Source organism: Photorhabdus luminescens subsp. luminescens (genome assembly GCF_001083805.1).
Classification (GTDB): Bacteria; Pseudomonadota; Gammaproteobacteria; order Enterobacterales; family Enterobacteriaceae; genus Photorhabdus; species Photorhabdus luminescens.
Genome location: NZ_JXSK01000002.1, coordinates 173,014 through 288,356 on the forward strand (window position 1 = coordinate 173,014; position 115,343 = coordinate 288,356).

Genomic DNA, 115,343 nt, shown 5'->3' on the forward strand with positions numbered 1-115,343 from the left:
AATTGCCGCGAGGCACTGAATAATATTTTCCCAACACTACCCGATGCTGATAATGCTGTCGTTGAACATGAAACGACGACTTTGCTCCATTTTACCCTGCCATCTGAGCGTTTCATGTTGATTACCGATACAGCAACTGCTGAGCAGTTAACAGAAAAACTTCAAGCTCAGCTTAATAATAGCCAACAGTGGTTAGCTCTGGATATTGAAGCTGGCTTCCCAGTTATTGATGCGGCAAACAGTGCGCAATTTATTCCTCAGGCAACTAACCTTCAGGCACTAGAAGGAGGAATATGTTTTAAAAAAGGGTGTTATACCGGTCAGGAAATGGTGGCCCGTGCTAAATATCGCGGAGCGAATAAACGAGCAATGTACTGGCTGGCTGGCAGTGCTGCCAAAATTCCTGTAGCCGGAGATGATTTGGAATGGCAATTAGGAGATAAGTGGCGGAGAACGGGTACCGTTTTGGCTGCCGTTAAGCTGAATGATGATAGTGTCTGGGTACAGGTCGTCATGAATAATGATATGGAAAGCAATAGTGTATTCCGTGTCCGTGACGATGAGGGACATGCATTAACTATTCAGCCTCTGCCTTATTCTCTCGATGAAGAAAAATAATTAATGAGGTTTATATGTCGTTAGCAATACCTGCCGTTGATTTTGGCCCTTTTACTGATGTCATTAGTTTTTTGATGGAATTGGATAAGCTGAAAAACGTTCAACGGCGAACTAAGTTACTGGATAACCATCGTCGGGAAAATTCAGCCGAGCATAGCTGGCATTTTGCTATCGCCGCAATGAGTTTTGCGCCCTATGTAAAAGGGGTAGATATCCAGCGGGTTATTCAAATGGCATTAATTCACGATATTGTAGAAATTGATGCGGGTGATGTGATGGTTTACGATTTAGCAGCCCGTGAAGCCATTCATGAACAGGAAATCAAAGCCGCCGATCGTCTTTTTGGTTTACTTCCCGAACCACAGAAAAATCATTTTATGTCACTTTGGCAAGAGTATGAAGCAGCAGAAAGCCAAGACGCCCGTTTTGCTCTTACGCTGGATAGACTAATGCCGATGTTGATGAATCTGTACAATAAAGGACAAAGTTGGGTAGAAGACGGTATTCGTTTTGAGCAGGTGATTAGCCGCAATAAATTCATTGCCGATGTCTATCCTGAATTATGGCAATATCTACTGCCACAACTGGAAATCGCACAGAAGAAAGGTTGGTTGAAATAACTTTTTTCCGAAAATTTTAGATCATAAATTGAATGCGCTATATGAATAATATAGCGCATAAAATAAGAATAACTTGGTTATATTGAAGCCAATTATAATATTAATAAAAGAATAATAATATTTTATAGAGCTAACTATCCCACCAAAATAATAATCTTACAGAAAAGAAAATCATTTATATTATTTACAGCATTCTCAACATAACTTTTAAAAACTTCCACTATAATTCTTTCTGAAATAATTTTTAGTATCTCCAAAGTTATAAATTGGTTTAATTTCAAGAAAATTATTTTTTCATCATAAAATCTCAAACATGTAAACTACATACTTTTATGAATTACCTTCATAAAAGCAACACAAAAATATTCTGATATACAATATGATTAAACTTTGTAGTTAACTGTCAGTTTCCCCTTTTTATTTTTCACTTTTTCAATGACTATATTTTTAATCTCATCCAGATAATTAACATGTGTACCACCGCATGCATAAGGCGGTAATGTTCCAAAACTCACTTCTCTAAGCCCGCATTTATTCATTGAAACTCTACAGGCTAAATTTTCTGTTATGAGCTGACTACATAATTCACTAATAGATTCAAGGGTGAGTTCTTGAGCTTGTTCTGTTGGAGAAAACGTGACTTTAGCCTCCCCAGGCCAATGATGAGCTTTTATAGGAATCCATCCTTCTTTTTCCAGAATATGTCCGATAATATGACCAGCAGAATGATAACGTGAATGTAGTATCCTGGCATCTTCATCAATTCGAGCTATCGCTTTTCCTGGTGGAAGATAGCCATTTGTCAGATGTATGATCTCATCATTTTCCATAATGGTATGAATCACACAAACATTATCCAGCCAACCGGTGTCAGAAGGTTGACCTCCTCCTTGTGGATGAAAGGGGGTTACATCAAGCGAAACTGCATAAGTTTGCTCATCACGGGCGATACACTTCAAAACCTGAACTTCCACGACGGAAGCAGAACTATTGAAATAGAGTTGAACTGTCATATTTACTTACTCCAATTGATATTTTTTATATTATATTAACGCTATTAAGAACAATAAATCCCCTTGCCAACAAAGGACTTTTTCCTCGTGAGCACAAATAAAACGCTATCATTGATGAGCGAAATGGCCATATTTGTAAAGGTAGTTGATGCAGGAAGCTTTACCGATGCTGCACGGCAATTAGGCGCCACGCCATCTGCCATAAGTCGTTCTGTCACCCGACTTGAAAAAGCTCTAGGAGTCAGGCTTTTGCAGAGAACAACACGCAAGGTTAAATTATGTGAAAACCAACGTGAAATTTACGAAAAATGCTGTGAAATGTTCAATGCGGCACAAGCAGTTATGGAAACTTCAGCTAGATCCAGCGAAGTACCACAAGGATTAATTCGGATAAGTATTCCGAAAGCTGTCGGTCACTTTATTGTACACCCACATATACCTGAATTTTTAAATCGTTATCCTAAAATAGATATCCAGCTACTGCTTGAAGATCGCACAATTGACCTGATTGACGACCAAATTGACTTAGCTATTAGAATTACAGACCAACCGTCACCGGGTCTAATGGGGAGATGTTTAATGAATATAAATCATATGATTTGCGCTACTCCTAAATATCTCAAAACACACGGCACACCGGTACTTCCAAATGATCTGAAAAATCATAACTGTATTTATCTTGGTGAAGAGCCAAATGATTCATTATGGCGATTTCGCAAAAATAACAAGATTATGAAAATAAAAGTATATGGCCGCTATTCTGCTAATCATACCGGAGTGAGACTTGATGCTATATTAAGAAATATAGGAATAGGAAGTCTTCCTTACTTTGTTGCACGTCCTCTATTGGAAGAAGGTAAACTTGTACAAGTTCTACCTGACTGGATATTTAAAACTAACTATTGCGGTGAAGCCTGGATACTTTATACACCAACACGGTTTTTACCTGCAAAAATACGTGTTTTTATTGAATATCTTGCAAAGAAATTAAATGAAAATAAAGATCGACTTTCCCAATAATTAATTTATACATGTTTTCTTCCATTAATTGAAGAAAATATCTTTGTGATACATTGCTATTTTTTAATTATAATTAATCAATTATTCAACTTAAAAATTATCCAGTCATATATTATCATTATAAATATAAGCACCAAAATAATTCAAGTTATTGGTTTAACTCCCAAATCAAACCAATATAAATCATGCAAAGATCGTGAATAACATTTATATTGCACAATAATAAAAATATATTATTACCAATAAATCATTAATTTAATTAAATCAATGACAAAAATTTTTAAATAAATATGATGAAATCATTGTCATTCATTCTATTTATTATATTCCTTTAGCACTTTAGAAGTATAAGTATACTGTGAAATGAGATGTTATTTTCAGGATATTTAATAACTGCGGATAACCACTCAAAACAATAGTGCAGCCATTGAAATGGCTGCACGTCAAATTATCAATACTCAAGCGCCTGTTCTTTCTGCGGAGCTTTCAGCAAACGCCAGGCAAGCAATACCACTCCTGCGGTTAATATTGCCGTCATCCAGCTCATCATATGAATAGCGCTGGTGAATGATTCCGATGCCGCTGCCATCAGTTTCTGCCCTTCTGATTCAGCTAATGAGTTCGCAACAACGTAAGCTCCTGCTAACGTCTCTAAAGCCAATCCAGCCTGTTCCTGAGAGACCTCATTCGGCAATTGTAAGGTTATACGATAGAAGGCGGTGACCAATCCCCCCAAAATCGTCGTACCAAGTACAACCCCCACTTCATAAGCCGTTTCGCTTATTGATGATGCCGCTCCTGCTTTAGAGGAGGGTACTGATGAAAGCACCAAATCATTAGACACCGAAGCAATGGCTCCCACACTAATATCTAATAATGCGAAAGCAACAATTAGAGTGACTAAATCACTACCAATACTCGCGACCAGAAGAAATGAAATACCTGCAATACTCAGCAAAATTGGCACCAGATAATGAGCCGGCACCCGTTGAGCAATGGGTACTATCGCCATACCCATCACAATTGCCATAATTTGTCCGGGAACCAGTGCCAGGCTAGCCAAAATCGGCTCCATACCGAGTACGATTTGCAAAACCTGTGTGGCAAAAAAGACAAAACCCACCAGCAATGCCAAACTCAGTAAGTTAACAATAACCGAACCGGTAAACATACCATTACGGAACAGGGAAAGATCCATTAACGGCACAGGCAGACGCTGTTGTCGGCGAACAAATAGCACACCAGCAATAAGACCAACCGACAGTTCGAGTATGACACTTATTTCAAACCCATCACTGGCAAGGTGTTTAATCGCGTAAACAATACCCCCCATAGCGATGATCGATAATAGAACGCTATACACATCGATAATGCCGGTCTGCTTTTTATCGGACTCAGGCAATAACATTGGTCCGAAGATCAGCAATGGTACTAATACCGGTACTGCCAATAGGAAAATTGAACTCCAATCGAAGAACTGCAATAACACACCACCGACTACGGGACCTAAAGCCGAACCGATAGTTAATGTCGTCGCCCAAATAGCGACAGCCACTCGACGCTGTTCACGATCCTCAAAAAGAGTGCTGATCAACGCCAAAGTTGAAGGCATCAGCATCGCACCAAAAAATCCAAGTGCGGCTCGTCCTATAATCAATTGTTCAGGTGAAGTTGACAGTGCGGTGAACACCGAAATAACAGTGAATCCCAAAGATCCAAATAACAGTAATGAACGATGGCCAACACGATCGCCGATACTCCCCATTGATACCAACAAACCAGCCAATACCAATGAATAAGCATCAATTATCCATAATTGCTGGCTTGCACTGGGCCCCAGAGCTTCCGCAATTTTTGGTAAAGCAAAGCTTAAGATCGTATTGTCCACCGTCACCAACAATACTGGTAACATCAATATCAGCAATCCCAGCCAATTTCTGAGTCCTGCCCGCCCGTTAGCCTCAGCAACTCTATTTAACGACATCCCCTCAACTCCTTTCCTATATTATTCAAGCGTTGAAAAAATATGCTGGCAATCAGCAGCACTGATATCGAGCTGTTCCCCCAGTTGTTGCGCAATATCTCTGAGGTTATTGCCAAATTCAGTTTGATCGCCAGCCTGTACTATCGAATCTAACTGTTGTATGGCATGCAGCAACCCCTGACGAGATTCGGCAGCCATCGGATTTTCATATTGAACGTCCCAGTACACTTCTATTGGATTGCGTAAAATCCTTGATAATAACGCCAGCATTGTACGCATGGGCGGTGGCGCAATAGTTGCCAAAGTACGAATATCTAACGGACTTTTCGCCAGCACTAAGCCAAAAATCAGTATCGCGGCATGAGGCAAAGCCTGACAAAGCGCCATAACCTGATCATGTTCCTCTGGCGTCATTCTGCTGATACGCATATCGGCCTGCATCAATACCCGCTCAATCCAATGTTCACTAACATGACAGTTATCGAGAATGACTGCAACCGGCCTTTTTTGCTCCGGCAAAGATGGCGAGAACATCGGGTTAACACCAATGAAAGGCTGCCCAGGGGCGGCAGCTCTTAACGCAGAATAAAAAGGGGCCTGAACTGAACAGGTTGACACGATCTGTACATCATCGCCAATAGCAGACAACACCCAAGGCAACGCTTGTATGGCAACCGCTTCCGGTAAGGCAAAGACTACCGCCTTTGCCCCACTAAAAACCTCGCCAGCATCAGCAACCGGATTTAAGATATCAATCTGATCGTAATGAGAATGATAGCAATGAGAACGCATTCCCTGCGTTCGTTTATCAACACTGCAAGCCATGTGACCACAGCGAGTAAAAAGGCGCGCCAATAAAGAACCAATAGCACCTTCTCCACCAAGAATGACCACTTTATGGTTATTCACACACTTCCTCCGCCATATGGCTAAAGCTGAAATAGGGCACACTCGCTTTGACCAATATCTCTTCAAATTCGCCATAAGGATCGGAATGAGCGACAATTGCGCCTCCGATGCCGAATTCAGCACATTCTTGATGTAATACAGCCGTGCGTATCACAATACTTAATTCCACTTCACCACTGAAAGATAACCATCCAAGCGCACCGGAGTAAACACCGCGAGCCGATGACTCTAAAGCATCAATAATCTCCATCGTGCGCTTCTTCGGCGCTCCGGTCATTGATCCTCCTGGAAAACATGCCCGGATAGCCTCCATTGATGACGTTTCTTCGCATAATTCACCGCGTATGGTCGAAACCAATTGATGTACGGAAGAAAAACTCTCAACCTTAAATAATTCAGGTACATGCACACTGCCTGGACGACATACCTGATTAAGATCATGACGCACTAAGTCCACGATCATCAGATTTTCTGCTCTATCCTTAGTGGATTGATTCAATTCCATCTGCAAGCGCTGATCATCTGCTGCCGTTTTTCCCCGTGGCCGGGTTCCTTTAATCGGTCTGGATTCAATATTTCTGGTCTCATCAATATGTAAAAACGTTTCTGGCGATGCGCTCAGTACAGAAAAATCCCCACATGCCAGATAGGCGCCATAAGGTACAGGACTGGCATGACGCATACGCCGATAAGCATCCAACGGATGTCCTGAATAAGCCATTTTTGCCCTATTCGTCAGACAGATTTCACAAGATTCGCCATCTGTGATGTATTGAAGTGATTTATGGATTCCATCTATATACTTCTGAGCGCCATATTCCAGGCAAATTTTGTTTTGATCAACAGCGCCAGGAATAAAGTCAGGTATCACTTCATCGGTATTTTTTGCCATTGCCACAGAAGGCTCCGGCGGCCAATTTTGTGGCTGTCCTATTGGCGAGATAAGACACTCATAAAGCTTATTCTGTTGGTGATCAAATACAAAAAAATGCGGAGTAAATATTAAGCTGGCATCAGGATGTTCTGAATGATATTTTTTGCTGCCAATTGTCAACGCCTTTAATTCATATCCTAAATAACCAACAAAGCCGCCTTTAAATACAAATGGCATTGATTTTGGCGTCGAAATTTCCACCATATCAAGCAACTCAGACATCAACGAGAAAAAATCTCCCTGAACAATCTTCTCGCCATCAGGGCCAGTCAACCGCAAACTCTCAGTCTGTACACGGTATTCAAGTCTGACAGCGCCCTGTTCATTACCGCTTCCCATCATTGAGAAGCGGGTATTAGGTCTATCGGAATTTTCACTATCAAGCCAGAAAGCGTGTGTATCGTTGCCATAACGTTGAATAAACAAGGATTCAGGATCGACTATCTCCTCACATTCACGATAATTCAGCTTGAGATATTGTCTTCCGCCTACCGCAAGATAGGCTTCATTGACATCAGTGCATATATTCTGGGCGGCAACTTCCTGTTTGTTATTCTCTTTATACATCTCCGCTATACGCACGAAATTACTGAGTAGCTCACGCCCATATTCAGAATCAATCGATTCAGGATGAAATTGAACCCCCCAGATCGGCCTTTCGGTGTGCTCAATCGCCATGATTAAGCCATCATCAGTCCAGGCAGTACATTTTAGATTGTCAGGCAGCCGGGTACATATCAATGAGTGATATCTGACCACTTCAAACTGCTCAGGCAAACCGAGGAATAATCCTTCTCCGGTGTTCCTGATGCGACTGCGATAACCATGTACCGGATTGGGGGCATGTTCTACAAAGCCGCCAAATGCCAGGCTAATTCCCTGATGACCGAGACAAATCCCCAACAGTGGAACTTTGGCACGTGCAATAACTTCAGCACAGACGCCAAAATCACTGCTTTCAGCCGGATGCCCTGGCCCCGGAGAAAGCACTACCGCATCATACTCGTCTATCGCTAACTCTTCATAAGTCAAAGAATTGGTGACTACGGACGGCACACTGCCCGTCACTTCATACAGATATTGAGCAATGTTTTGCGTAAAAGAATCATAATTATCAATGAGCAGTATTTTCATTTATTTTTTTACTTTCTCGTTTAACAACTGATCAATCAATTCTTCTTCCCGACAGCAAGTTTCTTCGATTACCAGTTGAAATATTGATTCAGTATATTCAGGCCGTAACCCAAAATCTGTTGATTTATCCCGCAACATATCCAATAACGAGGTAATACGTTGTGGCTGCATCATCGGAATATCCTGTTCCGCTTTTATCTCAGCGATTTTCATGCAGACTTTCATTCGTTCTGAAAGAAGCGCCAGAATCTGCATATTAATAACATCCAGAGATTCCCTGTAAGGTTGTAATATGTCCTGCTTATTTATTATTGATTGAGTCATATATTGATCTTCGTCACTGATTCATTTCGATGATCTTCTTTATCGATAAATTGGCGTCAATTATACCTGTGGAACTACCGCTTGTGGTTCAACCCAATTCAACCCTTTTTTCCTTATTTCAAATAAGGTATTTGCTAATTGTTTGATTTCACTTGCCTTATGCTCACTGGAGAAGGCAAAACGCAACATTGCATTGCCATCTGGGACCAGTGGATAAAATACCGGGAATAATAAGATACCGTTGTTACGCAGCAAACGAGCGGCTTCAAGCCCTTCCGTTTCATTTTCGAATAAAGCGCCACGGACGGGAGATTGCACACCGGCATTCATCAAACCGTTATCCATTAAAGAATCAAACAGATCGATGTTTTTCCACAACTGCTCCTGCCGGATTTCTATTTCAAGGCTAAGGTGAAGTTTTGCTGAGGCAACGTTAGCTGCCAACATCGGCACCATAATCGAATGACCAAAAACCAGAGGATTCGCTAAGGTACTGATCACTTCGACATCATCGGCGCCTGCAACCACGACAAACCCGCCCGCGCCGCCAAACGCTTTGGATAATGAGCCTGCAAGTATGAGGTTGGCTGGCAGAATATGGTCAAGCGCAGCAAAAGCATAACCGGCGCCATGACGCCCCATAATGGAAATACCATGAGCATCATCGACATAGACATAACCTCCGGCAGCGGCCAATTGTCGAGTTAACGCGGCAACCGGAATCAAACCATTCATTGAACCAATACCATCAATCAGCAGAACAGGAGTACGCTGATCCTCCTCGCACTGCTGCAAAGCTTGCTGTATCGACTGCGGATCAGCACTATCGACCCGCGATACCGGTCCAAACTGTTCAAGAATACCTCGTAGTACCTGCATAGAAGCATGAGCTGTTTTGTCCATCAACCAATGCACAGGCCGGGAAAGGGGATAACTCGGTAAAGAGCCACTACCCAATAACGGTAATACACCAAGGTGAACATTACTGGTAGAAGTAAACACAGCAACAGAACCACCCGGATAAATCTCTTCCAACAGTTTCTCTAATTGCCCCAAATACTGTGGCCGCATCGCACCACGGGACGATGACAAATGTATCCCTGTGCGGGACATTGCCTGATTTGCCGCTTCAATTAAGACAGGATGATGTTCTAATCCTAAATAAGAACAGGAAACAAATTCAGTAAAGATTTCTCCTTCCTGTGTCGTAATTTGCTTACCTTGACGCTCTACTACAGTGAAACTAGTCAAACCTTCATCGATAGCCTGTGCTAAAGCGCCGGTTGTCCGTGACCGGCGAATTGTCATCCAATCCTGCTTGTGTTCTACATTCATTATTTAGATTCCAACTGTCTAAGTTCAAATGCGCTTACAACCAACAGTGATTACCGAACTGCCCGTTGTGTCAGAAATATCTTCATCAATAATGGTTCGTACCAAGGAAAAACCCGCATCTGAAAATAATGCTCTGACACACTCTTCCTGACTTTCACCATGTTCAATGACTAACCAACCCTCTGATTGCAGTAGCTGCTTGGCTTGTTTTATAATCAACCGAGTTAAGTCAAGCCCATCATCCCCCGAATACACCGACGCATAAGGATGATGCTCCTCCCATTCCGGCAATATTTCCTGCTGTTCTGGCACATAAGGGGGATTAGCCACAATCAACGCCACCGATTCGTTAAATTGAGAAAATGCTTGCCAATCCCGCAAATCTGCTTTTAATGCATCGGCTTTAATCGCCCAATTCGCCAACCGATAGATATTGCGCGTCAGGTATTGAAAAGCCACATCATCATATTCGACACAAGTGACCTTTAAATCCGGGCGACGTTTCGCAATGGCTAAACCGATGGCGCCACTACCGGAGCATAAATCCAGAACCACTGCCCCGTGAGGCGTTTGATAGTCATTCTCCAACCACTTATGAATAACCTGGCTATGAGGACGCGGAATAAATACCCCCGTTCCCACCGTCAGAGGCAAGCCATCAAAATCCACAGTACCGACAATATGCCCAAGTGGGACCCGGTTGCAGCGTTCATGAACCGCAAGCATAAATTCATCACGAGCGCGATCTTTACAGCGCCTTTCCAGATAACGGTCAATCAGGCAATCAAGATCGGCTTCCACGTCCCAAACGCCGGCCTCTGACAGTAACTCTCTGGCTTTATCAATAACAGATTGATCTAAACTCATGACCATGCCTCATAGTAACTACGTAACTGTTCACGCATGGATTCATAAATATGGGAGAAGGCAACCAGCTCTGGCGGCGGCGTGAATTGAGGATGAAGAGACTCAATTAAATTCTGGTAATTGCGCATCATCCCTTCATTTAGCAGCGGCAGCCAGTAAGGTTTGATATCCCAGCGATATTCGTAACCGGTAGCAAACATTTGTTGGGCGGTCTCTTTAGCCATCACTTCACGGGAGAAACCCACTAACGGAGGACGAACTGGATTAAAATCATCAAGATTAATGCGTGTATTTTCCACTCCCGTCAAAGCATTAGCGATATAATCCGCTAATAATGGCGATTGATGTAAGCCATCACGGTAAGTCCCGGTAGCCAGCCAAAGGCCATTCACGCCACATTCGCCAATCAACGGGAACCCATCAGCCGGAATTGGCCGGTTGCCAACCTGAATTGAAAGGATCTCAGCATCATGTAAGTTAATATCCAACTGATCTAACGCACAATCCAACAAGAACTGCACATCAGAAATCAGTGCCTGACTGCGGGGCTTTTCAGACAGAATATTGGTCGCTCCAAGGTACAGCACGCCATCACCGCGTGGTACACAATGCAGCCCACAAGCAAATGCCCGGTTAGGGGTACGGATGACTGAGGTCGGCAATTCTCTGCCTTTTGGCATCTTGACCAGAATGGATACCCCATAGCCGGCAAAGATTGGCGGAATTTGGCGAACAATAGAAGGTATATTTGATAACAGATCTAACGAATGCGCGCCAGCAGCCACAACCACCTTATCTGCCATTAAACGCTCACCACTCAGCAGTTCAACGCCTGTAGCTAAACCATCTTCGATTAGCACACATTTAATATTCTCTGCTTTAAGGACCCCACCCTCGGCCACAAATGCCGCATCCAGCTTTTCCAGCAATAAATGCGAGTTCAGCGCATGCTCATCAGGAATGTACAAAGCACGCAGCGGACGCACTAAGTCGTTGGGCTTTAACCACTCAATTTCACGCGGGTCAACGGTTTCATAAGGCGCCGCATAATCGATCAAGGTTTGCTCGATAGCGTCATAATTGACACTGTCAATCTCTTCCATCCCGGCAGTGTTCAGTATCACGTGAGTGCCTTTAGCGGTAAACAGCGATCGGGCATCACCGGAAGAGTCAGCTAACCGTTGCGCCCAAGCCGGCCAAAGCTCTCTGGAAATACAATCCATATTCAATTTCAACTTACCGTGTTCGCTCGCTAATAAGCCACTGGTAATTTCGCCAAAACAACCATTCATTGCACCGGCAGCTTTAGAGGCAGCATTGGTTCGGTCAGTCTCTCCAACCCTGCAAACCGAAAGATTTCTGCTTGCCAGCTCATAGGCGATTGAACCTGCAATTGCCCCTGAACCAACAACAATAAAATCGTATTTCACTTATTTACTCCTATATGGCCTGTGGCCAATTTATTTTAAATATTTTGTCAACAACTACGGAAAATAATTATCATCCTCTATAGTGAGAATATTTTTACTGCTTTACATCAATTGTAAAAAAAATAACCCTGTGTTCATCAGTAATTAAAATGACGAATCACTCTCAGATTTGCACTAAATCTAAAAACAAATATGCAATAACAAACCATTACATTAGAAACAGTTTAAATTTATTATCAGTCAAATATAATCACCCATATTAATTAATTTGAGAAAATAAAAATCCACAATAAAAACAATAAATTGAGCAGCATCACAAAATGCCATTTATATTTAAAATAAATAATAACAAGAGATATTATTATATCTGAAATAACATCTGTAAATCAGGAAAGAACAATAATCATCAAATACAAAACTGTCAAATAAATTTCATCTTATATTATAAACAAAAAAACCATATAAATATTTTCAGTATAAAATAAAAACAATTTAAATTTAAATTGTTACGGGGAACAATATTCTAAATGACTTTTATTCTTCAATAAAAAAACAAAAATTCTCAAGAAAGGTGTTTTTTTAAATTTATATTTTATATCAACTTTCACCAATATAGACTAGAATACATGAGTTATTATGTCATAATTGATTATTATATTAGTGATTATTTATGATCAACGTGAACATGGTGAACATGCACATTTCAGATGATTGATTTTTAACGTCTCAACTATCACTGCTGAGTTCTCCTCAATAATAAAACGAGAAAGTTTGTACTGGCAGTCTGCATGAGAATGGCATTTTGCTGCCATCAGAGGAGTTTAACCCTGTTTTTAATGCCTTTAATCTTGTGAAGAAAATCCGTTTTTTATCTGTCAATGTGGTTTTAAAATCAGGAAAAAAGAGCAAGCACATTATGTTTTTAACATTGTTCACTTTTTCTTTTTACTTATATTTCTCTTTTTCGGCGATAGTAAACTCATTTTTATCGGTAATGATTAAACTAAGGGTTAAGAAAACCAGAATTTCATTAACACCCGTTTTTAAAAGGTATCGTGTGATTAAAAAAAGCTTTTTCACTTTCAAATTTAATATATATAGCGGCGATACTATTATTCACTTATTTTACATTCATTTGCTCTGCCATGATTATTTAAAAGTGAGAATACAGAGAAATTAAAGCTTTTATATAAAGGGTAAGTTTAACTCAATAAGTAAAATAATATTATTCATACAGTCTGATATTAAAGTGATTTATTTCCATTATTTTACGAAGCAGACCATCAAAATAATGTAATAAAAAATGGGGTAAAAAGAGGTAAAAAACCATCGTTAAAACTTTATACCAGTTAACCCAGGAGTTAAGACGATGATTTTTAATAATAGTCTAAAACCCATCTATTATAATAGCCATCAGTGAAAAATGAAAAACAAGGGTTGATTTTATTAATGCTTATTCCTTGGGGAAAACGGATAGTAAAAAACCACCTCCTCAGTTAAGCGGCGTAAGAAAATTTTTTAGTGTTGATAAATTAAACTATAATAAGTTGCTTACTCTGAATTCTCAGCGTGCACTTGCTCAACGCTAATCACACCTTTACATAATGAGTGAAACTCTTTTGCGCTGATACCAGCCTGTTTAGCCATTGATTTTATAAGGTCTCTGGAAAACGGGGCGTGATGTTTATCGACCGTTACCAGCCATTTCCCGCCCTCTGTTTTCCTAATCCACTGCTCATGAGATGTGCCCTTTTTGGGTTTCATCTCAAAACCAAGTGCAGTAAGCCCTTTGATAACTTCCGCATATTTCAATGGCGTTAATTTTTTAAAAAACATGGCGCAGCCCTATGTCAAGCCGGTTCGCACTGTTCATTAAAAACTTTAGCCATACCGCTGTCTTCTCTATTCATGAAAATTCGAAAGGCAATCCGCCAATATTTAATCCACATTGATAGTGGCGCTTTTCGACTTAGCATTTGTTTAGCGTACTGAGGCTCCGCTCTCACTTCTTCAAGATAATCTTCAATCTGGGCTTCAAGCTTATTTATTGCTTCTTCTATATTATCACCCTGCGCCGCTAAAGACAGATCTAAGCAGGCGGCTACATATACCTCACCCTGACGATAAGCCATGCAACGTAATCTCATTTTTCTTCCCCTCTGTCACCTCAGAGACTCACCCCATATACAGACTGTATAGAATTTAGTGTAATACGTTTAATATTGACTAAGCAAACCCGTTTCTCAAAAAGGATGCTCCAGATTTAGATGAAGAACGAAGAAAATGCAAGCACATTCGGAGCATTTTAAACGCAATTTTTGCCATTATGACGTCATGATGGCACTACTTTATAGAAAATATCAAACGTGGATAATTTTTGTGATAAGCTAGCCGCCTGCCGCCACGGCAATCGCTGCATTCCGTCGCGCAACGACGCGCTCTTCCGCAGCTTTATCCTCTTTCTCTGCCGCTAATATATCTTTTTAATTATCTACCGATAACTGATACAACATATGCTCAGTCATGTTATTACGATATTTGCGTGCCCAATTCGGATAAATCAACCGTGGTCATCCGCTCTTTTAATTCAAACAGTTTGTCTAATCCATATAAGCTGGATAAATGAAACAGACTCTCTGATGCTTCCGGTACATTGGGACGAAATAGATCAATATCGTGACCCGCTAAGCGTAACTTGTTGTCCGGCACTGATTCAAACTCTTCGCAAAATTAAATCATATGATTAATATTGCCCGTAGCATTCAAAATACACCCACTATGACAACCATGAAAGAATAAGCTCCAAGTTAAATTGCCTGAGTCCGGTGGAGTTCCAGACTCAGGTATCATTAACTGCCTAATGTAACCTATCCAATTTTTTGGGTCAGTTCATGCACGCGGGGGTTTAATTTCCAGTTACCATCCATCAACAGTAATTTCTCTGCCGTAAAGTCTGACCATGAATACGCCTTTTTCTAATTACACTCAATAATTCCCCCACTGTGCAGTTTTATACCTGACCAACAACAGCCCGACGCAAAGCAGGGACCAGTTTATTTATTCAATAAATGTTCTTTTGCTTTTGATAAAGCATCTTGAAGCCAATCAAGATCAATAGTTCTAGCATTAGGAGAAAATTCTACCTTAATATTTTCAATTCCCTCTTCTTGTTGCAAGAGAGCAAAAAATTCTCCATTACAATAAATTTCAGCGATCAAATATTCATAATCTACATCGCTTGCTACGACAATTTTTAGTTGATGTCTATTATTCATTATGGCTCCAAAAATCCACGGAAGTTACCTTGAGGATCGAATCTGGCCCCGCGACCATCCGATGCTATTATATCAAAACCACCAAAACGATTGCCCTCTTGGACCTTAGCTCCTGGCGATTTGATTATTCCCTCCAAGATTTTTTGTCCTTGTTGATTAATCTGTGCTGGACTTCCTTTAGCAACAGGGAATGCACTCCCCTCTCGGCTACCATGTTTCTGCAAGGCTCTACCAGCAACAGTTAAATCTCCTGCTTTAGCAGCCGGATCAATTTTAGTTCCTGTTTTAGCAAGTTCAGTTAACCCTAATTTGCCAAACCTCTCTGTGTCTATTTTTTGGGCAATAGGTTCATTACGTATATTTTTAGTTGCATCAACCGCTACAGTTTCTGTTTTTACCGCCGCAGCTTCCGCCGCTGTTGCCAAGTTGCGCTCCATATACAACGCTTCTTTTTCAATCAAGCTAGCTACGGCATGGGTATCAGGTTTAGCATTACTTAACAGCGGTTTTGAGGCATGACTCAATCCTTCTGCCAGATCCTTCGCACCTTCTTTGCTGTTACCTAATACTTTTACCGCTCCAGCCGCCAAAACACCCGTCCCAACTGCCGCTTCCGGCGCAACCGCATCAGCAACAAAAATCCCCACGTTATTCAGGCACAGCGCCGGATTCGTTTTACAGCCTTCCAGCGCAACACGCCCTGCCGTTGCCATTTCAGCCGAACCCGCAATCAGTATATGACCGCCATAAACCAGAGCATAGCCGCCTGCCGCCACGGCGGTGACGGCAATCGCTGCATTCCGTCGCGCAATAACACGCTCTTCCGCAGCTTTATCCCCTTTTTTTGCCGCTAATATATCTTTTTGATTATCTACCGATAACTGATACAACATATGCTCAGTCATGTTATTACGATAGACAAGCTCCGCGCTGTTTGCCGCACTATAAGCGCCTTCCGGGGTATGGCTAATCAGGGCGCCTGATAACGCTCCGATAAATTTAGCCGTCTGGGCCTTACCTTCATTACCCGTCAGCGCTTCCTGAAGCTTATGGATTTGTCGCTCTGTTTCATTCTTATACGCCGGTTCAAATAGCCTGCTTTCCATTGTGATGGCGGCTAATTCAGCCGCCAGCGCGCCCACAGCAGCCCCTTTGGCATCCCCACCGGCGATTTCAGCGCTAATGCCTGCCACAACCGCATGGCTTAACATTTTTCCTGAATGGCCTAAAATCTCCCCATTATCACCAATCAACCTGGCGCCTTCCGCGTTAATCTGGTTACCCACATTACTCAACAACGCCGCTTGCAGATTATCCGTAAAACTGCCCCCGTTAATAGCGGTGCCTATGGTTGAGCTCACGACGGATTGCGCCGCGACACGCTGGGCCACCTGACTCCAGTTATTGTTACTCAATAAGGGAAGCTTCGCTTTTACAGGATAGACAACGCCTTTTCCCTCCACTAATTTTCCCCAGCCCATCGTGTGGTCTAGTCCCCCTAATGCGCCGCCCACCGCTATTTGGGTCACGAGGGATTTGACGGCATCGCGCTTCGCTAAAGCGGCCAGTGTTTTGGTGAGATCCCCTTTATTTTCAACTAACGCCACCGCCGCCTGAGAGGTCAACCCTATCATACCGCCATAAGCCGCCCCATAAACCGCGCTCGCCGTGGCTCCTGTGGCCCCTGTCGCTCCCACGGCGCCGCTTCCCGCCCAAGCAGCCAAGCCCGAACCCGCCGTGACCGCAGCGACAGCAATCGCAATCACTGCCCCCGCAACGGGGTTTAAGCTTTCACTTTTTTTGTCCCAACTGCTGTAAGCGTCCTTAACCCGATTCCACTGGACATCATTGCGGTCTTGAAGATTTTTCAACCACTCCGTACCGGGGGTGTTACTCAGTACCCCTAACGCGTCTTCCAGTAACTGCCCCTCTTTCACTTTCACATCCGCACTGATGCCTTTCGCCGCCTCCACCGTCAGCGTACCGCCAACATGCACTGACGGGATTATCCATGTCTCCTCACGGTGACCTTTATCGTGCTGCGTAATAAAAAAGCCTTTTGATGTGGTGAGGGTCTGCTCAAAATCAATATTTGGCATCGCCTTGAAGTTCACCTTCCCGGTCTGGCTGGTGATTTTCGCGTTTTTATCGGTTTCTATTCGACTCGCTTCTAATGTCACTTCATCTTTTGCCATCAGGTTAATATCACCACCGGCAGTAAATTCCGTGACTTTGTTGGTATTCTTGATTTGTATTTTATGCTCTGTCTTAGAACCAAATACTTTGCACGATTTTATGGGACCAAAACCTTTGCAGCTTTTCTCCGTTTCTTCCCGCCTATAGACTTCTTCCATTGCTTGCGCATAAAGAAAGCCGCCGGTTGCCGCGATATCCATCACGCCTTTGGCGATTAACTCCGTCGCCTGGAATAAAATACTGCCTTGGGAACGCATAGTTAATGCGCCGCCACTATTCAGCCGGCTGGCATGTTGCGTAAAGCGCTCAATATTCCCCTCGCGGATAAATTCTTGTCGCGATTCAAAGCGCACATTTCCACCCGCGGAAAGCAACATATCATTGCCGGATGTCAAACGGGTTCCAGAGGTTAGCAGGTTGCCTGCTGCAACTAAGGTGAGATTCTTGGCAGCATTGATAGAACTGGTCGCATAAAGGTAGTGTTTATCACCATCATTAATCGGCGAATATTTCTGGGCAGAGAGCAGTAAATCCCGGCCGGCGTTAACCGAGACGTTCCCCTGCGTCGATGTTAATTTCGCAATACCCGCGATATCGCCCCCCGCACTGAGTTGCAGGTGATCACCGGCGGTGATTTGTGTGCCTAATTCGGATAGATCAACCGGGGTCATCCGTTCTTTTAATTCAGTGAGTTTGTCCAATCCATATAATTCGGATAAATAAAACAGGCTCTCTGGCGTATTAGGACGAGACATATCGATATCGTGACCCGCACTAAGCATGACTTGTTGCCCGGCATTGATTCGCGCTCTGCGCAAAATTAAATCATTTCCCGCAAACAGATGAATATTACCCGCAGCGTTCAATTTCCCCTGCCGGGCATTCAGGTTACGGCCCGCACTTAATGTAAGATGACGGGATTTATTTAACTGGATACCGAAGAGATCCAGATCGTTGCCCGCTGAAATTCGCAAATGATTATTGGCCGAAATTGAGGGTAATGATTCATTAGACCGATTCCATCCCATTTGGATATCGCCTTCACGCACCAGAAGCTCTACATTTTCCCCCTTTAACTCGGCCCGACCGGCGGTGATATCTTTGCCCGCAATTAATGTCAGATTGTTATTCGCCTCTAATTTAACCCGGTCGGCAGCAATTTCATGACCCGCATTTAACGTAATATTGTTTGCTTTATCGAATAAAATACCCTGGAGATTCAGTTTGTGACTCGCGAACATCTGCAAATTATTGCTGGCCGAAATACGAGAATCATCCCCTCCCATCGGCATCCGAATATCACCTTCACGCACCAGAAGCTCTATATTTTCCCCTTTCAGCTCGATTTGACGGGCAGTGATATCTTTGCCTGCAATGAGTGTCAGATTTTTCTGTGCCGCCAATTTAACTTGGCTGGCATCAATTTCACGACCCGCATTTAACGTTATGTTGTTTGATTTATCGAACAAAAGACCATAGAGATCCAGCTTGTGATTCGCGAATATCTGCAAATTATTGCCGGCCGAAATACGAGAACAATCCCCACTCATCCGAATGTCGCCTTCGTGCGTCAGCAGTTCAACATTTTCTCCCTTCAATTCGGCTTGAAAGGCGTCAATATCTTTACCCGCAATCAAGGTCAGATTTCTCTTGGCCGCCAGTTTATTTTCGTGGGCATTAATTCTACGTTCGGCGATGACTGACAGATCATTTTCCGCTTTGAGGTATCCCATGCTGATAATGTCACCGGCATGAAGCAGAATATTTTTCGCCGATATGAACGCAGTTCCGTTGAATTTATCAATAAAATCAGCCACCACATTCAGACCGGCTGAGAGTTTACCGTCCATCCCGTTATTAAAGTCGTGACCGGTTAAGATAAGATTTTTCTGCGCCTGAAACTGGCTTTGGCTGTTATCCAACTTGGTCGCATTGATATAAGCATTCGCCCCTGAAACAAGGTTAGCCTGACTGTCATGACTGAATGCTTTTGTACGAATAACGATATCGCCATTATTGGTTTTCAACGTCGCTGAAATGTTATTAATCCCGGTACTGAGATTACCGCTCGCATCTTTTTGCAACCAGAGATGATTATTGGCCTGAATCAGCCCCTTATTCTGATTGTATAAAAGGTCAATAAACAACCGCATATCCCCTTCGGAGATAATCTTACCCCGGTTGTCCAATGTGTTCGCAGCAAGCGTAATATCTTTCCCTGCCTGAATCTGACTCTGTTCCGCCGTTTTAATGCCTTTACTGCTTACGGTGATATCGGTTTTGGCCTGTATATTTCCCAGCGTCATCTCGCCATCAGCGGTCAAACGGATATCGCCCTGCGTTGCGGTCAGGTTGGTCAGATTGACAGCCTTACCCGGCTCGGTACTCACCAGATGGATTTTATTGGCATACATGCCCCCCAGTGATCCGGTATCAATCGCTCTCCAGGGGGTATAACCTTCCCCGGCAATGGGGACAAGAGTCCCGCGTTTGAAATCAATCCGGTTGGGCCCTTGTGTCAATGTCAGGTTTTTCGCCTGTAGTCTACCGTTAAGATTAGTGGTCCGGCTGATGATATCGACATCATCCTGCGCCGTTGCATCCAGCCCCTTTTCATCAACGGTGACGGCGCCTTTTTTCACTTCTAAAGCCGCTAATGCTCCCGCTTTATCAAACACCAGTTTCCCGGTCGATAAGGTGACCGCCGGGGTATTGATAAAACCACAACCATTACAGGTTATGCCGTTCGGGTTAGCGATAAAGACCGGGGCTTTTTGCCCCACCACTTCCAACAGGCCCTGTAGATTTGAGGCTAAAGTCCCCACCACTTCATTAATAATCAACTCAGCCGATTGGCCGTTGAAGTGAGGATTTGCCCCAATTTGTCCCGCCAGTACGGATTGGGTAGCATCAGTAGCGTTATTTAACACCAGCCCTGAAGCCCCAACATTAAACTCCTGATAACGGTTATGTGAAACCCCGCGGGAATTAGGGGCCGCAATATGGATAACAGGCAGGTTATTTCTCACGGCAATTCGCGCTCGTTTATCCGCAAGTTGAATCCCGGGTATTCCACCGGCTATTTCTGGGATATTGATGGCCAGTTGGGGGGCATTGCCTAATGCGAGGTCAATCAATGCAGAAGTCACCGGGGTATATTTTCCGTCGGCTGAGTACAACGCGGGGCTATTTTTGGCGACTGCGGCCGTCCCTTCTGCCGATAATGTTGTCTCCGCCATATTGCCGCCGGCAATCAAGGTTAAATTGTTGCCGGCGGTGACATTACCAACATAAAGCGAACCACCACTGGTTAGGCTAATATCTTTCCCTGCGGTCAGGGAAATGCCAGCCAAATTTATCCCGCCACCAGCGTGAAGATCAATATTTTCATCCGCTGCCAAATGTTGATTAATACCAATCCACTCATTACTCGCCACAAAGATATTTTTTGCCCGGCTAATTAACGTATCTGAAAGAGATATTCCGCGTTCAGACAAAATACGCAACGTATTAACCGCAGAAATAAGGGATAATGCCCGTGTGCCTTTCGGCGTGTCACTGCCGCCAGGTAAAACAGCAGTACTATAACCGTTGGAAATCAAGGTAATGTTAAGACCGGAAATATCCGCGCCACGCATCGTAAAACTGTTCTCGCCCTGTAGCAGGACATGGTTCCCGGCGTTGACATTTCCCCCATTTAAAGACAATGCTTTCGCTTTAATGGCGACATCGCCGGCGGCACGAATTCGTCCCCGATTCTGCAAGGTATCGGCGGTCAATGTCAGATGTTGACCGGCTTGCATATGGCTCTGCTCCGCCATTGCAATGCCTTTACCGCGCATGTTTATGTCCGTTTTGGCCTGCACATCCCCCAGAGTAACCTTACCACCGGCGGTCACACTGATATCGCCTTGCGTTGCCGTCAGGTTGGTGAGATTGACAGCCTTACCCGGCTCGGTACTCACCAGACGGATTTTATGGGCATACATTCCCCCCAATGACCCGGTATCAATTGCTTCCCAGGGGGTATAACCTTCCCCGGTAATCGGGACAATCGTCCCGCGTTTGAAATCAATCCGGTTGGGGCCTTGTGTCAATGTCAGGTTTTTCGCCTGTAGTCTACCGTTAAGCTTAGTGGTCCGGCTGATGATATCGACATTATCCTGTGCCGTCGCATCCAGCCCTTTTTCACCCAAGGTGATGGCGCCTTTTTTCACTTCCAAGGCCGCTAACGCCCCGTCTTTATCAAACACCGGTTTACCGGTCGATAAGGTGACAGCCGGAGTATTGATAAAGCCGCAGCCATTACAAATCATGCCGTTCGGGTTGACGATGAAGACATTAGCTTTCTGCCCTGCGACTTCCAACAGCCCTTGCAGATTTGAAGCAAAAGCCCCCACGACTTCATTAATAATCAGTTCAGCCGATTGGCCTTTAAAGTTCAGATTCGCGCCAATTTGTCCTGCCAGTAGAGACTGCACATCATGTGTCGCATTATTCAATACCAGTCCCGAAGTGCCAACATTAAACGCCTGATAACGGTTATGTGAAACACCACGAGCGTTAGGCGCCGCAATATGAATAATAGGACGATTGTTTTTCGAGGTAATTCGCGTTTGTTTATCCGCAAGTTTAATTCCCGGTACTTCTCCTTCTATTTCGGAGAAGTTCATTGTCAGTTCAGGACCATGCCTTAACGCACTTTTAATCAGCGCAGAAGTCACCGGCGTATATTTTCCTTCAACTGAATTATACTTTCCTTCAGGTGAGTGTAATTCTGCATTGTTTTTGGCGATTGTCGTTGTCCCTTTTGCCGACAACGTCGCCTCAGTGTCAATAATGTCACCGCCAGCATTCAGGGTTAAATTATTGCCGGCAGTAATGACACTTTTCGCTATTGGGAATTGAAATTGTGGGTAAGATTGTTCGTCTTCCTCGTCACTGGCATTTTCATATTCATCATGTTTTTTATAGCCATCTCCATGTTCATTTTCATATTCATAGGGGGCCTCTGCTGTTATTTTACTTATATCAAGCGTGCCGCCACTGGTCAGCGTGATATCCTTCCCTGCCGTCAAGGGAATGCTTCTCAGATCGACAATCTTTCCTGCATGGATCTCAATATTTTCATCCGCTTGCAATTGGCTGAGTTGGCGCAGACGCTGATTAATTAATGCTTGTTTAGCGCTGTCATTGAGTGGACTCCGCTCATCATTAAAATCAATTAAATCTCCAGAGGCATAAATCTCAAGCTTATCATTGGTTGCCAAAAAGATATTTTTCGCCCGGTTAATCAGGGTATCTACGATATTAATAGGACCATCGGCGATAATGCGTAATATGTTATCAGCAGAAAGAGTGGTTAATACCCTTACTCCTTCCGGGGTATAGTCGTCTCCAGAGGCAACAGAAAGCAGCCCCCGACTCGCTAGCAAGGTGACATCACGACCGGAAATATCATAGCCATTCACATCAAGATGTGACTTTCCCTCCAGCATGACATGGTTCCCGGCTTTTAAATTCCCCTGGCCTAAATAGATTGTTTCTGCGGCAACGGTTAGGTTTTGTTCTGCCATCATTGACGCACGATTCGCTAAATCTCTGGCAGTGAGAGAAATGTTTTTCCCGGTGATTAAAGCCAGATCAGTGGGTTTCTTTCCCTCTTTAAAATGTTCTTTATCAAAATTAAACCTAAATCCATCTTTAAATACAGCCGTCAGATCTCCACCAGCACTCAGTTTACCGATGATATTCTCCTGACTGTCTTTTATCGCTTGGGTTGAAAAATTTTTGCCTGTCAGGGTGAGATTTTGTACCGCGCTTAACTCGCCAACATTATTTATCTCGTTAGCGGTAATGTTGTTATTTTTATTCGCGGTAATAATAGGGTGACTTCGTCTGGTCGGGTTTACGTTATCAAGTTTAGTCGCTTTAATGGTGACATCACCACCCGCACGGATTTGACCTTGATTTTGCAATGTTTCGGTGGTCAATATCAGATGTTGATCCGCTTGCACATGGCTTTGTGCCACCGTTTCAATGGCTTGGCTGTTGATATTGATGTCCGTCTTGGCGTGGACCTCCCCCAAGATAATTTTACCCTCAGCGGTTAAACTGATAGCGTCTTGGATTGTGGTCAGGTTGGTGAGATTAACCCCAGCCCCCTCTTCAGTGGCAACCAGTCGGATTTTATTGGCATACATGCCGCCTAAGGCTTTGGTATCAACCGCTAATTGCGGTTTCGCCCCTTCTCCGGCGATAGGTTTAACCGTGCCGTCTTTCAAGCTAATACGGTTGGCCCCCTGAGTCATCGACAGGGTATTAGCCTGAATTTTTCCATTCAATTCCGCTGCCCGGCTGATGATATCGACATAATCCGTCGCCTTGCCATCCAGCCCTTTGCCGCCAATGGTAATCTGGCCTTTTTTCACTTCCAGTGCTTCCAGCGCACCCTGTTTATCAAATTGGGGTTTACCGGTGGTCAAGGTTGCGCTGGCAGTATTAATAAAACCACAACCATCACAGGTAATGCCGTTAGGGTTAGCAATCATCACATTGGCTTTATTGCCAGCAATTTCCAACCGGCCTTGCAGGTCAGAGCGGCCACTGCCGGTGACTTCGTTAATAATCAGTTCCGCCGCTTTTCCTTTCAGGTTAGGGTTTGCGTTAAGTTGTCCTGCCAGTTGTGACTGAGCCGCCTGTGTAGCGTTATTGAGTACAGCCCCCTGAGTAGCAACATTGAACTCTTGATAGGTGTTGTGGGATATCCCTGCCTCATTCGGCGTAGCAATATTCACCACCGGCACATTACCCTGATTTTGTACCTGTGTGCGGTTGTTATCCGGTGTTATGCCGACGGCCATAGCCGGGTGCAACGGCTGGATTGCCGTCAGGTAAATTAAAAGATAACTCGTGGTACTAACCACCGAGTTGTGGCGTTTATCCATCGTACTGTCCCTTTTCTTAATTTAAGTGTGACAAAGCCAATGATTCTGACTAATAAGTGACCGTTATCCGCAGTCTGGCTTTGGTGATAAAACGGTCATCTTCCCACAGAGAATATTGATAATTTAATAGTGACAACATTAAACTATTCTAATATGTAATTAATTTACCGCATGAATATATAGCGCAAAATGTGATCAATATTCAATTTTTTAATCTTGATAATGGGGAATCTGTTATATGAAATGTCGTGAAATCGCGGTAAGGCTGGAGATATTAAATGGTGACGGGATATTAAGGAAAAGAATCAATCTTGTACTACTCGCCGTGTTTCCCTATCTCAATAGAAGAGATATCCATAGGAAAATTTAATTCAGAGGTTTACAAATATACAATAATAATAAATTATTATATTAATAATAGTTTCAATTTTTTATTAATGAAATATCATTACCCATAAAAATTTATTTAAATAAAATATAAATAAAAACAGCTTGTTAAATAAAAATATCGGTAATAAAAGATACTATTAGATTAGAAATAGCATGTAAAATATGGGAGAAAAAGGCGAAAAATATATAAAATTAATTTATATTTAAATCAATTTAACCAATAAATATAAAAATATCAACACCAGTTATTATACTGGTGTTGACTGTTATATTAGTAATTATTGATAATCACTGATAGGTGCGCAAGAACAATGCAGATTACGATCACCGTAAACATCATCGAGGCGTTTAACGGCAGGCCAATATTTATTGGCTTTGGTTTCTAAGGTTGGGAAAACTGCGGTTTCACGGCTGTAACTATGGCTCCAGTCAGAAACCAGCTCAGCTTGTACGTGAGGCGCATTGACCAATGGGTTATCTTCCAATGACCACTCACCTTGCGCCACTTTGCCAATTTCAGCACGAATTGCCAGCATAGCATCCACAAATCGATCAATTTCCACTTTGCTTTCTGATTCCGTAGGTTCCACCATCAACGTACCGGCAACCGGGAATGACATGGTTGGCGCATGGAAGCCGTAATCAATCAAACGTTTGGCAATATCCATTTCGCTGATACCAAACTCTTCTTTCAGCGGTCGAATATCCAGAATACATTCATGGGCCACATAACCGTTATGTCCCGTATACAGCACGTCATAATCATTCTTTAAACGAGCAGCAATATAGTTAGCATTCAAAATCGCTGTCTGGCTTGCCTGTTTCAATCCTTGCGAGCCCATCATACGGATATACATCCAGCTAATCGGCAGAATAGAAGCGCTACCAAATGGCGCCGCTGAGACAGCTCTCTGTTCAGTAATGCCATCCATTTGAACTACCGAGTGCCCCGGCAAGAACGGCGCTAAATGGGCTTTTACGCCAATCGGCCCCATACCCGGGCCGCCGCCGCCATGTGGGATACAGAATGTTTTGTGAAGGTTGAGGTGCGAAACATCAGCACCGATAAAACCTGGCGCGGTGATACCAACCTGCGCGTTCATATTCGCACCATCAAGGTAAACCTGACCACCATACTGATGAATGATTTCACACACTTGACGGATAGTTTCTTCATATACGCCGTGGGTTGACGGGTAAGTCACCATAATGCAGGAAAGCTCGTCACCGGATTTTTCCGCTTTTTCACGCAGGTCTGTCAGATCAATGTTGCCCTCTTTATCGCAACTCACCACCTCAACCGTCATTCCCGCCATATGAGCAGAAGCCGGGTTGGTGCCATGAGCAGAACTTGGGATCAGACAAATATGACGATTCCCTTCCCCATGACTTTCATGGTAACGGCGAATAGCAAGCAGACCCGCATATTCACCCTGCGCGCCGGAGTTTGGTTGCATACAAACGGCATCATAACCTGTCAGTTGCACCAGCCAGTGAGATAATTGGCTGATCATTTGCTGATAACCCTGCGCTTGTTCTGGCGGGCAGAATGGGTGCAGTTGATTAAATTCAGGCCAGGAGATCGGCAACATTTCTGCCGCAGCATTGAGTTTCATGGTGCAAGAACCCAACGGGATCATGGCCTGATTCAATGCCAAATCTCGGCGCTCAAGACGATGCATATAGCGCATCATATCCGTTTCGCTGTGATAACGGTTGAAATTTGGATGCAGCAGGATGTCATCACTACGCAACATTGATGCAGGAATAGAGTGACTTTCCGTCACCAGCTCTTTATCCAGTGCTTCAACATCTAGCTTGTCATCCGTGCCTGTCAGCACAGAGAACAATTTGACCAGATCATCACGACTGGTAGCCTCACTCAATGTGATACCCACCGCGCCGTAAATATCAGTACGCAAATTGATTTCAGCTTTGTCTGACCGGGCCAATACCGCCGCTTTATCCGCGACTTCAACCGTCAGCGTATCAAACCACGTTTTGTGACGTAGAGTAAATCCAGCTTTCTGTAACCCGGCCGCCAGAATGTCAGCCAGACGATGAATACGGCCCGCAATGCGTTTCAGTCCCTTCGAACCATGATATACCGCATACATCGCCGCGATATTTGCCAACAACACCTGAGCAGTGCAGATGTTGGAATTGGCTTTCTCACGACGGATATGCTGTTCACGGGTCTGCATTGCCATGCGCAATGCGGTATTACCTGCCGCATCACGGGATACGCCGATAATACGTCCCGGCATAGAGCGTTTGAATTCATCACGGCTGGCAAAAAATGCAGCGTGGGGACCACCATAACCCATTGGTACCCCAAAGCGTTGAGCAGAGCCAAACACAATGTCAGCCCCTTGTTTACCCGGTGCAGTCAGCAGCACCAACGCCATCAAGTCAGTGGCAACACTGACAATGATTTTGCGCTGTTTCAGTTGTGCAATTAGATCAGCATAATCATGAACTTCACCTGTTGTGCCAACCTGTTGCAACAACACGCCAAATACGCCTTCCAGCTCCAAGACTTTGTCTGCTTTATCCACAATCACATCAAAGCCAAAGGTTTCCGCACGGGTACGAACAACATCTAGTGTTTGTGGATGGATATCATCAGCAACAAAGAAACGGTCAGCATTTTTCAGTTTGCTGGTCCGTTTTGCCATTGCCATTGCTTCAGCGGCAGCAGTCGCTTCATCCAGCAAAGAGGCAGAGGCAATATCCAAACCCGTCAAATCGATCGTCACTTGTTGGAAATTCAACAGTGATTCAAGGCGACCTTGAGAAACTTCTGGCTGATAAGGTGTATAAGCGGTATACCAGCCAGGATTTTCTAATAAATTACGTAAAATAACTGGCGGAAGCACAGCAGGCACATATCCCATGCCAATATAGGATTGGTAACGTTTATTTTGGCCGGCAATCGCTTTCAGTTCAGCTAATGCTTGCTGTTCAGTCGCACCACCGCCGACATCGGGCGGCTCTGGCAACGCGATATCACGGGGAACAATTTTCTGTGTTAACTCATCGAGGGAACTTGCCCCCACTGTCGCCAGCATCTCTTTTTGCTGTTCGGCGGAAGAGCCAATATGACGGCGGATAAACTCGCCCTGGTTCTCGAGTTGGCTTAATGTCTGGGTCATTTGTTACTAATTCCTGAAGCTGGCCAGAAATGGCATACAAATAAAAACGCCCTGCTCACAATGTGAAGCAGGGCGACGGTAAGCATATTATTCTTCTTCGTCCAGAAGTGCCTGATATCCTTCGGCATCCAGCAAACCCGAAAGTTCACTTTCATCAGCGGCTTTAATACGGAACAGCCAACCTTCGTTATAAGGCTCACTGTTAACCAATTCAGGCGAGTCATTTAGCGCTTCATTAACGGCAATAATTTTACCACTTAGCGGCGCATAGATATCAGAAGCCGCTTTTACTGATTCAACAACGGCGCAATCATCGCCAAGATTGATTTCATCGCCTATTTCCGGCAAATCAACAAAAACCATATCACCGAGCAGCTCCTGTGCATGCTCGGTAATACCTACCGTGTATTCACCATTACCTTCTGCACGAACCCACTCATGTGATTGAGCATATCTTAACTCTGCGGGTACATTACTCATGACCATTATCTCCTTCAATCCGGCAATCTACCCCTATCAGGCTATTTTGTGTTCCTGCGCCAATCATGCCTACTGGGATAAATTGCTATTTACTCATCAAGTTATTATTAGATAAAAATGACTATACGAGAGGTTTACCCGCCCGTACAAAACTAGGTTTGACTACCTGAACCGGCATTTCACGATTGCGGATTTGGACAACCGCCTGTTCGCCAATCCCCTGCGGCACACGGGCAAGGGCAATACTGAATCCTAATGTTGGGGAGAATGTACCACTGGTAATAACGCCAGAATGTAAGGTGCCCATCTCATCAGTAAAGCTAACCGCTAAACCACCACGTAACACACCCTTTTCTCTCATCACCAAGCCAACTAACTGCTCAGTGCCCTCTTCACGCTGTTTTTCCAGCGCTTCACGGCCGATAAACTGGCGATCTTCGGGTTTCCAGGCGATTGTCCAGCCCATGTTAGCCGCAAGGGGAGAAATGGTTTCATCCATTTCCTGTCCATAGAGGTTCATACCGGCTTCAAGTCGCAACGTATCACGTGCGCCTAACCCCGCAGGCTTAACGCCGACATTAAGCAATTTTTGCCAGAAATCCGCTGCTTGCTCTTTTGGTAACGCCACTTCATAACCCGCTTCACCGGTATAACCCGTTGTTGCGATAAATAGATCATCCGCCTGAATACCAAAGAAAGGTTTCATACCAGCAATAGTCTGTTTTTGTTCATCATTCAATAGAGACTGTACTTTTGCCTGAGCTTCCGGCCCTTGAACCGCAATTAATGCCAGATCATCACGAACCTGAATATCAACCGAATAATTGACTACATGCTCATTGATCCAAGCCAGATCTTTCTCACGGGTCGCAGAATTGACCACCAGCCGATAAAAATCATTGCTAAGGTAATAAACAATCAGGTCATCAATTACACCGCCAGAAGCATTAAGCATCCCGGTGTATAGGGCTTTACCCTTTTCTGTCAATTTAGCAATGTCATTTGCCAGCAAATAACGCAAGAAATCACGGCAACCCGTACCATGCAGATCCACAATCGTCATGTGGGAAACATCAAACATACCGGCATGAGTGCGGACAGTATGATGCTCATCCATTTGTGAACCATAATGCAAAGGCATCATCCAGCCATGAAAATCTACCATACGCGCACCACAAGCCAGATGCTGGTCATACAATGGAGTTTGTTTTGCCATTATTTCCCTCTTTTCATTTCCTACATGAAAACATACCGCGTATTAACCGACAGATACTGTGAATCATGAACAAAAAGCGGCTAAAAAACGCGACGCAAACGATATCTTAAAATGAAAGTTATCACTGAAAACCCAAATGAACCATAAGTAAAAATAGGGTTCAATTCAGTGACTACCAAAAAACGTGTTATGAGTATGCAGAATTTTCAACTATTAAAATGAGTCATAATACTCAAAATTAACAATTAACTTTAGAAAACACTCATTTTCTGTTACAAGCTAACTGAAATATGAATAAAATCACCTATTCATATTTCAGCAAGATATGAGAAAAAGTTATCGATAAGCAGAGGCTAAATTAGATTTTTTCAGCCGAATAGGACTTAGAAGAGAGCCAGTCCGGCAAGTCATTCAATCCCATCGCCTGACGAAGTAATTTAGGTTTAATTCCCGGTAAATTATCTACCAGAGACAACCCGACATCCCGCAAAAGTTTTTTCGCCGGATTATTGCCATCAAATAATTGGCGAAAGCCCTGCATTCCAGCCAGCATCATAGCAGCACTATGTTTACGACGGCGCTCATAGCGACGTAAATAAAAGTGCTGACCAATATCTTTTCCCTGACCATGTAAACGACGCAATTCACCTATCAGCTCAGCGACATCCATAAAACCCAAATTCACTCCCTGACCTGCCAATGGGTGAATGGTATGAGCGGCATCGCCTAACAGGGCCAGACGATGAGCAGCAAAATTACGGGCATAACGACCAGTCAGTGGAATTGTCAAACGCTCACTCATCAGTTCACATTGACCAAGACGCAGATCAAAATCTACCGCCAATTGCTGGTTGAAACGCTTATGATCAAGCTGTTTGTACTGTTCTGCGATCTCACCCGGCAGTGACCAGACGATAGAGCACAAATGGGAATCAGCAAGCGGTAAAAACGCCAAAATACCATCACCATAAAAGACTTGACGGGCAACCCCGCCGTGTGGCTCTTCGGTGCGAATAGCGGCGACCAACGCATGATGTTCATAATCCCAGAATGTGAGAGGGATATCAGCATGTTGACGCAACCATGAATGAGCGCCATCAGCGCCAACAATTAAACGAGCAGTTAACATACGACCATCGGATAAAGTCATAAAAGCTTCATTTTCACCCCAGGCAACTTGTTTCAAAGCCGCCGGCGCCAAAATGGTCACATCAGATAAACTCTCTGCCTTTTTCCATAATGTTTCACGGATAACTCGGTTTTCAATGATATGACCAAGATATTCCAGCCCATATTCAGCCGCGCTGAACTGAATACGACCAAAGCTATCCCGCTCCCAAACCTCCATTCCTTGATAAGGACTGGTACGCATATCCAGAATTTGTCGCCACACACCAAGATGCTGCAATAAGCGCTCACTGGCTGCATTAATCGCAGAAACCCGCAAAGCATACTCTTCTCCAGCAATAACGGATTGATCAGGCGGATAGTGCTCCACCACCGCCACCCGCAAGCCACTGCCTTGTAAACCACAGGCAAGCGCCAAACCCACCATACCGCCGCCAGCGATAACCACGTCAAATGATTGCATAATATAATGTCCTCTTATTTTGTCTGCTTTATCTGCGAGCTGCGGTTATCTTTGGGCGATCCAACCCAGAGTCTGACGGGCCAGTATATCCCGCATAGGAGAGCATTTTTCCATCATCATCAGGCCAAATTGACGCCCGATCTGTAATGGAAAATAACGATTGGCAAATATTCGTATCAATCCATCGGTAATATCGATGGTGTTTTCCCGATCTAAAACTCGTTGTTGTTGATAGTTGGCCAAAACCTGATAAGTACCAATATCCTGACCAGCAGCAAAAGCCTCAGAAACAATCTGAGCCAGTGTCATAACATCTCGCATACCAAGATTAAAACCCTGACCAGCAATCGGATGTAATGTTTGCGCGGCATTTCCCACCAGCGCCAATCGGTGGCTAATTTGTTGATTTGCAGTAGATAATGTCAATGGATAGCGGTGACGCTGACCGGTTTCCAATATTTTCCCTAGTCTCCAGCCAAATGCTTGCTGTAACTGCCTAAGAAATTGCTCATTATTCCAACTCGCTATCTCCTTTCTCCGCGCCAATTGATGGCACCATACTAGCGAGCTCCGCCCCCCGGACATTGGCAGCAAAGCCAGTGGGCCATATTCTGTAAAACGTTCAAATGCACTGCCTTGCGGATGCTCTGAAGTCAGTACATTAGTAATCACAGCAACTTGTTCATAAGCGTGTCGTTGCCACTGAATATTACAGGCGTGACCAATAGCAGAATGACTGCCATCTGCCGCTACCAGCAATTCACCTTGCAGGCGCTCGCCACTGTCCAGAGTGACAGCAACCGATGACAAGGTTCTTTCAACAGCCATAACCTTAGATGGACAATATAGCGTTACAGCAGGCGCATTTTTCAGTAATTTGAACAAACACTGCCCTGCATCATACAATTCGATAACATTACCTAAAGCTGGAATGTTATATTCTTTTGCATAAAGGTTTACAAATCCTGCATGACCACGATCACTAACATGAACGTGAGTTATTGGTATCACATAATCTTCCAGAGCAGACCAAACGCCAATCTGTTGTAGACGCTGACAAGTACCGTAAGCCAGCGCTATCGCTCTGGCATCAAAGCCGGGATGTTTCTGCTCCGGCTCCGCCGCTTCAATCAGGGACACATGAATCTGCCCCTTACTCAGGGAAGATATCGCCAACGCAAGCGTCGCGCCGGTCATGCCTCCACCAACGATAATCACGTTCATTCTTAACTTAACCCTGTTTTGCTTTCGCCATCAGAGCTTCAATCTCATCAGCTTCTTTAACAACACTGGCTGTCAGGTTTTCATTACCTGTTTCAGTGATCAAAATGTCATCTTCAATACGGATACCAATACCACGATATTCCATCGGCACATCTGCATCCGGTGCAATATAAAGCCCCGGTTCAACCGTCAATACCATTCCTGGTTGCAAAATACGGTCACGCTCTACACCATAGTCACCGACATCATGCACATCCAATCCTAACCAATGACTGAGACCATGCATAAAGAACTGGCGATAAGCTTTAGTTTCGATTAAGTGTTCAACTTCACCGTGCATAATGCCCAGTTTCACCAACTCTTCCACCATAATCCGCACGACATGTTCTGTAACTTTGTTGATGCTGGCGCCTGGCTTATACAACTCCAATGAAACATTGAGCGTTTTCAGTACGATATCGTAAATTTCACGCTGAGCGCGGGTAAACTTGCCATTGACAGGGAAGGTACGGGTGATATCCCCGGCATAACCCAGATATTCACAACCTGCGTCAACCAACACCAAGTCACCTTCTTTCATCCTACTTTCATTCTCGGTATAGTGCAGAATACAGCTATTTTCACCGCTCCCTACAATCGTGTTGTAAGCCGGGTAACGAGCACCGTGATAAGTAAATTCGTGATGAATTTCAGCTTCCAGTTGATACTCAAACATGCCCGGGCAGCAAGCTTTCATCGCGCGCATATGGGCCTGCGCGCTGATTTCACCTGCCCGGCGCATAACTTCAATTTCTGCTTTAGATTTGAACAACCGCATTTCATGTACCCAAGGGCGCCAGTCAGTTATCGTTAAAGGCGCTGAAAGATTACGACGACCGCCTTTTCTTAATATATCCAGCGCCTGAAAGACAATTTCATCTGCGTAGGCAAATTCACCTTGTGCGTGATAAACCACATCCAAACCATTCAGCAACAGATAAAGCTCTTCTTTGATATCATCAATAGGCAAAGCACGATCAATACCCAGTTTTTCCGGTGCTGCTTCTTGTCCAAGACGGCGACCAAACCAAATTTCCGCCGTTAAGTCACGCGCTCGATTAAAAAGCACGCTATGACTATGCGTATCATCACTCTTAATTAATATCAGCACCGACTCCGGTTCACTAAACCCAGTTAAATAAAGGAAATCGCTATGCTGACGATAAGGATGTTCATTATCTGAATTTCGTGGCGCAGGCAGGGCAGAAAAAATAATCGCTGCGCTGGCCGGAGCCATTTTTGCCAGTAAAGCCTGACGGCGGGATAAATATTCTTGTTTGAGCATACCCTCTCCTGCGACTGAGTTAATTATTTTGCGTTCAATAAACACCAATTAATGCAATGTCGGTTTGTCATTTTTTGCGATTAAAACGGTTTTAGGTTCAGTAAAGGCGATATAACAAAGCTGTGCAGCCACCCGCACATATTCAAGGACCTCTTCCAGCGCCTGGGCCAACTCTTCTTGATCATCACCTTCTTCATAACCAAGCAGACCGATATTGCGCAAATCACTAATAATTTCCCCGATCTCTTTTTTATCCGCGAACTTCGGTTGAGCAACGCCTAATCCCAGCAAAAAATGGTTAACCCATCCAGCTAATGCATCTGCTCGTTCAAACACATTATCTTCCTCATCAGGCAGCAATAAACCGAATGTAAAATTACTGTCATCCAGTGATTCAAATGTGATTTCACGTAATTCACGCAATTGTTGAGCTAATGGATAGGAAAAAGCGAGCCCATCATTCGCTAAGTCATGAACTAAGACCTGCCAACTACTGTCGCGATTACCGCCGCACAGCAGGCCGCTAATTAACCCATGCATCTCCGCTGCCGTCAGTGCCACTGACTGTTGATGCAATATTTCGTCAAAAGATTGATAATCTGGTAATGAATTCTGTATAGACATGTGTATTGGTCATCGTTGACGGTGTAAGTTCATGCTATGCTACCACCAAGGGGAGTCGCTATACCAGACAACAACCGTCGCTAATCGTGAGCTGTCTGTCGGTATTGCGTTATAAATGATTGTCTCCGGTTTCAATTCTGTAAATTCAAAATTAAAACCGGAGCGCAGTAATTAGTCAGGAAGGGGTCATGTCTGCACAACCGGTAGATATCCAGATTTTTGGGCGGTCACTACGTGTCAATTGTCCATCAGAGCAAAAAGAAGCATTACTGGCTGCGGCTGTGGAACTTGAACAACGTTTAGACGATTTAAAAGAACGCACCAGAGTAACCAATACTGAACAACTGATTTTTATTGTGGCACTGAATATCTGTCACGAATTGGCACAAGAAAAAGTGAAAACCCGTGACTATGCCTATAATATGGAACAGAAAATAAAGATGCTTCAACAGACTATAGAACAAGCATTAGTGGAACAAGGTCGCATCACTGAGAGCACTATTTCACCAAATGAATGAATTCTATTGATAAATCATACATTAGTGAGTGAATCATTCGAGAATTAGTTGCTTTCTGTATTTAGTTTCATACAATAGGTGTCATAAAGTTGCTTACAAGCGCTGAATAAATTTCTCTGAGATGTTCGTTAACGGGGAAAGTCCCCTGAGCCGATATTTCATACATTATAGAATGTGGTGCTCCGTAGTCTGGTGTGCATGCTCGGTCCGGCCGAGAAGCCTTAAAGCTGCGACGCTGCGTTCACCTTGAACCAAGGGTTCAAGGGTTACTACCTGTAACGGCATCTTGGAGAATCTCAACCTTAATCGCTACTGCTACCCACCGGCAGGTTCTATGCAATCAGAGTCCCTCTTATCACTCAGACAAAGCATTAGAAAGAAAATACGCCAGCAACGCCGTGAACTCACCCCTGAACAACAATCCCTTTTTGCCAAGCAGGCTGCTGAGCGAGCAATCAACCACCCCAAAATTCACCAAGCCAATAAAATCGCACTATTCCTTTCGTTTGATGGTGAACTCGATACCCGTCCACTGATTAATCAACTCTGGCAACAAAATAAGCAGATCTACCTGCCCGTATTACACCCTTTCAGTTATCACCATCTGCTGTTTTTAAACTATCAACCTGATACCCCACTCATCAGAAATCGCTTCAATATAGAAGAGCCGCCGCTGAACGTTGAACAGGTTTTACCACTATCAGAGCTGGATATTATGATGGTCCCTTTGGTTGCGTTTGACCGCACAGGGCAGCGGCTTGGCATGGGTGGCGGTTTTTATGATCGTACATTGAGCCAGTGGCAACAAAAAAACTTCTATCCGATAGGTCTGGCGCATAACTTCCAGTTAGTCGATACACTGCCAACAGCCGAATGGGATATCCCATTACCCGAAATCATCACACCAGAAAAAATCTGGCAATGGCAGTAAAAAATGGGCGCTTTACACAAAACGCCCATTTATGACAGTTCAAAATAATCAGTAAAGCAGACGAGAACGGATAGTACCCGGCAGTGCTTTCAGTTTCTGAAATACCATTTCAGCTTGAACAGGATTTTCAGTCACAATATCAATAACCACATAACCCATATCCCCACTGGTACGCAGATATTGAGCGGCAATATTGATATCCTGTTCAGCAAATACCTGGTTAATACTGTTCAATATACCCGGACGATTTTCATGAATATGTAAAAACCGGTTGGTATCATCAGCATGAACAGGAAGAGACACTTCTGGGAAGTTTACTGCTGATAAAGTAGAACCATTATCAGAGTATTTCGCTAACTTTCCTGCGACTTCATAACCAATGTTTTCTTGCGCTTCCTGGGTAGAACCACCAATATGCGGCGTCAGCAACACATTATCAAATTTACACAACGGTGATTCAAACGGATCATTATTGGTTGCCGGTTCAACAGGGAACACATCCACTGCCGCCCCTGACAGATGTTCACTTTCCAATGCATCACATAATGCCGGGATATCCACCACCGTTCCGCGTGAAGCATTAATCAAGATAGAACCCGGTTTCATCAGTGTCAGTTCGGTTACACCAATCATATTTTTAGTTGATAGCGTTTCTGGTACATGCAAACTAATCACATCACTCATATTCAGTAATTCTGACAAATGACGTACCTGATGGGCATTACCTAATGGCAATTTGTTTTCAATATCATAAAAGTAGACATCCATACCAATATTTTCAGCCAGAATACCAAGCTGAGTACCAATATGACCGTAACCGATAATACCCAGTTTTTTCCCACGCACTTCATAGCAGCCCTTAGCCTGCTTATCCCACACTCCTCGATGAGCTCTCGCATTCGCTAAAGGGATACGACGCAGCAATAGCAACAACTCACCAAGGACCATTTCAGCAACCGAACGAGTATTAGAAAATGGCGCATTAAAGACAGGGATACCACGTTTTGCCGCCGCTTTCAGATCAACCTGATTGGTACCAATACAGAAACAACCTACAGCAACCAATTTTTCGGCTGCCTGAAAAATGTCTTCGGTCAGTTGTGTGCGGGAACGGATACCAACAAAATGGGTATCACGAATTGCCTCTTTTAACTCTTTGGAATCTAATGCTCCCTTATGATATTCGATATTGCTATAACCGGCTGCTCGCAGATTTTCTACCGTGCTTTGATGCACACCTTCTAATAGCAAAAATTTAATCTTATCTTTTTCCAGAGATACCTTAACCATTTATCCTGCCTATTGTTACGCTTCGTTACATTTAAGATTCATTCTCTCAACATAACAAAAAAAACGAACACAGCAATATAAACGATTGCTATTCTCGTCACATAAGTCTTAACAAAGTAGTTATTATGCGGAATAAAATGATCCGAAAAAGAACAAAATTAGGATTTGGATTAAATAACAATCAGAGATATGAAATATATCACTAAATTCTTCACCTATTTTAAAAGTGAAAAAATTTTTAAGGGCGAAAAATTTCGCCCTCTACGAATAATATTATTGAGTGATGGTTTTCACTCCATCAAGTGTTCCCATCAATATAATATCCGCACCACGGTTAGCAAATAGGCCCACAGTCACCACACCTGAGATACGATTAATTTTATTCTCTAACTCAACAGGATCGAGTATGGCTAGATTATGCACATCAAGGATTAGATTGCCGTTATCAGTCACAACATTCTGACGATATTTTGGTACTCCCCCCAATTTAACCAACTCACGAGCGACATAGGCGCGAGCCATTGGAATCACTTCAACCGGCAGAGGAAATTTACCCAATACATCAACTTTCTTAGAAGCATCAACAATACAAACGAATTTCTTCGCTATTGCGGCAATGATTTTTTCACGCGTTAATGCAGCGCCACCGCCTTTAATCATCTGCATATTGCCATTGATTTCATCCGCACCATCAACATAGATATCAAGGGAATCCACTTCATTACAATCGAATACAGGAATTCCCAAGCTTTTTAGCTTCTCAGTAGAAGCCTCAGAGCTGGATACTGCCCCTTCAATCTGATCTTTAATGGAACCGAGGGCATCAATAAAATGTGAAGCCGTTGAACCTGTCCCCACACCCACAATTGTTCCTGGTGTAACAAATTCGAGTGCTGCCCAACCTACTGCTTTTTTCAGTTCGTCCTGAGTCATATCAATTCATTGCCTATTTCAGTTACAAGGAAAGACTTCGACTAGTATAAACTTTGATGGCAACAAAGAAACCGCAATTCAATTAAAGTTGAGTAGGATAAGTTATGGGAAATATAAGATTAAATGATGCCAAAAACCCGCCATATGGCGGGCTACAAAAAAAGTGATGTTTATGCAGCTTCTTTATTGCGACGACGACCTTGCTTTTCTTGGCTTGGCGCCTGTGCATGTTCTTCCAAAACCGGCCCCACTTTCATAAGAAAATCCAAAGTCTCTCCAGCTTTTTTATAAGTTTGAATGGTATCGAACATCGGTTCTTTTTGTGCTCTCATAGCAACACCTCTAAAACAACTTCACATTACTGAACTGATTTAGTCATACAGGATAAAAATTCCCCGACAAAATCTTTCTGTTATGGTCATAGCAACAAATTTAGTAAGACTTCACCTTCAACCAATCTAAATAAACAAAATAACTATTCTACTTGACTTGGTCTATCTGGATACTATAACGCACATATAAACGCAGAGATTTCAAAGAGCTAACTCCTTAGACCTACTCTTCAACTTTGCCGTTAATGTCTTAATATCACATGACATTACATATCCACAACTCTCTAACTCAAAACCAAACGAACGATAGTAAGCTATTTTGTCCTTAACGGGTTCATGGATCCTGACGTCTTCACCATCAGCCACATTCATGAAAATCAATGTTGCATACAGAGTATACAAAAGCATCTTTCTATGCAACGGATGATTTTCTAAATCCCTCACAAAATTTTCCAATACATGGATATTAAAACTCTTATCATTCAAATCATATGTCGATAAAGCGACTCCAGCCGGAGCAGATTCAATTTGGAGATTTTCCCTTGATATGACAAATTTTATACATAAACTGAAGCAGTCATGTCGATTACCGACCTCTGTAATATAATAGTCCCAGTTAAGCTCACCATACGCTCTTGTTAGCATGTTTGCATCGCTGTCAGAGATAGGACCAACTGCCAAATCTATCCCTCTCTGATCCATGTATAACTGCAAAGTATTGTATGTTAATTGTGCAACATGTTTCAGTGACAGCATAATAAAGCAACCTTACCAAAATTGTTGTTAAATAGCCGAAGATAGTGCTTTTTGAACAATTTTATTGAAAAACCACACCTAAGCGACACATGCAAACAATCCCGAATCCAATCAAAAATTAATTGTTAAGCTAACAAAAACAGTCTCATCCGGTGATTTTTCCTGAGCATATGCCTATTCAACCACGTCAACAAACTTAACCTTCAAAAATGGAACCCTGTTCCCAAAGGCGACTAACCAACAAAAATTTATCCAAATTGGGTATAACATGAGTAATTTTTGGAAGGTAGGATTTTACGGCCCAGCAGATAAATTGCCTCATCCATCAGGAAAATATGGCATAGTGATATTCAGAAAAATAAACAGTGCTACTCAGCAAAATTAAGTGGAGAATCTTTCTACAATGAAACGTCCTGACTACCGAACACTGCAAGCCCTAGATGCGGTGATCCGAGAACGCGGTTTCGAGCGCGCTGCCCAGAAACTCTGTATCACTCAATCCGCGGTTTCTCAACGTATCAAACAGTTAGAAAATCTGTTCGGTCAGCCTCTGCTGGTACGCACCGTTCCTCCGCGCCCCACTGAGCAAGGACAAAAACTACTGGCGCTATTACATCAGGTGGAGTTGTTGGAAGAACAATGGCTAGGCGACGAACAGGGTACAGATACTCCATTGCTACTTTCATTAGCAGTCAACGCCGACAGTTTAGCCACCTGGCTGTTACCGGCACTACATCCGGTACTTGCTGATCTGCCTATCCGACTCAATATTCAAGTTGAAGATGAAACCCGGACTCAGGAACAGTTAAGAAGAGGTGAAGTCGTTGGCGCGGTCAGTATTCAACCACAACCACTGCCTAGTTGTCTGGTCGATAAATTAGGCGCACTGGATTACCTGTTTGTCGCCTCGCCAGAATTTGCTGCTCGCTATTTCCCAAATGGAGTTACCCGTTCAGCGTTACTAAAAGCCCCTGCGGTTGCATTCGACCATCTGGATGATATGCATCAGGCATTTTTACAACAGAACTTCGAATTATCACCAGGTAGCGTTCCATGTCATATCGTCAACTCATCTGAAGCCTTTGTACAATTGGCAAAACAGGGCTCCACCTGTTGTATGATCCCTCATTTACAGATTGATCAAGAATTGAAAAATGGTGAACTGATCGACCTGACACCAGGTTTATGTCAGCGCCGGATGCTCTATTGGCATCGTTTCGCACCGGAAAGCAGGACCATGAAAAAAGTGACTGACGCCCTGTTAAAATTTGGGCGTCAGATGTTAAGACAAGATGACACTGATTAAGGTTTTAGTTCAAACACAACATCAACCTGATCGCTGAAATTGATGCTATCCTGCTGGTAAGTTTCACCCACTCCAGCAGCACCTCCCGCCATCACCACATCAGAATTGCGATATTTCATATGGTCAATCACCTCTGGCGCTCGGTAATTGATACTGTATATCGAACCAACTTGGCTATTAAAGCCTTTCGCCAGCGCATCAGCTTGTTCAATCGCATTCTCAATGGCCTTCTGACGGGCTTCGTCACGATATTTTTGCGGATTATCCACCCCAAACTGAACAGATACGATTTCGTTCAAACCCGCTTTTAATGCACCATCTAGCAGATCATTAAGTTGATCTAACTTACGAACCTTCACCTCCACTGAACGGATCGCACGATAGCCTTTCAGCACCGATTTGCCAGATACATTGTCATACTCATAATCAGGCTGAGTACGCAAATTCGCTGCATCAATATCTTTCTTTTCAATACCGTTCTTTTTCAGAAAATCAAAATATTTAGCAACCAGTTCATCAACCTGCTTTTTAGCCCCAGAAGCATCTTTAGCAGAAATATTGACGTTAATCATCAATGTTGCAATATCCGGTTCTGCTTTCACTACCGCATTACCAGAAGTAATAACATGAGGGACTCCGGGTAAATCAGCAGCCTGTGCAGCAAATGGCACCCCGGCACTTAACATGGCGGCCAACCCTAATGATTTCAATTTCACACAACCTCCGAAGAAAACCTGTTACAGAAAATGTTCATCCCACGGAAAAACCGAAATATACATGGGATGAATAAAACACTAACACAGAGACTGCATGCAAAGAAGTGTCCGGCTCAATCAGAAATTAGTAATCCCTGCTTAGCAAGTTGCCATGCGATATACCACATTATGACGCAGATAAACCCATTAATAATCCGTTGAGAAAGCGGCTTACTTAGCACAGGGGAAAACCATGCAGCCAGCAATGACAGAGAAAAAAACCAACTAACAGAAGCGCTTGCCGCACCAAAAGTAAACCAAGGCCTGAGTTCTGAAGATAACTGACCACCAATACTGCCCAAAACAACAATGGTATCTAAATAAACATGCGGATTTAACCAAGTGACCGCAAAGATAATCGCAATCACCCGCCAACGGTTTTTTGCTGTACTACTCGCCTGCATCTGTTCAACATTGGCAAATAAAACCACACGTAAAGCCCCTAATCCATACCAGAATAAAAAAGCAACACCCCCCCAAGTGACAAATTGCAAGAGTAAAGTTGACTGACTAAGTAATGCACTACCACCAAATACACCGACACCAATCAGAAAACCATCACTGATCGCGCACAAAGTTGCACTCATCAAATGAAATTGTCTCTTGCTACCTTGCTGCATAACAAAGGCATTTTGTGGGCCAAGAGGCAAAATCATTGCTGCGCTAAGGAAAAAACCCTGCACAAATGTCGATAACATAAAAAAACTCCTCGATAATTATTCACTTTGCTATTTCAATGTTCAGAATATTAAGAAGAATAACTCATTAGAGGAAATAAATACTGCTAATCGATCATAAGAAATTTTAATAACCAACCAAAAAGCAGATTTTTACAGGAAAACCATTTGATTAATTCAAAGAAAATCAAGCTAATACATACTAAAAGTATTAATGAATCTATCAATTCTATGAAAATAAAAGGAAGAGGTTATTTTGAAAAAAATTATGGGTTTCATACTGTTAGCAATCATTATTATTGCTGCTCTTACTGTCAGAAACTACTATTTACTGCGAAATGATGTTGAAGAGGCATTAAACCACTATGAAACAATTGAATACTATATTGGTACAGCAAATATTACAAACGTAACGCTCAGCCATTATCAACCGTTTTTATGTAAAAAAGGCTGCGAGCGTTTTATTCTAAAAATACAGGGTGAAAAAGGTGATGGGATAGTTGCTGCTGATATTAATCTCCATACTTCAGATGTTTCATCCGCTGTCCTTTGCTTATCTGATAACAAGAAAATAGCACTGACAGAAGATATCAACGATGATTTTATTAAAAACAACCTTAATACCCTATGCCAATAAAATAAACCAAGAGAACCGAGCGTCCGCGCTATCCATAGCGCGGCGCTGATTTACTGGTAAAATTTACTGTCTATTCACACCATCAGAAGGTTATTATCCAACGTCCTCTGATTAATCACACATTTTATTCCGCGCCATAGCTTGATTCTGATGCAAATAAACATCCATTTGTGGATAAGGAATACTGATATTGTGTTTATCTAATGTGCGTTTAAAATTCTCCATCAAATCCCAATAAACCTCCCAAGCATCACCATTGGTCGTCCATACACGCACAATAAAATTCAGTGAAGATGGCGCCATTTCATGCAAACGAATCGTCACGCCTTTGTCATGCTGAATACGGTTGTCTGCGGCAATAACATTGCCTAATACTTTTTTAACTTCATCAATATCTGCATTATACGCCACACCGACCATAATCTGAGTTCGACGATTTGGTTCACGGCTGGTATTAATAACACTATCTGCAATAATTTTCCCATTCGGAATTACGATGATTTTGTCATCCGCTGTACGCAATGTAGTAGAGAAAATCTGCACCTGAACAACCGTGCCCTCAACCGCGCCCAGAATAACATATTCGCCCGCACGAATTGGACGAAAAGCCACCAGCAATACCCCTGCGGCAAAGTTGGACAAAGAACCTTGTAAAGCCAAACCAACAGCCAAACCAGCAGCACCGATAACCGCAATGACTGAAGCCGTCTGAACCCCTAATTTGCCCAAAACTGCAATAATAGTGAATGCAATTATCGAATAACGAACAATAGCAGCCAGGAAATCTGATACCGTTACATCAATGCCACGCAATGACATAACTCTTTTCACGCCCTTACTAATGAGTTTCGCCGCCATCAATCCCAGAACAAGAATCAGAATAGCAGCAACAGTATTGACCAGATATTGAATGATTAAATCCTGATGATTAATAAGCCAGCTTGTAGCTTCATTAATGCCACCAGACAGATTGATATCTTCCATTAAAACCACCTTGATTCTTTAGCTATTCAACTATAATTGAGTAAAATTACTCAATGACTATCCTTCATAGCAACCATTAACAGTAAGAAAAAAACCTATCGTGCCAGAGAATGCTTTTTGTCTATATACAGCCTTTTACCAATCGTTTTTTAAAATAAAGTCCCGATAATCATTCAACATATCAATAAAATCCTTGGTACCACAAAAAGCCAGGCTCTCATTATCGTAATAGCTCATGCCCTCCTCCATCGAATCAGTTTCAAACTCAAGTTGATTAGCACGAACCATAATCTCTTCTTCATCCATTAGCAGCGTATATTCGTGACCCACAAGTTGCCATTGACGTTCACTGCCTTTAATTTCAGCCAGCGCTGCGGCAACCTTATCTATCACCGTTAAATCACCTTTAACTTCTTCATTCAGCCACTGACCAATAGCTTCATGATCCATTGAGAACCGGCTAGTCACCTGTCCAGTGACATCCAGCAAAAATTCGTATTCCATCATCACCTCCGGTGCGTTCTTTTCATTTTAATACTTGCTAACAATTCTGCCCCAGAATCAACCCACAAACTGATAAGAAGTGGGCGATTAAAGGCTCTATGCCGACACAACGGTAAGGTTTCCACCTAGGATAACCAAAATGTGTCCACCCCAAGTTATTCTTGAGGTTTGTGTCCGCTACGGCTTTCATCGGAGGATGAATTCAGCCTCAGTGCAAATATAAACAAATGCACTATGATTAATAATATCTCAGAGAAACAAAAACAGCAAAATCGAACACACGTCCGCTAATCGATGAGGTATATTCAAGAGTCTTGCAATACAACCCGTTATTTTCTATCTTGTCTGGAAAAACAAAGCCTCTTCTTAGGAGCCATTATGATACGTCATATTCTTTTGTTAAAATTCACACCCGAAATAAAAGAACAACAATTAACGACGATAAGAGATACCGCGATTTCTATGTCGCATCAAATCAAAGGTATTTCTGCCATTGAATGGGGAGGTAATGTAAGTAGTGAAAATAAAAATAAAGGTTTTACACATGCCATCACCATGACATTTGATGACCAAAAAGCTATTTCAAACTATTTGTCTCACCCAGCGCATGACAAATTAAAAGATCTACTTATAGATTCTGTCGCTGATATCATTGTCTTTGATTATGAAGTGTAATTTTCATTCCTGGGGAATAACTATCTGCTAATCAATGTTCAACATAACGAATATTGCTGGCGCGACTAAAAATAATTAGACGCGCCGATTATCGATAAAAATAGAATTACGCAGATTTTCATGGGAAATTTAAATATTTAATCAATAATTAAATACCACATAAAAATTTTTTAATCCTGCCTATTCGATAATAGCTTGCTGTAAAATCAGCATCATTTATAAAAGATAATTAAATAATAAAATAGAGTATTTCACCTCCCACTTTAGGATGATAAAAAAACCATTTTAAAAAGAAGAATCGCACCTACCTCATTGAAAATAAGATAAAAATTATATAGACAGAACGGATTAAGACAGTATAAAACCCGTTTAAACTGGCATATTTAAGTTATCGTGGTTTTGTATAATAAATGCAACATAATAACACTGCAAGTAACCCGGTTCATGTGCTGTAAAATCATGTGATTGGGAATTATATTATACTGATAATTAGGTTTTTTCTGTTTTTATTTTTTAGGTTTAAAGCCAAAAAGAGTAACAGGCTTGTTAATAGTATTAAAACAAAATCCCATTTTCCTTTAATAGTTTATAATACCGATAAATGTTTTTATTCTTTTTAGCTACTAATTTTCCCAATACGGTTAATATTGTTATTTTCTCCCCGGATTAATCAATTTCAAATCCATTTTTCCTGATGTTTTTTCTGTTAATGTCAGTTATAGCACCGCACTTTTTACTCACTTTAAAAAATCCTTAATCACTACTTTTTACCTTTAATGATTAAAGTTTTTATCCACTTTTTCACAATACATTTGCCCTTTTTTCCAGATTTTAAAATCATACTGACAGGCAAAAACGACCTTTTTTAACACTCGTTTTATCATTGATAAAAACTCAGCAGTGATAATCGAAACGTTAAAAGTCAGCAATCTAAATGGGAGGTTTTTACCTCCCATTTATTGGTATTACAATATATCGGAATTACACCGCAGTTTGGAAAATCACATCATCCGCTTTTTCAGTGTATTGGTTAAGCTGATCAAAATTGAGATAACGGTAAGTATCTTCCGCGGTCTCATCAACTTTATCCATAAATTGCTGGTACTCTTCCGGTGTCGGCAGACGTCCCAACAGAGAAGCTACAGCAGCCAGTTCAGCCGATGCCAAGTAAACATTCGCCCCCGTCCCCAGACGATTCGGGAAGTTACGAGTCGAAGTGGAAACCACCGTTACACCGTCAGCAACACGAGCTTGGTTACCCATACACAAAGAACAACCAGGAATTTCAATCCGCGCCCCACTCTTACCAAAGATGCTGTAATAACCTTCCTCAGTGAGTTGGGCTGCATCCATTTTCGTTGGCGGAGCAACCCACAAACGAGTTGGTAATTGGCCTTTATGTTGATCCAATAACTTACCGGCTGCACGGAAATGACCAATGTTAGTCATACAAGAACCGATAAAAACTTCATCGATTTTGCTGTTAGCCACATCGGATAGCAAACGGGCATCATCTGGATCATTCGGCGCGCACAGAATAGGTTCTTTAATTTCGGCCAGATCGATTTCGATAACCGCGGCGTATTCTGCATCAGCATCGGCTTCCAGCAGTTGAGGATCTTTCAGCCAGTTTTCCATACCCGTTACACGGCGTTCCAATGTACGACGGTCACCATAACCTTCGGCAATCATCCATTTCAGCAACACAATATTGGACTGCAAGTATTCAATAATCGGCGCTTTATCCAATTTAATGGTACAGCCCGCCGCAGAGCGCTCCGCAGAAGCATCCGCCAGTTCAAATGCCTGCTCAACTTTCAGATCCGGCAAACCTTCGATTTCGAGGATACGACCAGAGAAGATGTTTTTCTTACCTTTCTTTTCAACCGTCAGCAGACCTTGCTGAATCGCATAGTAAGGAATCGCATGAACCAAATCACGCAAAGTAATTCCGGGCTGCATCTGCCCTTTAAAACGAACCAACACAGATTCTGGCATATCCAAAGGCATCACCCCCGTCGCAGCAGCAAACGCCACCAGACCAGAACCTGCCGGGAAGGAAATACCAATCGGGAAACGAGTATGAGAATCACCGCCCGTACCAACGGTATCAGGCAACAGCATACGGTTCAGCCATGAGTGAATGATGCCGTCGCCGGGACGCAGAGAAACACCTCCACGATTCATAATGAAGTCAGGCAAGGTATGGTGAGTAGTGACGTCAACTGGCTTAGGATAAGCCGCAGTATGGCAGAATGACTGCATTACCAGATCCGCAGAGAAGCCTAAGCACGCCAGATCTTTCAGTTCGTCACGAGTCATTGGGCCAGTTGTATCCTGAGAACCAACAGAAGTCATTTTAGGTTCACAATATTCACCTGGACGAATACCTGCCGTGCCACATGCCCGGCCAACCATTTTCTGAGCCAGAGAGAAACCGCGACTACTTTCCTCAACCGCTTTCGCCTGACGGAAGACATCGCTGGGGGGTAAACCAAGAGACTCACGCGCCTTACTGGTCAAACCGCGGCCGATAATCAGTGGAATACGGCCGCCAGCACGAACTTCATCCAACAATACATCTGTTTTCAGTTCAAATTCAGCCAGTAGCTCATTGGTTTCATGGTGACGTACTTCCCCTTTATATGGGTAGATATCAATCACATCCCCCATATTTAGTTTAGTTACATCTATCTCTATTGGCAGCGCACCAGCATCTTCCATCGTATTGAAGAAGATTGGCGCAATTTTACCGCCCAGAACAACGCCGCCACCACGTTTGTTTGGCACAAATGGAATATCTTCGCCCATAAACCACAATACTGAGTTAGTGGCCGATTTGCGGGAAGAACCTGTACCTACCACATCACCGATATAAGCCAGCGGATAGCCTTTCTTATTCAGCTCTTCAATTTGTTTGATTGGACCAATAACACCAGCTTGATCCGGAGCAATTCCTTCGCGGGCATTTTTCAACATTGCCAGAGCATGCAGCGGAATATCAGGGCGTGACCATGCATCCTGTGCAGGAGATAAGTCGTCAGTGTTTGTTTCACCCGTCACTTTAAATACCGTGACTGTAATTTTTTCTGCCAATTCAGGGCGTTCCAGATACCACTGCGCATCAGCCCAAGATTGCATAATTTGTTTGGCTTGTGGATTACCTGCTTTTGCTTTTTCTTCTACATCATAGAAGTTGTCAAACATCAACAAAGTATGAGAGAGCGCTTTAGCTGCAATTGGAGCCAGTTTTTCATTATCCAGAGCATCAATCAAAGGATGAATATTATAACCACCTTGCATTGTTCCAAGCAGTTCAACCGCTTTTTCTGGCGTGATTAGTGGTGAAATAGTTTCGCCTTTCGCAATGGCGGCAAGAAAACCGGCTTTTACATAAGCCGCTTCATCAACGCCAGGGGGAATACGGTTAATCAGCAGATCTAACAGGAAATCTTCTTCACCTTTTGGTGGGCTCTTCAGTAACTCAACCAGCGCCGCCGCTTGTGTCGCGTCCAATGGTTTAGGGACGACGCCTTGGGCTGCACGCTCGGCTACGTGCTTGCGGTATTCTTCTAGCACGACTTTCTCCTCGCTCTCATTGTCATTTTATCTACCCGGCTCTGCACCCACCTTAGAACCTGCCTCATAAAGCTATCGCCTTTGCGCAACAACATGTGTTTTCGCAACAATAGCCCCTCCAGGGACAGGTTGTTAATTATGGTTCCGGGTGCCAGGTCAGAGGATTGCCAGCATAACTCAGCAAGTGCAAACAAGTTATGCCCAGCTTCGGGCATCCAGCATACCAAAATTTGAATGCGATGTTAATTCGTTCACATAAAAGTAACATTAACTGATAGTAATATTCTGAATTAACAGCAGACAAAGCTATTAAAACAGATTATTCCACTGATTTTTGCCAGTAACACCTATAAAAGCCATACTTTTTATACTATGTTTCTTCAAACAGGTCATACCAGAATAAAAAACGGCTTTCATATAAATGAAAGCCGCTTCGGTAAATTAGACTAATCGATTTAAGAAATTATTTCTTTTTCTTCGCTTTGGCATTTGGCAAATCAGTAATGCTGCCTTCAAAGACTTCAGCCGCCAGACCTACCGATTCATGCAACGTTGGGTGAGCATGGATAGTCAACGCGATATCTTCCGCATCACAACCCATTTCAATCGCCAGACCGATTTCACCTAGCAGTTCACCACCGTTAGTACCAACAATAGCACCACCGATAATGCGATTGCTTTCTTTATCGAAAATCAGTTTGGTCATACCGTCAGCACAATCAGAAGCAATTGCGCGGCCAGAAGCTGCCCACGGGAAAGTTGCCGTTTCATAGCTAATACCTTTCTCTTTCGCTTCTTTCTCAGTCAAGCCAACCCATGCAACTTCTGGTTCAGTGTAAGCAATAGATGGAATCACTTTTGGATCAAAGTAATGTTTCTTACCGGAAATAACTTCCGCCGCAACGTGACCTTCGTGAACACCTTTATGCGCCAGCATAGGCTGACCAACGATGTCGCCAATAGCAAAGATGTGCGGTACATTGGTGCGCATTTGCTTATCAACATGGATAAAGCCGCGGTCATCAACTACAACACCGGCGTTACCTGCATCCAGCGTCTTACCGTTAGGCACACGACCGATGGCAACCAGAACCGCGTCATAACGCTGTGGTTCTGTCGGTGCGTTTTTGCCTTCCATCGTGACGTAGATACCATCTTCTTTGGCTTCTACCACGGTAACTTTGGTTTCCAGCATCAGATTGAATTGTTTGCTGATACGTTTAGTAAAGACTTTCACCACATCTTTATCAGCCGCAGGAATAACTTGATCCAACATTTCAACAACATCAATCTGAGAGCCCAGAGCGTGGTAAACGGTTCCCATTTCCAGACCGATAATACCGCCGCCCATTACTAACAAGCGGCCAGGAACCGTTGTCAGCGCCAACGCATCGGTAGAATCCCAAACGCGTGGGTCATCATGAGGAATAAATGGCAGTTGAATAGGACGGGAACCCGCGGCAATAATGGCGTTATCAAAATTAATCGTTGTTGCGCCGCCTTCACCTTCAACAACCAGCGTGTTAGCTCCCGTAAATTTACCAACACCATTAACCACTTTAACTTTACGGCCTTTAGCCATACCAGCCAAACCACCGGTTAGCTGATTAATAACTTTTTCTTTCCAAACACGGACTTTTTCGATGTCAGTTTTGGGTTCGCCAAAAACGATGCCATGATCTGCCAGCGCTTTAGCTTCCTCAATAACTTTTGCTACATGCAGCAATGCCTTAGAAGGGATACAACCAACGTTAAGACAAACACCACCTAAGGTAGAGTAACGTTCCACCAGGACGGTTTCCAAACCTAAATCCGCGCAACGAAAAGCAGCAGAATATCCTGCTGGACCTGCCCCAAGCACCACAACTTGGGTTTTAATTTCAGTACTCATCATGACCTCTTAATTGTTTGTCCGGCGGGTCAGGCGCCAAAAACGATATATTCCACCGGGACCTACACACCGCGAGCAGTTTACAGAATTGTTAATAACCTGAAAAGCGCGTTAACGTGACAGAACTCGCAACAAACCAACCAGATATAAGCTGTTTCTCTGTCACCGCAATAACAATCAGGCCGGCGCATGGCCGGCCTTTGAGATTACATCACCAGACGGCGGATATCGTTCATCGCATGATTAATAAATGTGATGAAACGCGCGCCATCAGCGCCATCGATCACACGGTGATCGAAGGAGAGAGACAGAGGCAACATCAGACGTGGTACAAACTCTTTACCATTCCATACTGGCTTCATTGATGAGCGGGATACGCCCAAAATAGCCACTTCCGGCGCATTAACGATTGGCGTAAATGCTGTACCGCCGATACCGCCCAGGCTTGAAATAGTGAAGCATCCACCCTGCATATCAGATGCAGTCAGTTTGCCTGCACGAGCTTTCTTAGACATTTCAGTCAGCTCGCGGGACAATTCGATAATGCCTTTCTTATTAACGTCACGGAACACTGGAACCACCAGACCATTAGGCGTGTCAACTGCCACACCAATGTTGATGTATTTTTTCAGCGTTAATTTTTGACCATCTTCCGAGATAGAGCTGTTAAAGCGCGGCATCTCTTCCAATGCTTTTGCTACCGCTTTCATGATGAATACTAGCGGAGTGATCTTCACGCCAAGCTGTTTCTTTTCAGCTTCCTGATTTTGCTGTTTGCGGAAGTTTTCAACTTCAGTAATATCCGTTTCGTCGAACTGTGTAACATGTGGGATCATCATCCAGTTACGGCTCAGGTTAGCACCAGAGATTTTCTGAATACGGCCCAGTTCAACTTCTTCAATTTCACCAAATTTGCTGAAATCAACTTTTGGCCAAGGCAACATACCAGGCAGACCGCCACCCGCTGATGCAGGAGCCGATTCAGCACGTTTAACCGCGTCTTTCACGTAGGCCTGAACGTCTTCACGCAGAACACGGCCTTTACGCCCTGTGCCTTTCACTTTAGCCAGGTTAACGCCGAATTCACGCGCCAGACGACGGATCACCGGCGTTGCATGAACATAAGCGCTATTTTCAGCGAAATCATTTTTGTCTTCTTCTGCGAAGCTTCTGCTAGCAATAACCGGCGCTGCCGCTTTCTCTGGTTCAGCCGCTGGAGCAGAGGCAGCCGGAGCAGCCGGCGCCGCGCCCGCAACTTCAAATACCATAATCATAGAACCGGTTTTCACTTTATCACCGGCCTTGATTTGAATTTCTTTAACGATACCTGCGAATGGCGCCGGTACTTCCATAGAGGCTTTATCGCCTTCTACGGTGATCAGCGACTGTTCCGCTGTAACCGTATCGCCTTTTTTGACCATCACTTCGGTAACTTCAACTTCATCACCACCGATATCCGGTACATGAACATTCATAGCAGCAGAAGCTACTGGTTCTGGCTCTGCCATACGCGAAGACAATGCTATCGCTGCTGGTTCTTCCGCTGGAGCAGCTTCTACAGCACCTTCCGCGGAACCAAAAATCATAATCAGTTTATCGGTTTCAACTTTATCGCCAACTGCAATAATGATCTCTTTAACAACACCCGCTTGTGGGGATGGAACTTCCATAGAAGCCTTATCACCTTCCACGGTGATCAGCGATTGCTCAGCTTCCACTGTATCGCCAACTTTCACCATGATTTCGGTGACTTCAACTTCATCCGCACCGATATCCGGTACCTTAATTTCGATAGCCATTGATTCTTTACCTCTTATGCCAGACGCGGGTTAACTTTTTCTGGGTTAATGTTGTATTTCTTGATTGCTTCTTCCACAACATTCACGTCGATTTCGCCGCGTTTAGCCAGTTCACCCAAAGCAGCAACTACCACGTAAGAAGCATCAACTTCAAAGTGATGACGCAGGTTTTCACGGCTATCGGAACGACCGAAACCGTCAGTGCCCAATACGCGGAATTCGCTTGCAGGGATGAAATTACGAATTTGTTCTGCGAACAGCTTCATATAGTCAGTCGAAGCCACTGCCGGTGCTTCATTCATGATCTGAGCAACATAAGGTACACGTGGCGTTTCTGTTGGATGCAACATGTTCCAACGTTCACAATCCTGACCATCACGAGCCAGTTCAGTGAATGATGTCACGCTGTACACATCAGAACCTACACCATAATCGTTAGCCAGAATCTGTGCCGCTTCACGAACATGACGCAGAATAGAACCAGAGCCTAATAGCTGAACCTTACCTTTGCTACCTGCCAAGCTTTCCAACTTGTAGATACCTTTACGAATACCTTCTTCTGCACCTTTTGGCATCGCCGGCATGTGGTAGTTTTCGTTCAGCGTAGTGATGTAGTAGTAAATGTTCTCTTGTTTCTCACCATACATACGCTCCAAACCATCATGCATAATCACAGCAACTTCATAAGCAAATGCCGGATCGTAAGAGATGCAGTTAGGGATAGTCAGAGACTGAATGTGGCTGTGCCCATCTTCGTGTTGCAAGCCTTCGCCATTCAGGGTTGTACGACCGGAAGTACCACCAATCAGGAAACCACGCGCCTGTTGGTCGCCTGCTGCCCAGCACAGGTCGCCAATACGTTGGAACCCGAACATAGAGTAGTAGATGTAGAACGGAATCATTGGCAAGTTATTGGTGCTGTAAGACGTTGCCGCCGCCAACCATGATGAACCGGCGCCCAGTTCATTGATACCTTCTTGCAGAATCTGGCCCTTAGCATCTTCTTTATAGTAAGCCACCTGCTCACGGTCCTGCGGAGTATACTGCTGGCCGTTAGGGCTGTAGATGCCTATCTGACGGAACAGACCTTCCATACCAAAAGTACGCGCTTCATCAGCAATGATTGGAACCAGACGATCTTTGATTGACTTGTTCTTCAACATCACATTCAAGGCACGAACGAAAGCGATAGTGGTAGAAATTTCTTTGTTTTGTTCTTCCAGCAACGCGCCAAAATCTTCCAGCGTTGGCAGTTCCAGCTTCTCTTCAAAGTGAGTACGACGGCTTGGCAGATAACCACCCAGCGCTGCACGACGTTCATGCAAATATTTGTACTCTTCAGAGTCTTTATCAAAAGTCACATACGGCAGGTTTTCGAGTTGATCATCAGCCACAGATACATTGAAACGATCACGGAAATGGCGAACGCCTTCCATATTCATCTTCTTAACCTGATGAGCGATGTTTTTACCTTCAGCGGTATCACCCATACCGTAACCCTTGATAGTCTGAGCCAGGATAACCGTTGGTTTGCCGGTAGTTTCCTGCGCTTTTTTCAACGCGGCAAAAACTTTCTTCGGATCATGACCACCACGGTTCAACGCCCAAATTTGGTCATCAGTCATATCTTTGACTAATTCAGCGGTCTCTGGGTAACGACCAAAGAAATGCTTACGCACATAAGCGCCATCTTTGGATTTGAACGTCTGGTAATCACCGTCCAGCGTTTCGTTCATCACTTGGATCAATTTACCGCTGGTATCTTTACGCAGTAGTTCATCCCAACGCTCGCCCCATAGCACTTTAATCACTTGCCAGCCGGCGCCATCAAAAATGCCTTCCAGCTCATTAACGATTTTGCCATTGCCTGTAACTGGGCCATCCAGACGTTGCAGGTTACAGTTAATGACAAATACCAAGTTATCCAGTTTTTCACGGGTTGCGATAGTGATCGCCCCTTTAGATTCTGGCTCATCCATTTCACCGTCGCCCAGGAAGGCATAAACGGTCTGCTTGGATGTATCTTTCAGACCACGGTGTTCCAGATATTTCAGGAATTTAGCCTGATAAATCGCACCGATTGGCCCCAACCCCATTGAAACAGTTGGGAACTGCCAGAATTCAGGCATCAACTTTGGATGCGGATAAGAAGAAAGACCGTTGCCATGAATTTCCTGACGGAAATTATTCATCTGCTCTTCAGTTAAACGGCCTTCAAGGAAAGCACGAGCGTAGACACCTGGAGAGATGTGACCTTGGAAATAAACCAAATCACCGCCGTCATTTTCATTACGGGCACGGAAGAAATGGTTGAAACAAACTTCATACATGGTTGCTGAAGACTGGAATGAAGCCATGTGACCGCCTAATTCCAGATCTTTTTTGGATGCCCGTAACACGGTCATCACAGCATTCCAACGAATAGCAGAGCGAATACGGCGCTCCAAATCCAGGTTGCCAGGGTAAGCAGGCTCATCCTCAACAGCAATGGTATTGATGTAATCGCGGTTCGCAGCACCTGCCGCAACATTCACGCCACCTTTACGTGCTTCGTTCAGTACCTGATCAATCAAGAACTGGGCACGATCAACACCCTCTTCACGGATGACCGATTCGATCGCCTGTAACCAGTCGCGAGTTTCGATCGGATCCACGTCATTTTTCAAAATGTCTGACATGGTGTATTCCTTATCTGTTATCTGTTTCTAATGATTGTTTTGGAGCCTACCTTCCCGTCATACCCTTTGACGTTCAGCCGGTCATGACTGGAAGATAGGCCCTCACTGTTGTTGCCGCTAGCGCCCTCAGTAAAGGGACTCAACTTAGCTGTGCAGACGCAGCAAACCTCAAGATCTACACAGCTAATTTTATTCCTGATGCTGTTGAAGACGTCGTAATGATCGTTCGCGGCGAGTATGCTCACGGCTGAGATCCAATAAAACATCTTCAATAAAAGCTAAATGGCGATGGGATGCCTCACGGGCTTTCTCTGGTTGCCTCGCCATTATCGCTTCAAAAATCTTCGACCGATGATCGCTGACAGCCGTCAGCATTTCCCGGCGGGTATACAAAAACTCAAAATTCTGCCGGATATTTTGTTCCAGCATAGGCGCCATACAGCGTAATAAATGAAGGAGAACCACATTATGCGCAGCTTCGGCAACAACAAGCTGATATTGCAAAACCGCCTCGGATTCAGCATTGACATCCCCTCTTTCCTGAGCTTGTTGAATAACAAGGTGATATTCACGAATGCGCTCAAAATCTTCGTCAGTTCCACGCAGGGCCGCGTAATAGGCAGCAACACCTTCCAAAGCATGGCGAGTTTCGAGGAGGTCAAATTGAGATTCTGGGTGACCAGCCAGTAGTTGTGCCAGTGGATCACTGAAACTTTGCCAGAGGTTACTCTGAACAAACGTCCCCCCACCCTGACGGCGAAAAAGAAAACCTTTAGCTTCTAACCGCTGAATGGCTTCACGCAGTGAAGGGCGTGACACATCAAACTGTTTCGCCAACTCACGTTCAGGCGGCAACTTCTCCCCTGGACGCACAGATCCTTCAAGGATGAGATGTTCAAGACGCTGCTCAATAACATCTGATAATTTTGGTTGGCGGATTTTGCTATAAGCCATATTTACTATAAGTCAGTTAGAACCAAGCCAGTTAGAACCTATCTCATTAGGCTATTTTGTTTGTCGTTTCGAACCTAAGCAGTGTTCAAACAACCTGCATCAATCAATGCCTACTTAAGGTAGGTTACATGAATAAACATTGTCTCGGTCTTTGCCGAAGTCAATTGGTAATACCAATTTAAACTACTGGGCCATAAAAGTAACAAAGTATTCACCAACTGTCCATAAAGACCTTGTGCTAAATCATAAAAACCTGCAAATTTTAACAATTTTTTTTAAAAATTAGCAAAAGTTGATAACCAATAGGTTAATAAATATCCTAAGATAATACCTTAACCTAACCTTTTTAAACGTATAAATGAGTATAGTGAATCGTTACAGCAATAAAAGAGTTGAATCTTTAAAAAAACATAACTACCAAATCATCACCTGTTGATTTTAAATACAATTGCATACCATCAGGTTATAAATGTAGCTCAAATCAATAAAACTGAGGGGCTAAAACTGGTGATCAGAAAGGAATAATGGCAAATATGTGAGGAACCACCAGCAACAGTTCCACATAACTCTTGCTGATGGGAAAAATGTACTATCATTAAAACCAATAGCGCGTCTTTTCATACCACCCTTTTCTATACATACAGGATGAAATTATCCAACTCCTTGACGATTCATTTTTATCCCAACGCTTAACTTCAGTTTTTGGCACAGTAACGTAATGATTACAGGATTTATCTTCTTTTTTGTCTTTATCTTTACAGGAAAAATGTTTTGTCTCGAAAGAATGAACAATTTCGCTGGTCCAGTCTGATGGTAATTGAGAATAACCAAATGCCTTACATTCAGTATAATCCCTATCCCTTTCATACTTAGTTGCGCCCGGTTTTTCCCACGATGTACAACCGGTTAATAAAGTAAATAATATAATTAAAGGAATAATGGTGATTTTTTTTATGGAATTCATAAAAAATGCCTCAAATAAAACTAAAGAAAATAATCAGGGAAATTAAATTAGAATTTAAAAGTCCCACTAATACGGTAACTATCTTTCTCAAAAGATGGCCTTCCACCAGATTGTATAATTTGTCTGTCTTGGATTGATGTGTTTTTATCAAAATCAGGCACAGAATGCGTGGTATTGACTTTGACTTCTTCACCCGAAATTATATCTTTGACATTACATTCAAGATAACCACAGGTTGAAACATAAGCATCACTTAATTGTGGTATGGAACATCCTGTAACCATAAATATTGATAACAAAGCAATGAGAAATTTATTCATTCCTAATATCCTTAAATTGCTGTATATATTATAAAAATTTAACTTAAATAAAAACCATATAAAAAGAGAGATTATTTTTTATGATCGAGTAAGTAATATCTACATATGCATTTTATCTTTCTGGCATTCCACGGAATATCAGAACAATATCCCCCCAGAGAGAAATATATATTCTTATCGCTAGGAAAAACCTGCTTTATTGGCGTTCCATTAACACCGAAGAGTAACAGGCTAGATAAAAAACATGAAATAATTGATATTTTCATGCATTTAAAACTGGCTAATGAATATAAAGTTCCATCTTATAAGATACCAAAAGACATACAGTGACTTTATTTTTTATATTAACGGCTATCCTCTCCATCTTCCACATATTCCAATATATCTCCAGGCTGACACTGTAAATGTTTACAAATTTTTTCCAGCGTCTCGATACGGATACCTTTTATTTTGCCATTTTTCAGCAATGATAAATTTTGCTCAGTAATGCCAATAATGGCGGCTAATTCTTTAGACTTTACTTTCCTTTTCGCTAAGATCACATCCAATCTTATTATAATACTCATGATGATTCTCAGATAAAATAACGTTGCTCATCACTTATCTTCTTAGATTCACGCATAATTAAGCTAAATATCAGAAGGAATACACCAAACATAATAATAAACAGAGATTCTGAATTAACACCAAGCGAGAAACTAAATACCCGTTGTCCTTTTCCTAAATCTACAGATAACGCCATTCCTTGCAATGTATTAATCACAGGGTAAAGCAGTTGCTCCAGAATCATCAGGAAACCAATAATAAATGAAGCGGAAATATTACGATCACTCCATATTTCACCTTTAGCAAACCGGAAAAACAAAATTCCGATTAATACATAAGAAGCGGTTGATATGATTCGAGGTATCGTATCCAGTAAGATATAAAGTACCTCACTTAATAAAGACTGCTTAAATCCTTTTGCAATTAATGCAGGCATCAGATCACTATATGCCTGAAGAACAGCTTGACGAGTGGTATCATGCCATAACGACCAAGACGCAATATGGAACCCTATATCACCAATTGCCATAACAGCAGCAATAATAATAGCCAGAAAGCTAAGTAGCTTGATTCTGGGATTAGTTACAAACTCCTGTTTATCACACATTGTGTCATTCCATATACATGTTCAACTAAACTGTCGTTAAAGTACTTTAAAAGTTATCGTATGACAATAATTTTTTATCACTAAATAGACAGAATATGATTCAGGGTAATCGATAAATCATAGCGATAATCATTGAAAACTGTCATTAATTTATTGATAGAAAAAGAAAAAAGTAGTTATTCCTCCCAAAGCAATTTATCCGCCCCAGCGATATTTTGTCATGAAGGTTAGCAGTGCCGTTTACACAGGAAGCCTTTTTAAAGCTCAATATGCTCGCTCAATACCAAAAAATTCATAAAAATAGTTAATGTATTTCTTTTGCGAATCTGGAAGTCTTGGTTTTTGGGCAATGATAGGAACGGACGGAATGCGAAGAAAAAGTTGCTTAAGGTTGTGATGGCGCTTTCAGTGGAAGCCAGTTTCTGACACGGGATAAAAAACCGAACATTTAGAGTTATTTTGTTCGGTTATCTTCAACCGCCGGGGCAGTATACGGAAAATTTCATCACTTAAAAGAGATTTTTTGTATTATTTTGTAAAAAATTACTTATTTTTTTGATTTCAAAAGGAAATTATTTCTTAAATTATGAATATTATGAGCCGTTTTGAGGCTGTTTTTTGAGCAATTTGATATTCATTTCCTGATGCTAAGGGCTAAGGCCCTCAAACTAAACGATATAAGTCACAAGTCATTTCTTAACGTGAATATTTTTTTATAAATATTTCATCTAGTTAATAACCAAACAAAATAACTCTAAATGACTAGTAAACGCACCGCGTTGGCGGCCTGTCTGTTTAATCTGTCGTGATGTTGTTTTAGGCAAAATGTATCGAATAGATAAAAGGAATAGATGAAATGAAAAAGCAAATTTTGAAAACCAGCGTATTAGCCGCAGTGCTCCTGAGCATGGGAATGGGTATGGCACATGCTTCAACAGGTGGTGCTACATTAAACGTGACGGCCACCCTAGGTGCGGCGACTTGTGAGCTTGATGTTAAAGGTGGTGGTGTTACTGGTAATAATGGAGCCTACCAATTAGATATAGGAAAAGTTAATACAACAGACATTAGCGTTCTAAATCCTTCTACTACCCCCCCATCTGCAAAAAATATAGAGGTCAATCTAGTTAAGTGTGGTCCTCAATATGGAGCAACAACAGCCAACAAATTCACTCCTAATGCTGCGATTGAGATGAATGTTTTTGGGCAGACCATTGATGCAGATAAGAAGATATTTAATGCCAACTCTGCGGCTGACGCTGGGGTGGCTGTGTATGACCACGCGGGTAAGGCCGTTAAGAGTGGAGATAAGATTCAGCTCACCACTACAAATGAAATTGATTTATCAAAACCACTAGCACTAACCCAAGGAGAGGGCATGGCAGCCTTTAAAGTCGGGCTGGTTTCCAAGTCCAGCACTCTACCGAAGGCCCAAGAGGTAATAGCCCCAGTAACATTCCAAGTAGTGTATAAATAATCAACGCTATTAGGCGTAAGGAACAGCATAGCTGTGGAATTGGACAAGGAAGTCCAATTCTTACTTACGTATCACCAACACAGACACATTCAGGTGTACTCAGTGAAAAAATTGATGACAGCGATGATGGTGACCGGTCTGTTAGGCGGCACGGTCACTTCCGCACAGGCGGAGGGAGTGAGTATTGATACCACCCGCATTATCTACCCGGCGGACCGCCACGCCGCCACCGCTTCGCTGCGCAACAGTAACAAAGAGGTCGTCTATCTAATGCAGGTGGCGGTCAGTACTGATCCTGCGCAAAAGAAATCTGCACCGTTTCTGGTGACTCCTCCCCTGTTTCGTATGGCGCCCGGCAGCCAGAATCAGGTGCGCATCATCAAAACTGGTCAAGCACTGCCCGCCGACCGGGAATCCTTGTTCTGGTTTACCGCGCAAGCCATCCCGTTAAGCGCCGAATCTGATAACCTCTCTGGTAAACAGATCTCCGGGGGCGTACAGGTTGCTCTGGCTAACACAATTAAATTGATGTATCGCCCGTCAGGATTGCCGGTTTTGCCGGAGCAAGGATTTGGTTCACTGCGCTTCAAACCAGCAGCCGAGGGGATAACGGTCACCAACCCGTCACCGTATTACATCACCTTTACCTCCCTGAAAGTGGGCGGGCAGGAGCTGATGACGAAGCAACAGAAAGCGAACATGGTATCCCCCTTCTCTGCTCTAGCTTTACCGCTCAAGGGGGCGCATTACCCGGCCAAAGTGAGCTGGACGGTGATTAATGACCTTGGCGGAGAATCATCCTATCAGGGGGAGATACCGTAATGTTAAAACCGTGGCCCCTTATCAGACAGACAACTCTAGCTGGCCTGCTCTGTACCGCATCCCTACCCGGGGGAGCGAGCTCCAATACAGCAGAGCTAACGCTAGCATTGACGCTAGAACAGCCAACCTGTGAGCTCAATGTACAGACATCCTCCACTGTGAAGTTTTCATCCGTACCGCTCACCGAGGTGCAAAACAGTGCGGGACACATTGATTCTGTGAGCAACAAACCTATTACGCTGGCGTTGTCAGGTTGTGCCGGATCAGCCCGCGCGGGCCGTACCCCAGCCATTAAAATAGCCGGCTCCACGCCAGCAGACCACCCGACGCTATTTCGGGATAAAGCTTCCACGGTAGCGGGCAATGTGGGATTTGGCCTGCGCTATCAAGCGCCGGGAAGCGGGCTGGGGAGCTATCTGAAAAATGGCGATTATGTGGATTTGGCGTCACCGGGTAGCGCCGCCAAAGACGGTCAAATCACCTTCCAGATGGATATGCGGCATGAATCCGGCACGGCTGTACCGACTCCCGGTGAACTGACTGCGCACATTCAATTTCAATTTGACTATCACTGAGCGTAGCTCGAGTAACCGATTTCAGGAGGCGTTGTGGAAACAGGTCGGGCACGCCCAACGCGGTACAGGCTGGCGCCGCTACTATTCTGGCTGGGGTTAGGCATGACTGGCACAGAACCTTGTCAGGCAGCCGGTATCAGCCTGAATAAAACTCGGGTGATTTTTAGCCAGGAGGAACGGGCACAGACACTGACGGTGATCAACACCACATCTCAGGCGTGGCTGGTGCAGGTGAGGATCACGGGAGCTCAGGAGAAAGCCGCACCGGCGTTTGTGGTGACGCCGCCGCTGTTCAGGCTGGAGGCCAACAGTCAGAACAGCCTGCGTATTTTGCCGACGTTTAATCGGCCTCCTTTTCCGATGGATCGGGAATCGCTCGGGTATGTGCAGATGAACGCCATCCCCGCGACTCAGCCGGTGACGGATGAACCTGTTCGGGAGCAGGCGTCGATGAGCGTGGGGATGCGGATTAAGTTTTTCTGGCGACCGCATGGCCTGCCGATGTCGCCGGAAGAGGCGTATGGACGGCTTCGCTTTCAGTCGCAACCCGATGGCATGAAGGTGTGCAATCCCACACCTTATTTCCTGTCACTGGACAGCCTGACGCTGGACGGACAGGCGCTCGATCTGAACCGCTATCCCTCCATGATAGCGCCGCAAGATTGTGTGACCTATGTCGGACAGGAGGACAAAAAATCGGTGAGCTGGTCGATGATTAATGATTACGGCGGGGCTTCAAACCTGTTTACCGCCAAAGTGGCGCGTTAAATTCGCCCTTGTTTTATCCAGAGGTGGAAAGTGAAGAGAGTCAGTAACGAGAATGGGCGAGCATGCGGTGGATCAATGATTTACCCCTTCTGTTTCGCTCTGCTGCTAGGGGGGCTGCTAAAGGCGCATGCGGCGGAGAATCAAGGGTTATCGTTCTCCCCGATGCAGTTATCGTATGTCGCCAAAGATAGCCCGGGCGGCGTGACCCTCAGCATGACGAATCACACCGAACAAGGCTATCTGGTACAAGGATTTGTCAGCCCGATGGACCCCGATACCGGTCGCTTTGACACCAAAACCGGGCAAGTTCCCCCTTTTGTTGTCCTGCCGCCGTTAAAACGGGTTGAGGCGGGCGGGAAATTCTCGTTTCGTATTCGCCAGCTTGGCGGGCAGTTGCCGCAGGATCGGGAATCAGCCTTTGTCGTCTCGCTACGAGCTATCCCCGGCGTCGCCGTACCGGACACAGAAGCACCGGAGCGCCAAACCGGCCAGCATTCGCAAGTGCAAGTCGCCTTACAGATGAATATTCGGCTGTTTTATCGTCCTCAGAGCGTCCCCGCCCGGGATAACGCCACGGTGGCTAAACAGGTGAAATTTTCCCTTCAGGGAACGCAATTGCAGGTGGAGAATCCCACGCCCTATTTTCTGACTTTTTCTGTCTTGAAAATAGGCACACAACATGCGGATAACCACACACGCCAAACGATGGTGCCCCCGAAAGGCATACAAACCTATTTGTTTCAAACCCATTCGTTTACTGCCGGGACACCGGGCCTGCTGGTCTGGCGTTTTCCCGGCGACAGTCAGGATCGCCACGTCCCGTTATAAACCCGCCGCATCTGCGGACGGTGTACCGGCAAAGTGACCTAAAGATTAACAGCATAAGCTTAATTAGAAGCAGAGATGAGCTATGGCAATAAACATTTTATTTCCGTCCGCACTGCGGGCGGGTAACCCACGTGCGCCCGGTCAACCGGGCCGTTTCCGGCCCCGTCCGGTGTACCTGTGTCTGCTGTGCTCACTGACGGCAACGGCCCTGCCCGCCTCGGCGCGGGAATACTTTAATCCCGCGTTCCTGATGGGCGCTGACGGTGAACGCAGTCATGTCGATCTCTCGGCGTATGAAACCGCGGGGTATGTCGCACCGGGACGCTATCTGGTCGATGTCTACATGAATCAGAATAAGGTGGACAACCGCGAGATTGAATTCAGGCTGATTAACAACCATCTTCAACCGGTATTAACGGTTGCGCAGCTAGAAGAATATGGGGTCAATGTTCGCGGGTTACCGGCTTTTAAGGGAAAAACCAACGACAGCCTCATTACCGATCTCACGAAACAGATCCCGCAGGCCCGCGCAACTCTGGATTTCGCCCGTTTACGTCTGGATCTGAGTGTCCCTCAGATCGCCATGCAGCCTCATCATTCCGGGATGGTCGATCCGTCACTGTGGGATAACGGCATTCCGGCCTTTTTGATGAACTACACCGTTAACGGTTCAGAAGGACGTTATGACGGTCAGGGAGTCGGCGGCGGATCACGCTCCCGCAATCTGTTCGCCTCTTTTCGCAATGGGTTGAATCTGGGCCCGTGGCGTCTGCGCAGCACGCAAACTTACAGTTACAACCGTCAGCGTAACGAGGGGCCCGCCGGTTTTTCCACACCGGCACAGACCCAATGGCAGGTGAGTAATACCTACCTGCAACGGGATATCCAGTCACTGCGCAGTGAGTTCACGGCGGGTGAAACCTATACCGGCGGGGACATTTTTGACAGCATCCCGTTTCGCGGCATGAAACTGGCTTCTGAGGAGGCTATGTTGCCTGACAGTCAGCGCGGTTTCGCCCCGGAGATAACCGGGGTGGCAAACTCCAATGCGCAGGTGACCGTCTCCCAGAATGGTTATACCGTCTATCAAACCACGGTAGCGCCGGGGCCGTTTCGTTTCAACGATCTGTACACTACCGGGGGCGCGGGCGACCTGACGGTCACCATCAAAGAGGAAGATGGCAGTACCCGAGTCTCCACCCTCGCTGCTTCGTCTGTTCCGGTGATGCAGCGGCCCGGCGGCATTAAATATGAGTTGACGACCGGTCAATATCACGGCGGCAACCTCACCGATGGCAGCCGTTCCCCGGTATTTGCGCTGGGCACGCTGGTTTATGGCCTGCCGCACAATATCACCCTGTACGGCGGCGGGCTGGTCGCCGGCAACTACCAGTCGGGGGTATTAGGCGCGGGCGTGTCACTGGGGGTTTTTGGCGCCCTGTCTGCGGATGCGACGTTTGCCCGCGCCCAGTTACAAGGGGTTAAGGGTCAGGAAGGTCACCAGCAACAGGGCCAATCTTATCGGGTGAAATACTCCAAGAACTTGATCAGTACCGGGACCGGCATTGATTTGGCCGCCTACCGCTATTCCACTCAGCATTACTACAGTTTCAGTGATGTTAACAGCATGGGATACAGCCTGAATGAATATCAGGTCCCGTGGGCGCTTGACCGACGTCAAAGCACCTGGCAGGTCAATCTGCGTCAGACACTGGGACGCTGGGGCAGTCTTTATGCCTCCGGGACGCGCAACGATTACTGGAATGGCCGTACCGACAACAATCTGAGTCTGGGTTACAACGCCATGTTGATGGGGATCAGCTATAACCTGAGTTATAACATTTCTCGTATAAAAGGCGAGGGCCACTGGCCGGAGAACCGCCAGTTGTCATTGAATATGCAGATCCCGCTCAGTCTTTTTGGATCATCGTCGGCGTTACAGGGCGTTTATGCCCGCTATACCGCCTCGCGCGACTCGCAGGGTCATACCTCTCAACAGACCGGCATCAGCGGCATGTTATGGGATAATCGCCTGAATTATAACCTCCAGCAAGGCTGGGGACACAGCGGCCAGCAAAACAGCCGGTCTTTGTCTCTGGGTTATCAGGGCAGCCAGGGCAGCGTTAATCTGGGCTACAACGACAGCGCCAATAGCCATCATTTCACCTACGGAACTTCCGGCGCCCTCCTGATCCATCCTTACGGCGTGACGCTATCACGCTCATTAGGTGATGAAGCGGTGTTAGTCCGCGCACCCGGCGCAAAAGGGGTGACGGTCAGTAACGGCAACGTCCAGACTGACTGGCGCGGCTACGCCGTCCTGCCGGGCGGATCGGTCTACCATAAAAACACCATCAATCTAGATCCGTCCACACTGCCGGACGGGGTTGATATTGACCAGACCAGTAAGAACGTTTACCCGACAAAAGGGGCAGTGACGCTGGCCAATTATCAGGTGCGCTTAGGCAGCCAGTTGCTGTTGACTTTGACACATCATGGCAAACCCGTGCCCTTTGGCGCCACGGCAACGCTAGCAGGTAACGCGGCTCAGGCCGGCGGCGGCATTGTGGGCGATAACGGCCGGGTTTATCTGAGCGGCATGCCGCCCGCCGGTCATGTGAAAGTCAAATGGGGAAACGGGGCAAATCAACAATGCACCACCCGTTATCAGGTGTCGTCCGATACCCCCGGACAACTGGTGCAGGCCGATGCCGTATGTCTATAAGCGTGACCTTCATATGGGCAGCTTGACCTGCGCGCCCGGTAAAACATCACCTGTCTCGCGTTTGCCTCCGGAACACAGCCAAAAGAGCGGTTATCCCCGGAAGTTAGACCCGCGATTTGAACAGATGAATAATTTGGAGAGAAGAAGGATGTTAAATACTGAACGTTTGTGGGGCAGTCATGTCGAAAACCCGGTCCCAACCCTTATGGGCCTGGGAGTATCACTGCTCTTTTTATTCACCGCTTTGCCACTCCAGGCAACAGAGACTTATCAGGACTGTGAGGCTGAATTGGTGCATATGGTTCGCAATGTCACCGGTTATGCAATGGCGCCAAACAACAAAGATAAGCGGGATTATTCACGTGATGAAATAGTGGGCTATACCACCAGCGGCCCGCTTGATTGGTCGACAACCTGTCGTGTCCCTGCCGGAACGCAGTTTATGGCCTACACCGTGGGATCGGGCGCCAGCCCATTACTCTCTTCGTCGTCACCGAGTAGCGCCCGAGTAGGTCGAACCGGTGACTTTACCGTCGATATCGGGCAATCTTCACTCTCTTGCCAGACGCATGGTTCAGCCAATACTTACCACACCGCCAATCTGGCAACCGGGAATAGCGGCGTGAACCTTCCTTGCGTCCCGGATGCTGACGGTCTGGTTGATATCAGCGTTCGCACGGTGACCGGGGCGATTTACCCGGACAGTGACGGCAATTTCAATGCAAAACCGGGGGGAAGTCATTTGTCAGTGGGCTCGATCGGCTGGACTCCAGCGGCAATATCGGGGCCTAACGGCATGCTGAAACCCCTGTGGACCACCGTCATCCTCTCATCCGTTAAAAAGCCGTCCACCTGTGCCGTTGTCCTTACCCCGCCATCGGTGAATTGGGGAACAGTGAAGAGAGCCGGTAAAAAAGCGGGAGATCCACTGGAATCAGCCAGGCAAATAGGGATAAACAGCACCTGTTCCGGCGATGACGAGGTCTTTCAACATTCACGCCTACTCTACCGAATTGATGGGCCATTTGTGCCGGGTAAACCGAATGCGCTGGCCTCGTCAATAGATCAGGTCGCCTTTGCGTTCTTCGATTCTGCCAATAACCCCTTATCACTCAGTACCGGGCACCGAGGTTCAGGAGAAAACGCGAGATACGTTAAGCGAGGGGACGATAGCTATACGGCATCAACGCAAGTATCCGTTGTACCCATTCTGATGAAGGCGGATGGCGCCGGAGGACTAGCCCAGGCTGTCGCTGTTATTTCAGTCTGGTCGGATGTTAATTTCATCGAACCTTCTGCTTAGTTATTGCGATTGTTGCAGCGCCAGTCGGCGCTGCATAAACCGGCTCTAATAGCTAAAGGGATGAATAAAACCCGAACCAATCAGAGTCATTAAGCCAACGAATCAAACCAATGCCCCATAAATTGTCAGTAAGGCAACGACAACGATGATAGAGAAAGTCACTTTTTTCGCCAATATCACTGCTGCAATAGGCGTTTGAATTGAATCAAGATGAGGTTCGCGACTTAATGAAAACTGAGCAAGCTGACAGAGCACTTTATATTGTGAGGTTCTTAAATCACTAAGAGAAGCAACCCACGCCGGTAAAGCTCGTTCACCATGCCCTAATAAAGCATAAGTAACGCCAGCCAGACGAACGGGAATCCAATCCAACCAATGCAACAAGCCATCAACGCCAGATTGAGCTCGCTGAACCGGCGTACCATATTGTGCCAACCATCCCTGATAAGCTCTTAAGAAACAATATCCCATTAAAGCAACCGGCCCTAATTCACCCGCCACAATCAACCAAAAAATCGGCGCCAGATAATAGCGAAAATTTATCCATAGCAACGCATTTTGTATCTCTCGCAACATATTCTCTTTGCTGGCATCAGAAGGTAAACCATGAATAATTGCGAGACGCGTAAGATATTCTCTTTGTTGTTCCCTGTTATCCTGATGAACAGTACGAAAATATTCACGATAATCATGCCGTAAGCGCCCTGCCCCGATGCACAGCAAACAAATGAATACCCATAAAACCAGTTCAAAAATACCGAACATAAAATCGTTTAATATTTCAATTAATAGCCATGTAATCATCATGACTACTAACGTCATTAAAAGGCTTTTCCATAACGAAAAAGACTTCAAATTGGTAAACAATGGCTCAAGACGGTGCTCCAATTGCCAATGGTCACCCATTTTAAAAACCCGTTCCCATGCCAACACTAACAACAGTATAAAGAGAGTCATTCTTTCTGCTCCTGCAACAATTGCTGGTAATGTATCCAATCGAAATAAAGCCCCAGATCAATTTTTCTTTCCGAAGCAACGTCACTTTAACCAGTGATATGCCCTTTTACATCCGGGTCTGCCTGTATACCCGTTATCTTTCAAGTTGCCTCTTTGTTGGCTGCACCCACTCACCCCGGTCACATAGTTATCTATGCTCCCGGGGATTCGCTCCCTTGCCGTCGCGATGCATCTTGAAATCCATAGGGTATAAATCATTGTGTCAATACAACAAAGCTCGTACTAAATCTAGATAACAAAACCAAGATAGTAGTTGTTCACTACGCAACAGGGTAGCATGTTCAGACCATCAATATTGTTATCACCTCTGGAGCTTTTTAATGACAAAACAAAATTACAATACAGATCAGCGCCGTGCCGTTCTTATGGAGCACTTGCAGAACGACATTCCTGCCAGCGTAACCCTCGCACTAAAAGAAGATCTGGGCGGAAATACAAATTTCACCTCTGATATTACCGGCCAATTAATTCCCGCAGATAAACAAGCCACCGCAGTCATTATCACTCGGGAAGATGGCATTTTCTGTGGACAACAATGGCTGAATGAAGTCTTTACTCAATTAGGCGACCAAATCTCCATTGAATGGTTAGTCAAAGATAGTGATACGATTACAGCCAACCAAAAACTTTGCATATTACGAGGCCCAGCACAGATATTATTAACTGGTGAACGCACCGCTCTTAACTTTATTCAGACTCTCTCTGGTGTCGCAACGGAAACCAGTCATTATGTTTACCGTCTTGCCGGCTTAAAAACTCAGTTACTTGATACCCGCAAAACTTTACCAGGATTACGCACAGCCCTAAAATATGCTGTACTTTGCGGAGGTGGTAATAATCACCGCCTTGGATTATTCGACGCTTTCCTGATCAAAGAAAACCATATTATTGCCAATGGCTCTATTAAACAGGCAGTAGATAAAGCGCGTTATTCTCATCCTGGCATCCCTGTTGAAATCGAAGTAGAAACTCTAGATGAACTCATTCTGGCACTAAAAGCTCATGTTGATATTATTATGCTAGATAATTTTACTATTCCAATGATGAAAGAAGCCGTTGCTATCACATCAGGTAAAGTCGCTTTAGAAGTATCCGGTAATATCACCTTGGATACTCTGCGCAGCTATGCTGAAACAGGCATCGACTTTGTTTCTGTTGGAGCACTCACTAAACATATTAGAGCATTAGATCTCTCAATGCGCTTTCAGTAATTAGCAATAATAATATTGATGGTGGTGTAAATCAGCAATGAGTAGCTAGAAAATTTGCGAACACCACCGTAAATATTTTTGCAAACTTTGCAATTTAGAAAAATTTTTTCGAGTCAATTCCATAACCTCCATATATCCTATTTCATTTTTTTCTCTTTCCTTCATTCTCTATATCGCAACACCACAACACGGAGAAAAAATATGCGACAACAAGGATTTACTTTAATGGAGATTATGGTTGCTATTGCTATCATTTCCATCTTAAGTGCTATTGGCATTCCGAGTTATCAAGGATATATTCAGAAAGCCGCTTTAACAGATATACTACAAAATATTGTACCTTATAAATCAGGTATAGAACTTTGCAGTTTTGAAATTGAAGATTTCAATGGTTGCAATGCAGGAGCAATGTCAATCCCCAAAGAACATAACAGCAGATATATCGAAAATATTTCAGTTAAAAATGGGGAAGTTACCATTAACGGGAAACAGAGTCTTAAAAACCTCAGTGTTATATTAAAGCCGACACTAAATACACAAACAGGCGTAATTAAATGGAATATTAAATGTGAATCAGCAAACAGTTCATTAAAAAACCGTTGCCAGGAAATACTTGAATTTTAATTCATTACTCTTATACCCTATGGATTTCAAGATGCATCGCGACGGCAAGGGAGCGAATCCCCGGGAGCATAGATAACTATATGACCGGGGTGAGTGAATGCAGCCAACAAAGAGGCAACTTGAAAGATAACAGTTATATCAATATATATTTATACAGGAAGCAACGATGAACTCACTTTCAACAGCAGAAAACACATTGATGGAAAGAGAAATCCATGATATTTGTCAACGCCACCAATCTGTTGTAATAAAAAAAGATGATAATACGATAACAATCGCCAGCAGCGAATTGCCTAATGATGATTTATTATCAGCATTACGCTTTATTTCTGGGAGTATCGTTAATGTGGAAATTTGGCCACTGGCAAGGATAGAATCAATATTACATCAAAATACTTCGCTGAGTCGTGTACCAGAGGAAGAATCCGCGTTATTACCACTTATAGCTGATACCAATACAGATGAAAATGATGCGCCCGTTATTCAACTTATTAATCAAACTTTATTAACTGCAATTCAACGACGTGCATCCGATATTCATTTTGAACCATTCCAACAAGGTTATCGTATTCGTATCCGGGTTGATGGCGCATTACACCCCTTGTCTTCGCCATCTTCTCAAATGAGCGCAAGCATTGCCGCGCGCCTTAAAATAATGGCGAAATTGAATATTGCTGAAAAACGGCTACCTCAAGATGGACAATTTGATTGGTCTGATACCCGACACAATTATGCTATCCGTATGGCAACTTTGCCGACAATACATGGAGAAAAAGTTGTACTGAGGATATTAAATACAATGCAACAATTGTCGCTAAATCAACTAGGTATTCCTGATCCATTATTAAATCAGCTTCGACAAAAACTCGCATTACCACAAGGAATGATTTTAGTCACTGGCCCGACAGGTAGCGGAAAAACCGTGACTTTATATAGCTGTTTACAACATCTGAATCAGAATAAAAAGAATATTTGCAGTGTAGAAGACCCAGTAGAGATCCCATTAAACGGCGTTAACCAGACACAAACTAACAGCAAAATTGACCTCAATTTTGCCAAAGTATTACGGGCGCTGCTACGCCAAGATCCTGATGTCATTATGGTGGGAGAAATACGTGATAGCGAAACAGCCGAAATTTCAGTAAAAGCGGCACAAACAGGTCATCTGGTTCTTTCTACATTGCACACTAATTCAACCATAGATACATTATCCCGCCTACAAAATCTGGGTATTTCAGGTTATATGGCTGCTTCTTGTATCAAATTAATTATCGCCCAACGGCTTGTTAGAAAATTATGTCTTCATTGTCGTAAACAACAAACAGAAGAAATTATTATTAACACCGAAAATAATTCTCTCTTTATTAAGCAATGGCTGGCCGTTGGTTGCGAGCACTGTTTTTCCGGTTATTATGGCCGAACAGCCATTTATGAGTTTTTAGAAATAACAGATGATATTCAACAAATATTATCAGAACAGAACTCTCAAAATGCACAAAAAATCATTATATCTCAAAGAAAAGAAACTTTACTTTCATCTGGTATTTTATTAGTGGAACAAGGCATCACTACATTAGAAGAAATTTATCAAGTTACAGGTCAGGAGTAATAATGAAAATTCATTATCTTTATAATTGGCAAGCAGTGAATAACAAAGGCGAAATATCAAAAGGAAAATCACTATGTGATAATCGAAAATCTTTATATCAGCAACTTATTCATTCTGGATTGCAACCTTATAATATAAAATGTGAAAAATTGATATTTTATCATCAACAACAAGTTGCTTATCGTCTGAATTTTATCCGTCAATTGGCGACACTATTATCATCAGGAATGCCATTATTAAATTGCCTCAACATTCTTATTCGCGAATGTGGTCATCCACTATGGCACTGTGTATTATTAGATATTAGCAAGAAAATTACCCGTGGAGAATCATTTTCCTCCTCATTAAAAAATTATCCTTTTTTATTTCCGCCTTTATTTTGTCAACTTATTACTGTTGGTGAATTAACTGGACAATTAGAAATATGCTGTCAATTATTGGTTAAACAACAGGAGCAGCAAGATAAATTACAGAAGAAAATAGCGAAAGCATTACGTTACCCTCTGATTATTACCGTCGTTGCCGGCATTATTATTTTATTGATGCTTATTTTTGTTTTACCTGAATTTGAACATATTTATCATTCATTTGACGCACAACTTCCCCTGCTCACCCGCAGTTTATTAATAACTTCCAACTGGCTAATTCAATATGGTAGCTATGGTGTTATTGGATTAATTATATTGCTTCTATTTTACCTACAATTACGTCAACGCCATACAATATGGATCACTCGTGAAAAAAATCTAATGTTACGTTTACCCGTTATTGCAAAATTAATTAGTTGCCAGCAATTAGGACAACTTTTCCATATCCTGTTTATGACACAAAAAGCCGGCTTGACACTCACCGCAGGGTTAGATAGTGCTATTGCATCAATAAATCATCCGGCATTTCTGCAAGCGACTAAATTCTTACGAGTTCAAATTAATCAAGGGATACCAATGAGCGAAACACTGAAACAACAATCTTGTTTTCCGGCTCTGTGTCAACAGTTTGTCAGTGTTGGCGAAGAATCTGGCAATCTGGAACTGTTATTAGGAAATCTCGCTAACTGGTACCAACAACAAGCATTGGAAATTTCTGATAATATGACCCAGTTACTAGAACCAATACTTATAGTCATAATAGCGATTATCGTCGGTACACTATTGCTCGCAATGTATTTACCCATTTTTCAGCTAGGTACGATACTTACCTAAAGTAAAAATAATTCCATAGCTTTGTCTCTAGGTCATCTGCCTCCTTTCGGTTACAATCCCAAAATAGTATCAAGTAATATTAAGGGATAGGATGACTTATATTATTGCACTCACAGGTGGGATTGGCAGCGGTAAAACCACAATCGCCAATGCTTTTGCAGCTCTTGGTGTTCCTCTTGTCGATGCAGATATTATTGCCAGAGAAGTCGTTGCTCCTGGAACGCCGGCTCTACAAGCCATCACAGAACACTTTGGTCATGACATATTGACACCCGACGGCAGCCTTAACCGAGCACTGTTACGCCAGAAAATATTCACAAACAAACAAGAGAAACAGTGGGTTAATCAACTTCTTCACCCTCTAATACATCAAGAAACCCAACGGCAATTAAAACAGACTATTGCACCTTATGTTATTTGGGTTATTCCATTATTAGTCGAAAATAATTTGGGACATCTGGCAGATCGGATTCTCGTCGTTGACGTTTCACCTGAATTACAAATCCGCCGGGTAGCCACCCGTGATGGTATTAGCAACCAACAGGTTGAAAATATTTTGGCTGCCCAGGCATCCCGTAGCGAGAGGCTGGCTTATGCCGATGACATTATCTCAAATCATGATAATGTACAGGCAATTGCTCCTCGTGTTGCCGAACTACATCAACAATATTTAAGATTAGCTGGTTCAGCCAGACAGGATAATCATGATGAGTGACACAACTTCTACAATCATTTTTGAACACCCATTGAATGAGAAAATGCGGGCATGGTTGAGAATTGAATCTTCTCTGCAACAACTCACCAGTCAGCGCCATTTAAACTCACTGGCAAGCAGCCTCGCCTTTTTCCGCACAGTGACTGAGCTACTTGAAGTGCTAGAACGGGGGGAAGTACGTTCAGAATTGCTAAAAGAATTAGAACGCCAACAAGCAAAATTAAAACAATGGGCTGAAATACCCGATGTTGATATTAATATCGTCAACAGTTTCAGATTAAAATTGAAAGAGCGAGCTATTGCATTAAGTAAAGCACCACGATTGGGACAGTCCCTGAAAGAAGATAAAATTATCAGTATGGTGCGTCAGCGTCTCAGTATTCCAAGTGGTTGTTGTGGTTTTGATCTACCCACCTTGCATCTATGGCTTCATTTGCCACAATCAGAAAGAGATAAAATGGTCACATTCTGGATTGATAGTTTGCTACCTCTCCAACAAGCCCTAGAAAGTATTTTAGAACTCATCCGTCAATCTGCTATTTTTCGTTCAGAAATCAGTAAAAACGGTTTTCATCAAAATACGGCAGAAGGCGCGGATTTACTAAGATTACGTTTGCCATTAACACCTTTATTGTTTCCCCAAATTTCCGGTCATAAGACCCGGTTTGCTATTCGTTTTTTACCATTAGATAGTGAAAAAGGCTCCGTGCCAGCTCATTTACCATTTGAATTAGCATGCTGTTAATATTACGAACTAATTATCAGGAAAATTATTATGTCTGAATTACTTACGATTGAATGTCCAACATGTGGTAAGACTGTGGTTTGGGGAGAAATAAGCCCATATCGCCCATTTTGCAGTAAACGCTGTCAATTAATTGACTTAGGCCAGTGGGCAAATGAAGAGAAACGGATACCAAGCCAAAGTGAAAATTCCGATAGCGACGATTGGAGTGAACAGCCTGAGCAATAATAAATAGCCGCGTTATTATAATGCGGCTATTGACAACTCAAGCGGTAAGTAATGCAACAATGCTGCGATTAGCTGGCGGGAATTCATCAGCAATTAAATCTTTCTGTAATACCCACCGAGAAAGTTGTCCCTCTTTACCAAAAGGTTCATTTTCCCATCCATCCACCAAGAAGAAATACAGGGTAATCAACCTGTCAGGAAAATCATGTTCAACCGTTTTTACCAGCTCATAATGAGTAACAGTAATACCAATTTCTTCCTGTAATTCACGTATTAAAGCCTGTTCAGGTGTTTCCTCTTTCTCAACTTTCCCGCCTGGGAATTCCCAAAAACCACCCATATGGGCATCAGCATGGCGCTGAGTAATAAAAATTTCATGTTGTGTATTTCTAATAATTCCAGCGGCTATATGTAGGTGTTTCTTTTCCATATTACTCTTACTTCTTCATCTATTCTTTTTGATCGCTCAACAACCAAATGTTATATCCAACATTACTCACTTGAAACTAACAGTAAAAAGGCGGTTTCCCGCCTTTTTATCATTACTGCAAACGCCCGTGGCAATGTTTATATTTTTTACCCGATCCACAAGGACAAGGATCATTACGACCTACTTTACGAGCTCCACTAGCAATCTGAGCTTCTGTTGTAGACATCAATGCGCCTTTTTCAACTTCATGGCTTAATTGCTGTTGCCTTGCCAAGCGTTCAGCTTCTGCCCGACGCTGTTGCTCCAATGCCTCGACTTCTTCCGGCAATCTCACTTGAACTTTGCCTAATGTACTAATCACTTCATATTTCAGCGATTCCAGCATGTTGGCAAACATAGCGAAAGATTCACGTTTATATTCCTGTTTTGGATCTTTCTGAGCATAACCACGTAGATGGATACCCTGACGTAGGTAATCCATTGCTGCCAGATGCTCTTTCCACAACATATCCAGAGTCTGCAACATGATACCTTTTTCGAAGTTACGCATCATTTCAACGCCGACAATCTCTTCTTTACGTTTATAGACTTCAACAGCCTGTTCAAGGATACGCTCACGCAACGTCTCTTCATGTAGTTCAGGCTCTTTGTCCAACCACTCTTTGATCGGCAGCTCTAAATCGAAATCAGCCGCTAAACGTTGCTGCAAACCTTCCACATCCCACATCTCTTCCAGAGATTGAGGGGGAATATAAGCATCAATGGTTGCTTTAAATACATCTTCACGAATGCTACCAATGGTTTCACTAACATCTCTCACATCCAGCAAATCGTTACGCTGAGCATAAATAGCGCGGCGCTGATCGTTAGCAACATCATCGTATTCTAGCAATTGCTTACGTATATCGAAGTTACGGCTCTCTACTTTACGTTGAGCATTGGCAATGGCTTTAGTCACCCACGGATGTTCAATCGCCTCACCCGGTTTCATACCCAATTTACGCATCATGCCTGTGACACGATCAGAGGCAAAAATACGCATCAGCGAGTCTTCCATTGATAAATAGAAACGGGACGATCCCGCATCCCCTTGACGACCAGAGCGCCCACGTAACTGATTATCAATACGACGAGATTCATGACGTTCCGTACCGATAATATGCAAACCACCTGCGGCCAGAACCCTATCATGACGTTCCTGCCATGCAGCTTTAATCTCTTCAATCTGAGCTTCTGTTGGCTCTGCCAGTTTAGCAATTTCTGCCTGCCAACTACCTCCTAGCACAATATCCGTACCACGACCAGCCATGTTAGTCGCAATGGTTACCGCGCTTACTTGACCAGCCTGAGCAATAATATCCGCTTCCATTGCATGAAATTTGGCGTTAAGTACGTTGTGCTCAATACCCGCTTTAGTCAGTTCACGGGAAACCAGTTCAGATTTTTCAATAGAAATAGTTCCCACCAATATAGGCTGCCCTTTATCGGTACGTTCGCGGATATCTTCAATAATAGCTTCAATTTTTTCAGCTTCGGTCATATAAACCAAATCCGGCAAATCATTACGAATCATTGGACGGTTTGTCGGCACCACAATGGTATCGAGCTTATAAATAGAGCTAAACTCAAATGCTTCGGTATCTGCTGTACCAGTCATACCCGCCAGTTTTTCATACAACCGGAAGTAGTTTTGGAAAGTGATAGAGGCCAGGGTCTGGTTCTCATTCTGAATTTCTACACCTTCTTTAGCCTCAACAGCCTGATGCAATCCATCAGACCAGCGACGCCCCTGCATGGTACGGCCAGTATGCTCATCAACAATAATGACTTCACCATCTTTCACAATATAATCAACATCACGAGTAAACAGCGCATGGGCACGTAACGCAGCGGTAACATGGTGCATTAACATGATATTGGTTGGTGAATATAGGGATTCACCCTCTTCCATCAATTTGGCTTCCGCCAGCAATTGTTCAATCAAAACCAAACCACGTTCCGTCAAGTTAACCTGACGGGACTTTTCATCAACTGAAAAGTGGCCTTCTCCCTGGAAAGTCTCTGAATCGTCTTTTTCCTGACGAATCAATTTAGGGATCAACTTATTGACTTTGATATAAAGTTCGGAACTATCTTCAGCGGGACCAGAGATAATCAACGGCGTCCGCGCTTCATCAATCAGAATGGAGTCAACTTCATCCACTAGCGCATAATGTAGTTTGCGCTGAACACGCTCTTCCGGACTAAATGCCATGTTGTCACGAAGATAGTCAAAACCATATTCGTTATTAGTACCATAGGTAATATCCGCAGCATATGCCTGGCGTTTAACCGGTGCCGGCATACCTGGCAGGTTAATACCAACACTCAATCCCAGAAATTCAAACAATGGGCGGTTATTTTCAGCGTCGCGTTGCGCCAGATAATCATTCACTGTGACTACGTGAACGCCACGCCCAGTTAATGCATTCAAATAAGCCGGCAAAGTCGCTGTCAATGTCTTACCTTCACCAGTACGCATTTCAGCAATACAACGTTCATTTAGAACCATTCCCCCCAGTAACTGAACGTCGAAATGGCGCATAGCAAATACGCGCTTACTTGCTTCACGTACTGTTGCAAATGCTTCAGGTAACAAATTTTCCAGCGATTCCCCCTTTTCCAAACGGGCACGAAATTCGGCTGTTTTACCCTTCAATTCGTCATCAGACAATTTCTCAAACTCTGGCTCCATGCGGTTGATCACATCAACAACTTTACGCATACGACGCAGTGTACGGTCATTACGACTACCAAAAACCTTTGTTAATAATTTAATCAGCATAGTTAATTACATCTCAGATAAGGCCGTTATCTCGCAGCCAGCAAATAGTTATTTATTTCGGAATTTGTAAAAAAACGAAGATTCAGAGGTAGGCAGTAGGACCTGCACGGATACCTTGGGCTTTAGCAATCCAAAACGTCGGAGTATAAGAAGATTGTGATGAAACATTCAGGAACGGTATATCTGAAACGGGTTCAGGTGGTTTAGGTTCCTGAGTTAATAGTGCATTCAGGGTTTCTAGCACAAGCTGCTGAATACTGGAAGAACTTAACCGGATACTTTGTTTTGCTGTTTCATCGCTCACAGGTTGGGAAATAGAAAAAATAAAAGAAAGCTGCCTGATCACATTACGTACAGCATGTTGTTGCCAGTAATTAATGCCATTAGCAGGCTGGTGTTGAACATTCTGCAATGAGAATAGATTATCAAAAGCTGATAAAGCCTGATTTTGCCAACTTTGGCTAGGCGAGGTATTCGCTTGTGAAATATTATCGGTAACACCCGCTGCAATGGCAGGAACGCCAATACTTGCCGCAACCACCCCTAATAATAGATGTGACCAGAAATAACGTCTGCCAAATTGTCGCCAAAGATTTAGAATACCCATTAATCCTTCATCATACCGGAGCTACTTTTATTATGCGCGATAGCCGCCCACAATCATTAGATGTTCTTTTTGAAGACGCCGCTGCCGTTGAGAAAAGCCCGCTTCATGTTATCCAGCAACGTGCCGTCGCTTTGTTAAAACTTAACCGTGCCGTTATTAGCTTGCTTCCCGCACAATTACATCCTTGGTGCCGGGTCGCTAATTATCGCAAACAAATTCTGGTACTGGAAGCAGGAAACGCCAGTTGGATGACCAGATTACGTTACGAGCTGCCAATACTGCTCTCTGCACTAAGAAGCGAAATTCTACCATCATTGTCATCTATCGACATCAGGATTAACCCATCACTTATGATTAAGCATGGCAATAGTGCGCAAAGCTTCGCAAAAACGATGAGCAATGATCACAAAACGTTACCGACGCGTCAGTTAAGTCAAGAGAGTGCGAAAGAATTAATAGTGCTAGCGAACCGTAGTCCAAAAAAGCTGAAGGAAAGATTAGAGCGATTAGCTGCACTGGCCGGAGAGAGTGCCAGTACAGCTAAAAAATAAGCGCTAACGCTGAGTAAAAAACATCAGCGAGAACAAAACCACTGATAACATAACCCACTGATACATCATTGAATTATTCTCAGCACATCAGAGAGTTACGCCATTACAGTTGATGGAGCAAGAAAAGCCAATGGCATTTCAGCTTCATCTTCGAAAGTGATAAGTTCCCATGCGCTTTCTTGCGCCAGAACTGCCTGCAATAGTTTATTGTTCAACGCATGACCAGATTTGAACGCCGTAAATGCGCCAATGATGTTATAGCCACACATAAACAGATCACCAATTGCATCCAGCATTTTATGGCGGACAAATTCGTCTTCAAAACGCAAACCATCTTCATTAAGCACACGATAGTCATCAACAACAATCGCACAATCAAAGCTGCCGCCTAAACATAAGCCTTTAGATTGTAAGTACTCAATATCACGCATAAAGCCAAATGTACGTGCACGACTGATTTGACGAACAAACGCTTCTGCCGAGAAATCCATGCAGTAACGTTGAGAGCTTGAATCAATTGCAGGGTGATTAAAATCAATAGTGAAATCCAGACTGAAACCATTATAAGGTGTCATCTCTGCCCACTTATCACCCTCTTCCACACGTACAGTTTCCTTAATACGCAGGAATTTTTTAGCTACGTTCAGCTCTTCAATGCCCGCATCCAACAGCAGGAAAACAAACGGGCTGGCGCTACCATCCATAATAGGAATTTCTGGCGCGTCAACGTCGATAATAATATTATCGATACCTAACCCCGCAAGCGCTGCATTCAAATGCTCAACCGTTGAGATTCGCACGTCATGCTCATTTACCAGGCAAGTACAGAGCATAGTATCACGCACGGATTTTGCATCTGCCGGAAAATCAACCGGTGGATTCAAGTCAGTGCGGCGATAGATGACCCCGGTATTAGCCGGTGCTGGGCGCATTGTTAGCGTGACTTTTTTACCGGTGTGTAAACCAACGCCAGTCGCCTGAACAATACGTTTAAGTGTCCTTTGTTTGATCATCGTTTTATCTCGCAATGTTATCCATCCTGCCAACCACTATACACTATGGTTGGCGGGCAAGTTTAGCACAAAAAGCGGAGAATCCAATTTTTTAGCTATTAATCGGCTTGTTTACGCAAAAATGCAGGAATATCCAAATAATCAGGCTCCTTGCTAGTTTGTACGCTTTGGTCATTCACCACTTTCGCTGCTGGTTTATTTTCTTCAGACAATGAAGACATACCGCCGGACATTTGCTGATGACGGTGTTCCATTACACTTGACTGAGAAGACTTATTGGTAACCAGCGTAATTTCAGGACGTTTATCCATACCAATACCGGTGGCAACCACTGTCACACGCAACTCATCGTTCATGTCTGGATCCAGAGAGGTACCGATCACGACGGTTGCGTTATCAGACGCAAATGCGCGGATCGTGTTACCCACTGTTTCGAACTCATCCAAACGCAGATCAAAGCCAGCCGTAATGTTAACCAAAACACCACGAGCGCCTGACAAGTCGATATCTTCCAGTAACGGACTAGAAATCGCCATCTCAGCGGCCTCTTCTGCACGATCTTCACCCTGTGCAATACCAGAACCCATCATAGCGTAGCCCATTTCGGACATCACGGTACGCACGTCAGCAAAGTCAACATTCATCAGACCTGGACGCGTGATCAGTTCAGCAATACCCTGAACCGCACCTTTTAAAACGTCATTAGCTGCGCCGAAAGCATCCAGTAATGAAATGCCGCGACCAAGCACTTTCAACAGTTTGTCGTTAGGGATAGTAATCAATGAATCTACATGCTTGGATAATTCAGTGATCCCTTGTTCGGCAAACGCCATACGTTTCTTACCTTCGAAATTGAAAGGCTTAGTCACCACAGCAACTGTCAAAATCCCAAGCTCTTTTGCAATTTCAGCTACCACAGGCGCTGCGCCAGTACCAGTACCACCACCCATACCGGCAGCGATAAATACCATATCCGCACCATCAAGCGCGGTGCGCAATGCATCCCGATCTTCTTGAGCAGCAGTACGACCCACTTCCGGGTTTGCCCCAGCGCCCAAACCTTTGGTAATACCATTACCAATTTGGATAGTCTGGCCGACAGCCGTTTTACGCAATGCCTGAGCATCCGTGTTTACTGCAAAGAATTCAACACCTTCGATGCGTTCACGCACCATGTGCTCAACAGCGTTACCGCCGCCACCGCCGACGCCGATGACCTTAATCACCGCGTCATTGGTTAATTCTATTGGTTCAAACATATAGTTTCTCTCCGCTTTGTGCCTTTATATCGAGGCTAAAGAAGATGCAGCCTCTGTATAAAATTAAAACTCTTTTTTCAGCCAGCTACTGACTCTCTTAAACCAGCGACTCACTGAAGCATGTTTTTCAATATCCGCATCACCATTAAGGTGAGAGGCTTTCCCGTAATGCAGCAACCCCACTGCTGTTGAATAATAGGGTTCCTGCGCATAGTCCGTCAGACCAGTAATATTAAGAGGTTGACCAATACGCACCTGAGCGTGGAACACACGCTGAGCACATTCAGCCAAGCCATCAATCTGAGCACCGCCGCCAGTCAAGACAATACCCGCAGCCAAATGGTGTTTAACCCCCTGCTGGCGTAACTGTTCCTGCAATCGCAAGATTTCATCATTCACTAAATTCAGTAATTCGATGTAACGCGGCTCAATGACCTCAGCCAACGTCTGACGTTGTAAGCTACGTGGTGGACGTCCACCGACACTTGGTACCTCCACACTTTCATCTTTGCTGACTAGCGAACCTAGCGCACAACCGTGGCGTACCTTTATTGTTTCTGCATCGCTTGGCGGCGTACCAAAGGCATAAGCAATATCACTGGTGACAACGTTGCCCGCATAAGGGATAACTTTGGTATGACGCAGCGCTCCGCCGGTATACACCGCAATATCCATCGTCCCGCCGCCAATATCTACCACGCAAACGCCCAATTCACGCTCGTCTTCGGTCAAAACAGCATAGCTGGCAGCCAACCCGGAAAAAATAAGCTGGTCGACTTTTAAACCACAGCGTTCAACGGCTTTTGCAATATTTTTCGCCATATCATTATGACAAGTAATCAAGTGAACTTTCGCCTGCATGCGCACCCCAGAAAGCCCTACCGGATTTTTAATGCCTTCCTGATAATCGATAGCATATTCTTGCGGAATAACATGCAGTATTCGGTATTCATCACGTACACGAACCGATTTGGCAGTATGAACAACATTGTCTACATCTTCCTGAGTGACTTCCTCTTCGGAAATAGGAACCATCCCGATTTCATTCTGACAACTGATGTGTTTTCCAGATAACGCCAGATAAACAGAGGAAATTTGACAATCTGCCATTAATTCAGCCTGATCGATAGCCCGCTGTACACATTTAACAACCGACTCCAGGTCGTTTACACCGCCTTTATCCATACCGCGGGATGGACAGCTTCCCACCCCGATAATATTAACCATACCATCGGGCAGAATTTCACCAACAAGGGCAGATACCTTTGCTGTGCCAATCTCTAGGCCAACTACTAATTTTCTGTCCGTCGATTTGATCATCGTTGTTCTGCCTGCCTCATATAATTATTGCCAGTAATTGTTTATTGCCCTTTGGCCGGAACATTAGGATCACCAATTGGTAAAGGCGCCCAACCTACCGCGGCGCCACTGTCATAGCGCAAATCCACGTAATCTATCCTTTTCTCTGTGTTCTGCTGTAACAGCGGATAAAGCTCGATAAAACGTTTAATACGGCCTGTTGTATCCATTCTTCCCAGCTTTAGCTGGACACCATTATCCAACGTCAGTTGCCAGGAACGACGCGCAGTCATTGCCGCCGCTTTTAATTTCAGTTTATTGGCAGCCAGAAGTTTAGCCATAGCTCGGTAACCATCAAGTACTTCTTTTTCACTGCCTTGTGGGCCATAAAGCATCGGGAAATACCCTTTAGCTCCCCATTCAGGCGGAACGCTGAATACTTGACCTTCGGCATCCAGCATCTGTGTTTCATTCCAACGCACATAAGGGACATATTCTACCAGATGAATTCTCAGTTCATCAGGCCACTGTTTACGGACAGTGACTTGCCTTATCCACGGCATCCGTTCAATTTGTTGCTGAATGATATTCACATCCTGCGTCATGAAAGTTCCCGGTTGCCCTAATGACAAAATTGCCTGTCGGATATCATCGTTGGTCGTGTAGTGACGCTCACCCGTTACCACCAGTTTTGAAATCGGCAATCTGTTAGCATCTTTCATCCAGTTAAGGACTGCCCAACCTCCCCAAATAATGGTCCCAATTACCATCAGGAAGAAAATAAGCCCTGCCAGGTAAGAGCCGTTACTAGGACGGGAACTGCTATTTTTATTATCCCGCCCCCTTACTTTCAGGGCCGCTTGAGACATATCAATCAGCCAACTCCAAAATCTTCGCCACTAACTGTGAAAAACTTAATCCAGCCTGACGCGCAGCCATCGGCACCAAGCTGTGACTGGTCATCCCTGGCGATGTATTCACTTCCAACAGATAGAAACCACCATCAGTATCCATCATGACATCTACCCGTCCCCAACCACTACATCCCACTGATTGATAAGCTTTAAGCGCCAGCTCTACCAATTGCCGCTCTTTTTCATCACTTAATCCGCTTGGACAAAAATACTGTGTTTCTTCAGACAGATATTTTGCCTCATAGTCATAAAAAATAGCAGCGGGTTGAATACGAATAGAAGGTAAAGCCGTATCACCAAGGATGGCTACCGTGTATTCCGGGCCGTACAACCATTTTTCTATCAGCAAATCAACGTCATAACGAAACGCTATCTCTAATGCCCCACGCAACTCCGAAATTTCATTAACCTTAGTCATACCAACACTGGAACCTTCCAGACTTGGCTTAACAATTAATGGCAGACCTAAATCTGCTACATATTCTTGGAGTTGAAAATCCGTCAATCGTTCAAATTGCTGAGAATTCATTGCAACATATGGCGAAACAGTCAATCCAATCCCTTGCCATAACTGTTTTGTGCGCAATTTGTCCATTGACAGTGCACAGGCCATCACGCCACTACCGGTATAGGGTAACTGCAAAAACTCTAATACACCTTGCAAAGTACCATCTTCCCCACCACGCCCATGAAGCGCGATAAAGACTTTCTCAAATCCGGCCTCTTTAAGTTGAGTTACAGAAAAATCTTTTGTATCAACTGGATGTGCGTCAATACCTGCTTCTCTCAATCCAGCCAACACGGCGTGTCCCGATAACAGAGAAACTTCACGCTCAGCGGAAGTTCCCCCCAACAGTACCGCGACTTTCTCAGCCATTGCGTTTTTCCTCATTCAAAGATGGCTGTAATTTTGTTTCAGCCAGGTTACGCGCTATTTTGCCTATATTGCCGGCCCCTTGAACCAGAACTAAATCATTACCATCCAGCACCTGTGACAACGCAGTGGTTACCTTTGCTGGATCAGATACTAAAATCGGATCTAACTTACCGCGGCTACGGATAGTACGGCATAACGAACGACTATCCGCCCCCGGAATAACCGCTTCACCCGCAGAGTAAACATCCAACATCAGTAATACATCTACCTGATTCAATACATTGGCAAAGTCATCGTACAAATCACGGGTTCGGGTATAACGATGAGGTTGAAATATCATCACAATACGTTTATCCGGCCAGCCAGCACGAGCGGCTTTAATCGTTGCATCCACTTCCGTTGGATGATGGCCATAATCATCAACCAACATTGCACTGCCGCCTTTGCCGTTAACGTGTTCCAGAGAAAAATTGCCCAAAAAATCAAAACGGCGACCAGTTCCCTGAAAACTAGCCAACGCAGCCAAAATATCACTGCCAGAAATCCCTTCCTCAGTGGCAACGGCTACTGCCGCCGCTGCATTCAGCGCATTATGGCGACCCGGCGCATTCAATATGACTTTCAGATCCGCCATATCTTGACGGCTGACAGTAAAATATCCCTGAGCGCCCTTTTGCTCATAATGGGTAATACGGACATCTGCTTCTTCACTAAAACCATAGGTCGTGATATAGCGCCCCACACGAGGGATTAACTCTTTGACAACCGGATCATCAATGCACATAACTGCACGCCCATAGAAAGGTAAGTTGTGCAAGAAGTTAATAAACGTCTGTTTCAGGTTTTCGAAGTCACCATGATAGGTATCCATATGGTCTGCTTCGATATTCGTAACGACCGCCACCATCGGCTGCAAATGCAAGAAAGAGGCATCACTTTCGTCAGCTTCCGCAATTAAATAACGGCTACTGCCAAGACGAGCATGTGTTCCTGCTGCTTTAACTAAACCACCATTAACAAAAGTGGGATCTAAACCAGCCTGTGCATAGATGCTAGAAATCATCGCCGTTGTGGTTGTTTTACCGTGAGTCCCGGCAATAGCAATACCATGACGGTAGCGCATTAATTCTGCCAACATCTCTGCTCGGCGAATAACCGGAATTCGGGCCTCACGAGCAGCAACAATTTCCGGGTTATCCGCCAGGATTGCGCTTGAAGCCACAACAACACTGGCATCCAGTATATTTTCAGGACGATGGTTAAAATAAATCTGAGCACCTAACTTAGTCAGTTGCCGAGTTACCGGGTTTGGCGCCAAATCAGATCCACTAATTTGATAACCTTCATTAGCCAACACTTCGGCGATCCCACCCATGCCAGCACCTCCAATGCCAACAAAGTGGATATGCCTGACTTTTCTCATCTCAGGCACGAAAGCTCTTAATTTCGCCAGTTGCTGTGTATTCACGTTTTTTTCTTCACTATATATGGTTGCTTCATATGTTTGCTTCACCGCCCCTTTTAAGACGGTCTAAATCATTTTTTCGCCGCATCGATTAATGCCGCCGATACTCGCTCAGTTGCATCAACAATTGCTGCTGAACGGGCTTTTTCCGCCATTTCCAACAATTGCGGCCGTTGCCACTGAGTTAACAATTCGATGACTGCATCAACCGTAAATTGTGGTTGCTCCAGTATTTTTGCTGCGCCAACCTTTTCTAGAGGTAACGCATTCCAGTATTGCTGACGATCTTTATGCTGAAATGGCACAAAAATCCCAGGTAATCCCGCAGCAGACACTTCACTAACCGTCAACGCGCCAGAACGACAAATCACCACATCAGCCCAAGCATAAGCTTGTGCCATATCGTCAATAAATTCAGTAATCTTATGTTCACATTTAACTGAGTTGTTGTAGGCATTCTGAACACTTTCTTTCGCCCCTTTGCCTGTCTGATGCCAAAGCGTAATTTTATCACCCATACGGGCAGCAATTTCAGGCATTGTCTGGTTAAGAATTCTCGCCCCCTGACTGCCGCCAACAACCAGAACCCGAATCGGACCTTCACGCCCTGTTAAACGCTGTTTAGGTATAGGCAGCGCCAACACATCTTCGCGGACAGGGTTGCCAACAACGGGCGCTTTTGGAAATGCGCCAGGAAATGCTTGTAAAACAGTTGTAGCAATTTTAGCCAGCCACCGGTTTGTCAGGCCGGCAATACCATTCTGTTCATGCAATACAACCGGAATACCGCACATCCATGCAGCAATACCGCCGGGACCAGAAACATATCCTCCCATGCCAAGCACGACATCTGGCTGATAGCGACGTATAATCGCCTTTGCCTGACGAATTGCTTTGAAAATTCGGACCGGGGCAGCTAACAATGCTTTGATCCCTTTACCTCGCAGACCAGAAATCTGAATAAATTCAATGTCAATGCCATGTTTCGGTACTAAATCGGCTTCCATACGATCCGCTGTTCCCAACCAGAGAACGTCCCAGCCTTGGTCTTTTAAATGATGAGCGACAGCCAGCCCTGGGAAGACATGTCCTCCGGTTCCACCAGCCATCACCATCAAACGCCGGGTTTTGCCACTCATCGGGGGCTCCTTACAAACGCCTGAGCTTTTGCCAAGCGTGTTTCAAAATCAATTCTTAATAACAATACGATAGCTGTCGACATAATCAGCAAACTTGAACCACCGTAACTAATCAAAGGTAAAGTCAAACCTTTAGTCGGTAACATACCTGCGGCGGCCCCAACGTTAACCAGAGCCTGGAAACTGAACCAGATACCCACCGAACAAGCGAGAAAACCCGAAAAACGCTGATCCATCTGTAATGCGCGACGACCTATCGTCATTGCGCGAAAAGCGACGAAGAATATCATTAACAACACCAAAACCACACCTACGTAACCTAATTCTTCTGCCAAAACAGAGAAAATAAAGTCAGTATGCGCTTCCGGCAGGTATTCCAGTTTCTGCACTGAATTTCCTAGTCCTTGCCCTAAAAATTCCCCACGACCAAAAGCCATCAAAGATTGCGTTAATTGATAACCTTTACCATATGGATCTTCCCAAGGATCCAAAAAGGAAGTCACACGGCGTATACGGTAAGGTTCCGCAATGATTAACAAAACCACCGCGAATACCCCCGAACCAATAATCGCCAGAAATTGCCATAACTTCGCCCCGGCCAGAAATAGCATTGCCAACGTTGTTACAAACAGTACAACCACCGTTCCTAAGTCAGGTTGAGCCAGAAGTAATACCGCTAGCACGACCATCACGCCCATTGGCTTACAGAACCCCCAAAAGTTATTCCGCACTTCCTCTACTTTGCGCACCAAATAGCTGGCGAGATAACAAAATAGAGAAAGTTTCGATAACTCAGCCGGTTGAATTCTTAAAGGCCCAATGGCAATCCAACGCGATGCGCCATTTACTGAATTTCCCACCACCAGGACAACCAACAACAAAATAACGGAAATAAGCAGCATCAGGTTGCTATAACGTTGCCAGAAATCCATCGGAATACGCAGTGTGATCAATGACACCCCGAAAGCCAGCAAGAGATAAATCGCATCACGCTTAGCAAACAAAAACGGATCTTCTGCAAGACGCTGCCCAACCGGCATTGATGCTGATGTCACCATAACAAAGCCGATAATTCCCAATCCGAGTGTCAGCCAAACCAGTGTGCGATCATACAACACCATATTGGCGGCATCAGTTTCACGGCCGCCAATAACCCAGTCTTTTAATCTACTGAATCCCGGAATCGACATCAGCCCAACTCCTCTGCCAAACGGACAAACTCATGACCACGCTGTTCAAAATTGCGGAATTGATCAAGGCTCGCACAAGCAGGAGATAACAGCACCATGTCACCCGCCGCCAGCCGTGGAGCAATATCACGTATCGCCTGTTCCATAGTTTCAGTCAATGTCGCTATTTCCGGGCGTAGTTGCGTCAGTCGTTTCCCATCCCGACCAAAGCAATAAAGCCGAATTTTATCCCCACAAAGGAGAGGCTTGAGCGGAGAAAAGTCTGCCGACTTACCATCACCACCTAACAGCAAATAAAGTATGCCTTCCAGGTTTAGACCATTAAGCGCCGCCACCGTACTGCCAACATTGGTTGCCTTAGAATCGTTAATCCAACGCACTCCGTTGTTCAGATGAACAAGCTGGAAACGATGGTCAAGCCCCGGATAAACCGTCAATGCTGTCAAACTGGCTTCACGAGGAATACCAACCGCATCAGCTAAAGCCAATGCAACCAATCCATTGATGTAGTTATGCCGTCCAGTCAACTTAATTTCATTTGTCGCCAATAGTGATTGGTTGTGAATTTTCAAACAGGCATTTTCACTATCAAGCTGGTAGTCGCCACAATCGACGCCAAAGCTCACACAACGACTATCCATACCCATTTCAGGCCGTGTCAGGGGATCTTGAGCGTTCACAATGCATCTTTTCGCCTGGCGATAAATCCTCAGTTTAGCCGCCCGGTACTGAGATACTCCCTGAGGATAGCGATCCATATGGTCCTCAGTCACATTAAGTACAACGGCGGCTGTTGCGCTCAGGCTATATGTGGTTTCCAACTGGAAACTGGAGAGTTCTAAGACATAAAGCTGACAAGATTTCTTCAACAATTCTAATGCAGGCAGGCCAATATTACCGCCAACACCCACCTGCCAATTAGCCGCTTTCGCCATTTCACCGACAAGACTGGTAACAGTACTTTTACCATTAGAGCCTGTAATGGCGACTATCGGAGCTGTTGCTTCACGGCAAAACAACTCAATATCACCAACAATTTCGATACCTGCATTAGCCGCAGCCTGCAATTCCGCCGTTGCCAAAGCAACGCCTGGGCTGACAACAATCAAGTCAGCATCCATCAACCAACCAGTATTCAGGCTTCCATTGTGACACTCAACACCATCGGGCAGTTTATCCTTGCCGGGTGGCGCCGCACGAGTATCCATCACACGCGGGATCACGCCTCGTGCCATAAAAAAGTCAACACAGGAGAAACCTGTCAGCCCCAACCCGATAATGACAACTTTTTTACCCAGATAATCCGCCATGATTAACGTACCTTCAATGTTGCCAGGCCAATCAGCACTAGCATCAGAGAAATAATCCAAAAACGCACAATAACGCGCGGTTCTGGCCAGCCTTTCAACTCATAGTGATGGTGAATAGGCGCCATACGGAAAATACGCTGCCCGCGCAGCTTAAAAGAACCCACCTGTAAAATAACTGACAGGGTTTCTACCACAAATACACCGCCCATAATCACCAGTAGAAACTCCTGGCGTAACAACACCGCAATCGTTCCCAGCGCGCCGCCTAATGCCAAAGAACCGACATCCCCCATGAAAACCTGAGCCGGGTAAGTGTTAAACCATAAGAAGCCTAACCCCGCGCCTACAATCGCAGTACAGACGATAACCAGCTCTCCAGCATGGCTCAGATAAGGGATATGCAGATAGTTAGCAAAATTGACGTTACCTGTTGCCCATGCCACCAAAGCAAAACCCGCTGCAACAAAAACGGTTGGCATAATTGCCAAACCATCCAATCCGTCCGTCAGATTCACTGCATTACTGGTTCCGACAATCACAAAGTAGGTCAACAGAATGTAAAGCACACCCAGTTGCGGCATCACATCTTTAAAGAATGGCACGACCAATTGCGTTGCCGGCGTATCTTTACCGATGCTATACATGGCAAACGCCACACCCAATGCCAAGACGGACTGCCAGAAATACTTCCAGCGGGCAATCAACCCCTTAGTATCTTTGCGCACAACTTTGCGGTAATCATCTACAAAACCAACAATGCCGTAACCAATCAGCACAATCAGCACGCACCAAACATAAGGGTTATTCAATCGAACCCACAACAGTGTAGAAATCGTAATTGAAAGTAAGATCAGCAAACCACCCATCGTCGGCGTACCACGTTTGCTAAAGTGAGATTCCGGCCCATCGTTGCGAACAACCTGCCCAATTTGTAATTTTTGCAGGAAGGCGATCATGCGCGGCCCCATCCACAATGCGATAGCCAGAGCAGTCAGCAGGCTGACGATAGCCCTAAACGTCAAGTAAGAAAAGACGTGAAAGCCAGTGTGATATTTGACCAAATATTCGGCCAGCCAAACTAACATGTGAAGCTCTCCTGTAATGCGTGAACAACATCTTCCATTTTGGTATTGCGCGAACCTTTAACTAGCACTGAAATGACTTTGTGTTGCTGTAATAGTGGAATCAATGTTGCGATCAATGCGGCTTTATCCGCAAAATGCTGACCACAGCCACTTGCCTCACTAACATGAATGCTTAATTTACCCACACTGAACACGCTATCGATACCGCAAGAAGCCGCGGTTTCACCAATCTGACGATGGTAATCTTCTGACTGTTCACCCAATGCCCCTATATCGCCAACAATCAACACTCGGTAACCCGGCATCTGTGATAACACCTGAACAGCAACGGTCATTGAACCGACATTGGCGTTATACGTGTCATCAAGCAGCAATTTTCCCTCTGCCAGATTGATTGGAAACAATCGCCCTGGTACCGCTTTCAGCTCCGACAAACCCAGACGAATATCTTGTAAAGTTGCACCAACAGAAATTGCCAACACACTAGCAGCTAACGCATTGGCGACATTGTGTTTCCCAGGCAACGGCAAGTTGATTTCTGAGCTACCAATTGGCGTGTGCAGGCAAAAATCCGTCGTCAGTTGTTTAACCTGAATATCCGTGGCGTAAAAATCAGCCCCTGATGCTTGTTGCATGGAAAAACGCTGTACTGTTTTGTCACCAATCACTTGTTGCCAGTGATCCCAATCATTACTTTCCACATTGATAATGGCCGTACCTTTTTCTGGAAGGCCGGTAAAAATTTCGCCCTTAGCTTTTGCAATGCTCGCGAGAGAACCAAAATCCGCTAAGTGCGCGGCAAACAGGTTATTGATTAATGCCGTTTCTGGCCGAACCATTTCTACGGTATAAGCGATTTCACCAACATGACTTGCACCTAATTCAACCACAGCAAACTCATGTTGTTCTGTCAGTCTGAACAATGTCAGCGGTACGCCAATATCATTATTCAGGTTACCCGCGGTATAGAGGGTGCTACCACACTGGCGCAAAATCGCCGCAGTCATCTCTTTCACCGATGTTTTGCCGGACGACCCCGTCAACGCAATGACACGAGCGTTACTCTGCTGGCGAACCCAACCCGCTAATTTACCCATTGCTAAACGAGTATCTTTAACCACGACCTGTGGAAAGTTAACATCCAACACACGGCTGACAAGCAAAGCACCGGCACCGGCTTTTACTGCATCAGCAAAAAAATCATGAGCATCAAAACGCTCACCTTTCAAGGCAATAAACAGACTGCCATTTCCAACCTGACGGCTGTCAGTAGTCACATCACTGATACAAATATTTGCTGCCTGCTGTTCAGTCACCTGATTCAATACGCCATTCGTTACTTGCGCCAGTTGTTGCAAAGTGAGGGAAATCATGCAATCACCCTCAATAACCGAGCAACAGTTAACCGGTCCGAGTAATCCAGACGACGATGGCCGACCAATTGATAATCTTCATGGCCTTTACCCGCTATCAATACAACATCATCTGCTTTTGCCTGCATAATAGCGTTGGTTACCGCCTCAACACGGCCATGAATCGCTATCGCCCTGCCCGGATCAAGAAAACCCGTCAGAATATCAGCAACAATTGCCTGTGGCTCTTCATTGCGCGGATTATCATCAGTCACAATCACATAATCGGCCCACTGTTCTGCAACGCCCCCCATCAATGGACGTTTACCTTTATCACGATCACCGCCACAACCAAAAACACACCAAAGCTTACCTTGACAATGCAAACGTGCAGCCATTAAAGCCTTTTCCAGCGCATCAGGCGTGTGAGCATAATCAACAACGACAACGGGTTTGCCCGGCGCAGTAAATACTTCCATTCGCCCACAGACAGGTTCCAGGCAGGAAGCTGTTTCAAGCAGTTTTTCCAGCGGATAATCCAGAGCTAATAGGGTGGAAAGCGCCAACAATAGGTTACTGACATTAAATGCCCCCATTAGCGAACTATCAATTGTACCGCCTCCCCAACTGGACTCGAAGGCGATAGATACCCCTTTATCGTGATACTTTATTTCATGCGCCGCCAACCAACGGCCCTGCCAATTTTCCGGCAGACGATTTTCCATCGTTACAGCAACCGCTTGTGGTAAATGGGATAACCATTTCAATCCAATCTCATCATCAGCATTAATGATTTGTTGCTTCACATTATGAGTGGAAAATAGCAGCCATTTAGCTGCTTCGTAGTGTTCCATATCACCGTGATAATCAAGATGGTCACGGCTCAAATTGGTAAACACTGCCGCCTCAAACGGCAACGCAGCCACACGCCCCTGGACCAGCCCATGAGAAGAGACTTCCATTGCTGCAAAAGTCGCCCCTTGCTGAATAAGTTGTTGCAAATCCAGTTGGATATCAACGGCAGAGCCTGTGGTATTTTCACTTGGCGCCACACGCCCCAGTAAACCATTACCAACAGTTCCCATCACCGCACTGGTTTCACCTAATCCGTGGCTCCACTGAGCAAGTAATTGAGTTGTGGTTGTTTTACCATTGGTTCCGGTTACACCAATCAAGCGCAATTTATCACCAGGGTGACAGTAAAACTCACCAGTTAACTGTGACAACTTATTATTCAAATCGTTCACATAAACAACCGGAACACCATGCATAATTTGTACGGTTCCGTTATCAGCCTCGCCCTGGGCTTCTGCAATAACCGCCGCAACCCCCTGTGCTATGGCTTGAGGAATGTAGTGTCGACCATCTGTCTGGTGCCCTTTAATCGCAACAAACAGATCTCCGGCAGACGATTTACGGCTGTCCAATGTCATTTCGCGTAACTCACGCACTGGGGCATCAATACCCAATGGCGCGAGTAAATCGCGTAGATTACGATCTGCCACCTGTATCCTCTTTCTTATTAATCACAAATTCGTTTTTATCACCTGCCGCCAAAGCATCTGGCTCCACATTCATGATGCGTAGAGCACCCCCCATAATGGCACCAAATACCGGCGCAGAAACCACACCACCGTAATACTTACCTGTCAGTGGATCATTAATGACCACAACCAGTGCAAATCTTGGGTTACTTGCAGGGGCAACACCTGCGGCGTAAGAAATATATCGATTAGCGTATTTACCATCCGGCCCAACTTTCTTAGCTGTACCCGTCTTGATTGCAATCCGATAACCTTTTATCGCAGCCCGCACTCCGCCACCGCCAGGCAAAGCCACACTTTCCATCATATGAACGACTGTTCGCATGATAGGCTCAGGAAATACTCTTGTGCCTGGCACAGGCGGATCAACTTTGGTAATTGACAGAGGACGATAAATACCCAAGCTACCAATCGTTGCATAAACCCGCGCTAACTGTAATGGTGTTACCATCAGCCCATAACCGTAAGAAAAGGTCGCTCTCTCAAGATCTGACCACCGTTGTTTTCCGATTGGATATAAGCCGCTGCTTTCTCCAACCAACCCCAGATTGGTCGCCTTTCCTAACCCAAAGCGTGAATAAACATCCACCAATTCTGTCGCGGGCATTGCTAACGCTAGTTTAGAAACACCGACGTTACTCGATTTTTGCAAAATACCAGTGATAGATAATTCTGAATAACGGGATACATCTCTAATTTCTTTGCCGCTTATCCTAAAAGGTACTGTATTAATAACCGTATTTTCTTTGATAATACCATCATTGAGCGCAGCCATTACCACCATCGGCTTAACCGTGGAACCTGGCTCGAAAATATCGGTGATAGCTCGGTTACGCATCACTTCTTTTGGCGTATTGATGCGATTATTTGGGTTATAAGATGGGCTGTTCGCCATTGCCAGCACTTCTCCGGTATTAACATCTACCAATACTGCCGTACCGGATTCTGCTTTGTTAAAGGCCACTGCATTGGTTAATTCGCGGTAAACTAACGCCTGTAAACGCTCATCAATACTTAATACCAAATTGTGCGCCGCCAGACTATCAACAGATGAAATATCTTCGATAACACGGCCAAAGCGGTCTTTACGTACAGTCCGCTCGCCCGGTTGACCCGTCAGCCAACGATCAAAACTTTTTTCTACACCTTCAATACCCTGACCATCAACGTTGGTCACGCCAATAATATGTGCCGTTACCTGACCTGACGGGTAATAACGCCGGGATTCCTGGCGCAAATAAATCCCCGGCAATTTCAGTTTATGAATGTAATCGCCAACCGATGGGTTAACTTGACGCGCTAAATAAACAAAACGGCCTTTCGGATTAGTACTAACTTTGTCGGTAAGTTGCTCAAGAGGTAAATTAATGGCATCAGATAAAGCCTTCCAGCGAGTATCATCCGTAATTCCGCCTTTTTCAAATACCTCTTTCGGATCTGCCCAAACAGCATTGACTGGAACGCTGACAGCCAGAGGTCGCCCCATACGGTCACTGATCATACCGCGAGCGGTAGGGATTGATTGCACACGCAGAGAACGTAAATCACCTTCTTTAACCAGTTTATCCGGGTTGATGACCTGCAAATAAGTCACTCTCAGCAATAAGCCAATTAAAGCCACGGCAATCCCCCCGCACAACAAAGCAAAACGCCAGCTAACAAAACTGGCTTTATCTTCTTGGCGTTTTAATTTCACGGAGCGTGCTGCTTTCATCGCTTACCTTTTAATAATTAAATTAACTCACTGTGAAACAACAATGTTTTCCTGAGCAGGATTAACATGCTGCATATGCATTTTTTCAACAGCTATCCGCTCAACTCGACTGTGATCACCTAAGGCATTTTCTTCGAGGATCAGATTGCGCCACTCGATATCTAATGCATCTCTTTCCACGACCAGATGTTCTCTTTCAGCCGTCAACAAGCGGGTTTCATGTGCAATGGTTACAACGACTATGGCCGAAACCAGTACAGCGACTAGAAGAATTAACGGTATTTTGGCATTTTTGAGTAAATCGTTGCCGATAATACCGGTTAATCCGTGACGTTCACCTGCCATTATTCACTAACTTTTTCAGCAAAACGCAAAACAGAACTGCGAGCCCGTGGGTTATCAGCCACTTCTTCCTCTGAAGGTTTCATTTTGCCAATCGATTTCAAACTACGCCCACCTTGTGCTTTCAGTTGCTCTTCTGTTAATGGCAATCCTGCTGGTACCTGTGGTCCTCGACTATTCTGACGAATAAATCGTTTAACAATACGATCTTCCAGCGAATGGAAACTGATAACTGACAGTCTCCCTCCTGGGGCAAGCACTTGTAACGCTCCCTCCAGCGCTTGTTCAATTTCTTCCAGCTCACTGTTGATATAAATCCTAATAGCCTGGAAGCTCCTAGTTGCTGGATGCTTATGTTTTTCTTTTACTGGGCTAGCTTGAGCAATCAAATCAGCTAGCGCTTTTGTTCGGGTAATTGGATCTTCCTGATTGCGGGCCACAATTGCTCTGGCAATACGTTTGGCGAAACGCTCTTCACCAAATGTTTTCAATACCCAGGCAATATCATCTGCTGTCGCATGCATCAGCCATTCTGCTGCTGACTGCCCGCGAGTCGGGTCCATCCGCATATCTAGCGGCCCATCACGCATAAAAGAAAAACCGCGTTCTGGATCATCCAACTGAGGCGAAGAAACACCTAAATCCAGTAATACACCATCAATTTTGCCAGTCAGCCCGGCTTTTTCTGTATAGTGAGCTAATTTAGAAAACGGCCCATGCACAATTGAAAAACGGGGATCTGTAATCGCTTTTGCCACTTCAATCGCCTGTGGATCGCGATCAATTGCAATTAAACGACCTGCCGTCCCTAATTGCGACAAAATCAGACGTGAATGCCCGCCACGGCCAAATGTGCCGTCAATATAGATTCCATTTTCACGGATATTCAATCCGTTGACTGCTTCATCCAGCAATACGCTGGTATGTTTAAAATGACTATTTGCCATATTTATAGTGATAATTCCTGTAGCCGTACTGATAAAGGTTCCTGTGTGGATTGCTCAGTCGCAATATCATCCTTAACCTGTTGATACCAAGTCTGCTCATCCCACAGTTCAAATTTGTTGAACTGGCCAACCAGCATAACCTCTTTGACTAGCCTTGCATGCTGGCGCAATGTACTGGCTAGCAAAAGACGCCCTGCACTATCCATCTGACATTCACTGGCATGACCTAAAAGCAAACGTTGCACCCGACGCTCCGCCGGATTCATGCTGGATAAGCGAGAAAGTTTTTCTTCAATAATTTCCCATTCAGATAATGTATAGAGCAACAAGCACGGTTGATGAAGGTCAATGGTACAAACCATTTGCCCTTGCGATTCCTCATTTAGCATAGTCCGATATCGGGTAGGTACGGTGAGCCGCCCCTTGCTATCGAGATTAATCTGCGTTGCTCCACGAAACATCGAAACATCCTCAGGTCGCCCCTGGTGATCACAAATTACCACTTTATCCCACTAATCCCCACAATAAGGAGTTTACGGATGGGACGAAAACCTTGTCAAGCCAGAGCCGATGCGCTTTAGCTATATTTGATGGCAGGATTTTGGCAGTTGGGAGGCATAATTATTAAATTTAGCAATATCAATAATAATTAACACCATGATAATTCTGAATAATTTTACAAGCACAAGGAAAATAAATGTTTACGACAAAATAATGAAAAAATAGTTGTGTGATTAATTTATTTACATAATTTACATTTCATTACTATTTGACCATTGTGCAGCAATGTTTATCGTTTTATTTGATTCATTAAGCATTGAAACTAACTAGCAACAAAAAATTACAAGATAAACATTATTAAAATCAATTTAATATATAAAAGACGATAAAAAAACGGGGCTAAATAGACAAGTCTCAAACTCAAATAAGTGCTGTTCCATGCTCTTCTTCCTACTGAATAATTTATGTATGAACGAAATTGCTATTTGATCTCGCTAAAACACCCACGTAAGGACTGCTTGAAAGTTGCCCTTACACACTTCTTTTTAAGACAAATCTGACAACCAAAACCCCTCATCAGAAAATTAATGAGGGGCTTTTATCATATTTTTCGACTCAGGCTTCCCCGACGACATAAGTCACGATGTATCCGTGTAATACCTGGCCCTGGCTTCTGCTTTTCATCCAAACTTGCTAACACCAATTCCAATACCCGTTCAGCAATTTCACGATGACGCTGCGCTACAGAGAGCACGGGACATTCAAGGAAATCCAATAATTCATGATCGCCAAAAGTCGCAATAACCAATTGATTTGGTAAACGGCCGCTGTGTTTCAGGGTAACATCCATGACCCCTTGCAACAGGGCAAAAGAGGTGGTGAACAACGCTTGCGGCATTGAATGAGTTTCTAACCATTTGGAGAATACTTCAGCCGCCGCATCACGTTCATAGCTGTTTGAATAGAGGTACATCACTTCGCGAGGATCATCTTTCCACGCTTCACGGAACCCCTGCTCTCGCAGAAAACTGACTGATAATTCAGGTAACGCGCCTAGATAAAGCACAGATTCAGCAGGGAATTGACGAAATTCTTGCGCCAACATCTTTGCATCTTCAAAATCATCACCCACTACGCTGATAAAATGTTCATTTTCGAGTGCCCGATCGAGAGCAATAATAGGCAAAGAACGACTTGCCCAACGTTGATAAAAAGGATGCTCCGGCGGTAATGCGGTAGAAACAATAATTGCATCCACCTGACGTTGTAACAGGTGTTCAACACAACGCATTTCATTATCAGGCTGGTCTTCCGAACAGGCTATCAATAACTGATAACCACGTTGACGAGCCTGACGTTCCAAATAATTAGCAATACGGGTATAGCTGGTATTTTCTAAATCTGGAATAACCAAACCAATAGAACGGGTACGTCCTGCACGGAGACCGGCTGCCACAGCATTAGGATGGTAATTATGCTCTCTAACCACTGCCATCACTTTTTCTACCGTTTTATCACTGACACGGTATTGCTTGGCTTTACCATTAATTACATAACTGGCCGTTGTGCGTGAAACACCTGCAAGGCGGGCGATTTCATCCAGTTTCACATTAACTCCTTATAGACCCCACAAAAGCTCTACTTTATCGCAGAGCCTGATAAATGTATGCATATACCCGTCATCTTTCAAGTTGCCTCTTTGTTGGCTGCACTCACTCACCCCGGTCACATAGTTATCTATGCTCCCGGGGATTCGCTCCCTTGCCGTCGCGATGCATCTTGAAATCCATAGGGTATATAGTCCCGCAGTTTGCGATCTTTCATCGCATAATTTTATCCCCGCGAGATACGCCGACAATACCTGAACGAGCAACTTCAACAATTTCCGCAACATCTCGAACCGCATCGAGAAATGCATCCAATTTATCGCTGGTTCCTACCAATTGCACGGTATATAAAGTCGAAGTCACATCAACTATCTGCCCACGGAAGATATCAGTACTGCGTTTGATCTCTTCACGTCCATAGCCGCTGGCCTGTAATTTGACTAGCATAACCTCACGCTCTACATGAGAACCCGATGCCAACTCGCTGACTCGTAACACATCCACCAGCTTGTGCAACTGTTTTTCAATCTGTTCAAGTACTCTTGCATCGCCCTTAGTCTGAATTGTCATCCGCGATAATGTCGGATCATCAGTTGGGGCGACAGTTAAACTTTCAATGTTATAGCCACGTTGGGAAAACAGGCCAACAACACGGGACAAAGCCCCTGATTCGTTTTCAAGTAATACAGATAAAATCCGGCGCATAATCAGGTTCTCTCCGTTTTGCTTAACCACATCTCATCCATTGCTCCTCCACGGATCTGCATAGGATATACATGTTCAGTTTCATCCACTGTGACATCAACAAATACCAGCCGCTGATTTTCAGTCACCTCTTTCAAGGCTTCCGCCAATTTACTTTCCAATTCGTCATAACGCTGGATAGAAATGCCAACATGACCATAAGCCTCAGCCAGTTTGACAAAATCAGGTAGAGATTCCATATAGGACTGAGAGTGACGGCCAGCATAAATCATGTCTTGCCACTGTCTTATCATTCCCAGGAAACGGTTATTCAAATTCAGAACCAGTACCGGCAACCCATATTGCAATGCTGTAGATAGCTCCTGAATATTCATCTGAATACTGCCATCCCCCGTAACACAGACCACCGTCGCTTCCGGTTTCACCAGTTTAACGCCCAAAGCAGCCGGTAAACCAAATCCCATCGTTCCCAAACCACCGGAACTGATCCAACGTCTTGGTTTATCAAATGGGTAATGCAATGCAACAAACATCTGATGCTGTCCAACATCTGAAGTGATATAAGCTTCCCCCTTCGTCAGACGATAGAGAACTTCGATAGCAGCTTGTGGTTTAATTTTTTCGCCGCCGCGATCAAAATTGAGACATTTACGGCTACGCCATTGCTGAATAGATAACCACCAATCTTTTAGCGCATCTGGGTCCTGGGTGTCTTCTACTGTCTCCAGCAACGCCAGCATTTGTCCAAGCACCTGTTTAGCATCACCAACAATAGGTACATCTGCGGAAACCGTTTTCGAAATTGATGTTGGATCAATATCAATATGCAATACCGTTGCTTCTGGACAATATTTTTCCAGATTATTGGTAGTGCGATCATCAAAACGTACACCGACAGCAAAAATGACATCTGAATTATGGATGGCTTTGTTAGCTTCAAATGTACCATGCATACCGAGCATACCCAGGCTTTGCGGATGAGTTGCCGGGAAACTGCCCAATCCCATCAAGGAACTCACCACAGGGATATTGAATTTTTCTGCCAATACCAATAATTCTGTTGAACAATCTGCGTTAATCGCCCCTCCGCCCACATATATGACCGGTTTTTTCGCATTCAATAGTTTTCTCAATGCCCGCTTAATCTGCCCTTTATGTCCTTGAATCGTTGGATTATAAGAGCGCATACTTATCTGATCGGGATAAATATAAGGTAATTTTACTGCCGGATTTACCGTGTCTTTCGGTAAATCAATAACTACTGGCCCCGGACGACCACTGGAAGCTAGGTAAAAGGCTTTTTTCAGTACCTTCGGAATATCTTCCGCTTTTTTCACTAAAAAACTATGTTTCACGATCGGGCGGGATATCCCTACCATGTCACATTCCTGGAATGCATCATTACCAATCAGGGAACTAGCGACTTGACCGGACAACACAACCATCGGAATTGAATCCATATAAGCGGTGGCAATACCTGTAATGGCATTAGTTGCGCCTGGACCGGAGGTAATCAATACCACCCCCACCTTCCCGGTAGAACGAGCATAACCATCAGCCATATGAACGGCCCCCTGCTCATGACGTACCAGGATATGCTCAATACCTCCAACCGTATGCAGGGCATCGTAAATATCGAGAACTGCCCCTCCCGGATAACCGAATATATGCTCAACGCCCTGATCAATTAACGATCGGACGACCATTTCAGCTCCTGATAACATCTCCATAGGTTTTCCTCCAGGCTCTGTTTGCAAGTTAATAAATCAGAAGTTACTTCCACTTTTATTTTAGTAAGACGAATGGCCTCTCAGCGATATATTGATGCTGAGTCAATTAACATAACGCTAGAAACGGGTGTTAGCAATGTGAGTACAAGGAAGAATAACCACTTTCTGACAATTCAAGATGTCTCTTGCAAGCGTTATCTTGCTATCAAGAAGCTAAGGACAAGCAGAATATGAGCGGCTATACCTAAAAAGAATGACAACGTATAGGTATTATCCAGTATATATACGATAAAAAACTAAAAAACAGTTTTCAAAATCATTTAAGTCATCGAAGTATAAATTTGATAAAGGAAATCCAAACAAAATTCCTCAGATAATTTGACCGTCATTTCCTCGCTTTTGATGTCCATTGAAAATAATTCATTCGGATAAAATCCATTTACCCCATTTTAATTAGAGAATGCACTACAAATCATTGTTTATTCTTGGAATACCAGTCCCATACATACAACACTTGCCTAGAGATGAAATTATTACCCAAACAACCAAATTCAATAATATACCCTTCATCTTTCAAGCTGCTGCTTTGTTGGCTGCTTTCACTCACCCCAGTCACATCGTTATCTATGCTCCTGGGGATTCGTTCACTTGCCGCCGCGCTGCAACTCGAAATCTATTAGGTATAAATCAAATGACGATTTAAAATAGGAATAAATCATTTGCACAACTCAGGAGATAGCCCTCAATATTTATAAAAAAACACAATGCAAAAAGGAATGTCTTAAAAAACAATTAATCACTAAGATGACTATTAACTCTTATATTTTTCTTATTCAAGTAGCAGTTTAATTCATATCACCATGAATTTATTTTTTATCCACCATAAGTTATACTGATTAAAATAATCCACTAAAATAGCCAAGCTCTCAATGCAAACAAACTTGGCATATTTAAAACAACCAAGGTATTTATTTACAACATTGAATTATCTTTTAATACCTTTTCTAGCTTAGGAAAAATAGTAAAACCGTCGCGATCTAAAAAGTGCCCACCGTCTGGAACCCCATATAATTCAGCCTGAAGTTGCTGACTTAAACTTAATGTAAACTGCGGGGGTACAATCTCATCATTAAGCGATAATATCGCTATTCGTTGATTTATTTTTTGTATGAGGGGACGAAAATCCAAGTTCTCCTCTGTAAATATACTTAATTCAGGTAAAGTTGATAGCTTTTCATAAAATCCTGAAATCAATACAATCCCCCCAATATTTACATTATCAGGTAAAGATGAGATATAACGGAGTGTGGCAATACAACCCAGACTATGCCCGATAAAAAGCGTTTTTTCATCAGGATTAGGCACACTTTCCTGCAACTTTTCTTGCCATAAATGAGGTGAAGGAGCATGAGATTCAGGCAGTTCCGGCACAATCACATCGGCATTTAACCGTTCATATTGACCTTTAAGCCAAGGAAACCAATGATGATCAGGAGTCGCCATAAGACCATGAACAATAACTACATTATTAAAATTCATCAATTCACCTAATTATATTTTATTTACCATATAAACTTTACCATTATCTTATTAACATATTCATTACAGGAATAGAACAACATTGTCAACCGATATATTCTCTATAATTAGCCAAGAAAACAATGCTAATTTAATAAAATTATATTCATTCGATCTGCAATATTTAATAATTACAGAATAATCTTAGATAATATAATTTATCTGTGATTTTAAGGCGAAAAAAAATTTTATTAGTCCAATATTGAATTCTTTAAAATTGGGTATTCATGGGGCAAACCAAAAGTGGGATATTACTACAATATCCCCCAAACTTCGTCTGAACAACCGGCAACACTAACTCTTTGTATAAGATCCCAAAAATCAATCTTGATACATAGATTCAATTTCTTTATGGTAACGCTGCATAATAATTTTCCTCCTCAATTTCAATGTTGGCGTTAATTCACCCGTTTCCATTGAAAATGGTGTTGGCAATAATATGAAACGCTTTACCTGATCGAAGTGAGCAAAGTTTTTCTGCATCTCTTTCAAGCGTTGCTCAAACATATTGATAATCTGACTATGACGCAGTAATTCAACCCGGTCATGATATTTGAGATTAATTGATCTTGCATACTCTTCCAATATATCATAACAAGGCACGATAAGGGCGGATACAAATTTACGAGCATCAGCAATAACAGCAACATGTTCAATAAAACGATCTTGCCCCAGAATACTTTCAATCATTTGAGGAGCAATATATTTGCCAGTCGATGTTTTCATCAAATCTTTCAAGCGTTCAGTAATGAACAAATTACCATTTTCATCCAGCTTACCGGCATCACCTGTGCGCAACCAACCGTCTTGAGTAAATGCTTTTATGGTCTCTTCCTGATTATTGAAATAGCCTTTCATTACAATCGGGCCACGCACTTGTATCTCATCTTCTTCACCGATACGGACATCAATGCCAGGCAGTGGTGTACCAATAGAACCAAGCACATAACCTTGCTCTTCCCAACAGGAAACCGTGGCACAGGTTTCTGTCATGCCATAGCCATATTTGATATTTACCCCAACAGCGAGAAAGAACAGGATAATCGTTTCGTCCAGACGTGCGCCAGCAGCAGGTAAAAACCGAACTCTGCCCCCCAATACATTGCGCAATTTACTCAACACCAATTTATCAGCCAGTCGATGCATCGCTGTTGACCAGGGACAGCTTTTTTTACCTTGCAACTTACGTGAAAACTGACGTTCACCACATTTAATCGCCCAATTAAAGAGTTTTCTTCGATGCCAAGGAGCCTGAGAAACTTTTTCAAAAATCGCACTGTAAACTTTTTCGTAAAATCTCGGCACTGCGCACATCACCGTCGGGCAAACATCCGCCATTGCTTGACGAACAGAATTAGTGTCAGTCAGATAAACATTTTGTGCCCCTACATGCATGACATAGAAACTCCATGCACGTTCAAAAACATGGGATAACGGCAGAAAACTTAAAGAAACATCCTGATCAGTTAACGCCAGGACACGATCATGTGAATACAACTGATAGGCTAAATTACGGTAATCAAGCATAACCCCTTTAGGCTCGCCGGTTGTACCAGATGTATAAATAAGCGTAAAAAGATCATCCAGATCGTGGTTAGCAATACGGCTTTCCAACTCCGACTGATATTGTAATTTATCACCAGCCATAAAATCAGATAAATGTTGAGCTAATGAACAATCCCGCAAATCTACTGATTCATCTAAGACAATAATGTGACTTAACTGAGGACAATGTTCTGTCAAAGTAATAGCAACATCATACTGCGCCTGCTCACCAACAAACAAAATACGCACACCAGCATCATTAAGTATGAAACCAGCCTGTTCCTGACTACTGGTTGCATACAGAGGGACAGTGATCGCCCGAAGTTGTAATACAGCGATATCTGCCAATGACCACGCCATGCTGTTATGTGCAAAGAGACCAACTTTTTCTTGCACATCAACACTCATCTCCAACAACGCCCGGCTAATAGCGTTGGTCTTTTTGCCAATATCATTCCAGTTTAGTTCGAGTTGCTCAGCCGGAGACCATTGGCGAAAAGCAATTTTCTCTGGGTGTTGTTTGATTTGTTGTTGTAACCGGTTTATCAAGTGATAAGGATGTAAATTTTTAGTTATCACAATTTTTTTCCTGTTCGAAAAACTTTTTTCTTAATCGGAGAAAAAACAGTAATTTTATTCTCTGATAATACCTCTTCGCATCACTTATTCGCTTTTCAGCTTACAGGTGTTAGCTATTTCCTTGCAGTCTACCGATTCCTGAACAACAGGAAAAGCCTATTTATCAAAAGTTGAAAAATTTGTGATAAAATAAAAAAACTCACCACCCTTATCCAGTAGTGAGTTTCAAATTAATTATCTGCCGCTAAGTTGACTCAACAACGATTTCATCCATTGATGCCCTTTATCTTTCGCTGTAGATTCGTGCCAAATCAAGTAACACGGACGACTTACTTTATCCCACGGTAATGAAACCGCTCTTATTGCTAATTGTTCGCTATAGTGCTCAACCAACCATTTTGGCGCAATCGCAACCAAATAGGTTTGAGAGACAATATGCAACACACTATTCAAGTCGGTGCCCTGATAAACAACCGAACGCAAACGTTCACCACCATCATAATAGGGAACGCTAAATGAGCATATATTATCCAATGATACAACTGCATGATGTTCCTCATACAATTGCTGCTCACTAATACTATTTTCAATTCTTGGATGATGATTAGAAACAGCCAAGACCAACTCATCATTGAATAACGGGTAATGATGAAAATCCATACGTTCTAGCTGCGTATAGCTAATGACAAACTCAGTTTCCTGATATCTGAGCTGATGCTCAATATTATCATGCAAATATGATCTAATCGTCACACCCAGATTGGGTGTATTTTGTTTTACCTGTTCAACTATTTTTGCAGCGAGTCTAATATCTAGCGGGCTACAAATTGAAAGACTAAAAACCCTATCACTATTATCAGGTTCAAACCCAACCCCAGGTAACTCATTATATACCAGTTGTAATGCCTGACGGACTGGACCAAATAATTGATGAGCTCTTGCCGTCGGTTGTATTCCACGCCCATAACGCACAAATAATTCATCATTGAACATTAGCTTCAAACGAGAAACCGCATTACTGACAGCAGGTTGTGACATTCCTAATATCTGTGCCGCACGTGTCACATTCTGCATTTGCATAACTGCATCAAAAACAGTCAGCAGATTGAGATCCACATTACGTAAATGAATTTCATTTGGATCTTTTTTGGTTGCAGTTACTGAGGTGTATTCAGCCATTGTTTAACTCCACTAAACTCATGCAGATGATCCCGGCTAATAACAAAACATCGGAAATACCTTCATTTATTACTCAGATATTACGATGACTATAACTATTAACGAGATCAATTGTCTCAATCATTTCGATAACAAATAATTAAGACTCGTCCTTGTACAAATCTGAATACGCATAGCTAACCCGCGCATCCCCTTATTAGTGTTAAAAATATATAATTTCAATTAGTAGACAATGTAGAGCTCATTATTCATTCACAAAAAAGTACAATTATGTTAACAATTTATTCACCCTGCTATTCTGTATATGATGATAAATCAAAGAATGACACAATTCACAATAAAATCACTGACTTATTATTATTAAACAATTTTATCAGAGTTATTATATTATAGAATTATTTTTTCAAAGATATATAACATAACTTCCTATTTGCATCTATTTTTTCAATAGCAAATGATGTTTCTCAGAAAAATACAAATCCACTTCCAGCCTACCACATAAAAAATACTTAATTTTAATTAATCAGTATAATGCGCTATTTTTATATAAATCTTAGCTTTTCATTAAAGTCAAACCCGAACAAAAAAGAATAAAATAAAATCTTTTTAAATATAAACAGATCAACACTTCAATTTACTGCTATGAGAAAAGTGAAACCAAGAATCATATGCCTAAATGAATTCTTGACATCACTTTTAAGATAACGTATCAATAAAAGCATACGAATCACGAACACTCATTAATACTACTGAAAGGTTGGATCGATATGATTCACTCAATTTGTCTATTAAACCTACTACTTATCGTATCTGATACGCGCGGTATGCTGGTGGACAGAAAACAGAGTTGATTCAAAACAGAGTTGGTCCAAACCAGACATAAACAAGAACCCGCGCCATGCGCGGGTTTTTTTTACCTGCTGGGCGCAAAAAATAACCATGAGAGGAACATCCATATGAACCAGCAAGTTATTATCTTCGACACCACGTTACGTGATGGAGAACAAGCATTACAAGCCAGCTTATGTGTGAACGAAAAGCTCCAAATTGCCTTGGCCCTGGAAAGAATGGGTGTTGATATCATGGAAGTCGGTTTTCCAGTTTCCTCTCCTGGTGATTTTGAATCTGTACAGACGATCGCTAAGCATATCAAAAACAGTCGTGTTTGTGCCTTAGCGCGTTGTGTAGAAAAAGACATCGATGTAGCGGCGGAAGCACTAAAAGTTGCAGAAGCGTTTCGAATTCACGTTTTCTTGGCCACTTCCAATTTACATATTGAATCCAAGCTGAAAAAAACATTCGAAAATGTCATGGAAATGGCAGCTCAATCAATCAAACGAGCACGTCGTTACACTGATGATGTCGAATTCTCCTGTGAAGATGCGGGTCGTACACCTATTGATAATCTGTGTCGGATCGTTGAAAACGCTATCAAAGCAGGCGCAACGACGATCAATATCCCAGATACCGTCGGTTACACCACACCATATCAATTTGGCGGCATCATCACTAACTTGATCGAACGCGTTCCTAATATTGATAAAGCAATAATATCCGTCCATTGCCACGATGATTTGGGGATGTCTGTCGCCAACTCGATCACAGCAGTGCAATCCGGCGCCCGTCAGATAGAAGGGACAATAAACGGTCTGGGTGAACGTGCCGGTAACTGTTCACTGGAAGAAGTCATTATGGCGATTAAAGTCCGTCAGCAAATGTTAGGCGTTTATACTAATATCAACCATCAGGAAATTTACCGCACCAGTCAGTTGGTCAGCCAATTATGCAATATGCCGATCCCTGCGAATAAAGCCATTGTTGGTAGCAATGCATTTTCCCACTCATCCGGGATTCATCAGGACGGGGTACTGAAAAATCGTGAAACTTACGAAATTATGACGCCAGAGTCCATCGGACTGAAAGAAATTCAATTGAACCTGACTTCCCGTTCCGGCCGCGCCGCAGTGAAACACCGTATGGAAGAGATGGGATATCAAGATAAAGATTACGATCTGGATAGCTTATATGAAGCCTTTTTACGTCTGGCGGATAAAAAAGGCCAAGTATTTGACTATGACTTGGAAGCTTTAGCTTTCATGAATTTGCAACAACAAGAACCCGAATTTTTCCACCTGGATAACTTTAATATCCAATCCGGCTCCAACGTGATGGCAACAGCCGCTGTACGCGTAGTATGTGGTAAAGAGATGAAATCAGAAGCCGCCACCGGCAATGGCCCGGTAGATGCTGTCTATCAGGCAATCAGTCGAATAACTGAATACCCAATTGAACTGGTTTCTTATCAATTATCAGGTAAAGGCCAAGGAAGAAATGCACTAGGTCAGGTAAATATCGTGGTCGAATGCTTTGGACGCCGCTTCCACGGTATGGGGTTGGATACCGATATTATTGAATCTTCTGCCAAAGCAATGATTCATGCTCTGAACTGCGTTTGGCGTACAGAGCAAGTTAAGAAAGAGAAACAACGCATACAGCAAAATACAAAGGAAATGGTGTAAACATGTCGAACAATTATCATATTGCAGTTTTACCCGGTGATGGTATTGGCCCCGAAGTTATGACACAGGCCTATAAAATATTGGACGCAATCCGTAAGCGTTTCAATATCCGTATCACCACCAGCGAATATGATGTGGGTGGGATTGCTATCGATCGCCACGGCTGTTCACTACCGGCAAAAACCGTAGCGGGTTGTGAACAGGCTGATGCCATATTGTTCGGCTCAGTGGGAGGGCCTAAATGGGAACATTTACCCCCAGCAGAACAACCGGAGCGTGGCGCACTGTTGCCATTACGCAAACATTTCAAACTATTCAGCAATTTACGTCCTGCCCGCCTATATGCCGGATTAGAGACATTTTGTCCTTTACGCAGTGATATTGCCGCCAGAGGCTTTGATATTTTATGTGTCCGCGAATTAACCGGCGGTATCTATTTTGGTCAACCCAAAGGACGTGAAGGCCAAGGTAAATATGAACGGGCATTTGATACTGAGGTTTATCACCGTTTTGAAATCGAGCGCATTGCCCGTATCGCCTTCGAATCCGCTCGCAAACGTAGTAACAAAGTTACATCTATTGATAAAGCAAATGTGTTGCAGAGTTCCGTATTGTGGCGAGAAGTTGTGACTGAGATCGCAAAAGAGTATCCAGACGTAGAAATCAATCACATGTATATTGATAACGCCACCATTCAGTTAATTAAAGATCCGTCTCAGTTTGATGTGATGCTGTGCTCCAATATTTTCGGCGATATCTTATCTGATGAGTGCGCCATGATTACCGGGTCAATGGGCATGCTACCTTCTGCTAGCCTGAATGAAAAAGGTTTTGGCCTGTACGAGCCCGCAGGTGGTTCTGCGCCAGATATCGCCGGAAAAGGTATTGCTAACCCGATAGCCCAGATCCTGTCTGCCGCTCTACTGTTGCGTTACAGCTTAGGTCACAATGACGCCGCAAATGCGATTGAACAGGCGGTTAACTACGCGCTGGAACAGGGCTATCGCACAACAGATTTAGCAGGAAACGGTAAAGCAATTAGCACTGATGAAATGGGCAGCGCTATCGCCCGTTATATAGCCGAGGGTATTTAACATGGCTAAGACTTTATATCAAAAATTATATGACGCTCATATTGTCCGGGAAGTGCCGAATGAAACCCCGTTACTCTATATTGATCGTCATCTGGTTCATGAAGTAACTTCCCCGCAAGCCTTTGATGGTTTGCGCACTAAAGGCCGCCCAGTGCACCAGCCAGGTAAAACGTTCGCAACAATGGATCATAACGTATCTACGCAAACGAAAGATATTAATGCCTGTGGTGACATGGCACGTATTCAAATGCAGGAGTTAATGAAAAACTGCGCCGAATTCGGCATTACATTATATGACCTCAACCACCCTTATCAGGGGATTGTCCATGTCATCGGACCTGAACAGGGTATAACCCTGCCAGGCATGACGATTGTTTGTGGCGATTCTCATACCGCAACGCATGGAGCATTCGGCTCATTGGCTTTCGGTATTGGCACTTCTGAAGTTGAACATGTACTCGCCACCCAAACCCTAAAACAAGCCCGCGCCAAGACGATGAAAATCGAAGTGATGGGTGATGTCGGTGATGCCATTACCGCCAAAGATATCGTTCTGGCGATCATCGGCAAAACAGGCAGTGCCGGCGGTACAGGGTATGTGGTGGAATTCTGTGGTAAGGCGATTGAAGCACTTAGCATGGAAGGCCGTATGACTTTATGTAACATGGCAATTGAAATGGGTGCTAAAGCCGGTTTGGTTGCACCGGATGAAACGACTTTTACTTACATGAAAGGCCGCCAGTTCTCGCCAAAAGAGGAACTGTGGGAACAAGCTGTTGCTTACTGGAAGACATTAAAATCCGATCCTGATGCTCAATACGACACCGTGGTTACGATTAATGCAGAAGAGATCTCTCCGCAGGTCACATGGGGAACAAACCCTGGACAAGTGATCGCCATTGATCAAACAATTCCAGCGCCAGAATCTTTTAGTGATCCTGTCGAACGCGCATCTGCGGAAAAAGCCTTGGCTTATATGGATTTGAAACCCGGTATTAAGTTAACAGATGTAAAGATCGATAAAGTCTTTATCGGCTCTTGCACCAATTCCCGGATTGAAGATTTACGGGCTGCCGCAGCCATCGCACAAGGCCATAAAGTCGCCCCTGGCGTTCAGGCAATCGTTGTTCCCGGATCAGGCCCTGTTCAAGCACAAGCAGAAGCAGAAGGTTTGGACAAAATTTTCATAGAAGCCGGCTTTGAATGGCGTTTACCCGGATGTTCCATGTGTCTGGCAATGAATAATGACCGCCTGCAACCCGGAGAACGCTGCGCTTCGACCAGTAACCGCAACTTTGAAGGACGCCAAGGACGTGGTGGACGCACCCATTTGGTGAGTCCAGCGATGGCGGCAGCAGCAGCGATTAATGGTCATTTTATCGATATACGCCATCCAGCACAGAAGTCATAAAGGAGAGAATGATGGAAAAGCTTATTCAACATACCGGCTTGGTTGCTCCTTTAGATGCTGCAAACGTCGATACTGATGCCATTATTCCCAAGCAATTCTTGCAGAAAGTCACTCGTACAGGATTTGGTCAGCATCTGTTTCATGATTGGCGTTTTCTTGATGATGAAGGACAAAAACCTAATCCTGAATTCGTATTAAATCAGCCTTGTTATCAGGGCGCTAGTATCCTTCTGGCTCGTGAAAACTTTGGTTGCGGTTCCTCCCGTGAACATGCGCCTTGGGCATTAACAGATTATGGTTTTAAAGTGGTTATCGCCCCAAGTTTTGCGGATATTTTCTACGGTAACGCTTTCAACAACCAGTTACTGCCAGTAAAACTGAACGATAAAGATGTCAATGAGCTATTTGAGTTGGTTCAGCAAAACAAAGCTTGTCGTTTTACTGTCGATCTAGAACAACAGAAAGTCCACGCTGGCAATAAAAGCTATGATTTCGAAATCGATAGTTTCCGGCGTCACTGTATGATGAATGGTCTGGACAGCATCGGCCTGACATTACAACATCTGGACGCCATAACAGCCTACGAGCAGGAACAACCGGTTTTCCTGCGTTAATTTTTCCTTTATTAACTTATCCCGTAGTTTTCTACTACGGGATTTTTCTATCACAGTGTCAAAGGCAAGACAATGCCGCCACGTCTATACTCAACACTCATGCAGACAGTCCCTTTTTCAGCCATATATAGTAATTTAACTAACATTTACTCAATCAATATCACATTTAAAAGAAATTAACAGATGAAACAGCGACAGCGGCTGGACAAAGCGCCACCAATGCCAGATGATTACTCGTTTTAAATTAATATGTAAAAAGAAACAGAGCGTACATAATGTACAATAAGAAAAAAAGCCAGTAAGCTTTCTTACTGGCTGGCAAATCACCATTACTCAAGAAAATTGGGGGAGAAGCCAGATTTCGTCTGGCCTATTGAGCTACTTTCAATACAGATAATTATCGCTGCAATATAAGAAAATAAAAATTGATGAATAATACTCTGGAGTTCCTCTTTTATGCCCAGTTCACGTTTACAACAACAATTCATTCGATTATGGCAACACCATCAAGGAAAAGAGGCTGAAACAACGTTACAAGAACTGGCAAATGTACTGCATTGTTCAAAACGCCATATCCGTTCACTGCTCAACAACATGCAGAAAGCTGGCTGGTTACAGTGGCAAGCAGAATCCGGCCGGGGGAAACGCTCTCAACTGAATTTCTTACGTGATGGATGGGAATTTCAGCAACAACGGGCTGAAGAGTTGCTTGAGCAACATAACGTCGAGAAGCTGGTCCAACTGGTTGGTGATAAAGATACAGTCCGCCATATGGTACTATCCCAGATTGAACGCCGCTTCCGTCAGGGAAAAAACCTACTGCGGATACTCTATTATCGTCCCTTCCCTAATCTTCTACCCGGTTCACCGTTACGCCGTTCTGAAATTCATCTGGTCAGGCAGATATTTAATAGCCTAACCCGCATAAATGAGGAAAATGGGGAACCAGAAGCTGACTTAGCTCATCATTGGCAACAATTATCCTCAAATCATTGGCGCTTTTATCTACGGCCGGCCATCCATTTTCACCACGGCAGAGAATTACAGATGGCAGACGTCATCGCTTCGCTACAAAGATTACGCCACCTGCCCCTTTTTTCTCATATTGAAAAAGTCACCACGCCCACACCCTATGTGATTGATATTTTTCTTTCAGAACCCGATCTCTGGCTCCCTTTATTAATCGGCAGCCCACATGCCATGATCTTGCCTCAAGAGTGGACAAAGTTACCGAACTTCTCTCGTATGCCTGTGGGAACCGGCCCTTACCAGGTAATAAAAAACAGTGCTCAGAAACTACAAATTCGTGCCTTTGATAACTACTTTGGCTTTCGGGCGCTGATTGATCAGGTGAATATATGGTTTCTACCAGAATTAGCCGAGAAACTGGTTTGTACAACACTGCATCTGGAAAGTGACAGCACAGGTAATAACTCACTAGATAGCAGAATAGAAGAGGGCTGTTATTTCCTACTACATGACCACCGTTCAACTAAATGTAGAAGAGAAGACGTTCGCCAATGGCTATGTAGCCTGCTAACACCGATAAATCTGCTAGCGCATTGTGACCCCTTTTATCAACGCCACTGGTCACCCGCCTATGGTTTATTACTACGCTGGCACCACAGTAAGCTCATATCTGAATTGAACAAACCAGAGGATATTACTCATCTGACCGTCACGCTTTACCATCAACATCACGAATACCACACAATCAGCCAGATCCTTCAAACCATACTGACTAAATGCGGCGTCGCATTGAAAATTAACATTGTGGATTACGACACATGGTTCAATGGCAACGCCGAAAGCGACCTCTGGCTTTCTACCGCCAACTTTTATAATCCTCTGGAATTTTCGCTGTTCGCGACACTGTACGAAATGCCATTATTGAAAAAGTGCCTTGGTGATAACTTGAATAAAGAAGTATCTCAATGGCGACGACAAGAACTATCCCTTGAAGAATGGTGCGAAAAAATAATTGATGAGCATTGGCTGCATCCGCTGTTTCACCACTGGCTTGAGTTGCAGGGACAAAGAAGCATGCGCGGAGTCAAAATGAACACCTTTGGTTGGTTTGATTTCAAATCCGCCTGGTTTAACCCACATGAAGGATAATTCACAGAAAAGGCCAGAGTTATGAACATACACAGGTACACAAACTCGCTTTTATTCACTTTTTCTGTGGATATCTATGTGAAAAAAGCAGGGGTAATTCAGGTATAGCTTTATATTATGAATTATCAATCTATAAACAAAAAATGAAATAGTATTTATTTTTCATTGAAATAGCGGCTATTTACCTCGGTATTTCTAGCGTTAATCACGGCTATAATAGACAACGTTAGTTGATAAGAACAAAAAATAACCAAATATCATGTTATCCACAGGTTATGCTTTTTAGTTAAGCAAAAAACAGCGGTTTTTGTAGAAAAAAGTGTGAGTCAAACCTGTAAATCAAACCAGTGATCTCATTTTTGTCTACTTATCCCATAAAACTGTGGATAACATGGTGTAAGATCCTGTTCATTATTACCGGCAATAGGTGAACAAGAACGACAGCCAATTTTACAATATTTGAAACAGCAATAAAAAATGTTTGTATATCATGTTATTATCACTTTTTAGCTATTGTATAAACCTCAGATTTATTATTCACAGAAACCAAGGCTGTTTTTTGACCTAAAAAACGGATATCCCAAATGAGCACTCTTTTTTCCCCTCCACCGCCACCAGACAACGAGCAACAATTGCTTGAATGCGCCCAACTTCTGGCTGGTCTATCAATGGGAGAACTCGCAGCAAAAGCAAATTTGCCTATCCCACCCAATCTGAAACGAGATAAAGGCTGGGTAGGCATGTTGCTGGAATATTACCTCGGTGCGAGTGCCGGCAGTAAGCCAGAACAAGATTTTGAACATATCGGCATTGAACTCAAAACTATCCCCGTAGACAGAAGAGGTTATCCACTGGAGACAACATTTGTCTGCGTTGCACCATTAACAGGGAACAGTGGTATTACCTGGGAAAGATGCCATGTTAGACGCAAATTATCGCGGGTGCTTTGGATACCCGTTGAAGGTGAACGGGAAATTCCTTTAGCCAAACGCCGAGTGGGTTCCCCTTTATTGTGGAGTCCCAATCAAGAAGAAGAAGAGTTACTGCGTCGCGACTGGGAAGAATTGATGGATTTCATCGTGCTTGGCAAAGTAGAGAGCGTCACCGCCCGTCATGGCGAAGTATTACAGTTACGCCCAAAAGCGGCTAACAGCAAAGCATTAACCGAAGCAATTGGAGTACACGGCCAGCCTATTATGACTCTGCCTCGCGGGTTCTATCTGAGGAAAAATTTTACGGCGCCTCTACTAGCCCGTCATTTCTTAATTTAACGTTGAGCTCTGACTGATTTTTACATTCCCATGCTTACCTTGCATCTAATCACGCGTATAATTAGATTTTTACCTTAAGGTTTTAATAAGCAATGTTAGAATGGATTGTTGAGCCCCACGCCTGGATGGCACTTGCCACCCTGACAATTCTAGAAATCGTTTTAGGGATTGATAACATTATCTTTTTGTCACTTGTTGTGGCAAAACTCCCTAGCCATCAGCAAAATAGAGCACGCAGGATCGGACTAATGGGAGCAATGCTAATGCGCTTAGCGCTGTTAGCATCCATTGCCTGGGTTATTCGGCTAACCTACCCAATATTAACAGTTTTTGAACATGACATTTCCGCTCGTGACTTAATCCTATTCTTTGGCGGTCTGTTCCTGATATGGAAAGCCAGCAAAGAAATCCACGAAGCGATCGAAGGTGACAATGAAGGAGAGCTAAAACGTCCTGTTCACTCCTTCATGGGAGCTATCATCCAGATTATGTTGCTGGACATTATTTTCAGCCTGGATTCAGTCATTACCGCAGTTGGTCTATCCGATCATCTATTCATTATGATGGCAGCCGTTATCATAGCCGTCGGTGTCATGATGCTCGCTGCTCGTCCTATCGGAGAATTCGTTGACCGTCACCCTTCCGTCAAAATGTTAGCGCTGTCATTCTTAATCCTTGTAGGCTTTACCCTTATTCTGGAAAGCGTACAAGTGCATATCCCTAAAGGTTACATCTATTTTGCTATGTTCTTCTCAATGGCAGTAGAAACGCTGAATCTGATGCGTGGGAAAAAGAAATGAAAAGTAGCGCTACAATAACGCTAAAAAATACCATGCTTTGATTTAAAAAGTATGCCATAGATGCCCAGTTCAACACTGCGGCATCTCAATTCCATGCAGCAAAAAACTGCCGGTTATTCCGGCAATTTTTGTTAA

The 115,343-nt window shown here is 43.8% G+C and carries 93 protein-coding genes, 1 other RNA gene and 1 pseudogene (1 of these 95 running past the window's edge); 31 read left to right on the forward strand and 64 right to left on the reverse strand.

The window, feature by feature from the left end; translation table 11 throughout:
- Both ygfZ and TI10_RS05680 read left to right on the forward strand, forming a co-directional pair.
- Window positions 1-618, forward strand: partial view of a tRNA-modifying protein YgfZ gene (gene ygfZ, locus TI10_RS05675; RefSeq protein ID WP_049582313.1) — the 3' portion only. 372 nt of this gene lie to the left of the window's left edge; only the last 618 of its 990 coding nucleotides appear in the window; its start codon lies beyond the left edge, outside the window; it ends in the stop codon at window positions 616-618.
- Between the two features lie 14 nt (window positions 619-632).
- The gene (locus tag TI10_RS05680) at window positions 633-1,238 is read left to right on the forward strand and encodes an HD domain-containing protein (protein ID WP_049582315.1); all 606 of its coding nucleotides are present in this window, start codon (window positions 633-635) and stop codon (window positions 1,236-1,238) included.
- 383 nt (window positions 1,239-1,621) lie between these two features.
- Here the strand turns inward: TI10_RS05680 and TI10_RS05685 are convergent, their stop codons facing one another.
- On the reverse strand, window positions 1,622-2,251 hold the full coding sequence (locus tag TI10_RS05685) for an alanyl-tRNA editing protein (RefSeq protein ID WP_049582317.1): 630 nt from the start codon (window positions 2,249-2,251) through the stop codon (window positions 1,622-1,624).
- An 87-nt stretch (window positions 2,252-2,338) separates the two neighbouring features.
- Between TI10_RS05685 and TI10_RS05690 the strand changes: the two genes are divergently transcribed.
- Complete coding sequence (locus TI10_RS05690) at window positions 2,339-3,271, forward strand: LysR family transcriptional regulator (protein ID WP_049582318.1); 933 nt, start codon at window positions 2,339-2,341, stop codon at window positions 3,269-3,271.
- Window positions 3,272-3,722: 451 nt separating this feature from the next.
- Here TI10_RS05690 and TI10_RS05695 read toward each other — a convergent pair whose 3' ends face one another.
- From TI10_RS05695 to TI10_RS05785, 20 genes and pseudogenes are all read right to left on the reverse strand, one after another.
- Window positions 3,723-5,255, reverse strand: coding sequence for an MFS transporter (locus TI10_RS05695; protein WP_049582319.1), 1,533 nt, complete (start codon window positions 5,253-5,255; stop codon window positions 3,723-3,725).
- Window positions 5,256-5,276: 21 nt separating this feature from the next.
- Window positions 5,277-6,164 (reverse strand): prephenate dehydrogenase dimerization domain-containing protein, encoded by an 888-nt coding sequence (locus tag TI10_RS05700; protein WP_049582320.1) that lies wholly within the window; start codon window positions 6,162-6,164, stop codon window positions 5,277-5,279.
- The gene (gene pabB, locus TI10_RS05705; protein WP_049582321.1) at window positions 6,157-8,232 is read right to left on the reverse strand and encodes an aminodeoxychorismate synthase component I; all 2,076 of its coding nucleotides are present in this window, start codon (window positions 8,230-8,232) and stop codon (window positions 6,157-6,159) included. Before pabB ends, TI10_RS05700 begins: the two co-directional genes overlap by 8 nt.
- Window positions 8,233-8,556, reverse strand: a complete 324-nt coding sequence (locus tag TI10_RS05710) for a chorismate mutase (RefSeq protein WP_049582322.1) — start codon at window positions 8,554-8,556, stop codon at window positions 8,233-8,235.
- Between the two features lie 60 nt (window positions 8,557-8,616).
- Window positions 8,617-9,891 carry an 8-amino-7-oxononanoate synthase family protein gene (locus TI10_RS05715; protein ID WP_049582323.1) on the reverse strand — a complete coding sequence of 425 codons (1,275 nt, stop codon included), beginning with the start codon at window positions 9,889-9,891 and terminating at the stop codon, window positions 8,617-8,619.
- A 24-nt stretch (window positions 9,892-9,915) separates the two neighbouring features.
- Complete coding sequence (locus TI10_RS05720; RefSeq protein WP_244161528.1) at window positions 9,916-10,758, reverse strand: HemK/PrmC family methyltransferase; 843 nt, start codon at window positions 10,756-10,758, stop codon at window positions 9,916-9,918.
- Complete coding sequence (locus tag TI10_RS05725) at window positions 10,755-12,188, reverse strand: NAD(P)/FAD-dependent oxidoreductase (protein WP_049582326.1); 1,434 nt, start codon at window positions 12,186-12,188, stop codon at window positions 10,755-10,757. The genes TI10_RS05720 and TI10_RS05725 overlap by 4 nt, the downstream gene beginning before the upstream one ends.
- A gap of 1,551 nt (window positions 12,189-13,739) precedes the next feature.
- Complete coding sequence (locus tag TI10_RS05730) at window positions 13,740-14,024, reverse strand: type II toxin-antitoxin system HicA family toxin (protein ID WP_049582328.1); 285 nt, start codon at window positions 14,022-14,024, stop codon at window positions 13,740-13,742.
- Window positions 14,025-14,038: 14 nt separating this feature from the next.
- Window positions 14,039-14,335 (reverse strand): type II toxin-antitoxin system HicB family antitoxin, encoded by a 297-nt coding sequence (locus tag TI10_RS05735; protein WP_049582329.1) that lies wholly within the window; start codon window positions 14,333-14,335, stop codon window positions 14,039-14,041.
- Between the two features lie 382 nt (window positions 14,336-14,717).
- Window positions 14,718-14,897 carry a hypothetical protein gene (locus TI10_RS05740; protein ID WP_049582330.1) on the reverse strand — a complete coding sequence of 60 codons (180 nt, stop codon included), beginning with the start codon at window positions 14,895-14,897 and terminating at the stop codon, window positions 14,718-14,720.
- 344 nt (window positions 14,898-15,241) lie between these two features.
- A complete protein-coding gene (locus TI10_RS05745; protein ID WP_049582331.1) occupies window positions 15,242-15,463 on the reverse strand; it encodes a hypothetical protein in 222 nt (73 codons plus the stop codon).
- Window positions 15,463-18,036, reverse strand: coding sequence for a DUF637 domain-containing protein (locus tag TI10_RS26580; protein WP_394298757.1), 2,574 nt, complete (start codon window positions 18,034-18,036; stop codon window positions 15,463-15,465). The genes TI10_RS05745 and TI10_RS26580 overlap by 1 nt, the downstream gene beginning before the upstream one ends.
- A 108-nt stretch (window positions 18,037-18,144) precedes the next feature.
- Window positions 18,145-24,606 (reverse strand): annotated as a pseudogene (locus tag TI10_RS05750) (filamentous hemagglutinin N-terminal domain-containing protein); the annotation flags it as partial.
- A 668-nt stretch (window positions 24,607-25,274) separates the two neighbouring features.
- Window positions 25,275-28,151, reverse strand: coding sequence for an aminomethyl-transferring glycine dehydrogenase (gene gcvP, locus TI10_RS05755; protein WP_049582332.1), 2,877 nt, complete (start codon window positions 28,149-28,151; stop codon window positions 25,275-25,277).
- Between the two features lie 87 nt (window positions 28,152-28,238).
- Entirely contained in the window at window positions 28,239-28,631 is a 393-nt protein-coding gene (gene gcvH, locus TI10_RS05760; RefSeq protein WP_049582334.1) for a glycine cleavage system protein GcvH, read from the reverse strand.
- A gap of 121 nt (window positions 28,632-28,752) precedes the next feature.
- Window positions 28,753-29,847 carry a glycine cleavage system aminomethyltransferase GcvT gene (gene gcvT / locus TI10_RS05765; RefSeq protein WP_049582335.1) on the reverse strand — a complete coding sequence of 365 codons (1,095 nt, stop codon included), beginning with the start codon at window positions 29,845-29,847 and terminating at the stop codon, window positions 28,753-28,755.
- Window positions 29,848-30,205: 358 nt separating this feature from the next.
- Window positions 30,206-31,438, reverse strand: a complete 1,233-nt coding sequence (ubiI, locus tag TI10_RS05770) for an FAD-dependent 2-octaprenylphenol hydroxylase (protein ID WP_049582337.1) — start codon at window positions 31,436-31,438, stop codon at window positions 30,206-30,208.
- Between the two features lie 45 nt (window positions 31,439-31,483).
- On the reverse strand, window positions 31,484-32,662 hold the full coding sequence (ubiH, locus tag TI10_RS05775) for a 2-octaprenyl-6-methoxyphenyl hydroxylase (RefSeq protein ID WP_049582338.1): 1,179 nt from the start codon (window positions 32,660-32,662) through the stop codon (window positions 31,484-31,486).
- Between the two features lie 7 nt (window positions 32,663-32,669).
- On the reverse strand, window positions 32,670-33,986 hold the full coding sequence (gene pepP / locus TI10_RS05780; RefSeq protein ID WP_049582339.1) for a Xaa-Pro aminopeptidase: 1,317 nt from the start codon (window positions 33,984-33,986) through the stop codon (window positions 32,670-32,672).
- 48 nt (window positions 33,987-34,034) lie between these two features.
- A complete protein-coding gene (locus TI10_RS05785; protein ID WP_049582340.1) occupies window positions 34,035-34,610 on the reverse strand; it encodes a YecA/YgfB family protein in 576 nt (191 codons plus the stop codon).
- 188 nt (window positions 34,611-34,798) lie between these two features.
- Between TI10_RS05785 and zapA the strand changes: the two genes are divergently transcribed.
- From zapA to TI10_RS05795, 3 genes are all read left to right on the forward strand, one after another.
- Entirely contained in the window at window positions 34,799-35,128 is a 330-nt protein-coding gene (zapA, locus tag TI10_RS05790; RefSeq protein ID WP_049582342.1) for a cell division protein ZapA, read from the forward strand.
- A 110-nt stretch (window positions 35,129-35,238) separates the two neighbouring features.
- A non-coding RNA gene (ssrS, locus tag TI10_RS23510) (6S RNA) lies at window positions 35,239-35,425 on the forward strand.
- A gap of 37 nt (window positions 35,426-35,462) precedes the next feature.
- Window positions 35,463-36,059 carry a 5-formyltetrahydrofolate cyclo-ligase gene (locus TI10_RS05795; RefSeq protein WP_049582343.1) on the forward strand — a complete coding sequence of 199 codons (597 nt, stop codon included), beginning with the start codon at window positions 35,463-35,465 and terminating at the stop codon, window positions 36,057-36,059.
- A gap of 48 nt (window positions 36,060-36,107) precedes the next feature.
- On the opposite strand, the gene serA is transcribed toward TI10_RS05795, so the two are convergent.
- The 4 genes from serA to TI10_RS05810 all read right to left on the reverse strand — a co-directional run bounded on the left by serA (window position 36,108) and on the right by TI10_RS05810 (window position 39,370).
- A complete protein-coding gene (gene serA / locus TI10_RS05800; protein WP_049582344.1) occupies window positions 36,108-37,349 on the reverse strand; it encodes a phosphoglycerate dehydrogenase in 1,242 nt (413 codons plus the stop codon).
- Between the two features lie 273 nt (window positions 37,350-37,622).
- Complete coding sequence (gene rpiA, locus TI10_RS05805; RefSeq protein WP_049582345.1) at window positions 37,623-38,282, reverse strand: ribose-5-phosphate isomerase RpiA; 660 nt, start codon at window positions 38,280-38,282, stop codon at window positions 37,623-37,625.
- A 170-nt stretch (window positions 38,283-38,452) separates the two neighbouring features.
- On the reverse strand, window positions 38,453-38,614 hold the full coding sequence (locus TI10_RS25605) for a hypothetical protein (protein ID WP_167337834.1): 162 nt from the start codon (window positions 38,612-38,614) through the stop codon (window positions 38,453-38,455).
- A gap of 201 nt (window positions 38,615-38,815) precedes the next feature.
- On the reverse strand, window positions 38,816-39,370 hold the full coding sequence (locus TI10_RS05810; RefSeq protein ID WP_049582346.1) for a hypothetical protein: 555 nt from the start codon (window positions 39,368-39,370) through the stop codon (window positions 38,816-38,818).
- Window positions 39,371-39,773: 403 nt separating this feature from the next.
- Between TI10_RS05810 and TI10_RS05815 the strand changes: the two genes are divergently transcribed.
- Window positions 39,774-40,676 (forward strand): LysR family transcriptional regulator ArgP, encoded by a 903-nt coding sequence (locus TI10_RS05815; RefSeq protein ID WP_049582347.1) that lies wholly within the window; start codon window positions 39,774-39,776, stop codon window positions 40,674-40,676.
- Here the strand turns inward: TI10_RS05815 and TI10_RS05820 are convergent.
- Together TI10_RS05820 and argO are read right to left on the reverse strand one after the other, a co-directional pair.
- Entirely contained in the window at window positions 40,673-41,392 is a 720-nt protein-coding gene (locus tag TI10_RS05820) for an oxidative stress defense protein (protein WP_049582348.1), read from the reverse strand. The genes TI10_RS05815 and TI10_RS05820 overlap by 4 nt on opposite strands.
- Before the next feature lie 113 nt (window positions 41,393-41,505).
- A complete protein-coding gene (gene argO / locus TI10_RS05825) occupies window positions 41,506-42,129 on the reverse strand; it encodes an arginine exporter ArgO (RefSeq protein ID WP_049582349.1) in 624 nt (207 codons plus the stop codon).
- A 235-nt stretch (window positions 42,130-42,364) separates the two neighbouring features.
- Between argO and TI10_RS05830 the strand changes: the two genes are divergently transcribed.
- The gene (locus TI10_RS05830) at window positions 42,365-42,745 is read left to right on the forward strand and encodes a hypothetical protein (RefSeq protein ID WP_139180479.1); all 381 of its coding nucleotides are present in this window, start codon (window positions 42,365-42,367) and stop codon (window positions 42,743-42,745) included.
- Window positions 42,746-42,856: 111 nt separating this feature from the next.
- On the opposite strand, the gene mscS is transcribed toward TI10_RS05830, so the two are convergent.
- The gene (gene mscS, locus TI10_RS05835) at window positions 42,857-43,729 is read right to left on the reverse strand and encodes a small-conductance mechanosensitive channel MscS (protein ID WP_049582351.1); all 873 of its coding nucleotides are present in this window, start codon (window positions 43,727-43,729) and stop codon (window positions 42,857-42,859) included.
- Window positions 43,730-43,864: 135 nt separating this feature from the next.
- Entirely contained in the window at window positions 43,865-44,233 is a 369-nt protein-coding gene (locus TI10_RS05840; RefSeq protein ID WP_049582352.1) for a YacL family protein, read from the reverse strand.
- 378 nt (window positions 44,234-44,611) lie between these two features.
- Between TI10_RS05840 and TI10_RS05845 the strand changes: the two genes are divergently transcribed.
- Window positions 44,612-44,908, forward strand: coding sequence for a Dabb family protein (locus TI10_RS05845; protein ID WP_049582353.1), 297 nt, complete (start codon window positions 44,612-44,614; stop codon window positions 44,906-44,908).
- Between the two features lie 981 nt (window positions 44,909-45,889).
- On the opposite strand, the gene acnB is transcribed toward TI10_RS05845, so the two are convergent.
- The 9 genes from acnB to TI10_RS05905 all read right to left on the reverse strand — a co-directional run bounded on the left by acnB (window position 45,890) and on the right by TI10_RS05905 (window position 58,246).
- A complete protein-coding gene (gene acnB / locus TI10_RS05855; RefSeq protein WP_049582355.1) occupies window positions 45,890-48,487 on the reverse strand; it encodes a bifunctional aconitate hydratase 2/2-methylisocitrate dehydratase in 2,598 nt (865 codons plus the stop codon).
- A gap of 463 nt (window positions 48,488-48,950) precedes the next feature.
- The gene (gene lpdA, locus TI10_RS05865; protein ID WP_049582357.1) at window positions 48,951-50,378 is read right to left on the reverse strand and encodes a dihydrolipoyl dehydrogenase; all 1,428 of its coding nucleotides are present in this window, start codon (window positions 50,376-50,378) and stop codon (window positions 48,951-48,953) included.
- Between the two features lie 206 nt (window positions 50,379-50,584).
- Complete coding sequence (gene aceF, locus TI10_RS05870) at window positions 50,585-52,177, reverse strand: pyruvate dehydrogenase complex dihydrolipoyllysine-residue acetyltransferase (RefSeq protein ID WP_049582358.1); 1,593 nt, start codon at window positions 52,175-52,177, stop codon at window positions 50,585-50,587.
- 14 nt (window positions 52,178-52,191) lie between these two features.
- Window positions 52,192-54,855, reverse strand: a complete 2,664-nt coding sequence (gene aceE / locus TI10_RS05875; RefSeq protein ID WP_049582360.1) for a pyruvate dehydrogenase (acetyl-transferring), homodimeric type — start codon at window positions 54,853-54,855, stop codon at window positions 52,192-52,194.
- A 189-nt stretch (window positions 54,856-55,044) separates the two neighbouring features.
- Window positions 55,045-55,809, reverse strand: coding sequence for a pyruvate dehydrogenase complex transcriptional repressor PdhR (gene pdhR, locus TI10_RS05880; RefSeq protein WP_049582361.1), 765 nt, complete (start codon window positions 55,807-55,809; stop codon window positions 55,045-55,047).
- A gap of 595 nt (window positions 55,810-56,404) precedes the next feature.
- Window positions 56,405-56,773 carry a hypothetical protein gene (locus TI10_RS05885; RefSeq protein WP_049582362.1) on the reverse strand — a complete coding sequence of 123 codons (369 nt, stop codon included), beginning with the start codon at window positions 56,771-56,773 and terminating at the stop codon, window positions 56,405-56,407.
- Window positions 56,774-56,820: 47 nt separating this feature from the next.
- Window positions 56,821-57,093: a lipoprotein gene (locus tag TI10_RS05890; protein WP_244161530.1), complete on the reverse strand. Its 273-nt coding sequence runs from the start codon at window positions 57,091-57,093 to the stop codon at window positions 56,821-56,823.
- Window positions 57,094-57,437: 344 nt separating this feature from the next.
- Window positions 57,438-57,659, reverse strand: coding sequence for a helix-turn-helix domain-containing protein (locus tag TI10_RS05900; protein WP_049582365.1), 222 nt, complete (start codon window positions 57,657-57,659; stop codon window positions 57,438-57,440).
- 8 nt (window positions 57,660-57,667) lie between these two features.
- Window positions 57,668-58,246 carry a hypothetical protein gene (locus tag TI10_RS05905; protein ID WP_049582366.1) on the reverse strand — a complete coding sequence of 193 codons (579 nt, stop codon included), beginning with the start codon at window positions 58,244-58,246 and terminating at the stop codon, window positions 57,668-57,670.
- An 856-nt stretch (window positions 58,247-59,102) separates the two neighbouring features.
- On the opposite strand from TI10_RS05905, the gene TI10_RS05910 reads away from it, so the two are divergent.
- From TI10_RS05910 to TI10_RS05940, 7 genes are all read left to right on the forward strand, one after another.
- Window positions 59,103-59,723 (forward strand): fimbrial protein, encoded by a 621-nt coding sequence (locus TI10_RS05910; RefSeq protein ID WP_049582367.1) that lies wholly within the window; start codon window positions 59,103-59,105, stop codon window positions 59,721-59,723.
- A 102-nt stretch (window positions 59,724-59,825) separates the two neighbouring features.
- The gene (locus TI10_RS05915) at window positions 59,826-60,545 is read left to right on the forward strand and encodes a fimbrial biogenesis chaperone (protein WP_049582368.1); all 720 of its coding nucleotides are present in this window, start codon (window positions 59,826-59,828) and stop codon (window positions 60,543-60,545) included.
- Complete coding sequence (locus TI10_RS05920; protein ID WP_049582369.1) at window positions 60,545-61,120, forward strand: fimbrial protein; 576 nt, start codon at window positions 60,545-60,547, stop codon at window positions 61,118-61,120. The genes TI10_RS05915 and TI10_RS05920 overlap by 1 nt, the downstream gene beginning before the upstream one ends.
- A gap of 102 nt (window positions 61,121-61,222) precedes the next feature.
- The gene (locus TI10_RS05925; protein ID WP_244161531.1) at window positions 61,223-61,888 is read left to right on the forward strand and encodes a fimbrial biogenesis chaperone; all 666 of its coding nucleotides are present in this window, start codon (window positions 61,223-61,225) and stop codon (window positions 61,886-61,888) included.
- 162 nt (window positions 61,889-62,050) lie between these two features.
- Window positions 62,051-62,716 (forward strand): fimbrial biogenesis chaperone, encoded by a 666-nt coding sequence (locus TI10_RS05930; RefSeq protein ID WP_279615318.1) that lies wholly within the window; start codon window positions 62,051-62,053, stop codon window positions 62,714-62,716.
- Window positions 62,717-62,798: 82 nt separating this feature from the next.
- Entirely contained in the window at window positions 62,799-65,441 is a 2,643-nt protein-coding gene (locus TI10_RS05935; RefSeq protein ID WP_053093423.1) for a fimbria/pilus outer membrane usher protein, read from the forward strand.
- Entirely contained in the window at window positions 65,425-66,744 is a 1,320-nt protein-coding gene (locus TI10_RS05940; protein WP_049582372.1) for a hypothetical protein, read from the forward strand. Before TI10_RS05935 ends, TI10_RS05940 begins: the two co-directional genes overlap by 17 nt.
- Before the next feature lie 102 nt (window positions 66,745-66,846).
- On the opposite strand, the gene ampE is transcribed toward TI10_RS05940, so the two are convergent.
- Window positions 66,847-67,701 (reverse strand): beta-lactamase regulator AmpE, encoded by an 855-nt coding sequence (ampE, locus tag TI10_RS05945; protein WP_049582373.1) that lies wholly within the window; start codon window positions 67,699-67,701, stop codon window positions 66,847-66,849.
- A gap of 380 nt (window positions 67,702-68,081) precedes the next feature.
- On the opposite strand from ampE, the gene nadC reads away from it, so the two are divergent.
- The 7 genes from nadC (at window position 68,082) to yacG (ending at window position 74,095) form a co-directional block, all read left to right on the forward strand.
- On the forward strand, window positions 68,082-68,972 hold the full coding sequence (gene nadC / locus TI10_RS05950; protein WP_049582374.1) for a carboxylating nicotinate-nucleotide diphosphorylase: 891 nt from the start codon (window positions 68,082-68,084) through the stop codon (window positions 68,970-68,972).
- Between the two features lie 201 nt (window positions 68,973-69,173).
- Window positions 69,174-69,596: a prepilin peptidase-dependent pilin gene (ppdD, locus tag TI10_RS05955; RefSeq protein WP_049582375.1), complete on the forward strand. Its 423-nt coding sequence runs from the start codon at window positions 69,174-69,176 to the stop codon at window positions 69,594-69,596.
- Between the two features lie 166 nt (window positions 69,597-69,762).
- Window positions 69,763-71,205 (forward strand): type II secretion system protein GspE, encoded by a 1,443-nt coding sequence (gspE, locus tag TI10_RS05960; RefSeq protein ID WP_049582376.1) that lies wholly within the window; start codon window positions 69,763-69,765, stop codon window positions 71,203-71,205.
- Between the two features lie 2 nt (window positions 71,206-71,207).
- Window positions 71,208-72,407: a protein transport protein HofC gene (hofC, locus tag TI10_RS05965; protein WP_049582377.1), complete on the forward strand. Its 1,200-nt coding sequence runs from the start codon at window positions 71,208-71,210 to the stop codon at window positions 72,405-72,407.
- 91 nt (window positions 72,408-72,498) lie between these two features.
- The gene (gene coaE, locus TI10_RS05970) at window positions 72,499-73,122 is read left to right on the forward strand and encodes a dephospho-CoA kinase (protein WP_049582378.1); all 624 of its coding nucleotides are present in this window, start codon (window positions 72,499-72,501) and stop codon (window positions 73,120-73,122) included.
- Window positions 73,115-73,867, forward strand: coding sequence for a cell division protein ZapD (zapD, locus tag TI10_RS05975; protein WP_049582379.1), 753 nt, complete (start codon window positions 73,115-73,117; stop codon window positions 73,865-73,867). Before coaE ends, zapD begins: the two co-directional genes overlap by 8 nt.
- 30 nt (window positions 73,868-73,897) lie before the next feature.
- Window positions 73,898-74,095, forward strand: coding sequence for a DNA gyrase inhibitor YacG (gene yacG / locus TI10_RS05980; RefSeq protein ID WP_049582380.1), 198 nt, complete (start codon window positions 73,898-73,900; stop codon window positions 74,093-74,095).
- Window positions 74,096-74,132: 37 nt separating this feature from the next.
- On the opposite strand, the gene mutT is transcribed toward yacG, so the two are convergent.
- The 3 genes from mutT to secM form a co-directional block, all read right to left on the reverse strand.
- Window positions 74,133-74,525 (reverse strand): 8-oxo-dGTP diphosphatase MutT, encoded by a 393-nt coding sequence (gene mutT, locus TI10_RS05985; RefSeq protein ID WP_049582381.1) that lies wholly within the window; start codon window positions 74,523-74,525, stop codon window positions 74,133-74,135.
- A gap of 112 nt (window positions 74,526-74,637) precedes the next feature.
- Complete coding sequence (gene secA / locus TI10_RS05990) at window positions 74,638-77,349, reverse strand: preprotein translocase subunit SecA (RefSeq protein WP_049582382.1); 2,712 nt, start codon at window positions 77,347-77,349, stop codon at window positions 74,638-74,640.
- An 82-nt stretch (window positions 77,350-77,431) separates the two neighbouring features.
- Window positions 77,432-77,956 (reverse strand): secA translation cis-regulator SecM, encoded by a 525-nt coding sequence (gene secM / locus TI10_RS05995; protein ID WP_049582383.1) that lies wholly within the window; start codon window positions 77,954-77,956, stop codon window positions 77,432-77,434.
- 32 nt (window positions 77,957-77,988) lie between these two features.
- On the opposite strand from secM, the gene TI10_RS06000 reads away from it, so the two are divergent.
- Window positions 77,989-78,507 (forward strand): DUF721 domain-containing protein, encoded by a 519-nt coding sequence (locus TI10_RS06000; protein ID WP_049582384.1) that lies wholly within the window; start codon window positions 77,989-77,991, stop codon window positions 78,505-78,507.
- 95 nt (window positions 78,508-78,602) lie between these two features.
- Here the strand turns inward: TI10_RS06000 and lpxC are convergent, their stop codons facing one another.
- The 22 genes from lpxC to leuO form a co-directional block, all read right to left on the reverse strand.
- The gene (gene lpxC, locus TI10_RS06005) at window positions 78,603-79,520 is read right to left on the reverse strand and encodes a UDP-3-O-acyl-N-acetylglucosamine deacetylase (protein WP_049582385.1); all 918 of its coding nucleotides are present in this window, start codon (window positions 79,518-79,520) and stop codon (window positions 78,603-78,605) included.
- A 98-nt stretch (window positions 79,521-79,618) separates the two neighbouring features.
- Entirely contained in the window at window positions 79,619-80,779 is a 1,161-nt protein-coding gene (ftsZ, locus tag TI10_RS06010; RefSeq protein WP_011147812.1) for a cell division protein FtsZ, read from the reverse strand.
- Between the two features lie 63 nt (window positions 80,780-80,842).
- Window positions 80,843-82,099: a cell division protein FtsA gene (ftsA, locus tag TI10_RS06015; protein ID WP_049582386.1), complete on the reverse strand. Its 1,257-nt coding sequence runs from the start codon at window positions 82,097-82,099 to the stop codon at window positions 80,843-80,845.
- A gap of 41 nt (window positions 82,100-82,140) precedes the next feature.
- Complete coding sequence (gene ftsQ / locus TI10_RS06020) at window positions 82,141-82,947, reverse strand: cell division protein FtsQ (RefSeq protein WP_049582387.1); 807 nt, start codon at window positions 82,945-82,947, stop codon at window positions 82,141-82,143.
- Between the two features lies 1 nt (window position 82,948).
- Window positions 82,949-83,869: a D-alanine--D-alanine ligase gene (locus tag TI10_RS06025; RefSeq protein ID WP_049582388.1), complete on the reverse strand. Its 921-nt coding sequence runs from the start codon at window positions 83,867-83,869 to the stop codon at window positions 82,949-82,951.
- Window positions 83,862-85,337 (reverse strand): UDP-N-acetylmuramate--L-alanine ligase, encoded by a 1,476-nt coding sequence (gene murC, locus TI10_RS06030; protein ID WP_049582820.1) that lies wholly within the window; start codon window positions 85,335-85,337, stop codon window positions 83,862-83,864. Before murC ends, TI10_RS06025 begins: the two co-directional genes overlap by 8 nt.
- 68 nt (window positions 85,338-85,405) lie before the next feature.
- Window positions 85,406-86,473, reverse strand: a complete 1,068-nt coding sequence (murG, locus tag TI10_RS06035) for an undecaprenyldiphospho-muramoylpentapeptide beta-N-acetylglucosaminyltransferase (protein WP_049582389.1) — start codon at window positions 86,471-86,473, stop codon at window positions 85,406-85,408.
- Entirely contained in the window at window positions 86,470-87,663 is a 1,194-nt protein-coding gene (gene ftsW, locus TI10_RS06040; protein ID WP_049582390.1) for a cell division protein FtsW, read from the reverse strand. The genes murG and ftsW overlap by 4 nt, the downstream gene beginning before the upstream one ends.
- A complete protein-coding gene (murD, locus tag TI10_RS06045; protein ID WP_049582391.1) occupies window positions 87,663-88,973 on the reverse strand; it encodes a UDP-N-acetylmuramoyl-L-alanine--D-glutamate ligase in 1,311 nt (436 codons plus the stop codon). Before murD ends, ftsW begins: the two co-directional genes overlap by 1 nt.
- A gap of 2 nt (window positions 88,974-88,975) precedes the next feature.
- Window positions 88,976-90,058 (reverse strand): phospho-N-acetylmuramoyl-pentapeptide-transferase, encoded by a 1,083-nt coding sequence (gene mraY, locus TI10_RS06050; RefSeq protein ID WP_049582392.1) that lies wholly within the window; start codon window positions 90,056-90,058, stop codon window positions 88,976-88,978.
- On the reverse strand, window positions 90,052-91,431 hold the full coding sequence (murF, locus tag TI10_RS06055) for a UDP-N-acetylmuramoyl-tripeptide--D-alanyl-D-alanine ligase (RefSeq protein ID WP_049582393.1): 1,380 nt from the start codon (window positions 91,429-91,431) through the stop codon (window positions 90,052-90,054). Before murF ends, mraY begins: the two co-directional genes overlap by 7 nt.
- Window positions 91,428-92,915: a UDP-N-acetylmuramoyl-L-alanyl-D-glutamate--2,6-diaminopimelate ligase gene (murE, locus tag TI10_RS06060; protein WP_049582394.1), complete on the reverse strand. Its 1,488-nt coding sequence runs from the start codon at window positions 92,913-92,915 to the stop codon at window positions 91,428-91,430. Before murE ends, murF begins: the two co-directional genes overlap by 4 nt.
- Window positions 92,902-94,668 carry a peptidoglycan glycosyltransferase FtsI gene (locus TI10_RS06065; protein WP_049582396.1) on the reverse strand — a complete coding sequence of 589 codons (1,767 nt, stop codon included), beginning with the start codon at window positions 94,666-94,668 and terminating at the stop codon, window positions 92,902-92,904. Before TI10_RS06065 ends, murE begins: the two co-directional genes overlap by 14 nt.
- A 27-nt stretch (window positions 94,669-94,695) precedes the next feature.
- Entirely contained in the window at window positions 94,696-95,016 is a 321-nt protein-coding gene (gene ftsL / locus TI10_RS06070; RefSeq protein WP_074524835.1) for a cell division protein FtsL, read from the reverse strand.
- Complete coding sequence (gene rsmH / locus TI10_RS06075; protein ID WP_049582397.1) at window positions 95,013-95,957, reverse strand: 16S rRNA (cytosine(1402)-N(4))-methyltransferase RsmH; 945 nt, start codon at window positions 95,955-95,957, stop codon at window positions 95,013-95,015. Before rsmH ends, ftsL begins: the two co-directional genes overlap by 4 nt.
- 2 nt (window positions 95,958-95,959) lie before the next feature.
- On the reverse strand, window positions 95,960-96,418 hold the full coding sequence (gene mraZ / locus TI10_RS06080; protein WP_049582399.1) for a division/cell wall cluster transcriptional repressor MraZ: 459 nt from the start codon (window positions 96,416-96,418) through the stop codon (window positions 95,960-95,962).
- A 641-nt stretch (window positions 96,419-97,059) separates the two neighbouring features.
- A complete protein-coding gene (gene cra / locus TI10_RS06085; protein WP_049582400.1) occupies window positions 97,060-98,067 on the reverse strand; it encodes a catabolite repressor/activator in 1,008 nt (335 codons plus the stop codon).
- A gap of 211 nt (window positions 98,068-98,278) precedes the next feature.
- A complete protein-coding gene (gene ilvN / locus TI10_RS06090; RefSeq protein WP_049582402.1) occupies window positions 98,279-98,770 on the reverse strand; it encodes an acetolactate synthase small subunit in 492 nt (163 codons plus the stop codon).
- A 2-nt stretch (window positions 98,771-98,772) separates the two neighbouring features.
- A complete protein-coding gene (gene ilvI / locus TI10_RS06095) occupies window positions 98,773-100,500 on the reverse strand; it encodes an acetolactate synthase 3 large subunit (protein WP_049582404.1) in 1,728 nt (575 codons plus the stop codon).
- 972 nt (window positions 100,501-101,472) lie between these two features.
- Window positions 101,473-102,039, reverse strand: coding sequence for an RBBP9/YdeN family alpha/beta hydrolase (locus TI10_RS06100; RefSeq protein WP_049582406.1), 567 nt, complete (start codon window positions 102,037-102,039; stop codon window positions 101,473-101,475).
- A gap of 360 nt (window positions 102,040-102,399) precedes the next feature.
- Window positions 102,400-104,199: an AMP-dependent synthetase/ligase gene (locus tag TI10_RS06105; protein ID WP_175445326.1), complete on the reverse strand. Its 1,800-nt coding sequence runs from the start codon at window positions 104,197-104,199 to the stop codon at window positions 102,400-102,402.
- Between the two features lie 237 nt (window positions 104,200-104,436).
- Window positions 104,437-105,381 (reverse strand): transcriptional regulator LeuO, encoded by a 945-nt coding sequence (gene leuO, locus TI10_RS06110; protein ID WP_049582410.1) that lies wholly within the window; start codon window positions 105,379-105,381, stop codon window positions 104,437-104,439.
- Window positions 105,382-106,337: 956 nt separating this feature from the next.
- Between leuO and leuA the strand changes: the two genes are divergently transcribed.
- From leuA to TI10_RS06145, 7 genes are all read left to right on the forward strand, one after another.
- Window positions 106,338-107,900: a 2-isopropylmalate synthase gene (gene leuA / locus TI10_RS06115; protein WP_049582411.1), complete on the forward strand. Its 1,563-nt coding sequence runs from the start codon at window positions 106,338-106,340 to the stop codon at window positions 107,898-107,900.
- Window positions 107,901-107,902: 2 nt separating this feature from the next.
- Window positions 107,903-108,994: a 3-isopropylmalate dehydrogenase gene (gene leuB, locus TI10_RS06120; RefSeq protein WP_049582413.1), complete on the forward strand. Its 1,092-nt coding sequence runs from the start codon at window positions 107,903-107,905 to the stop codon at window positions 108,992-108,994.
- Between the two features lies 1 nt (window position 108,995).
- Window positions 108,996-110,405 carry a 3-isopropylmalate dehydratase large subunit gene (leuC, locus tag TI10_RS06125; RefSeq protein ID WP_049582415.1) on the forward strand — a complete coding sequence of 470 codons (1,410 nt, stop codon included), beginning with the start codon at window positions 108,996-108,998 and terminating at the stop codon, window positions 110,403-110,405.
- 8 nt (window positions 110,406-110,413) lie between these two features.
- Entirely contained in the window at window positions 110,414-111,019 is a 606-nt protein-coding gene (leuD, locus tag TI10_RS06130; protein ID WP_074524833.1) for a 3-isopropylmalate dehydratase small subunit, read from the forward strand.
- Between the two features lie 456 nt (window positions 111,020-111,475).
- A complete protein-coding gene (gene sgrR, locus TI10_RS06135; protein ID WP_049582417.1) occupies window positions 111,476-113,137 on the forward strand; it encodes an HTH-type transcriptional regulator SgrR in 1,662 nt (553 codons plus the stop codon).
- Between the two features lie 584 nt (window positions 113,138-113,721).
- A complete protein-coding gene (gene mutH, locus TI10_RS06140; RefSeq protein ID WP_049582420.1) occupies window positions 113,722-114,408 on the forward strand; it encodes a DNA mismatch repair endonuclease MutH in 687 nt (228 codons plus the stop codon).
- A gap of 92 nt (window positions 114,409-114,500) precedes the next feature.
- The gene (locus TI10_RS06145; protein WP_049582422.1) at window positions 114,501-115,208 is read left to right on the forward strand and encodes a TerC family protein; all 708 of its coding nucleotides are present in this window, start codon (window positions 114,501-114,503) and stop codon (window positions 115,206-115,208) included.
- Window positions 115,209-115,343: the final 135 nt, after the last annotated feature.

Bases quoted from the DNA above. Each gene is read 5' to 3' on its own strand.
- mutH (WP_049582420.1), top strand. From the start codon at position 113,722: ATGAGCACTCTTTTTTCCCCTCCACCGCCACCAGACAACGAGCAACAA.
- rsmH (WP_049582397.1), bottom strand. From the start codon at position 95,957: ATGGCAAATAGTCATTTTAAACATACCAGCGTATTGCTGGATGAAGCA.
- rpiA (WP_049582345.1), bottom strand. From the start codon at position 38,282: ATGACTCAGGACGAACTGAAAAAAGCAGTAGGTTGGGCAGCACTCGAA.
- TI10_RS05815 (WP_049582347.1), top strand. From the start codon at position 39,774: ATGAAACGTCCTGACTACCGAACACTGCAAGCCCTAGATGCGGTGATC.
- TI10_RS05735 (WP_049582329.1), bottom strand. From the start codon at position 14,335: ATGAGATTACGTTGCATGGCTTATCGTCAGGGTGAGGTATATGTAGCC.
- lpdA (WP_049582357.1), bottom strand. From the start codon at position 50,378: ATGAGTACTGAAATTAAAACCCAAGTTGTGGTGCTTGGGGCAGGTCCA.
- TI10_RS05920 (WP_049582369.1), top strand. From the start codon at position 60,545: ATGTTAAAACCGTGGCCCCTTATCAGACAGACAACTCTAGCTGGCCTG.
- argO (WP_049582349.1), bottom strand. From the start codon at position 42,129: ATGTTATCGACATTTGTGCAGGGTTTTTTCCTTAGCGCAGCAATGATT.
- TI10_RS05680 (WP_049582315.1), top strand. From the start codon at position 633: ATGTCGTTAGCAATACCTGCCGTTGATTTTGGCCCTTTTACTGATGTC.
- TI10_RS05890 (WP_244161530.1), bottom strand. From the start codon at position 57,093: ATGAATAAATTTCTCATTGCTTTGTTATCAATATTTATGGTTACAGGA.
- TI10_RS26580 (WP_394298757.1), bottom strand. From the start codon at position 18,036: ATGTTGCTTTCCGCGGGTGGAAATGTGCGCTTTGAATCGCGACAAGAA.
- mscS (WP_049582351.1), bottom strand. From the start codon at position 43,729: ATGGAAGATATCAATCTGTCTGGTGGCATTAATGAAGCTACAAGCTGG.
- TI10_RS06145 (WP_049582422.1), top strand. From the start codon at position 114,501: ATGTTAGAATGGATTGTTGAGCCCCACGCCTGGATGGCACTTGCCACC.
- mutT (WP_049582381.1), bottom strand. From the start codon at position 74,525: ATGGAAAAGAAACACCTACATATAGCCGCTGGAATTATTAGAAATACA.
- leuD (WP_074524833.1), top strand. From the start codon at position 110,414: ATGATGGAAAAGCTTATTCAACATACCGGCTTGGTTGCTCCTTTAGAT.
- aceE (WP_049582360.1), bottom strand. From the start codon at position 54,855: ATGTCAGACATTTTGAAAAATGACGTGGATCCGATCGAAACTCGCGAC.
- hofC (WP_049582377.1), top strand. From the start codon at position 71,208: ATGAAAATTCATTATCTTTATAATTGGCAAGCAGTGAATAACAAAGGC.
- TI10_RS05810 (WP_049582346.1), bottom strand. From the start codon at position 39,370: ATGCTGTCACTGAAACATGTTGCACAATTAACATACAATACTTTGCAG.
- sgrR (WP_049582417.1), top strand. From the start codon at position 111,476: ATGCCCAGTTCACGTTTACAACAACAATTCATTCGATTATGGCAACAC.
- pdhR (WP_049582361.1), bottom strand. From the start codon at position 55,809: ATGGCTTATAGCAAAATCCGCCAACCAAAATTATCAGATGTTATTGAG.
- murG (WP_049582389.1), bottom strand. From the start codon at position 86,473: ATGAGTGGCAAAACCCGGCGTTTGATGGTGATGGCTGGTGGAACCGGA.
- TI10_RS05885 (WP_049582362.1), bottom strand. From the start codon at position 56,773: ATGAATTCCATAAAAAAAATCACCATTATTCCTTTAATTATATTATTT.
- lpxC (WP_049582385.1), bottom strand. From the start codon at position 79,520: ATGATCAAACAAAGGACACTTAAACGTATTGTTCAGGCGACTGGCGTT.
- gcvH (WP_049582334.1), bottom strand. From the start codon at position 28,631: ATGAGTAATGTACCCGCAGAGTTAAGATATGCTCAATCACATGAGTGG.
- zapD (WP_049582379.1), top strand. From the start codon at position 73,115: ATGAGTGACACAACTTCTACAATCATTTTTGAACACCCATTGAATGAG.
- gcvP (WP_049582332.1), bottom strand. From the start codon at position 28,151: ATGACCCAGACATTAAGCCAACTCGAGAACCAGGGCGAGTTTATCCGC.
- TI10_RS05925 (WP_244161531.1), top strand. From the start codon at position 61,223: ATGACTGGCACAGAACCTTGTCAGGCAGCCGGTATCAGCCTGAATAAA.
- zapA (WP_049582342.1), top strand. From the start codon at position 34,799: ATGTCTGCACAACCGGTAGATATCCAGATTTTTGGGCGGTCACTACGT.
- leuC (WP_049582415.1), top strand. From the start codon at position 108,996: ATGGCTAAGACTTTATATCAAAAATTATATGACGCTCATATTGTCCGG.
- leuA (WP_049582411.1), top strand. From the start codon at position 106,338: ATGAACCAGCAAGTTATTATCTTCGACACCACGTTACGTGATGGAGAA.
- murD (WP_049582391.1), bottom strand. From the start codon at position 88,973: ATGGCGGATTATCTGGGTAAAAAAGTTGTCATTATCGGGTTGGGGCTG.
- murF (WP_049582393.1), bottom strand. From the start codon at position 91,431: ATGATTTCCCTCACTTTGCAACAACTGGCGCAAGTAACGAATGGCGTA.
- leuB (WP_049582413.1), top strand. From the start codon at position 107,903: ATGTCGAACAATTATCATATTGCAGTTTTACCCGGTGATGGTATTGGC.
- aceF (WP_049582358.1), bottom strand. From the start codon at position 52,177: ATGGCTATCGAAATTAAGGTACCGGATATCGGTGCGGATGAAGTTGAA.
- ubiH (WP_049582338.1), bottom strand. From the start codon at position 32,662: ATGAACGTGATTATCGTTGGTGGAGGCATGACCGGCGCGACGCTTGCG.
- ftsQ (WP_049582387.1), bottom strand. From the start codon at position 82,947: ATGTCTCAAGCGGCCCTGAAAGTAAGGGGGCGGGATAATAAAAATAGC.
- TI10_RS25605 (WP_167337834.1), bottom strand. From the start codon at position 38,614: ATGAGAGCACAAAAAGAACCGATGTTCGATACCATTCAAACTTATAAA.
- leuO (WP_049582410.1), bottom strand. From the start codon at position 105,381: ATGGCTGAATACACCTCAGTAACTGCAACCAAAAAAGATCCAAATGAA.
- nadC (WP_049582374.1), top strand. From the start codon at position 68,082: ATGACAAAACAAAATTACAATACAGATCAGCGCCGTGCCGTTCTTATG.
- yacG (WP_049582380.1), top strand. From the start codon at position 73,898: ATGTCTGAATTACTTACGATTGAATGTCCAACATGTGGTAAGACTGTG.
- pabB (WP_049582321.1), bottom strand. From the start codon at position 8,232: ATGAAAATACTGCTCATTGATAATTATGATTCTTTTACGCAAAACATT.
- TI10_RS05840 (WP_049582352.1), bottom strand. From the start codon at position 44,233: ATGGAATACGAATTTTTGCTGGATGTCACTGGACAGGTGACTAGCCGG.
- pepP (WP_049582339.1), bottom strand. From the start codon at position 33,986: ATGCTCAAACAAGAATATTTATCCCGCCGTCAGGCTTTACTGGCAAAA.
- TI10_RS05905 (WP_049582366.1), bottom strand. From the start codon at position 58,246: ATGTGTGATAAACAGGAGTTTGTAACTAATCCCAGAATCAAGCTACTT.
- ilvI (WP_049582404.1), bottom strand. From the start codon at position 100,500: ATGGAGATGTTATCAGGAGCTGAAATGGTCGTCCGATCGTTAATTGAT.
- TI10_RS05730 (WP_049582328.1), bottom strand. From the start codon at position 14,024: ATGTTTTTTAAAAAATTAACGCCATTGAAATATGCGGAAGTTATCAAA.
- mraZ (WP_049582399.1), bottom strand. From the start codon at position 96,418: ATGTTTCGTGGAGCAACGCAGATTAATCTCGATAGCAAGGGGCGGCTC.
- TI10_RS05745 (WP_049582331.1), bottom strand. From the start codon at position 15,463: ATGAATAATAGACATCAACTAAAAATTGTCGTAGCAAGCGATGTAGAT.
- TI10_RS05695 (WP_049582319.1), bottom strand. From the start codon at position 5,255: ATGTCGTTAAATAGAGTTGCTGAGGCTAACGGGCGGGCAGGACTCAGA.
- TI10_RS05710 (WP_049582322.1), bottom strand. From the start codon at position 8,556: ATGACTCAATCAATAATAAATAAGCAGGACATATTACAACCTTACAGG.
- TI10_RS05910 (WP_049582367.1), top strand. From the start codon at position 59,103: ATGAAAAAGCAAATTTTGAAAACCAGCGTATTAGCCGCAGTGCTCCTG.
- TI10_RS05940 (WP_049582372.1), top strand. From the start codon at position 65,425: ATGCCGTATGTCTATAAGCGTGACCTTCATATGGGCAGCTTGACCTGC.
- TI10_RS05935 (WP_053093423.1), top strand. From the start codon at position 62,799: ATGGCAATAAACATTTTATTTCCGTCCGCACTGCGGGCGGGTAACCCA.
- TI10_RS05930 (WP_279615318.1), top strand. From the start codon at position 62,051: ATGCAGTTATCGTATGTCGCCAAAGATAGCCCGGGCGGCGTGACCCTC.
- TI10_RS05785 (WP_049582340.1), bottom strand. From the start codon at position 34,610: ATGTCTATACAGAATTCATTACCAGATTATCAATCTTTTGACGAAATA.
- secM (WP_049582383.1), bottom strand. From the start codon at position 77,956: ATGGGTATTCTAAATCTTTGGCGACAATTTGGCAGACGTTATTTCTGG.
- gcvT (WP_049582335.1), bottom strand. From the start codon at position 29,847: ATGGCAAAACAAACTCCATTGTATGACCAGCATCTGGCTTGTGGTGCG.
- TI10_RS06000 (WP_049582384.1), top strand. From the start codon at position 77,989: ATGCGCGATAGCCGCCCACAATCATTAGATGTTCTTTTTGAAGACGCC.
- ampE (WP_049582373.1), bottom strand. From the start codon at position 67,701: ATGACTCTCTTTATACTGTTGTTAGTGTTGGCATGGGAACGGGTTTTT.
- TI10_RS06025 (WP_049582388.1), bottom strand. From the start codon at position 83,869: ATGGCTGAGAAAGTCGCGGTACTGTTGGGGGGAACTTCCGCTGAGCGT.
- ftsA (WP_049582386.1), bottom strand. From the start codon at position 82,099: ATGATCAAATCGACGGACAGAAAATTAGTAGTTGGCCTAGAGATTGGC.
- ppdD (WP_049582375.1), top strand. From the start codon at position 69,174: ATGCGACAACAAGGATTTACTTTAATGGAGATTATGGTTGCTATTGCT.
- ftsZ (WP_011147812.1), bottom strand. From the start codon at position 80,779: ATGTTTGAACCAATAGAATTAACCAATGACGCGGTGATTAAGGTCATC.
- mraY (WP_049582392.1), bottom strand. From the start codon at position 90,058: ATGTTAGTTTGGCTGGCCGAATATTTGGTCAAATATCACACTGGCTTT.
- TI10_RS06065 (WP_049582396.1), bottom strand. From the start codon at position 94,668: ATGAAAGCAGCACGCTCCGTGAAATTAAAACGCCAAGAAGATAAAGCC.
- TI10_RS05900 (WP_049582365.1), bottom strand. From the start codon at position 57,659: ATGAGTATTATAATAAGATTGGATGTGATCTTAGCGAAAAGGAAAGTA.
- ubiI (WP_049582337.1), bottom strand. From the start codon at position 31,438: ATGCAATCATTTGACGTGGTTATCGCTGGCGGCGGTATGGTGGGTTTG.
- TI10_RS06100 (WP_049582406.1), bottom strand. From the start codon at position 102,039: ATGAATTTTAATAATGTAGTTATTGTTCATGGTCTTATGGCGACTCCT.
- TI10_RS05685 (WP_049582317.1), bottom strand. From the start codon at position 2,251: ATGACAGTTCAACTCTATTTCAATAGTTCTGCTTCCGTCGTGGAAGTT.
- TI10_RS05845 (WP_049582353.1), top strand. From the start codon at position 44,612: ATGATACGTCATATTCTTTTGTTAAAATTCACACCCGAAATAAAAGAA.
- gspE (WP_049582376.1), top strand. From the start codon at position 69,763: ATGAACTCACTTTCAACAGCAGAAAACACATTGATGGAAAGAGAAATC.
- secA (WP_049582382.1), bottom strand. From the start codon at position 77,349: ATGCTGATTAAATTATTAACAAAGGTTTTTGGTAGTCGTAATGACCGT.
- TI10_RS05715 (WP_049582323.1), bottom strand. From the start codon at position 9,891: ATGAATGTAGAACACAAGCAGGATTGGATGACAATTCGCCGGTCACGG.
- TI10_RS05795 (WP_049582343.1), top strand. From the start codon at position 35,463: ATGCAATCAGAGTCCCTCTTATCACTCAGACAAAGCATTAGAAAGAAA.
- ilvN (WP_049582402.1), bottom strand. From the start codon at position 98,770: ATGCGCCGGATTTTATCTGTATTACTTGAAAACGAATCAGGGGCTTTG.
- TI10_RS05720 (WP_244161528.1), bottom strand. From the start codon at position 10,758: ATGAGTTTAGATCAATCTGTTATTGATAAAGCCAGAGAGTTACTGTCA.
- ftsW (WP_049582390.1), bottom strand. From the start codon at position 87,663: ATGTCGATTCCGGGATTCAGTAGATTAAAAGACTGGGTTATTGGCGGC.
- serA (WP_049582344.1), bottom strand. From the start codon at position 37,349: ATGGTTAAGGTATCTCTGGAAAAAGATAAGATTAAATTTTTGCTATTA.
- coaE (WP_049582378.1), top strand. From the start codon at position 72,499: ATGACTTATATTATTGCACTCACAGGTGGGATTGGCAGCGGTAAAACC.